The following is a 115,343-nucleotide window of genomic DNA, read 5'->3' as shown; positions in this document are numbered from 1 at the left end:
CCAGCGTGATCTCGGGCCGGCTCGCCTACACCTTCGGCCTCGAAGGCCCGGCGGTCACCATCGACACCGCCTGCTCCTCCTCGCTGGTCGCCCTCCACTCGGCCATCCAGGCGCTGCGCGGCGGTGAGTGCTCGATCGCGCTCGCGGGCGGTGTGACCGTGATGTCGACGCCCGGTGTGTTCGTGGACTTCAGCCGTCAGCGCGGGCTCGCGGAGGACGGCCGGATCAAGGCGTTCGCGGCCGAGGCGGACGGCACCGGCTGGGGCGAGGGCGTCGGCATGCTGCTCGTCGAGCGGCTGTCGGACGCCCGCCGCAACGGCCACCCGGTGCTCGCGCTCGTACGCGGCACGGCCGTCAACCAGGACGGTGCGTCCAATGGTCTGACGGCGCCGAACGGGCCGTCGCAGCAGCGCGTCATCCGCCAGGCGCTCGCCGGTGCCGGTCTGGCCCCGTCCGAGGTGGACGCGGTCGAGGCGCACGGCACCGGCACCCGGCTGGGCGACCCGATCGAGGCGCAGGCGCTGCTCGCCACGTACGGCCAGGACCGGGCGGAGGGGCAGCCGCTGCTGCTCGGCTCCATCAAGTCCAACATCGGGCACACGCAGGCCGCGGCCGGTGTCGCCGGTGTGATGAAGATGGTCCTCGCCATGCGGCACGGGGTGCTCCCGCGCACACTGCACGTGGACGAGCCCACCCCGCATGTCGACTGGTCGGCGGGCGACATCAGCCTGCTGACGGAGCAGGTGGCATGGCCGGAGACCGGCCATCCGCGGCGCGCGGGCATCTCCTCCTTCGGCTTCAGCGGCACCAACGCCCACGCCGTCGTGGAAGAGGCCCCGGCGGCTGACGTTGTTGAGGCCGCTGAGCACGCCGACGCGGGCGGAACGGCCCTGCCGGTGCTGCTCTCGGCCCGGACGGCGGAGGGGCTGCGCGAGCAGGCACAGCAGCTCCACGGCCACCTGACCGAGCGGACCGAGCTACGGAGCGCCGACCTCGGCTACGCGCTCGCTGTGGGCCGCTCGGCCTTCGAGGAGCGCGCGGCGCTGATCGCCGAGGACCGGGACGGGCTGCTGTCCGGACTGGAGGCGCTCGCCGAGGGACGTACGGCGGCCGGGCTCGTTCAGGGTTCGGTGGCCGGTGGCCGGGTGGCGTTCCTGTTCACGGGGCAGGGCAGCCAGCGGCTCGGCATGGGCCGTGAGCTGTACTACGCGTACCCGGCCTTCGCGGAGGCGCTGGACGCGGTCTGCGATGAGTTGGACGCGCATCTTGAACGGCCTTTGAAGACGGTGTTGTTCGGGGATGACGCGGAGGCGCTGGATCGGACGGGGTTCACTCAGCCTGCGTTGTTCGCGGTTGAGGTGGCGTTGTTCCGGTTGGTGGAGGGGTGGGGTCTGCGTGCGGACTTCCTGTCGGGGCATTCGATTGGTGAGTTGGCCGCCGCGCATGTGGCGGGTGTGTTGTCGCTGGCGGATGCGTGCCGGTTGGTTGCTGCGCGTGGCCGGTTGATGCAGGAGCTTCCGGCGGGTGGCGCGATGATTGCCATCCAGGCGTCTGAGGACGAGGTCACGCCGCTGCTCAGCGAGCGGGTGTCGATTGCCGCGCTCAATGGGCCCACCTCGGTCGTCATCGCGGGTGATGAGGACGCGGCGCTGGAGATTGCGGCGTCGTTCGAGGCACAGGGTCGGAAGACCAAGCGGCTCACGGTCAGCCATGCGTTCCACTCGCCGCGTATGGACGGGATGCTGGAGGCGTTCCGTGAGGTGGCCGAGGGGCTGACGTACGAGGCTCCCCGGATCCCGATCGTGTCCAACCTGACCGGGACCGTCGTCTCCGCCGAGGAGATCGCGACCCCCGGCTTCTGGGTGCGCCACGTCCGCGAGGCCGTCCGCTTCCTGGACGGCATCCGCACCCTCGAAGCGCGCAACGTCACCACGTTCATCGAGCTGGGCCCCGACGGGGTCCTGACCGCGATGGCTCAGGAGTGTGTGACCGACTCCGCGTCGGACGCCGCGTTCGTCTCCGTGCTGCGCAAGGACCGTCCCGAGGCCGAGGCGCTGACCACGGCCGTGGCACGGGCGCATGTGCGCGGTGTGGCGGTGGACTGGGCGGCCTTCTACGCCGGGACGGGCGCCACCCGACTGGCGCCGGACGAGCTGGCCGAGCTGCCCACGTACGCCTTCCAGCGGCAGCGCTACTGGCCGAAGGTCTCCTCGCTGTTCCTGGGCGATGTGGCCGCGGTCGGGCTGGGCGAGGCCGAGCATCCGCTGCTCGGTGCCAGCGCCGAACTGCCCGGCGCGGACGGGATGTTGTTCACCGGGCGGCTGGCGCTGTCCACGCACCCGTGGCTGGCCGATCACACGATCATGGACACCGTGCTGCTGCCGGGCACCGCGTTCGTGGAGCTGGCGGTCCGGGCCGGTGACCAGGTCGGCTGCGAGGTGCTGGAGGAGCTGACCCTCGAGGCGCCGCTGGTCCTGACCGAGGACGGTGGCGTCCAACTGCGGCTGTGGGTCGGCGCGGCCGATGACACCGGCCGCCGCCCGCTGGAGCTGCACTCCCGGGCCGAGCACCTGTCGGCCGAGGAGCCGTGGACCCGGCATGCGTCCGGTGTCCTGGCGTCCGGTGGCCGTCCGGAGGCGTCGTTCGAGCTGACCGCATGGCCCCCGGCGGACGCCGCCGAGGTGGCGGTCGGCGACCGTTACGCCGAGCTGCGGGACGTCGGTTTCGCGTACGGCCCCGCCTTCCAGGGGTTGCGCAAGGCATGGCGGCGCGGTGGCGAGGTGTTCGCCGAGGTGGTGCTGGACGAGGGCACGGCCGAGGAGGCCGCCGCGTTCGGGCTGCACCCGGCGCTGCTGGACGCCGCACTGCACGCGCTCGGCCTGGCCGGGCTCGGCGGCACCGAGACCGAGGGGCGGCTGCCGTTCGCCTGGACCGGGGTGTCGCTGTACGCGAGCGGCGCGGCCACGCTGCGAGTGCGGATGGCCGCCGTGGGCGGCGACGGCGTCCGGCTGGAGATCGCGGACGCCGCGGGCACGCCGGTCGCGGCCGTGGATTCGCTGGTGCTGCGCCCGGTCTCGGCCGAGCAACTGCAGAGCGCGCGGACGGCCTACCACGAGTCGCTGTACCGCGTGGAGTGGACGACGGCCGGGCTGGTGGACGCCGCCGGGGCGGACGTTGCGACCGACGGCCGATGGGCGGCGCTGGGCACGGACACCCTGGGCCTCGCCACATACCCGGACCTGGCCGCGCTGAGCGAGGCCGTCGATTCCGGAACGGCGCTGCCGGAGTACGTCGTGGTGGACCTGGCACCCGAAGCCCGTGTAGACGCAGCACTTGAAGGCCCGGGTGCGGCAAATCAAGCCCGTCCGGCGATTGAGGACACGCCCGAAGGGCGTACGGACGTGGCATCTGAGGGCCCGGGTGCGGCATCTCCAGCCCGTCCGGCGATTGAGGACCGGGGCCTTGGGGCAAAGCCCCAAGTTTCGGGAAGGGGCGGGGTGGGGGAAAGCCCCTCGCCCGCCACCACGGCGCACCAGGTCACCACCCAGGTGCTGGGCCTGCTGCAGCAGTGGCTGTCCGACGACCGCTTCATGGACTCACGTCTGGTCCTGCTGACCTCGGGGACCGTGGCCACCGAGGCCGGTGAGCCGGTGACGGATCCGGCGGGCGCCGCCGTCCGCGGTCTGGTGCGTTCGGCACAGTCCGAGAACCCGGACAGGCTCCTCCTGATCGACCTCGACGGCCACGACGACTCGCAGACCGCGCAGACCGCGCAGACCGCGCAGACCGCGCTGCCCGCGCTGCCCGCGCTGTCCGCGGCGCTCGCGAGCGGCGGGGCCGAGGTCGCGGTGCGGCAGGGCGTCGTCAAGACGCCACGCCTGGCCCGTGCGGCGTCGGCGGCCGACAGCGAGACCCCGGAGTGGAACCCGGACGGCACGGTGCTGGTCACCGGCGCGTCCGGTTCGCTGGGCGGCCTGTTCGCCCGCCACCTGGTGGCGGAGCGTGGCGTACGGCAGCTCCTGCTGGTGAGCCGTCGTGGCGAGCAGGCCCCGGGCGCGGCCGAACTCGGCGCCGAGCTGGCCGAGTTGGGTGCGAGCGTGCGCTGGGCGGCGTGTGATGTGGCGGACCGGGACGCGCTCGCCGCGACCCTCGCCGCCATTCCCGCCGAGCATCCGCTCACGGCGGTCGTCCACACGGCCGGTGTGCTGGACGACGGTGTGATCGGCTCGCTCACCCCCGAGCGCGTCGACCACGTCATGCGCCCGAAGGCGGACGCCGCCTGGAACCTGCACGAGCTGACCCGCGACCAGGACCTCTCGGCGTTCGTGCTGTTCTCCTCGGCCGCCGGTGTGTTCGGCGGCCCCGGCCAGGGCAACTACGCGGCGGCCAACGTCTTCCTGGACGCCCTCGCCCAGCACCGCGCCGCCCAGGGCCTGCCCGCCACCGCGCTGGCGTGGGGCCTGTGGGCCGGTGGCGGCATGGGAGACACCCTGGACGAGGCCGACATCACCCGGATGCGGCGGGCCGGAGTGCCCCCGCTGCCGGTGGCGGAGGGACTGCGGCTCTTCGACGCCGCGCTGACCGTCGACGAGGCGTCGCTGGTGCCGATGCGCCTGGACCTCGCGGCGCTGCGCAACCAGCCCGCGATCTCGCCGCTGCTGCGCGGCCTGGTGCGGGTCCCGGCGCGGCGCGCGGTGGACGCGGTCGCGGCGGGCGGCGAGACCGGTCTTGCCGGGCGGCTCGCCGGGCTGAGCACGGCGGACCAGGAGCGGCTGCTGCTGGACCTGGTCCGGGCGCAGGTGGCGACCGTACTCGGCTACGCGGGTGCGGAGACCATCGGTTCCGGGCGGGCGTTCAAGGATCTGGGCTTCGACTCGCTGACCGCTGTCGAGCTGCGCAATCAGCTCAACTCGGTCACCGGGCTGCGGCTGCCCGCGACGCTCATCTTCGACTATCCGGACCCGCAGGTCCTGGCCCGCCACCTGCGGACCGAGCTGGTGGGCGAGGAGTCGGCGGAGGTGCACACCCCGGTCCCGGTGACGGCCGTCACCGAGGACGAGCCGATCGCCATCGTCGGGATGAGCTGCCGCTACCCGGGCGGGGTCACCACCCCCGAGGAGCTGTGGCGGCTCGTCATCGGCGCCACCGACGCCATCTCCGACTTCCCCGTCGACCGTGGCTGGGACCTCGACGCGCTCTACAGCGACGACCCCGACCAGGTGGGCACCAGCTACACCCGCGAGGGCGGCTTCCTGCACGACGCCGCCGACTTCGACCCCGACTTCTTCGGGATCAACCCGCGCGAGGCCATGGCGATGGATCCGCAGCAGCGGCTGCTGCTGGAGACGTCGTGGGAGGCGTTCGAGCGCGCGGGCATCGACCCGGCGGCCGTACGCGGCAGCAAGACCGGTGTCTTCGCGGGCGTCATGTACCACGACTATCTGACCCGGCTGACCGCCGTCCCCGAGGGGCTCGAGGGCTACCTCGGCACGGGCGGCGCGGGCTCCATCGCCTCGGGCCGGGTGGCGTACACCTTCGGCCTGGAGGGCCCGGCGGTCACCATCGACACGGCGTGCTCGTCGTCGCTGGTGGCACTGCACCTGGCCGCGCAGGCACTGCGCAACGGCGAGTGCTCGCTGGCGCTGGCCGGTGGTGTGACCGTCATGGCCACCCCGGACACGTTCATCGACTTCAGTCGCCAGCAGGGCCTGTCCACCGACGGCCGCTGCAAGTCCTTCGCGGCGTCGGCGGACGGCACCGGCTGGGCCGAGGGCGCGGGCATGCTGCTCGTCGAGCGGCTGTCGGACGCGCGGCGCAACGGACACCAGGTCCTGGCGATCGTGCGGGGCTCGGCCATCAACCAGGACGGTGCGTCCAACGGTCTGACGGCGCCCAACGGCCCGTCCCAGCAGCGCGTCATCCGCGACGCGCTGACCAGCGCCCGGCTCACCACCGCCGATGTCGACGTGGTGGAGGCGCACGGCACGGGCACGACGCTGGGCGACCCGATCGAGGCCCAGGCCCTGCTCGCCACCTACGGCCGCAGCCGGCCGGAGGGACAGCCGCTGTGGCTGGGCTCGCTGAAGTCCAACATCGGCCACACCCAGGCCGCCGCGGGTGTCGCGGGCATCATCAAGATGATCATGGCGATGCGGCACGGCGTGCTCCCGCAGACGCTGCACATCGACGAGCCCACGCCGCATGTGGACTGGTCGGCGGGCGACCTCGAGCTGCTGACCGAGGCCCGGCCGTGGCCGGAGCTCGGCCGGCCGCGCCGGGCGGCCATCTCGTCGTTCGGTGTGAGCGGCACGAACGCGCACACGATCATCGAGCAGCCCCCGGCCCCGAGGAGATCCCCGCGACCCGTCCGGTGGCGGAGCTGCCGACGGTGCCCTGGGTGCTCTCGGGCAAGTCCGAGGCCGCCCTGCGCGGCCAGGCCGAACGGCTCCTCGCCCACCTCGGCACCCACCCCGACCTGCACACCACGGACGTCGGCCACGCGCTGGCGACGGGCCGGGCGGCGCTGGAGCGCCGCGCGGTCGTCGTCGGCGAGGACCGGGACGGGCTGCTGTCCGGCCTGGAGGCGCTGGCGCGCGGCGAGTCGGCCGCGGGGCTGGTCCAGGGGACGGTGGCCGAGGGCGGCAAGGTGGCGTTCCTGTTCACGGGGCAGGGGAGCCAGCGGCTTGGGATGGGGCGTGAGCTGTACGACGCCTATCCGGTGTTCGCGGAGGCGCTGGACGCCGTCTGCGATGAGCTGGACGCGCATCTCGAACGGCCTCTGAAGACGGTGCTGTTCGGGGCCGATGCCGAGGCGCTGGACCGGACGGGGTTCACTCAGCCCGCTTTGTTCGCGGTTGAGGTGGCGTTGTTCCGGTTGGTGGAGGCGTGGGGGCTGCGGCCCGACTTCCTCTCCGGGCATTCGATTGGTGAGTTGGCCGCCGCGCATGTGGCGGGTGTGTTGTCGCTGGCGGATGCGGCGAAGTTGGTGGCGGCTCGTGGCCGTTTGATGCAGGAGCTTCCGGCGGGTGGCGCGATGATCGCGGTGCAGGCGTCGGAGGACGAGGTGCTGCCGCTGCTCACCGACCGTGTGTCGACGGCCGCGCTCAACGGTCCGACCTCCGTGGTCATCGCGGGTGATGAGGACGCGGCGCTTGAGATTGCCGCGTCGTTCGAGGCGCAGGGTCGTAAGACCAAGCGGCTCACGGTCAGCCATGCGTTCCATTCCCCGCGTATGGACGGGATGCTGGAGGCGTTCCGTGAGGTGGCCGAGGGGTTGACCTACGAGGCCCCGCGGATCCCGATCGTCTCCAACCTCACCGGTGGCGTCGTCTCCGCCGAGGAGATCACGGCCCCCGACTTCTGGGTGCGCCACGTCCGCGAGGCCGTCCGTTTCCTCGATGGCGTCCGGACGATGGAAGCCCAGGGCGTCACCACCTACGTCGAGTTGGGCCCCGACGGTGTCCTCACCGCCATGGCCCAGGAGTGCGTCTCCGGCGAGGACGCCGCCTTCGTCTCGGCGCTCCGCAAGGGACGTACCGAGCCGGGGGCGCTGACGGCGGCCCTCGCCGCGTTGCACACCCGGGGGCTGGCCCTGGACTGGTCGGCGTTCTTCGCCGGTACGGGAGCCCGCGCCATCGAGCTGCCGACCTACGCCTTCCAACGGCAGCGCTTCTGGGTGGAGAACCCGGAGGAGGTCCGCGAGGCCGTCGCGGCCATGGATTCCGTGGACGCGCGGTTCTGGGAGGCCGTCGAACGCGAGGACCTGGAGGCCCTGGCCGGGACGCTGCAGTCCGAGGACGCCGACGCGCTCTCCTCGCTGGGCGCCGTTCTGCCGATGCTGTCCTCGTGGCGGCGCCGCCAGGGCGAGCGGTCCACCGTGGACGCCTGGCGCTACCAGGTGACCTGGAAGCCGGTGGCCGCCCGCGCCGAGGGGGCGCTGACCGGCCGCTGGCTGGTCGTCACCACCACTGAAGAGGCGGACGGCGCGCTGGCCGAGGGTGTCGTACGGACGCTGTCCGCACGCGGCGCCGAGGTCCAGCGGGTCGAGCTGGCCGCCACGGACCGTACGGGCATGGCCGAGCGGCTGCGTGAGGCGGTCGCCGACGCCCCGGTGGCCGGGGTGTTCGCGCTCCCGGCCCTCGCCGAAAGCGCCGAAAGCGCCGAAAGCGCCGAAAGCGCTGAGGGCGCCGACGGGCTGGTCCGCACGGCCGCCCTGGCGCAGGCGCTGGGCGATCTGGACGTGGACGCGCCGCTGTGGGTCGCCACGCGCGGCGCGGTCTCGACCGGCTGGGCGGACGGGCCGGTGGACCCGTGGCAGGCGCGGGTCTGGGGCCTGGGCCGGGTCGCGGCCCTGGAGCTGGCCGAGCGGTGGGGCGGTCTCGTCGATCTGCCGGAGACGGTGGACGACCGGGCGCTGTCGCGGCTGGCGGGAGTGCTGGCCGCTGGCGCGGGCGAGGACCAGGTCGCGGTGCGCGCCTCCGGCGTCTTCGGCCGCCGGCTGACCCGGTCCGCCAACACCGGGCACGGCCGCGACTGGCGGCCGGGTGCGGGTTCGGTCCTGGTGACCGGCGGTACGGGCGCGCTGGGCGCGCATGTGGCCCGCTGGCTGATCGACAAGGGCGCCGAACACGTGGTGCTCACCAGCCGCCGTGGCCTCGACGCCCCCGGCGCGGCCGAGCTGCGGGACGAACTCGCCGCCTCGGGCGCCCGGGTGACCGTCGCGGCCTGCGACGCCGCCGACCGCGAGGCGCTGGCCGCGCTGGTGGCGGGGCTCCCGGCCGAACTGCCGCTGACGGCGGTGGTGCACGCGGCCGGGGTGCTGGACGACGGCGTTCTGGAGTCGCTGACCCCCGAGCGCTTCGCCTCCGTGCTGCGCGCCAAGGCCGAGGCCGCGGCCAATCTGCACGAGCTGACGCGGGACCTGGACCTGACGGCCTTCGTCCTGTTCTCCTCGTTCGCGGGCTCGATCGGCGCCGCCGGTCAGGCCAACTACGCCGCCGCGAACGCCTTCCTGGACGCGCTCGCCGAGCGCCGCCGGACCGAGGGCCTGCCCGCCACCTCGGTGGCCTGGGGCCCGTGGGCCGAGGGCGGGATGGCCGCGGACGACGCGCTGGAGCAGCGCATGCGCCGCGCCGGTGTGCCGCCGATGGCGGCGGACCTGGCCATCGCCGCGCTGCAGCGCGCGCTGGATCTGGACGAGACCGCGGTGACGGTCGCGGACATCGACTGGGAGCGGCTGGCCCCCGGCTTCACCGCCTCCCGGCCGAGCCCGCTGCTGCTGGAGCTGCCCGAGGTGCGTACCGCGCTGGAGGCCGAAAGCGGGCGGACGGCCCGTACGGCCGGTGGCGGCGCGGACGAGTCCTCGCTGGCCCAGCGGCTCGCGGGGGTCCCGGCGGCCGAGCGCGAGCGGATCCTGCTGGACCTGGTGCGCTCGGCCGTGGCCGATGTGCTGGGCCACTCCGACGCGGAGGCCGTGGAGGCGGACCGGGCGTTCCGGGATCTGGGCTTCGACTCGCTGACGGCCGTCGAGCTGCGCAACCGCATGAACACCGTGACCGGGCTGCGGCTGCCGCCCACGCTGGTGTACGACTACCCGTCGTCCTCGGCGCTCGCCGCCCACCTCCGTACGGAGATCCTGGGCGAGGAGAGCGCGGCCGAGGCAAGGGGCAGTGTGCCGTCCATGACGGTGGCCGTCGCCGACGATCCGATCGCGATCGTCGGGATGAGCTGCCGTTTCCCGGGCGGCGTGCGGTCGCCGGAGGAGCTGTGGCGGCTTCTGGTCTCCGGGCAGGACGCGGTGACGGGCTTCCCGGCCGACCGTGGCTGGGACCTGGAGGCGCTGTACGACCCGGACTCCGCCACCGAGAACACCAGCTATGTCCGCGAGGGCGGATTCCTGGCGGACGCCGGGGACTTCGACGCGGCGTTCTTCGGCATCTCGCCGCGTGAGGCGCTCGCGATGGATCCGCAGCAGCGGTTGCTGCTGGAGACGTCGTGGGAGGCGTTCGAGCGGGCCGGAATCGATCCGACGACGCTGCGTGGTCAGCAGGTCGGCGTGTTCGCGGGCACCAACGGCCAGGACTACATGTCGCTCGTCCTCCACTCGCCGGACGGCGGCGATGGGTTCATGGGGACGGGTAACGCGGCCAGTGTGATGTCGGGTCGGGTGTCGTATGCGCTGGGTCTTGAGGGCCCGGCGGTGACGGTGGATACCGCCTGCTCGTCCTCCTTGGTGGCGTTGCATTGGGCGATTCAGGCGTTGCGTGCGGGTGAGTGCTCGTTGGCGCTGGCCGGTGGTGTGACGGTGATGTCGACGCCGGGTTCGTTCGTGGACTTCAGTCGTCAGCGTGGGCTGGCGGAGGATGGTCGGATCAAGGCGTTCGCGGCCGGTGCGGATGGCACCGGTTGGGGCGAGGGCGTGGGCATGCTGCTCGTGGAGCGGTTGTCGGACGCCCAGCGCCACGGCCATGAGGTGCTGGCGGTCGTCCGCGGCTCCGCGATCAACCAGGACGGTGCGTCCAACGGTCTGACGGCGCCGAATGGTCCCTCGCAGCAGCGGGTGATCCGGCAGGCGCTGGCGGGTGCGGGGCTGTCCGCGTCCGAGGTGGACGCGGTCGAGGCCCACGGCACCGGTACGACGCTGGGTGACCCGATCGAGGCGCAGGCGCTGCTGGCCACCTACGGGCAGGAGCGGGACCCCGAGCGGCCCCTGCTGCTCGGCTCCATCAAGTCCAACATCGGGCACACGCAGGCCGCTGCCGGTGTCGCCGGAGTGATGAAGATGGTGCTGGCGCTGCGGCACGGTGTGCTGCCGCCGACCCTGCACGTGGACGAGCCGACCCCGCATGTCGACTGGTCCGCCGGGGAGCTGGAGCTGCTGACCGAGGCGCGGGAGTGGCCGGAGACCGGCCGTCCGCGCCGGGCGGCGGTGTCGGCGTTCGGCATCAGCGGCACCAACGCGCACACCTTGCTGGAGCAGGCCCCGGAGCCTGCGGAGAACCCCGTCGTCGCACCGGCGGTGGAGCTGCCGACGGCGCCGTGGGTGCTGTCGGCCAAGTCCCCGGCCGCCGTACGCGGCCAGGCCGAACGGCTCCTGGCCCACCTCGGCGGCGAGACCGCACCGGCCGCCACCGATGTGGCCTACTCGCTGGCCACGACCCGCGCCGCCCTGGACCACCGGGCCGTGCTCACCGCGGACAGCGGGGACGGGCTGCTGGCCGGTCTCGCGGCGCTGGCGCGGGGCGAGTCCGAGGTGCCGGGCCTGGTCGAGGGCTCGGTGGCCGGTGGCAAGGTGGCGTTCCTGTTCACCGGACAGGGCAGCCAGCGGCTCGGCATGGGCCGTGAGCTGTACGACACCTTCCCGGTGTTCGCGGACGCGCTGGACGAGGTGTGTGCCCACCTGGACGCGCATCTCGAACGACCGCTGCGGGATGTGCTGTTCGGCGAGGACGCGTCCGCGCTGGACCGGACCGGGTTCACTCAGCCCGCGCTGTTCGCGGTCGAGGTGGCGCTGTTCCGGCTGGTGGAGACCTGGGGGCTGAAGGCGGACTTCCTGTCGGGCCACTCCATCGGTGAGCTGGCCGCCGCCCATGTGGCGGGTGTCCTCTCGCTGGCGGACGCGGCGAAGCTGGTGGCGGCTCGTGGCCGTTTGATGCAGGAGCTTCCGGCGGGTGGCGCGATGATCGCCGTCCAGGCGGCCGAGGACGAGGTGGCGCCGCTGCTCACCGACCGCGTGAGCATCGCCGCGCTCAACGGTCCGACCTCCGTGGTCATCGCCGGTGACGAGGACGCGGCCGAGCGGATCGCGGCGGGCTTCGAGGCGCAGGGCCGTAAGACCAAGCGCCTCACGGTCAGCCACGCCTTCCACTCCCCGCGCATGGACGGCATGTTGGACGCGTTCCGCGAGGTCGCGGAGGGGCTGACCTACGAGGCCCCGCGCATCCCCATCGTCTCCAACCTGACGGGCGAGCTGGTCTCCGCCGAGGAGATCACCAGCCCCGGCTTCTGGGTGCGCCACGTCCGGGAGGCCGTGCGCTTCCTCGACGGTGTCCGCACCCTCGAAGCCCGGGGCGTGACCACCTTCGTGGAGCTGGGCCCCGACGGTGTCCTCACCGCCATGGCGCAGGACTGCCTGGCCGAGCCCGACGCGGCCGAGCTGCTGCCCGCGCTGCGCAAGGGCAGGCCGGAGGCCGAGGCGCTGACCGGCGCGCTGGCCCGGCTGTACGTCCGTGGCCCGGCCCCGGACTGGGAGGCGTTCTTCGCCGGTACGGGTGCGCGGAAGGTCGCGCTGCCGACGTACGCCTTCCAGCGCAGCCGCTACTGGGTCGACGCCCTGCTGAGCCTGGACGAGGTCGCCTCGGCGGGGCTCGGCTCGGCCGATCACCCGCTGCTGGGCGCGGCGGTGGAACTGCCCGACGCGGACGCGTATGTGTTCTCCGGGCGGCTGTCGCTCGCCTCGCACACGTGGCTGGCGGACCATACGGTCGCGGACACGGCCGTGCTGCCCGGCTCCGCGTTCGTGGAGCTGGCGGTGCGCGCCGGGGACCATGTGGGCTGTGGGCTGCTGGCGGAGCTGACCCTGGACGAGCCGCTGATCCTGCCGGAGCGCGGCGGGGTGCGGCTACGGGTGTCGGTCGGCGAGCCGGACGCCGACGGGCGTCGTCCGCTGGGCGTGTACGCGCGGGACGAGCGCGCGGAGGCGGACCGGCCGTGGACCCGGCACGCCGCCGGTGTGCTCGCCTCGGGCGAGGCCCTGGCGGGCGTGTCCTCGGCGGGCGTGGCTCCGGCGGGTGACGCCCTGGCGGGTGGCGGCGCCGAGGCGCTGTCCGTGTGGCCGCCCGCCGACGCGGAAGCGGTCGACACCGATGAGCTGTACGCGAGCATGGCGCGCGCCGGGCTGCTGCACGGCCCCGCGTTCCAGGGCCTGCGCCGCGTCTGGCGGCGTGGCGAGGAGCTGTTCGCGGAGGTCCGGGTCGCGGCGGAGCGGCAGCCCGAGGCCGCCCGCTTCGCCCTGCACCCGGCCCTGCTGGACGGTGCGCTGCAGCCGCTCGCGCTGGGCGCGGGCGGTGCCGCGGTGGCGCGCTCCTGGCGTGGGGTGAGCCTGTACGCGGTCGGTGCCGAGGCGCTGCGCGTACGGCTGGCGCTGACCGAGGACGGCGCGGTGTCGATGGTGGCGGCCGATGAGACGGGTGCGCTCGTCGCGTCGGTGGACGCACTGGAGACCGGGGCGCTGGAGGTGGACCGGATCGCCGGTGCGACCGCCTCCGACCGCCATGAGTCGCTGTTCCGTATCGACTGGGCGCCGGTGGCGGCACCTTCAAAGGTGTCCTCGCAGACGTCCTCGCAGGCGCCTTCGCAGGCGCCTTCGCAGGCCGCGTCGGCGGGCTTCGCCGTCATCGGCGGCGATGAGCTCAAGCTGAGCGTGGCCCTGGAGACGGCCGGGTTCCGCGCCACGGTCCACGACGACCTCGGCTCGCTGAACGCGGCGGTCGAGGCGGGCGAGGCCGCGCCGGACACCGTGCTGGTGCCGTTCCCGCCGGAGCCGGGCGCCACGGAGGGCGGCCTCGCCGCCGGTGCGCACACGGCCACCCACCGCGTCCTGGGCCTGCTCCAGGAGTGGCTGAACGGCGGCCGGCCCGGTTCGGCCCGGCTGGTCGTGGTCACGCGTGGCGCGGTCGCCGCCGCCGCCGACCCGGCGGTGGCGGACCTGGCGCACGCGCCGGTGTGGGGTCTGCTGCGCTCCGCGCAGACGGAGAACCCGGGCCAGTTCGTGCTGCTGGACGTGGACGGCGAGGTGTCCTACCCGGCGCTCGCGGCGGCGCTGGACTCGGGCGAGCCCGAGCTGGCGCTGCGCGCCGGGGCGGCGTACGCGCCGCGCCTGGCCAGGGTCGAGACGGCCCCGGCCGCCGAGACGTCGGAGCGGAAGGCCGTCGACCCGACCGGCAAGGCCACCGAGCCCACCGGCAAGGCCGTCGACCCGGACGGCACAGTGCTGATCACCGGCGCCACCGGCGGTCTGGGCAGGCTGTTCGCCCGCCATCTGGCCACCGCGCACGGCGCCCGCCATCTGCTGCTCACCAGCCGCAGCGGCCCCGCCGCCGACGGCATGGCCGAACTGGTGGCGGATCTCGCCGAGTTGGGCGCACAGGCCACCGTCGCCGCATGCGACGCGGCCGACCGGGAGGCGCTGGCCGGGCTGCTGGCCACGATTCCGGCCGAGCGTCCGCTGACGGCCGTGGTGCACACCGCGGGCGTCCTCGACGACGGTGTCATCGACATGCTGACGCCCGAGCGGGTGGACACGGCGCTGCGGCCCAAGGTCGACGCGGCGGTCAACCTGCACGAACTGACCCGCGAGCTGGACCTGTCCGCCTTCGTGCTCTTCTCGGCCGCGGCCGGCACGATGGGCGGCGCGGGCCAGGGCGGCTACGCGGCGGCGAACGTCTTCCTCGACGCCCTCGCCGGCCACCGCCGCGCCACCGGCCGTACCGCGCTGTCCCTGGTGTGGGGCATGTGGGCCGAGGAGCGGGGCATGGGCGGCCGGCTGGGCGAGGCCGACCAGCAGCGGGCGGCGCGCGGCGGGGTGCTGCCGCTGTCCGCCGAGGAAGGGCTCGCCCTGTTCGACGCGGCCCACGCCGTGGCCGACGAGGCGGTGCTGGTGCCCGTACGGCTGGAGATGGCGACGCTGCGCGCGGCCGCCGCCACCGGGGAGCTGCTGCCGCTCTACCGCGGCCTGGTGCGCACGCCCGTGCGCCGCGCCGCGACCGGCGGCCCCGCCGCCCCGGAGGCGGTGGCGGACACCGGGGACGGCACCCTGGCCCAGCGGCTGGCCGGGCAGTCGGAGGCCCAGCAGCAGTTGACCGTGCTGGACCTGGTCCGCCGTCAGGTGGCGGCCGTGCTGGGCTATGCCTCGAAGGACCAGGTGGGCGCCGAGCAGGCGTTCAAGGATCTGGGCTTCGACTCGCTGACGGCCGTGGAACTGCGGAACCGGCTGAACGCGGCCACCGGGCTGCGGCTGACGGCCACGCTGGTCTACGACTACCCGACACCGGTGGCGCTCGCGCACCATCTGCGCCAGGAAGTGGCGCCGGAGGCCGACGGCCCCGGAGTGTCCGTACTGGAGGAACTGGAGCGGCTGGAGAACAGCCTGTCCTCGCTGACGCCGGAGGATCTGGCATCGGTGACGGAGGACGAGGCCGCGCATGCGAACATCGCGGTGCGCCTCCAGACGCTGCTCGCGAAGTGGAACGACGTGCGTCGCACCGCGGACGACGCCGGGGCGGACGCCGAGGCGGACGCGTTCGAAGAGGTCAGTGACGACGACCTCTTCGACTTCATCGACAAGAGGTTCGGCAACGGCTGAAGCGCGGCAGCACACCCATCCGAACCCCCCGACGAACCAGAGCATTGCGAATAGGTGAACGTCCATGGCGACTGCGAACGAAGCCAAGCTCCGCGAATATCTGAAGAAGGTCACCACCGACCTCACCGCCGCCCACCGGCGGCTGCAGGAGGTCGACGACCAGGCCCATGAGCCGATCGCCATCGTGGGCATGAGCTGCCGCTTCCCCGGGGGTGTGCGCACCCCCGAGGAGCTGTGGCAGCTCATGGCCTCCGGTGGCGAGGCGCAGACGGAGTTCCCGGCCGACCGCGGCTGGGACCTGCGGAACCTGTTCGACCCGGACCCGGACACCCCGGACACCACCTACACCCGCGAGGGCGGCTTCCTGGGCGACGCCACCCGGTTCGACGCGGCGTTCTTCGGGATCTCGCCGCGTGAGGCCATGGCGATGGACCCGCAGCAGCGGCTGCTGCTGGAGACGTCGTGGGAGGCGTTCGAGCGGGCCGGGATCGACCCCGCGTCCCTGCGCGGCAGCCGGACCGGTGTCTTCGCGGGCATGAACGCCTCCGACTATCTGTCGGTGGCGCTCGACGCCGAGGACGACTTCGGCGGCCACCTCGGCACGGGCAACGCCAGCAGCGTCGTCTCCGGCCGGCTCTCCTACGTCTTCGGCCTCGAGGGCCCGGCCGTCACGGTGGACACGGCCTGCTCCGCGTCGCTGGTGGCGCTGCACCTGGCCGTCCAGTCGCTGCGGCTGGGCGAATGCTCGCTCGCCCTGGCGGGCGGCGTCCATGTGATGTCCACCCCCGGTCTGTTCATCGAGTTCAGCCGCCAGCGCGGGCTGTCGCAGGACGGCCGCTGCAAGGCGTTCGCGGCGGACGCCGACGGCTTCGGCCCGGCCGAGGGCGTGGGCGTCCTGCTGCTGGAGCGGCTCTCGGAGGCCCGTCGCCGGGGCCACAAGGTGCTGGCCGTGGTGCGCGGCTCCGCCGTCAACCAGGACGGCGCGTCCAACGGGCTGACCGCGCCCAACGGCCCCTCCCAGCGGCGCGTCATCCAGCAGGCGCTGGCCAACGCCCGGCTGTCCGGCGGCGATGTGGACGTCGTCGAGGCCCACGGCACGGGCACCTCGCTGGGCGACCCGATCGAGGCGCAGGCGCTGCTGGCCACCTACGGCCAGGACCGGCCCGAGGAACTGCCCCTGCTGCTCGGATCGGTGAAGTCCAACATCGGCCACACCCAGGGCGCCGCGGGCATCGCCGGGGTGATGAAGATGGTGCTGGCGATGGAGCACGGGGTGGTGCCCGAGTCGCTGCACATCGCCGAGCCGTCCCCGCACATCGACTGGGCGGCGGGGAAGGTCGCCCTGGTCAGGTCGGCCACGCCGTGGCCCGAGACCGGTCGCCCGCGCCGTGCGGGCATCTCCTCCTTCGGCTTCAGCGGCACCAACGCGCACACCATCATCGAGCAGGCCCCCGCCGAGGAGCCGGGCCCGGTCGAGCTGGTGTCCAAGCAGCCGGGTGTGCTGCCGTGGGTGCTCTCCGGCAAGAGCGAGGCGGCGCTGCGCGCCCAGGCGCGGCGGCTGCTGGACCGGCTCCACGACGAACCGGCGCTGCGCCCGGTGGACATCGGCCTGTCGCTGGCCACCACCCGCGCCGCGCTGGACCACCGCGGTGTGGTCCAGGGCCGGGACCGCGAGGAGCTGATGGCCGGGCTGAACGCCCTCGCCGACGGCGGCATGGCGGCCGGTGTGGAACGGGGCACGGTGGTCGCCGGGCAGACGGCGTTCGTCTTCCCCGGACAGGGGTCCCAGTGGGTGCGGATGGGCGTGGGGCTGATGGACGCCTCACCCGTCTTCGCGGCCCATATCGAGGAGTGTGCCGCGGCGCTGGCGGAGTTCACCGACTGGTCGTTGGTGGAGGTGCTGCGCGGCGCCGAGGGCGCGCCGTCGCTGGACCGGGTGGATGTGGTCCAGCCGGTGCTGTTCGCGGTGATGGTGTCCCTGGCCGAGCTGTGGCGTTCGCTGGGGGTCGTCCCGTCCGCCGTGATCGGCCACTCGCAGGGCGAGATCGCCGCCGCGTACGTGGCGGGGATTCTGTCGCTGAAGGACGCGGCGCGGGTGGTGGCGCTGCGCAGTCAGGCGATTGGCCGGGTGCTGGCGGGCAAGGGCGGCATGGTGTCGGTCGCGCTTCCGGTGGCGGACGTGCGCGAGCGCATCGCGCCGTGGGGCGAGGAGCGCATCTCCATCGCGGCGGTCAACGGGCCGTCCTCGGTGGTCGTCTCCGGCGAGCCGACCGCGCTGGACGAGTTGCTGGCGTCCTGTGAGGCCGATGAGGTGCGGGCGCGCCGGGTGCCGGTGGACTACGCCTCGCATTCGGCGCAGGTCGAGTTGCTCCGTGAGGAGCTGCTGGAGCTGCTGGCCCCGGTGCAGCCGAAGAGCGCCCAGGTGCCGTTCCTGTCGACGGTGACGGGGGAGTGGGTCGAGGGTTCCGAGCTGGACGCGGAGTACTGGTTCACCAACCTGCGTCGCACGGTTGAGCTGGAGGGCGCGGTCCGGCGGCTGCTGGACGAGGGCTTCGGTGTGTTCATCGAGTCCAGCGCGCACCCCGTGCTGACGATGGGTGTGCAGGAGACGGCCGAGGACGCCGGTGTGGACGCGGCCGCGATCGGGTCGCTGCGCCGTGACGAGGGCGGCCAGGACCGCTTCTGGGCCTCCGTCGGCGAGGCGTGGTCGCGCGGGGTGAGCGTCGACTGGGAGGCCGTGTTCGACGGCACCGGCGCCCGCCGTATCGAGCTGCCCACGTACGCCTTCCAGCAGCAGCGCTACTGGCCCGAGGCCGCGCCCGAGCGGGCCGCCGGGAAGACCGGACACGACCCCGTGGAGGCGAAGTTCTGGGCCGCCGTGGAGGCCGAGGACTGGCAGACCCTGGCCACCGAGCTGACGGTCGACGGCGATCAGCCCATGAGCGCCGTCCTGCCCGCCCTGGCCACGTGGCGCAAGCAGGCCCGTGAGCAGTCCACGGTGGACGGCTGGCGCTACCGCGTCACGTGGAAGCCGCTCGCCGAGGAGCGGTCCGCGCGGCTGTCCGGCGGCTGGCTCGTCGTCGCCCCGGCCGCCGAGGACACCTGGACCGACGCCGTGGCCGGTGTGCTCGCCGAACGCGGCGCCGACGTACGGCGGATCGCCGTGGACACCGGCACCGACGGCCGGGACGAGCTGGCCGAGCGGCTGCGCACCGCGCTCGCCGAAGCCGAGGGCGGTTCGTTCGCCGGGGTGGTGTCGCTGCTGGCCCCGGCCGAGGGCGCGCGCCCCGGGCACGCCTCGCTGCCCGCCGGAACGGCCGCCCAGCTCGCGCTGATCCAGGCCCTGGGCGACGCCGGAATCGGCGCGCCGCTGTGGTGCCTGACGAACGGCGCCGTCTCCGTCGGTGGCGCGGACCGGCCGGCCGCCCCCGAGCAGGCGCTCGTCTGGGGCCTTGGCCGGGTGGCCGCGCTGGAGCACCTGGAGCGCTGGGGCGGTCTGATCGACCTGCCCGAAACGCCCGACGAGCGCGCCCTGACCCGGCTGGTGGGCCTCCTCGCGTCCGACGGCGACGACGACCAGGCCGCGATCCGCGCCACGGGCGTCTTCGTGCCCCGCCTGGTGCGCGCCCCGCTGGCCGACACCTCCGCCGTACGGTCCTGGAAGCCGACCGGCACCACGCTGGTCACCGGTGGTACGGGACGGCTCGGCGCGCAGGTCGCCCGGTGGCTGGCCCGCAACGGCGCCGACCACCTGGTGCTGGCGAGCCTCAGGGGCCAGGACGCCCCCGGGGCCGTCGAGCTGGAGGCCGAGCTGACCGGGCTCGGCGCCAAGGTCACCCTCGCCGCCTGCGATGTGACCGACCGCGCGGCGCTCGCCGAGACCCTCGCGGCCATCCCGGCCGACCAGCCGCTGACCGCCGTCGTGCACACCGCCGCGGTCATCGAGGACGGGGTGATCGAGGGGCTGACCCCGGATCAGGTCGAGCGGGTGCTGCGGCTCAAGGTGGACGCCACGCGCCATCTGCACGAGCTCACCCGGGACCTGGAGCTGACCGCGTTCGTGCTGTGCTCGCACTTCTCCGCCACGTTCGGCGCACCCGGCCAGGGCAACCAGGCGCCCGGCAACGCCTTCCTGCACTCCTTCGCCGAGCAGCGCCGCGCGGACGGGCTGCCCGCCACCACGCTGACCTTCGGTCCGTGGGGCGACGGCGCCACGGTGGACGGCGCGGTCGGCGACCGGATGCGCCGCCACGGCATCAACGAGATGGCGCCGGAACCGGCCACCGCCACCCTCCAGCACGCGCTGGACCGGGACGAGACCGCGCTGACCGTCATCGACATGGACTGGCGGCGCTTCACCCTCGCCTTCACCGCCGACCGGTCGCGTCCGCTGCTGCACGACCTGCCCGAGGCCCGCGAGGTCGTCGAGGAAATGGCGACCGCCGAGGCCGACGGCGGCGGCGCGGCCGCCGGGGCGGCCCTGGCCGGGCAGCTCGCGGCGCTGCCGGAGACCGAGCGGGAGCGGGTGCTGCTGGATCTGGTGCGCAGCGCGGTGGCCGCCGTGCTGGGCCACTCCGGCGCCCAGGCGATCGAGGCGGGCCGGGCCTTCAAGGAGCTTGGCTTCGACTCGCTGACAGCCGTCGAACTCCGCAACCGGCTCGGCGCCGCGAGCGGGCTGAAGCTGCCCCCGAGCCTGATCTTCGACCACCCGACCCCGGCCGCCGTGGCCGCCTATCTGCGGGCCGGGATCGCGCCCGACGAGGCGGCCGACGGCACCGCGGTGCTCGAAGAACTCGACAAGCTGGAGACCGCGCTCACCGGCACCGCGCCCGACAACATCACCCGGGCCCGGATCACCATGCGCCTGCAGTCGCTGATGGCGAAGTGGAACGAGTCGGACGGCACGGCGGTCACCGCCGAACCCGCCACCACGGCGGCGCCGGAGCGTCCGGCGAAGGACACGGTCGACGCCGAGCAGCTCCAGTCGGCCAGCGACGAAGAGCTCTTCGCATTCATCAACAAGGGTCTCGGAAGGGCATGACGAGAATTCTGCTATTGACGTCGTTCTCGATATCGGACAGGATTTTCCATACCCTTCAATAGAGTTGCCGAATACCGGTTGCCCCCTATCGCTCCTTGGGTCTCCAGGGGGTCGTAGGGGGCATCTAGGGGTTGTTGTGAGGGTTAGTTCGCATATAGCCTCTCAGCGAGAAGTCGACTGATTTGGTTGTTGGTTACCGGCTCCCCTGTTGAGGATCTGTGGAGCATTTCCGATGCCGTCTGCCGTAATTGGATTGCGTAAATGGCGAATGAAGAGACGCTGCGGGACTACCTCAAGCTGGTAACGGCGGATCTGCACCAGACTCGCCTCCGCCTGCAAGAGGCCGAGGCGAAGAACCACGACCCCATCGCGATCGTGGGGATCGGCTGCCGTTATCCCGGGGGCGTTCAGTCGCCCGAGGACCTGTGGCGCATCGTCAGCGAGGGCGTCGACGCGGTCAGCGAGTTCCCGCTGGACCGCGGGTGGAATGTCGACACGATGTACCACCCGGACCCGGACCACCCCGGCACCAGCTATGTGCACGAGGGCGGATTCGTCGACGGCATAGCCGATTTCGACCCGTCGCTGTTCGGCATCAGCCCGCGAGAAGCGCTCGGCATGGACCCGCAGCAGCGGATGCTGCTGGAGACGTCCTGGGAGGCGTTCGAGCGGGCCGGAATCGACCCGGTCGCGGTGCGCGGCCGGCAGATCGGCGTCTTCGTCGGCACCAGCAATCACGATTACCTGGGCGCGATCCTCAGTTCCAACGAGAACTTCGAGGGCTATTTCGGCACCGGTAACGCCGCGAGCGTCGCCTCCGGCCGTCTTTCCTACACCTTCGGTTTCGAGGGCCCGGCCGTCACCGTCGACACCGCCTGCTCCTCCTCGCTCGTGGCGCTCCACCTCGCCGTCCAGGCCCTGCGCAACGGCGAATGCTCGCTCGCGCTCGCCGGCGGCGCGACCCTCATGTGCGCGCCCGGCGTCTTCGTCGACTACAGCAAGATGCGCGGACTGGCCCTCGACGGCCGCTCCAAGCCCTTCGCCCCGGAGGCCGACGGCTTCTGCCTGGGCGAAGGCGTCGGCATGCTGCTCGTCGAGCGGCTGTCGGACGCCCAGCGCAAGGGCCACCCGGTCCTCGCCGTGGTCCGCGGCTCCGCCGTCAACCAGGACGGTGCCAGCAACGGCCTCACCTCGCCCAACGGCCCCTCGCAGCAGCGCGTCATCCTCCAGGCACTGGCCAACGCCCGCCTCAGCCCCGACCAGGTCGACGCCGTCGAGGCCCACGGCACCGGCACCGCCCTCGGCGACCCCATCGAGGCCCAGGCGCTGCTCGCCACCTACGGCCAGGACCGGCCCGAGGGCAAACCGCTGCTCATCGGCTCCATCAAGTCCAACATCGGCCACGCCCAGGCGGGCGCCGGTGTCGGCGGCGTCATCAAGATGGTCATGGCGATGCGGCACGGTGTGCTGCCCAAGACCCTCCACCTCACCGAGCCCACCCCGCACGTCGACTGGACGGCCGGGGACGTCGAACTGCTCACCGCCACCACCGAATGGCCCCAGGACCCCGAGGGCGCGACCCCGCGCCGCGCGGGCATCTCGTCGTTCGGCATGAGCGGCACCAATGTGCACACCATCCTCGAGGAGCCCCCGGCCCTCGCCGCCCCCGCCGAGAGCGGCGGCCCGGAGCCGGAGCGGGCCGAACCGCCCCTGGTCCCGGTCGTGCTCTCCGGCAAGGACGAGCAGGCGCTGCGGGCCCAGGCCCTCCGGCTGCGCACCCATCTGACCGCCCGCCCCGGCCACCGCCTCGCCGACCTCGGCTACTCCCAGGCCGTCACCCGTGCCGCCCTCGACCGCCGCGCCGTGGTCCTCGCGGCCGATCACGACGAGCTGCTCGCGGGCCTCGACGCGCTCGCCGAAGGCCGCCACCACCCCGAGCTGGCCGAGGGGCTGGCCGCCGAGGGCAAGGTCGCGTTCCTCTTCACCGGCCAGGGCAGCCAGCGGCTCGGCATGGGCCGTGAGCTGTACGAGACCTACCCGGTGTTCGCCGAGGCGCTGGACGCGGTCTGCGCCCAGCTCGACCGGTTCCTCGACCGGCCGCTGAAGGACGTGCTGTTCGGCGACGACGCCGCCACGCTCGACCGGACCGGCTTCACCCAGCCCGCGCTGTTCGCCGTCGAGGTGGCCCTCTTCCGCCTCGTCGAATCCTGGGGGCTGCGCCCCGACTTCCTCGCCGGCCACTCCATCGGCGAGCTCACCGCCGCCCATGTCGCCGGGGTGCTGTCGCTCACCCACGCCTCCGCTCTGGTGGCCGCGCGCAGCCAGCTCATGCAGCAACTCCCCGCCGGTGGCGCGATGATCGCGGTGCAGGCGTCGGAGGACGAGGTCACGCCGCTGCTCAACGAGCGGGTGTCGATCGCCGCGCTCAACGGGCCCACTTCGGTCGTCATCGCGGGTGACGAGGACGCGGCGCTTGAGATCGCCGCGTCGTTCGAGGCGCGGGGCCGTAAGACCAAGCGGCTCACCGTCAGCCACGCGTTCCACTCCCCGCACATGGACGGGATGCTGGAGAACTTCCGTCAGGTCGCCGAGCGGCTGACCTACGAGGCTCCGAAGATCCCGATCGTCTCCAACCTCACCGGCACCCTGGTGAACGCCGACGAGATCACCACGCCCGACTTCTGGGTCCGCCACGTCCGCGAGGCCGTCCGCTTCCTCGACGGCGTCCGCCGCCTCGAGGACCACGGCGTGACCACCTTCGTCGAACTGGGCCCCGACGGGGTGCTCTCCGCCATGGCCCAGGAGTGCGTGACCGGCGGCAAGAACCGCACGTTCGCGTTCCTGCCCGCCCTGCGCTCCGGCCGCCCCGAGGCCCGCACCCTCGGCCACGCGCTCGCCCAGGCCCAGGTCCGCGGCGTGCCCGTGGACTGGGCCAGGTACTACGCGGGCACCGGCGCCCGCCGCGTCGAGCTGCCCACCTACGCCTTCCAGCGGCAGCGCTACTGGCCCGCCAACCCCTTCTCGTACGGCCCCGACCCCGCCGAAGCCGAAGCCGCCGCCCCGGCCGTGGCCGACGCCCGGTTCTGGGAGGTCGTGCACAGCGAGGACCTGGCCGCCCTGGTCGACACCCTCGGCCTCGACGGCGACCAGCCCCTCAGCGAGGTGCTGCCCGTCCTGTCCGCGTGGCGCCGGCGAAGCCACGTCGACACCACCGTCGACGGCTGGCGCTACCGCATCACCTGGACACCGCTGCCGCAGACCCAGGACAAGCCGCTCACCGGCACCTGGCTCGTGATCACCCCCGAGGCGCGCGCGGAGGACCCCTGGGTGGCCGAGTCGCTGCGGCTGCTGGCCGAACGCGGCGTCACGGTCCACGAGATCGCGGTCGACGGCACCACCGCCGACCGCGCCGCCCTCGCCGAGCGGATCCGCACGGCCCTGACCCCGGACCCGGCGCGGGAGACCGGCGGGGTCCCGCACACCGACGGTGTGCTCTCCCTGCTCGGCCTGGACGAGCGCCCGCACGACCGGCACCCCTCCCTCACCGCCGGACTCGCGGGGACCCTCACCCTCGTCCAGGCCCTCGGTGACGCCGAGGTCGACGCCCCGCTGTGGGCCGCCACCCGCGGCGCGGTCTCCGTCGGCCGCTCCGACCGGCTCACCAGCCCCGACCAGGCCCAGATCTGGGGCCTGGGCCGCACCGCCGCCCTCGAACACCCCGAGCGCTGGGGCGGTCTGATCGACCTGCCCGAGACCGCCGACGACCGCGCCCTCGGGCGGCTCGCCGACATCCTCGCCGGACCCGAGGGCATCAGCGGCGAGGACCACCTCGCGATCCGCCCGCAGGGCATCCACGTCCGCCGGCTGGCCCGCGCACCGCACCACGAGACCACCGGCGACGGCTGGAGCACCCACGGCACCGCGCTGATCACCGGCGGCACCGGAGCCCTCGGCGGCCACGTCGGCCGCTGGCTCGTGGCCCACGGCGCCCAGCACATCCTGCTCACCAGCCGCCGCGGCCCCGACGCCCCCGGCGCCGCCGAGCTGTGCGACGAACTCACCGCCCTCGGCGCCCAGGTGACCATCGCCGCCTGCGACGTCGCCGACCGCGCCGCCCTCGCCGAGCTGCTGGCGACCGTCCCCGCGGACCTTCCGCTGACCACGGTCGTGCACGCCGCCGGAGTACTGGACGACGGTGTCCTCGACGCCCAGACCCCGCGGCGGATGGCCGATGTGCTGCGCGCCAAGGCCGACGCCGCCCGCCATCTGCACGAACTCACCCGCGGCCTCGACCTGTCCGCCTTCGTGCTCTTCTCCTCCATGGCCGCCACCTTCGGCGCCGCGGGCCAGGCCAACTACGTGGCCGCCAACGCCTACCTGGACGCGCTCGCCGAACAGCGCCGCGCCGAGGGCCTGCCCGCCACCTCGATGGCCTGGGGCGCCTGGGCCGACGGCGGCATGGCCACCGACGAGCTGGTGGCCGAGCGGCTCCGGCAGTCCGGGCTGCCCGCCCTCGCCCCCGAACCGGCGACCGCCGCCCTGGGCGCCGCGCTCGACCTCGACGAGACCTTCTCCCTCGTCGTCGACATCGAATGGGACCGCTTCGCGCCCGGCCTCTCCGGCCACCGCCCGAACCCGCTGCTCACCGAGCTCTCCGAGGCGCGCCGCGCGATCGAGGCGGCGCGCACCGCCACCGGCGGCCCCGCCATCCCCGGCCAGCCCACCTCGCTGGCCCAGCGGCTGACGGACGCCGGGACCGACGAGGAACGCGACCAGATCGCCCTGGACTTCGTCCGCACCCAGGTGGCCGTCGTCCTCGGCCACCCCGGACCGGACTCGGTGGAGCCCAGCCGCGCCTTCCGCGACCTCGGCTTCGACTCGCTGACCGCCGTCGAGATCCGCAACCTGCTGTCCACCCTCACCGGGCTGAAGCTGCCCGCCACCATCATCTTCGACTACCCCACCCCGATCGCCCTCGCCGACCATCTGCAGGCCGAACTCATCGGCTCGCGCCCGGCGGTGACCGGTGCGTCGTCGGTGGGCGTGGCCCTGGACGACGACCCGATCGCGATCGTCGGCATGAGCTGCCGCTTCCCCGGTGGTGTGCGCTCGCCCGAGGAGCTGTGGCGGCTGCTGGCGTCCGGACAGGACGCGGTGGTCGACTTCCCCGCCGACCGCGGCTGGGACCTGGAGACGCTGTACGACCCGGAGGGCACGGGCGAGCACACCAGCTACGTCCGCGAGGGCGGATTCCTCGCCGACGCCGCCGAGTTCGACCCCGTCTTCTTCGGCATCTCGCCGCGCGAGGCGCTCGCCATGGACCCGCAGCAGCGGCTGCTGCTGGAGACGTCCTGGGAGGCGTTCGAGCGGGCCGGGATCGACCCGACGACGCTGCGTGGTCAGCAGGTCGGCGTGTTCGCCGGTACCAACGGCCAGGACTATCTGCCCGTCATCCTGTCCGCCCCCGATGGCTCCGAAGGCTTCATGGGGACGGGTAACGCGGCCAGTGTGATGTCGGGTCGGGTGTCGTATGCGCTGGGTCTTGAGGGTCCTGCGGTGACGGTGGATACGGCGTGTTCGTCGTCGTTGGTGGCGTTGCATTGGGCGATTCAGGCGTTGCGTGCGGGTGAGTGCTCGTTGGCGCTGGCCGGTGGTGTGACGGTGATGTCGACGCCGGGTTCGTTCGTGGACTTCAGTCGTCAGCGTGGGCTGGCGGAGGATGGTCGGATCAAGGCGTTCGCGGCCGGTGCGGATGGCACCGGTTGGGGCGAGGGCGTCGGCATGCTGCTCGTGGAGCGGCTGTCCGATGCCCGGAAGAACGGCCACCCGGTGCTGGCGGTCGTGCGTGGCAGCGCGATCAACCAGGATGGTGCGTCCAACGGTCTGACGGCGCCGAATGGTCCCTCGCAGCAGCGGGTGATCCGGCAGGCGCTGGCGGGTGCGGGGCTTTCGGCGTCCGAGGTGGACGCGGTCGAGGCCCACGGCACCGGCACCAAGCTGGGCGACCCGATCGAGGCGCAGGCCCTGCTGGCCACCTACGGCCAGGAGCGCGACGCCGACCAGCCGCTGTGGCTCGGCTCCATCAAGTCCAACTTCGGCCATACGCAGGCCGCGGCCGGTGTCGCCGGTGTGATGAAGATGGTGCTGGCCATCGAGCACGGCCTGCTGCCGCAGACCCTCAACGTCGATGAGCCCACCCCGCACGTGGACTGGTCGGCGGGCGCGGTGTCGCTGCTGACCGAGGCGCGGGAGTGGCCGGAGACCGGCCGTCCGCGCCGGGCCGCGGTGTCCTCGTTCGGCATCAGCGGCACCAACGCGCACACCATCATCGAGCAGGCCCCCGCGTACGCGGACGAGACCGAGGACACGGCGCCCGCCGCCGCCCCCCGGTCCGGTGTCCCGGCCGCCTGGGTGCTCTCCGCCAAGTCCCCCGAGGGCCTGCGCGACCAGGCCGTACGGCTCCGCGCCCACCTCGACGAGCGCACCGAACTGGACCTCACCGACGTGGCGTTCACCCTCGCCACGCGCCGTACCGCCTTCGAGGAGCGCGCGGCGCTCGTCGCCGAGGACCGGGACGGGCTGCTGTCCGGCCTGGAGGCGCTCGCCGAGGGACGTACGGCGGCCGGGCTCGTTCAGGGCTCGGTGGCCGGTGGCAAGGTGGCGTTCCTCTTCACCGGCCAGGGCAGCCAGCGGCTCGGGATGGGCCGTGAGCTGTACGACACCTTCCCGGCGTTCGCGAACGCCCTGGACGAGGTGTGTGCCCACCTGGACACGCATCTGGAACGGCCGCTGCGGGATGTGCTGTTCGGCGACGACGCCGAGGCGCTGGACCGGACCGGTTTCACCCAGCCCGCGCTGTTCGCGGTCGAGGTGGCGCTGTTCCGCCTGGTCGAGGCATGGGGCCTGAAGGCGGACTTCCTCTCCGGGCATTCGATCGGTGAGCTGGCCGCCGCGCATGTGGCCGGTGTGCTGTCGCTCGCGGATGCGGCGAAGCTGGTGGCCGCGCGTGGCCGCCTGATGCAGGAGCTTCCGGCCGGTGGCGCGATGATCGCGGTGCAGGCGTCGGAGGACGAGGTGCTGCCGCTGCTCACCGACCGTGTGTCGATGGCCGCGCTCAACGGGCCGACGTCGGTGGTCATCGCGGGTGATGAGGACGAGGCTGTCGCGATTGCGGCGGGCTTCGAGGCGCAGGGTCGGAAGACCAAGCGGCTCACGGTCAGCCACGCGTTCCACTCCCCGCGCATGGACGGGATGCTGGACGCCTTCCGTGAGGTGGCCGAGGGCCTGACGTACGAGGCCCCGCGCATCCCCATCGTGTCCAACCTGACCGGGAACGTCGTCTCCACCGAGGAGATCACCAGCCCCGGCTTCTGGGTGCGCCACGTGCGCGAGGCCGTCCGTTTCCTCGACGGCGTCCGCACGTTGGAAGCCCAGGGCGTCACCACCTTCGTGGAGTTGGGCCCCGACGGTGTCCTCACCGCCATGGCCCAGGACTGTGTGACCGGCGAGGACGCCGCGTTCGCCGCCGTGCTCCGCAAGGACCGTCCCGAGGCCGAAGCGCTGCTGTCGGCCGTCGCGCGGGCGCATGTGCGTGGGGCGGCGGTGGACTGGGCGGCGTACTACGCCCGAACGGGCGCCGCTCAGGTCGAGCTGCCCACCTATGCCTTCCAGCGGCAGCGCTACTGGCCGAAGGTCTCGTCGCTGTTCCTGGGCGATGTGGCCGCGGTCGGGCTGGGCGAGGCCGAGCATCCGCTGCTCGGCGCCAGCGCCGAACTGCCGGACGCGGACGGGATGCTGTTCACCGGGCGGCTGGCGCTCTCGACTCATCCGTGGCTCGCGGGCCACACCATCCTGGACACCGTGCTGCTGCCCGGCACCGCGTTCGTGGAGCTGGCGATCCGCGCCGGTGACCAGGTCGGCTGTGACTACCTCGAAGAGCTGACCCTCGAAGCACCGCTGGTCCTGCCCGCGCAGGGCGGTGTCCAGCTACGGCTGTCGGTCGGCGCGGCCGACGAGACGGGCCGCCGTCCGCTGTCGCTGCACTCCCGGCTGGAGAGCCTGCCCGCCGAGGAGCCGTGGACCCGGCACGCCGCCGGTGTCCTGGCGTCCGGAGGCCGTCCGGAGGCGTCGTTCGAGCTGACCGCATGGCCCCCGGCGGACGCGGCCGAGGTGGAGCTGGACGGCCGCTACGAGGGCCTGCTGGACATCGGTTTCGCCTACGGCCCCGCGTTCCAGGGGCTGCGCAGGGCGTGGCAGCGCGGTGGCGAGGTGTTCGCCGAGGTGGCGCTGGACGAGGACACGGCCGAGGAGGCCGCCGCGTTCGGGCTGCACCCGGCGCTGCTGGACTCCGCCCTGCACGCCATCGGCCTGGCCGGTCTGGGCAACACGGGCGGGGAAGGGCGGCTGCCGTTCGCCTGGACCGGTGTGTCGCTGTACGCGAGCGGCGCCTCGGCGCTGCGCGTGCGGCTGGCCCCCGCGGGCGCCGAGGGCGTCCGGCTGGAGATCGCTGACACCACCGGTGCGCCGGTCGCGGCCGTCGAGACGCTCGGGCTGCGCCCCGTCTCGGCCGAGCAGCTGCGGAGCGCGCGCACGTCCTACCACGAGTCGCTGTTCCACCTGGAGTGGGCGACGCCGTCCGGGCTCGCCGACACGGCCGGGGCGGAGGTGCCGGCCGACGGCCGGTGGGCGGTGCTGGGCGCCGATCCGCTCGGGCTCGGGACCACGGCGTACGGAGACCTCGCGACCCTGGCCGATGCGGTCGCCGCGGGCACGGCGCCCGCGCCCGAGTACGTCGTCGTGTCGCCGTCCGCCGAGACCGGTGAGCGGGTGGCCCGTGCGGCGCACCGCGCCGCCACCGCGGCGCTCGACGCCGTCCAGCGGTGGCTGGACGAGGAGCGGTTCGGGGACGCCCCGCTGGTCGTGGTGACCCGTGGCGCGGTGGCCGTCGAGGCCGACGAGCCGGTGGCGGATCTGGCCGGTGCGGCCGTGTGGGGTCTGCTGCGCTCGGCGCAGTCGGAGAACCCGGGCCGGTTCGTACTGGTGGACACCGATGGCCGGGACGAGTCGCTGCGTGCCCTGCCCGCCGCCCTGGCCTCGGACGAGCCGCAGCTGGCGATCCGCGCGGGCGCGGTGTCCGTGCCGCGGCTGGCGCGGGTGGCCGTGGAGCCGGAGCGGGACGACGCCCGTGGCCTCGACCCCGAGGGCACGGTGCTGGTGACCGGTGCGTCCGGTTCGCTGGGTGGTCTGGTGGCCCGGCATCTGGTGGCGGAGCGTGGCGTACGGCAGCTCCTGTTGGTGAGCCGTCGTGGCGACCAGGCTCCTGGTGCTGCTGAACTCGGGGCCGAGCTGGCCGAGTTGGGTGCGAGCGTGCGCTGGTCGGCGTGTGATGTGGCGGACCGGGACGCGCTCGCCGCGACCCTGGCGGCCATCCCCGCCGAGCATCCGCTGACCGCCGTCGTGCACACGGCCGGTGTGCTGGACGACGGTGTGATCGGCTCGCTGACGCCCGAGCGCGTCGACCACGTCATGCGTCCGAAGGTGGACGCGGCGTGGAATCTGCACGAGCTGACCCGCGACCTGGACCTGACGGCCTTCGTGCTGTTCTCGTCCTCCTCCGGTGTGTTCGGCGGCCCGGGCCAGGGCAACTACGCCGCGTCCAACGTCTTCCTGGACTCCCTCGCCCAGCACCGCGCCGCCCAGGGTCTGCCCGCCACCGCGCTGGCGTGGGGCCTGTGGGCCGGGGCCGGTATGGGCAGCACCCTGGACGAGGCCGACATCGCCCGGATGCGGCGCGCCGGACTGCCGCCGCTGCCGGTGGCGGAGGGCCTCGCGCTGCTCGACACCGCGCTGATCGTCCGCGAGGCGTCGCTGGTGCCGATGCGCGTGGACATCGCGGCCCTGCGCACCCTGGCCGCCAGTGGCGCGGTCTCGCCCCTGTTCCGCGGTCTGGTGCGGATCCCGGCGCGGCGCGCGGTGGACGCGGTCGCGGCGGGCGGCGAGACCGGTCTTGCCGGACGGCTCACCGGACTGTCCGAGCCCGAGCAGGAGCGGCTGCTGCTGGACCTGGTCCGCGGCCAGGTGGCCACCGTGCTCGGCTACGCCGGTGCGGAGACCATCGGTTCGGGCCGGGCGTTCAAGGAGCTGGGCTTCGACTCCCTGACCGCCGTCGAGCTGCGCAACCAGCTCAACACGGTCACCGGGCTGCGGCTGCCCGCCACGCTCATCTTCGACTACCCGGACCCGCAGGTCCTGGCCCGCCATCTGCGCACCGAGCTCGTCGGCACGCGGACCCCGGCGGTGCACACCCCGGTGCCGGTCGTGGCCGCCACCGACGACGAGCCGATCGCCATCGTGGCGATGAGCTGCCGCTACCCCGGCGGGGTCACCACCCCCGAGGAGCTGTGGCAGTTGCTCGCCGCGGGCGAGGACGGCATCTCCCGCTTCCCCGACAACCGCGGCTGGGACCTCGAGGCGCTCTACGACCCGGACCCGGAGACCCAGGGCACCTCCTACGCCCGCGAGGGCGGATTCCTGCACGACGCCGCCGAGTTCGACCCGGCGTTCTTCGGGATCTCGCCGCGCGAGGCCCTTGCCATGGACCCGCAGCAGCGGCTGCTGCTGGAGACCTCCTGGGAGGCGTTCGAGCGCGCCGGTATCGACCCGCTGTCGGTGCGCGGCAGCAGGACCGGTGTGTTCGCGGGCGTCATGTACCACGACTACGGGTCCCGGCTGCACGCCGTCCCGAACGAGGTCGAGGGCTATCTCGGCACCGGCAGCTCCAGCAGTGTGGTGTCCGGCCGGGTGGCGTACACCTTCGGTCTGGAGGGCCCGGCCGTCACGGTCGACACGGCCTGCTCGTCGTCGCTGGTCGCGCTGCACCTCGCGGCGCAGGCGCTGCGTCAGGGCGAATGCTCGCTGGCGCTGGCCGGCGGTGTCACGGTGATGTTCACCCCGGGTACGTTCATCGACTTCAGCCGCCAGCGCGGACTGGCCAGGGATGGCCGCTGCAAGTCCTTCGCGGCCGCCGCCGACGGCACCGGCTGGGGCGAGGGCGCGGGCATGCTGCTGCTGGAGCGGCTGTCGGACGCCCGCCGCAACGGCCATGAGGTGCTGGCGATCGTGCGCGGCAGCGCCGTCAACCAGGACGGCGCGTCCAACGGTCTGACCGCGCCCAACGGCCCGTCCCAGCAGCGCGTCATCCGCCAGGCGCTGGCCAACGCCCGTCTGACCACCGGTGAGGTGGACGTGGTCGAGGCGCACGGCACCGGTACGACGCTCGGTGACCCGATCGAGGCGCAGGCGCTGCTGGCCACCTACGGCCAGGACCGGGACGCGGAGCGGCCGCTGTGGCTGGGCTCCGTCAAGTCCAACCTGGGCCACACCCAGGCGGCCTCCGGTGTCGCCGGAATCATCAAAATGGTGCTGTCGATGCGGCACGGTGTGCTGCCGCGCACCCTGCACGTGGACGAGCCGTCGCCGCATGTGGACTGGTCGGCGGGCGCGGTGTCGCTGCTCACCGAGCAGTTGGAGTGGCCGGAGACCGGCCGCCCGCGCCGCGCCGCGGTGTCCTCGTTCGGCATCAGCGGCACCAACGCCCACGCCATCATCGAGCAGCCGCCCGCCCCCGAGCCGAGCGAGCCCGCGGCGGAGCCCGAGGCCCTGCCGTATGTGCCCGTGCTGCTGTCGGCCCGCACCGAGGACGGTGTGCGGGCGCAGGCGCGGCGGCTGCGGTCGCGGATCGCCGCCGAACCCCGGGCCGCCCTCACCGACCTGGGCTTCTCGCTCGCGACGACCCGCGCCGCGCTCGAACACCGCGTCGCCCTGGTCTCCGAAGGCCACGACGACGCGCTGGGCGCGCTCGACGCGCTGGCGCGCGGTGACCACCCGGCGCAGGCGCTGCGCGGTGTCGCCACCGAGGGCAAGGTGGCGTTCCTCTTCACCGGCCAGGGCAGCCAGCGGCTCGGCATGGGCCGTGAGCTGTACCGGACGTTCCCGCGCTTCGCGCAGGCGCTGGACGAGGTGTGCGCGCATCTGGACGGGCATCTGGAGCGGCCGCTGCGGGAGGTGCTGTTCGGCGACGACGCCGAGGCGCTGGACCAGACCGGTTTCACCCAGCCCGCGCTGTTCGCCATCGAGGTGGCGCTGTTCCGGCTGGTCGAGGCGTGGGGCCTGAAGGCGGACTACGTGTCCGGCCACTCCATCGGCGAACTGGCCGCCGCGCATGTGGCGGGTGTGTTCTCGCTCGCCGACGCCTCCGTGCTGGTCGCGGCCCGTGGCCGCCTCATGCAGGAGCTGCCCGCCGGCGGCGCGATGATCGCTCTCCAGGCAGCCGAGGACGAGGTGGCGCCGCTGCTCACCGACCGCGTGAGCATCGCCGCCCTCAACGGCCCGAACTCCGTGGTCATCGCGGGTGACGAGGACGCGGCGACGCGGATCGCGGCGGACTTCGAGGCGCGGGGTCGCAAGACCAAGCGGCTCACGGTCAGCCATGCCTTCCACTCGCCGCACATGGACCCGATGCTCGCGGACTTCCGCAAGCTGGCCGCGTGCCTGACCTACAACGCCCCGAAGATCCCACTGGTGTCCTGCCTCACCGGCACCGTGGCCTCCGCCGATGAGATCCGCCTGCCGGAGTTCTGGGTGCGCCATGTCCGGGAGTCCGTCCGCTTCGCCGACGGGGTCCGCACCCTGCGCGACCAGGGTGTGACCACCTTCGTGGAGCTCGGCCCGGACGGGGTGCTCTCCGCGATGGGCGAGGACTGCCTCGCCGACACGGAGACCGGGACCGAAGCGGAGGCCGGCACCGCGGCGGTGTTCGTCCCCACCCTGCGCGGTGGCCGCCCCGAGGCCCAGGCGCTCGCCACCGCCCTCGCCCACGCCCACGTCCGCGGCGCCGCCCCGGACTGGGCGGCGGTCTACGCCGGGCGCGGCGCCCGCCGCGTGGAGCTGCCCACCTACGCCTTCCAGCGCCAGCGCTACTGGCTCGACGTGGGCATCTCCGTCGAGGACGTGATCTCCGCGGGCCTCGGCACGGCCGACCATCCGCTGCTGGGCGCGGCGGTGGAACTCCCCGACACCGGCGGCTTCGTGTTCACCGGGCGGCTGTCGCTGCTGACCCACCCATGGCTGGCCGACCACGCCGTCATGGACACCGTGCTGCTGCCCGGCACCGCCTTCGTCGAACTCGCGCTGCGGGCCGGCCACGAGGCGGGCTGTGACACGGTCGAGGAGCTGACCCTCCAGGCGCCGCTGGTCCTGCCCGAACAGGGCGCCGTACAACTGCGGCTGGAGCTCGCGGCGGCCGACGAGACCGGGCGCCGCTCGCTGACCCTGCACTCCCGCCGGGAGGACGTCCCCGCCGACGAGCCGTGGATCCGCCACGCCACCGGCTTCCTCGCCCCGGGCGAGCAGGCGACCGACACCGAGCAGGTGGACCTGGGCGTATGGCCTCCGGCCGACGCGACGGCCCTCGCCACCGAGGAGTTCTACGAGGGCGCGGCCACCGCCGGACTCGGCTACGGCCCGGTCTTCCAGGGGCTGCACACCGCCTGGCGGCGCGGCGACGAGCTGTTCGCCGAGATCCGGCTGCCCCAGGGCTTCGAGCCCGAGGCCGCCGCGTACGGGGTGCATCCGGCGCTGCTGGACGCCGCCCTGCACACGCTCGGCCTCGACCCGGAGGGCGAGGAGAACGAAGGGGCGCGGCTGCCGTTCGCCTGGACCGGCGTACGGCTGTACGCCGGGGGCGCCGCATCGCTGCGCGTACGGCTGCGGCCCGGCGCCGACGGGGTGTCGCTGCACCTCGCCGACGGCACCGGCGCCGCCGTCGCCACCATCGACGGCCTGGTGCTGCGCCCGCTCTCGACCGAGCAGCTCGACGCCTCGCGCGCCGCACACCACGAGTCGCTGTTCCGCCCCGAGTGGGCGGCCCTGTCCGCGTCCGCCACCGACATCCCGCTCGGCGAGCGCTGGGTGACCCTCGGAGCCGCCACCGGCTTCACGGCCACCGGCTTTACCGTCGCGGGCGAGCGGCTGGACGACTACGCGGACCTCGCGGCACTCGCCACCGCGCTCGACGGCGGCGCGTCCGCCCCCGACGTGGTCGTGGCACCCCTCACCGCCACCGGCGGCGCGGCGTCCCTGCCCGACACCGCGAGGGCCGTCGCCCGGAACACCCTGGACCTGGTCCAGAACTGGCTGAACGACCAGCGGTTCGCCGACACCCGCCTCGTCCTCGTCACCCGTGGCGCGGTCGCGGCGGCCCCCGGCGAGGACATCGCCGACCTGGCCCACACCACCGCCTGGGGCCTGGTCAAGTCCGCGCAGTCGGAGAACCCCGGCCGCTTCGTCCTGGTCGACCTCGACGGCACCGACGCCTCCCAGCGGGCCCTGCCGTCGGTGCTCGCCACCGACGAACCGCAGCTCGCCCTGCGCTCCGGCACCGGCCACGCCTACCGGCTCGCCCGGGTCCCGGCCCGGCCGGACACCCCCGAGCCGACTGGACTCGGCGACCCGGACGGCACCGTGCTGCTGAGCGGCGCCACCGGCGCGCTCGGCGGACTCTTCGCCCGCCACCTGGTGGCGGAGCGCGGGGTGCGGCGTCTGCTGCTGGTGAGCCGCCGTGGTGGCCAGGCCCCGGGCGCGGCCGAACTCGCCGCCGAACTGGGCGAGATGGGCGCCGAGGCCACCTGGGCGGCCTGTGACACCGCCGACCGGGGCGCCCTGGCCGCCACCCTCTCGGCGATCCCGGCAGCGCATCCGCTGACCGCCGTGGTGCACACCGCGGGCGTCCTGGACGACGGCGTGATCAGCTCGCTGACCGGTGAGCGGATCGACACCGTGCTGCGCCCCAAGGTGGACGCGGCGTGGAACCTCCACGAGCTGACCCGCGACCTCGACCTGGCCGCGTTCGTGCTCTTCTCCTCGGCCGCCGGTGCCTTCGGCAGCTCGGGACAGGGAAACTACGCCGCGGCCAACACCTTCCTGGACGCACTCGCCCAGCACCGCCATGCCCAGGGCCTGCCCGCGAGCTCGCTCGCCTGGGGCCTGTGGGCGGCGGCCGACGGCATGGCCGGAAGCCTCGACGCCTCCGATGTGACCCGCATCTCGCGCGGTGGCTTCGCGGCGCTCCCGCAGGACGAGGGCCTGGCCCTGTTCGACCTGTCGGGCACCCTGCCCGAGGCAGTGCTCGTCCCGATCCGCATCGACTCGGGCGCGCTGCGCGGCCAGGCCGCCGCCGGGCTGCTGCCGCCGCTGCTGCGCGGCCTGGTCCGCACCCCCGTACGGCGCTCCGCCGACACCGGGACCACCGGTGCCGGGGCCCTGGCCGACTCCGGCGCGGGCTCGCTCGCCGAACGGCTCTCCGGGCTCTCGGAGACCGAACGCGACCGGGAGCTGCTGGAAGTCGTCCGCAGCCATGTGGCCGCCGTCCTCGGCTACGCCACCCCGGACGACGTGGACGCCGGCCGAGGCTTCCTCGACCTCGGCTTCGACTCGCTCACCGCCGTGGATCTGCGCAACCGACTGGGGGCCGCCGCCGGGCTGCGCCTGCCGGTCACGCTGATCTTCGACTACCCGACGCCCACCGCGCTCGCCGGATATCTGCGCGAGGAGCTGAGCTTGGACGGCGCCGCCGGCGCGGCCGGACACCCGCCCGTACACGCGGAACTCGACAAGCTCGAGGCGATCCTCGCCACGATCGCCCCGGACGACATCGAGCGCCCCGGCATCACCACCCGCCTGCGCGACCTCCTGTCGAAGTGGAATGAAACGCAAAGTGCTACGGACAGCACCGCAGAAGACCGTGAAATCCAGTCCGCTACGGCAGACGAGATCTTCGATCTCCTCGACGACGAGCTCGGGCTCTCCTGACCAGCTCCACAAGAGCTCATCGACTCATCTCAGCACCGCGGGGACGGCGTAATGGCGACGGCGAACGAAGAGAAGTACCTCGACTACCTCAAGCGGGCCACCACCGACCTGCGCGAGGCGCGGCGGCGGCTGCGCGAGGTCGAGGAGCGTGAGCAGGAGCCGATCGCCATCGTGGCGATGAGCTGCCGCTACCCCGGCGGGGTCAGCACCCCCGAGGAGCTGTGGGAGCTGGTCGCCCGCGGCGGTGACGCGGCCACGCCGTACCCCACCAACCGCGGCTGGGCCACCGACGTCCTCTTCGAGCCGGACCCGGACAGCGACCAGGAGCCGTACGTCCACGAGGGCGGATTCCTGCACGACGCGGCCGACTTCGACCCGGCGTTCTTCGGGATCTCGCCGCGCGAGGCGCTCGCCATGGACCCGCAGCAGCGGCTGCTGCTGGAGACCTCCTGGGAGGCGTTCGAGCGCGCGGGCATCGACCCGACCTCGCTCCAGGGCAGCCGGACCGGTGTGTTCGCGGGCGTGATGTACCACGACTACGCCTCCCGGCTGTTCTCCGCGCCCGAGGACGTCGAGGGCTTCCTCGGCAACGGCAGCTCCGGCTCCATCGCGTCGGGCCGCGTCGCCTACACCTTCGGCCTGGAGGGGCCGGCCGTCACCATCGACACGGCCTGCTCCTCCTCCCTGGTCGCCCTGCACTTCGCCGCCCAGGCGCTGCGCCGCCGGGAGTGCTCGCTGGCCCTGGCCGGCGGTGTCACAGTCATGTCCACCCCCGGCACCTTCACCGAGTTCAGCCGCCAGCGCGGACTCGCCGCCGACGGCCGCTGCAAGTCCTTCGCGGCAGCCGCCGACGGCACCGGCTGGGGCGAAGGCGCCGGCATGCTGCTGCTGGAGCGGCTCTCCGACGCCCGCGCCAACGGCCACCAGGTGCTCGCCCTCGTCCGCGGCAGCGCCATCAACCAGGACGGCGCCAGCAGCGGGCTGACCGCGCCGAACGGCCCCTCGCAGCAGCGCGTCATCCGCCAGGCCCTGGCCTCCGCCCGGCTCTCCGCCGGGCAGATCGACGTGGTCGAGGCCCATGGCACGGGCACCACGCTCGGCGACCCCATCGAGGCGCAGGCCCTGCTCGCCACGTACGGGCGCAACCACACCGAGGACCAGCCGCTGTGGCTGGGCTCCATCAAGTCCAACATCGGCCACACCCAGGCCGCCGCCGGTGTCGCGGGCATCATCAAGATGGTCATGGCGATGCGCCACGGGACGCTTCCACGGACCCTGCACGTCGACCAGCCCACCCCCAACGTCGACTGGTCGGCCGGCGCCGTCTCGCTGCTCACCGAAGGGCGAGCCTGGCCCGACACCGACCAGCCGCGCCGGGCCGCGGTGTCCTCGTTCGGCATCAGCGGCACCAACGCGCACACCATCCTGGAGCAGGCGCCCGAGCCGGGCGCCGAGGAGCCGCAGACCCCGAAGACGGCCGACGACGGCGCCCCCGCCGAAGCCCGTGCCGCCGCCGCGCTGCCGCTGTGGACCGTGGCGGCCAAGAGCCGCCCCGCGCTGCGCGCCCAGGCAGCGAACCTGCGCGCCCACCTCGAGGCCCACCCCGAACTGCGCCTCACCGACGTCGGCTTCTCCCTCGCCATCGGCCGGGCGGCCTTCGACCACCGGGCGGCGATCGTCGCCGACGACCGCGAGGGCCTGATACGGGCCCTCGACGCACTCTCCCGCGAGGAGCCCGCGACCGGGCTGGTCGAGGGGAGGGTCACCGGCGGCAAGGTGGCGTTCCTGTTCACGGGGCAGGGGAGCCAGCGGCTGGGGATGGGGCGTGAGCTGTATGACGCCTATCCGGTGTTCGCGGAGGCGCTGGACGCGGTGTGCGCGGAGCTGGACGCACACCTTGAGCGGCCTTTGAAGGACGTTCTGTTCGGGGCCGATGCCGAGGCGCTCGACCAGACCGGTTTCACCCAGCCCGCGTTGTTCGCGGTTGAGGTGGCGTTGTTCCGGCTGGTGGAGGCGTGGGGTCTGCGGCCCGACTTCCTCTCCGGGCATTCGATTGGTGAGTTGGCTGCCGCGCATGTGGCGGGTGTGTTGTCGCTGGCGGATGCGGCGAAGCTGGTGGCGGCTCGTGGTCGTCTGATGCAGGAGCTTCCGGCGGGTGGCGCGATGGTCGCGGTGCAGGCGTCGGAGGACGAGGTGCTGCCGCTGCTCACCGAGCGGGTCAGCATCGCCGCGCTCAACGGGCCGACTTCGGTCGTCATCGCAGGCGATGAGGACGAGGTTGTCGCGATTGCCGCTGGTTTCGAGGCGCAGGGTCGGAAGACCAAGCGGCTCACGGTCAGCCACGCGTTCCACTCGCCGCGTATGGACGGGATGCTGGGGGCGTTCCGGCAGGTGGCGCAGGGGCTGTCGTACGAGGCTCCGAAGATCCCGATCGTGTCGAATCTGACCGGTGGCGTGGTGTCCGCCGAGGAGATCACGACGGCCGACTTCTGGGTGCGCCATGTCCGCGAGGCCGTCCGCTTCCTCGACGGCGTACGGACGCTGGAGGAGCGCAACGTCACGAAGTTCGTGGAACTGGGCCCGGACGGTGTGCTCACCGCCATGGCCCAGGACTGCCTGACCCGCGACGACGCCACCCTTGTGTCCGCACTGCGCTCCGGCCGCCCGGAGCTCCAGAGCCTGGCCACCGCCGTCGCCGGGGCCCACGTCCACGGTGTCTCCCCCGACTGGACCGCCGTGTTCGCCGGGACGGACACGGCCCGTACGGACCTTCCGCTCTACCCCTTCCAGCGCGACACCTACTGGCTCGACACCGGCTACTGGGCGGGCGACATGGTGTCCGCCGGGCTCGGCGCGGCCGACCACCCGCTGCTGGGTGCCGCGGTGGCGCTCGCCGACTCCGACGGCTTCCTCTACACCGGCCGTCTCGCCCTGGACACCCATCCGTGGCTGGCCGATCACGCGGTGGCGGGCTCGGTGCTGCTGCCCGGCACGGCCTTCGTGGAGCTGGCGATCCGCGCCGGTGACCAGGTCGGTTGCGATCTGCTGGAGGAGCTGACGCTGGAGGCGCCGCTGGTGCTTCCCGAGGTGGGCGGTGTCCAGCTCCAGCTATCGGTGGGCGCGCCCGACAGTTCGGGGCGGCGCGCGCTGACGGTGTACTCGCGGCACGAGGACGCGGCGGTCGACGAGCCGTGGGTGCGGCATGCGTCGGGTGTGCTGGGTTCGGGCGCGCCCGCGGCGTCGTTCGACCTGGCGGCGTGGCCTCCGGCGGGGGCGTCGGCGCTGCCCGTCGAGGGTCTGTACGAGGGTCTGGCCGAGGCGGGGCTGACGTACGGTCCGGTGTTCCAGGGGCTGACGTCCGCGTGGCGGCTGGGTGGCGAGGTCTTCGCGGAGCTGGAGCTGCCGGAGGACGCGCGGTCCGAGGCGGGGCTGTTCGGTCTGCATCCGGCGCTGTTGGATTCGGCGCTGCATGCGGTGGGTCTTGGTGGTCTGGTCGAGGGTGCGGACGGGGCGCGGCTGCCGTTCGCGTGGGCTGGTGTGTCGTTGCACGCGGTGGGTGCTTCGGTGTTGCGGGTGCGGTTGTCGTCGGCCGGTGCGGACGCGGTGTCGCTCGCGGTGGCCGATGGCGCCGGGCGTGCCGTGTTGTCGGTGGACTCGCTGGTGCTGCGGCCGGTGTCCGTCGAGCAGATCCAGGGCGCACGGGGCGGCCGTCAGGAGTCGCTGTTCCGGCTCGACTGGGCCGAGGTGTCCGCCCAGGGCCCGGCGGGACGCGGGGCACTGCTGGGATCCGACGCGCTCGACCTGGCGTCGACCGGCCAGCGGTTCGACACCTACGCCGACCTGGACGCGCTGGCCACGGCGGTCGACTCCGGCGCGGCGCTGCCGGATGACGTGGTGGTCGCCCTTCAAGCCCGTCCGGTGATTGAGGACCGGGGTCCTGGGGCGGAGCCCCAGGTTGCGGGAAGGGGCGGGACAGGGGAAAGCTCCTCACCCGCCGACGCGGTGCACCGCGCCACCGCCCAGGCGCTGAGCCTGCTGCAACAGTGGCTGAATGACGACCGCTTCACGAACTCGCGCCTGGTCCTGCTGACCTCCGGTGCCGTGGCCGCCGGTGCGGACGAGCCGGTGGCCGATCTGACCCATGCCGCGGTCTGGGGCCTGGTGCGCTCCGCCGAGTCGGAGAACCCCGGCCGGTTCGTCCTGGTCGACGTCGATGGCGCGGCCGATTCGCTGAGGGCGGTGCCGGACGCGCTGGCGTCGGGCGAACCGCAGGTGGCCGTACGGGACGGGGTGCTGCGGGCGCCGCGCCTGGCGCGGGCCGCCGCCGCGGGCTCGGGTTCTGGGGAGGACGCGCCGGAGTTCGACGCCGACGGCACGGTGCTGGTCACCGGTGCGAGCGGCACGCTTGGCGCTCTGTTCGCCCGCCATCTGGTGGTGGAGCGTGGCGTACGGCGTCTGCTGCTGGTGAGCCGTCGTGGTGGCGAGGCTCCGGGTGCGGCCGAACTCGGCGCGGAATTGGCCGAGTTGGGCGCCGAGGTGCGGTGGGCGGCGTGTGATGTCGCCGACCGTGGCGCGCTGGCCGAGGCGCTGGCGGGGATTCCGGCCGGGCATCCGCTGACGGCCGTGGTGCATACGGCCGGTGTGCTGGATGACGGTGTGATCGGTTCGCTGACGCCGGAGCGGCTGGAGCGGGTGCTGCGTCCGAAGGTGGACGCCGCCTGGAACCTGCACGAGCTGACCCGCGACCTGGACCTGTCCGCGTTCGTTCTCTTCTCGTCCGCCGCCGGTGTCTTCGGCGCCGCCGGACAGGGCAACTACGCCGCCGCCAACGCCTACCTGGACGCGCTCGCCCAGCACCGTACGGCGCTCGGCCTGCCCGGAACGTCCCTGGCCTGGGGCCTGTGGGCCGCCGAATCCGGTGGTATGGCCGGTGAGCTGGACCAGGCCGACGTGTCCCGGATGAGCCGGGGCGGCGTCGCCGCGCTCGCCACCGACGAGGGCAAGGAACTGTTCGACGCGGCCGGACGGGCGGGCGAGGCCCTGCTCGTCCCGGTGCGGCTGGACCTGGCGGCGGCACGGGCCGAGGCGGCGTCCACCGGTGTGGTGGCCCCGCTGATGTCCGGGCTGGTGCGCGTCCCGGCGCGGCGTACGGCGGAGGGCTCCGCCGGAACGGGCGCCCTGGCACAGCGGCTGGCCCGCCTGAACGAGACCGAGCGGCTGGAGACGCTGCTGGAGCTGGTCCGTACCCAGGTCGCCGCCGTCCTGGGCTATGGCACGGCCGACTCCGTCGACCCCGATCGCGCCTTCCGCGACCTGGGCTTCGACTCGCTGACCGCCGTCGAACTGCGCAACCGCCTGAACGCGGTCACCGGGATGCGGCTCCCCGCCACCCTGGTCTTCGACTATCCGACCTCCCTCGTCCTGGCCGAACACCTCCGGGACGAACTGGCGGGCACCGGCGCCCAGTCGGGCCTGCCCGTCCAGGCCGTGGGCGCCATCGACGACGAGCCGATCGCCATCGTCGGCATGAGCTGCCGATTCCCGGGCGGGGTGCGCACCCCCGAGGACCTGTGGCGGCTGCTGTCCGCCGGCCAGGACGCGATCTCCGGCTTCCCCGTCGACCGTGGCTGGGACCTGGACGCGCTCTACCACCCGGACCCGGAGCACCCCGGCACCTCGTACACCCGCGAGGGCGGTTTCCTCCACGACGCGGCCGACTTCGACCCCACCTTCTTCGGGATCTCGCCGCGCGAGGCGCTGGCGACGGACCCGCAGCAGCGGTTGCTGCTGGAGACGTCGTGGGAGGCGTTCGAGCGTGCGGGCATCGACCCGGCCACGCTGCGCGGCAGCCGTACCGGTGTGTTCGCGGGCGTGATGTACCACGACTACGCCACGCTGGTGGAACAGGCACCGGACGGCGGCGGCGAGGGCGCGATCGGCTCCGGCAGCACGGGCTCCATCGCCTCCGGCCGCGTCGCCTACGCCCTCGGCCTGGAAGGCCCGGCCGTCACCGTCGACACGGCGTGCTCCTCGTCGCTGGTGGCGCTGCACTGGGCGATCCAGGCGCTGCGCTCGGGTGAGTGCACGATGGCGCTGGCCGGTGGCGTCACGGTGATGGCGACCCCCGGCACGTTCGTCGGCTTCAGCCGCCAGGGCGGCCTGTCCGCCGACGGCCGCTGCAAGGCGTTCTCGGCGGACGCGGACGGCACGGGCTGGGCCGAGGGCGCGGGCATGCTGCTGGTCGAGCGGCTGTCGGACGCGCGGAAGAACGGTCACCCGGTGCTGGCCGTGGTGCGCGGCAGCGCGGTGAACCAGGACGGTGCGTCCAATGGTCTGACGGCGCCCAACGGCCCGTCCCAGCAGCGCGTCATCCGGCAGGCGCTGGCCGCCGCCGGGCTGTCGGTCGGCGATGTGGACGCGGTCGAGGCACACGGTACGGGCACGACGCTGGGCGACCCGATCGAGGCGCAGGCGCTGCTCGCCACGTACGGCCAGGACCGGGACGCGGAGCGGCCGTTGCTGCTCGGCTCCATCAAGTCGAACATGGGCCACACCCAGGCCGCCGCCGGTGTCGCCGGTGTGATGAAGATGATCCTCGCCATGCGGCACGGGGTGCTTCCGAAGACTCTGCACGCCGACGAGCCGTCGCCGCATGTGGACTGGTCGGCGGGCGCGGTCGCGCTGCTGACGGACCAGGTGGAATGGCCGGAGACCGGCCGCCCGCGCCGCGCGGGCGTGTCGTCGTTCGGCATCAGCGGCACCAATGTGCACACCATCATCGAGCAGGCGCCGGAGGTGGCGGCGGCGGAGGCTCCGGCGGCTTCCGCTGTCCCGCCCGCCGTGGTGCCATGGGTGCTGTCGGGGCGGGATGCGGCTGCGCTGCGGGACCAGGCCGAGCGGCTGGTGGCGCATGCGACGGACCGGCCCGAGCTGGACGCGGTCGACCTGGGCTACTCGCTGGCGACCGGCCGATCGGCGTTCGACCACCGTGCGGTGGTGGTGGCCGAGGACCGGGATGGGCTGCTGAAGGCTCTGGGGGCGCTGGCCGAGGGACGTCGCGCTGCGGCGCTCGTTCAGGGTTCGGTGGCCGGTGGCAAGGTGGCGTTCCTGTTCACGGGGCAGGGGAGCCAGCGGCTGGGGATGGGGCGTGAGCTGTATGACGCCTATCCGGTGTTCGCGGAGGCGCTGGACGCGGTCTGCGATGAGCTGGACCAGCACCTTGAACGGCCTTTGAAGGACGTCCTGTTCGGGGACGATGCTGAGGCGCTGGATCGGACGGGGTTCACTCAGCCTGCGTTGTTCGCGGTTGAGGTGGCGTTGTTCCGGTTGGTGGAGGCGTGGGGTCTGCGTGCGGACTTCCTGTCGGGTCACTCGATTGGTGAGTTGGCCGCCGCGCATGTGGCGGGTGTGTTGTCGCTGGCGGATGCGTGCCGGTTGGTTGCTGCGCGTGGCCGTCTGATGCAGGAGCTTCCGGCGGGTGGCGCGATGATCGCCGTCCAGGCGTCTGAGGACGAGGTCACGCCGCTGCTCAGCGAGCGGGTGTCGATTGCCGCGCTCAATGGGCCCACCTCGGTCGTCATCGCGGGTGATGAGGACGCGGCGCTGGAGATTGCGGCGTCGTTCGAGGCGCAGGGTCGGAAGACCAAGCGGCTCACGGTCAGCCATGCGTTCCACTCGCCGCGTATGGACGGGATGCTGGAGGCGTTCCGTGAGGTCGCGCAGGGGCTGTCGTACGAGGCTCCGAAGATCCCGATCGTGTCGAATCTGACCGGTGGCGTGGTGTCCGCCGAGGAGATCACGACGGCCGACTTCTGGGTGCGCCACGTCCGCGAGGCCGTCCGCTTCCTCGATGGTGTGCGGGCCCTTGAGGCGCAGGGCGTCTCCACGTTCGTCGAGCTGGGTCCGGACGGTGTGCTCACCGCCATGGCCCAGCAGTGTGTGACCGGCGAGGACGCCGCGTTCGCCGCCGTGCTGCGCAAGGACCGTCCCGAGGCCAAGACGCTGACCACCGCCGTCGCCCGGGCGCATGTCCGTGGTGTGGCGGTCGACTGGGACGCCGTCTTCGGCGGTACCGGCGCGGCTCGGGTCGAGCTGCCCACGTACGCCTTCCAGTACGCGCGCTACTGGCCTGAGCTCCCGGCCGCTGCCCTCGGCGGTACGGCCGGGCTGGGGCTGGCGACCGTCGACCACCCGCTGGTCGGGGCCGCCGTACCGCTCGCCGGTGGCGAGGGGCTGCTGCTCACGGGCCGACTGGGGCTCGACACGCATCCGTGGCTGGCGGACCACGCCGTGATGGGTTCGGTGCTGCTGCCGGGTACGGCTTTTGTGGAGTTGGCGGTTCGTGCGGGTGACCAGGTCGGTTGTGACCAGGTCGAGGAGTTGACGCTGGAGGCGCCGCTGGTGCTTCCGGAGGTGGGAGGCGTTCAGCTTCAGCTTTCGGTGGGTGCGCCGGATGGGTCCGGTCGTCGTGGGTTCGAGGTGTACTCGCGGTTCGAGGACTCGGCCGCTGATGAGCCGTGGCTGCGCCATGCCTCGGGTGTGCTGATGGAGGGCGCTTCGGCGCCGTCGTTCGATCTGGGAGTGTGGCCCCCGGCGGGTGCGACGCCGGTTGCGCTCGATGGTCTGTATGAGGGCATGGCGGGCTTGGGGCTCGCTTACGGTCCGGTGTTCCAGGGGCTGACGTCCGCGTGGCGGCTCGATGGCGAGGTCTTCGCGGAGCTGGAGCTGCCGGAGGACGCGCGGTCGGAGTCGGGCGCGTTCGGTCTGCATCCGGCGTTGTTGGATTCGGCGCTGCATGCGGTGGGTCTTGGTGGTCTGGTCGAGGGTGAGGACGGGGCGCGGCTGCCGTTCGCGTGGGCTGGTGTGTCGCTGCATGCGGTGGGTGCTTCGGTGTTGCGGGTGCGGTTGTCGTCGGCCGGTGCGGATGCGGTGTCGCTGGCGGTGGCGGATGGTGCCGGGCGTGCTGTGTTGTCGGTGGACTCGCTGGTGTTGCGGCCGGTGTCGGCCGAGCAGATCGGCGGTGCGCGGGGCGGTCGTCAGGACTCCCTCTTCCGCCTGGAGTGGGTCGGCCTGCCCGCGACCGTGTCCTCCGCCCCCGTGCCGACGGCCCGCTGGGCGGCGCTCGGTTCGGGCGACCTCGGGCTCGGGGCGGTTGGCGCCGAGATCGCGACGTACGCGGATCTGCCCGCGCTGACCGAGGCCGTCGCGGCGGGTGCCGAAACGCCTGAGCTGGTGTTCGTCTCGCCGTCCGCCGAGGGCGATGGTGGCGAGGATGTGGCGGGTGCTGCGCACCGGGCCACTGCCGAGGCGCTGGAGCTGGTCCAGGCGTGGCTGGGCGATGAGCGGTTCGCGGATGCGCGTCTGACCGTGCTGACCTCGGGTGCCGTGGCCGCCGGCGCGGAGGAGTCGCTGGACGATCCGGCCCAGGCGGCGGTGTGGGGTCTGCTGCGCTCGGCGCAGTCGGAGAACCCGGAACGCCTTGTGCTCGTCGACCTCGACGGCCAGGAAGCGTCGTTCCGTATGCTGTCCGCCGCGCTCGCCTCGGGCGAGTCGCAGCTCGCGCTGCGCGCGGGCGAGGTGCGGGTGCCGCGCCTGGCGCGGGCCGCCGCTGCGGGCTCGGGTTCTGGGGAGGACGCGTCGGAGTTCGATGCCGAGGGCACGGTCCTGGTGACCGGTGCGAGTGGCACGCTGGGCGGGCTGCTGGCGCGCCACCTGGTGGTGGAGCGTGGCGTACGGCGTCTGCTGCTGGTGAGCCGTCGTGGTGGCGAGGCTCCGGGTGCGGCCGAACTCGGCCCGGAATTGGCCGAGTTGGGTGCCGAGGTGCGGTGGACGGCGTGTGATGTCGCCGATCGTGACCAGTTGGCCGAGGTGCTCGGGGCGATTCCGGCGGAGCATCCGCTGACGGCCGTGGTGCATACGGCCGGTGTGCTGGATGACGGCGTGTTCGGTTCGCTGACGCCGGAGCGGCTGGAGCGGGTGCTGCGTCCGAAGGTGGACGCGGCGTGGAATCTGCATGAGCTGACCCGCGATCTCGATCTGTCGGCGTTTGTTCTCTTCTCGTCCGCCGCTGGTGTCTTCGGCAATGCGGGTCAGGGCAACTACGCCGCCGCCAACGCTTTCCTGGACGCACTGGCCCAGCACCGTACGGCGCGCGGTCTGCCCGGTACCTCGCTGGCCTGGGGCCTGTGGGCGGACTCCAGCGCGATGACCGGTGAGCTGGACGACGCGGATGTGTCCCGGATGAGCCGGGGCGGTGTCCTCGCGCTGTCCGCCACCGAGGGGCTGGAGCTGTTCGACGTCGCGGGCCGTCTCGGCGAGGCGCTGCTGGTGCCGATGGCGCTGGACATGGCCGCGCTTCGGGCGCAGGCGGGCAGCGCTGCGCTGGCGCCGCTGTTCCGTGGGCTGGTGCGGGTTCCGGCGCGGCGTGCGGCGGAGGGTGCGGCGGCGTCGGGTGCGCTGGCGCGGCGGCTCGCCGGGCTGGACGCGGCCGAGCAGCTCGATGTGCTGCTGGACCTGGTCCGTACGAACGTCGCGACGGTGCTCGGATACGCCGGTCCGGAGACGGTTGACCCCGACCGCTCCTTCCGTGAGCTGGGCTTTGACTCGCTGACGGCGGTGGAGTTGCGGAATGCGCTGGGTGTGGTGAGTGAGCTGCGGCTGCCCGCGACGCTGGTCTTCGATTACCCGACGCCGGTGGTGTTGGCGGAGTTCCTGCGTGCTGAGGTTGTGGGTGCGGCTGCCGCTGTGTCCGGGCCGGTTGTGGTGGCGGCGGCGGATGATGAGCCGATCGCGATCGTGGGGTTGGGTTGTCGTTATCCGGGTGGGGTGGAGACTCCGGAGGATCTGTGGCGGCTGGTCATGGAGGGCCGGGACGCGATCTCCGAGTTCCCCACCGATCGCGGCTGGGACCTCGGGGCGCTCTACCACGCGGACCCGGACCACAGCGGTACGAGCTACGCCCGTGAGGGCGGCTTCGTGGAGGACGCCGGCCACTTCGACCCGAGCTTCTTCGGCATCTCGCCGCGTGAGGCCCTTGCGATGGACCCGCAGCAGAGGTTGCTGCTGGAGACCTCGTGGGAGGCGTTCGAGCGGGCCGGAATCGATCCGGGTGTGCTGCGCGGCAGCCGTACCGGCGTCTTCGCGGGCGTCATGTACCACGACTACGCCTCGCTGCTGGAGCGGGTGCCGGAGGGCGTCGAAGGCTTCCTCGGTACGGGTAATGCGGGGAGTGTGATTTCGGGGCGGTTGGCGTACACGTTTGGTCTTGAGGGGCCGACGATTACGGTGGATACGGCGTGTTCGTCGTCGTTGGTGGCGTTGCATCTGGCGGTTCAGGCGCTGCGGAACGGTGAGTGTTCGCTGGCGCTCGCGGGTGGTGTGACGGTGATGGCGACTCCGGCGCCGTTTGTGGAGTTCAGTCGTCAGCGTGGGCTTGCGGCGGATGGTCGGTGCAAGGCGTTTTCGGCGGATGCGGATGGCACGGGGTGGTCCGAGGGTGCGGGCATGCTGCTGGTGGAGCGGCTGTCGGATGCGCGGAAGAACGGGCATCCGGTGCTGGCGGTGGTGCGTGGCAGCGCCATCAACCAGGATGGTGCGTCGAATGGTCTGACGGCGCCGAACGGTCCGTCGCAGCAGCGGGTGATTCGTCAGGCGTTGGCGAATGCGGGTCTGTCGACTGGTGATGTGGACGCGGTGGAGGCGCATGGCACGGGTACCAGTCTTGGTGACCCGATCGAGGCGCAGGCGTTGATGGCCACGTATGGCCAGGAGCGGGATGCGGAGCGGCCGTTGCTGCTCGGCTCGATCAAGTCGAACATGGGTCATACGCAGGCGGCTGCCGGTGTTGCGGGGATCATCAAGATGGTGATGGCGATGCGGCATGGTGTGTTGCCGCGGACGTTGCATGCGCAGGAGCCGTCGCCGCATATTGATTGGTCGGCGGGTGCGGTTTCGTTGTTGCGGGAGTCGGTGGAGTGGCCTGAGGCGGGTCGTCCCCGGCGGGCGGCGGTCTCGTCGTTCGGCTTCAGCGGTACCAACGCGCACACCATCATCGAGCAGGCCCCGGCCACCGAGGACGAGGCCCCGCGTGAGGTGGCGACCGCGCCTGGTGTGACGTCGTGGCCGCTGTCGGCGAAGACCGCCGACGCGCTGCGTGCGCAGGCCGTGCGGCTCCGTTCCTACCTGGACGAGCGGCCGGAGATCGCACCGGCCGACCTCGGCTACTCGCTCGCGACCACGCGCGCCGCGCTGGACCACCGCGCGGTGCTGGTGGCCGACGACCGCGAGGGTTTCCTGCGCGGTCTGGACGCCCTGGCACGCGGCGAGTCGGGCGCGGAGGCGATCCAGGGCTCGGGCGCCGCTGTCGGCAAGGTGGCGTTCCTGTTCACGGGGCAGGGCAGCCAGCGGCTCGGGATGGGGCGTGAGCTGTACGACGCCTACCCGGCGTTCGCCGAGGCGTTCGACGCGGTCTGCGATGAGCTGGACGCACATCTCGAACGGCCGCTTCGTGACGTGCTGTTCGGGGACGACGCCGAGGCGCTGGATCAGACCGGGGTCACCCAGCCCGCGCTGTTCGCGATCGAGGTGGCGCTGTTCCGGCTGGTGGAGACCTGGGGGCTGAAGGCGGACTTCCTCTCCGGGCATTCGATTGGTGAGCTGGCTGCCGCCCATGTGGCGGGTGTGCTCTCCCTCGCGGACGCGGCGAAGCTGGTGGCGGCCCGTGGCCGTCTGATGCAGGCGCTTCCGGCGGGTGGCGCGATGATCGCCGTTCAGGCGTCCGAGGACGAGGTGCTGCCGCTGCTCAGCGAGCGGGTCAGCACCGCCGCGCTCAACGGCCCGACCTCCGTGGTCATCGCGGGTGACGAGGACGCGGCTCAGGAGATTGCCGCGTCGTTCGAGGCGCAGGGTCGTAAGACCAAGCGGCTCACGGTCAGCCACGCGTTCCACTCCCCGCGCATGGACGGGATGCTGGACGGGTTCCGTGAGGTGGCCGAGGGGCTGACCTACGAGGCCCCGCGCATCCCGATCGTCTCCAACCTGACCGGGAACGTCGTCTCCGCCGAGGAGATCGCGACCCCCGACTTCTGGGTGCGCCACGTCCGCGAAGCCGTCCGCTTCCTCGATGGCGTCCGGACGTTGGAAGCCCAAGGCGTCACCACCTACCTCGAACTCGGCCCCGACGGCGTTCTCACCGCCATGGCCCAGGAGTGCGTCGCCGACGCCGCGGCCGCCGGATTCGCCGCCGTGTTGCGGGCCGGTCGGCCCGAGGCGCGGGCGGTCCACGCCGCCGTGGCGCGGGCGCATGTCCGTGGTGTCGCGGTGGACTGGGAGGCGGTCTTCGCCGGTACGGGCGCCGCTCGGGTCGAGCTGACCGACCTGCCGACGTACGCCTTCCAGCGCCGCCGGTACTGGCCCCAGGCGTCGGCGTACGGCGTCGGCGGCACGGCGGGGCTCGGCCTGGCCGCCGCCGACCATCCGCTCGTGGGCGCCGTCGTACCGCTCGCGGGCGGCGATGGACTGCTGCTGACCGGGCGGATCTCGGCGCAGACGCATCCGTGGCTGGCGGATCACGCCGTGATGGGTTCGGTGCTGCTGCCGGGTACGGCTTTTGTGGAGTTGGCGGTTCGCGCGGGTGACCAGGTCGGTTGTGACCGGGTCGAGGAGTTGACGCTGGAGGCGCCGCTGGTGCTTCCGGAGGTGGGAGGCGTTCAGCTTCAGCTTTCGGTGGGGGCGCCGGATGGCTCCGGCCGCCGCGCGTTCGAGGTGTACTCGCGGTTCGAGGACTCGGCCGCTGATGAGCCGTGGCTGCGCCATGCCTCGGGTGCGCTCGTGGAGGGCGCCCCGGCACCGTCGTTCGACCTGAGCGCATGGCCGCCGGCCGGTGCGACGCCGGTTGCGCTCGATGGTCTGTATGAGGGCATGGCGGGCCTGGGGCTCGCCTACGGCCCGGTGTTCCAGGGGCTGACGTCCGCGTGGCGGCTCGATGGCGAGGTCTACGCCGAGCTGGAGCTGCCGGAGGACGCGCGGTCCGAGGCGGGGCTGTTCGGTCTGCATCCGGCGTTGTTGGATTCGGCGCTGCATGCGGTGGGTCTTGGTGGTCTGGTCGAGGGTGAGGACGGGGCGCGGCTGCCGTTCGCGTGGGCTGGTGTGTCGTTGCACGCGGTGGGTGCTTCGGTGTTGCGGGTGCGGTTGTCCGCCGCCGGTGCGGATGCGGTGTCGCTGGCGGTGGCGGATGGTGCCGGGCGTGCGGTGTTGTCGGTGGACTCGCTGGTGTTGCGGCCGGTGTCGGCCGAGCAGATCGGCGGTGCGCGGGGCGGCCGTCAGGATTCCCTCTTCCGCCTGGAGTGGACCGAGTTCGCGGCCGAGACGGACGCGCGGATCGGCAGCGGCTGGGTGGTGCTCGGCTCCGAGGCGCTGGAGCGTGGCCTCTCCGGCTCGGACGTGGCCGCGTACGCGGATCTGGCCGCACTGGGCGCGGCGATCGAGTCGGGCGCGGCAGTGGCCGATGAGGTGCTCGTCGACTTCTCGTCCGACGGGGACGGCGGTCCGGCCGCCGTACACCAGGCCACGGCCAGGGCGCTGGAGCTGATCCAGACCTGGCTGGCCGATGAGCGGTTCGCGGATGCGCGTCTGACCGTACTGACCTCGGGCGCGGTGGCCACCGAGGCCGTCGAGCCGGTGGCGGACCTGGCGGGTGCCGCCGTATGGGGCCTGCTGCGCTCGGCGCAGTCGGAGAACCCGGGCCGGTTGGTCCTGGTCGACGTCGATGGTGCGGCCGGTTCGCTGTCGGCGGTCGCGGGCGCGCTGGGGTCCGGTGAACCGCAGGTGGCCGTACGGGACGGGGCGCTGCGGGCACCGCGTCTGGCACGGGCCGCCGTGGATACCGAGCAGCCGCTCGATGTCGATGCCGAGGGCACGGTGCTGGTCACGGGTGCGAGTGGCACGCTGGGCGGGCTGCTGGCCCGCCACCTGGTGGTGGAGCGTGGCGTACGGCGGCTGCTGCTGGTGAGCCGCCGTGGCGACCAGGCGCCGGGTGCCGTCGAACTCGGCTCCGAGCTTTCCGAGTTGGGCGCGAATGTGCGCTGGGCGGCGTGTGATGTGGCGGACCGGGACGCGCTCGCCGCGACCCTCGCCGACGTCCCCGCCGAGCATCCGCTCACGGCGGTCGTCCACACGGCCGGTGTGCTGGATGACGGTGTGATCGGTTCGCTGACGCCGGAGCGGCTGGAGCGGGTGCTGCGTCCGAAGGTGGACGCGGCGTGGAATCTGCATGAGCTGACCCGCGATCTCGATCTGTCGGCGTTTGTTCTCTTCTCGTCCGCCGCTGGTGTCTTCGGCAACGCGGGTCAGGGCAACTACGCCGCCGCCAACGCCTACCTGGACGCCCTCGCCCAGCACCGTCGGGCGCACGGCCTGGCCGGTACCTCGCTGGCCTGGGGTCTGTGGGCCGACTCCAGCGCGATGACCGGTGAGTTGGACGAGGCCGATGTGTCCCGGATGAGCCGGGGTGGCGTGGTCGCGCTGTCCGCCACCGAGGGCCTGGAGCTGTTCGACGCCGCGTACCGCACGGACGAGGCGCTGCTCGTGCCCGTCCGGCTGGACCTGGCCGTGCTGCGCGCCGAGGCGGCGTCGGCCGGTGTGGTCGCGCCGCTGCTGCGGGGGCTGGTGCGGGTTCCGGCGCGGCGTGCGGCGGAGGGTGCGGCGGCGTCGGGTGCGCTGGCGCGGCGGCTGGCCGGTCTGAGCGAGGCCGAGCAGCTCGACGCCCTGCTGGAACTGGTCCGTACGCAGGTCGCCGCCGTACTCGGCCATGACTCGCTGGACACCGTCGAACCGCATCGCTCCTTCCGTGAGCTGGGCTTTGACTCGCTGACGGCGGTGGAGTTGCGGAATGCGCTGGGTGCGGTGAGTGAGCTGCGGCTGCCCGCGACGCTGGTCTTCGATTACCCGACGCCGGTGGTGTTGGCGGAGTTCCTGCGTGCTGAGGTTGTGGGTGCGGCTGCCGCTGTGTCCGGGCCGGTTGTGGTGGCGGCGGCGGATGATGAGCCGATCGCGATTGTGGGGTTGGGCTGTCGTTATCCGGGTGGGGTGGAGACCCCGGAGGATCTGTGGCGGCTGGTCATGGAGGGCCGGGACGCGATCTCCGAGTTCCCCGCCGACCGCGGCTGGGATCTGGATGGGCTCTACCACCCGGACCCCGACCACCCGGGCACCTCGTACTCTCGCGAGGGCGGCTTCGTCGACCGGGCGGGCCACTTCGACCCGGCGTTCTTCGGCATCTCGCCGCGTGAGGCGCTCGCGATGGATCCGCAGCAGCGGTTGCTGCTGGAGACGTCGTGGGAGGCGTTCGAGCGGGCCGGGATCGCCCCGGGTGTGCTGCGCGGCAGCCGTACCGGCGTCTTCGCCGGTGTGATGTACCACGACTACGCCTCCTCGCTGCCGGCGCTTCCGGAAGGCGTGGAGGGATTCGTCGGTACGGGTAATGCGGGGAGTGTGATTTCGGGGCGGTTGGCGTACACGTTTGGTCTTGAGGGGCCGACGATTACGGTGGATACGGCGTGTTCGTCGTCGTTGGTGGCGTTGCATCTGGCGGTTCAGGCGCTGCGGAACGGTGAGTGTTCGCTGGCGCTCGCGGGTGGTGTGACAGTGATGGCGACTCCGGCGCCGTTTGTGGAGTTCAGTCGTCAGCGTGGGCTTGCGGCGGATGGTCGGTGCAAGGCGTTTTCGGCGGATGCGGATGGCACGGGGTGGTCCGAGGGTGCGGGCATGCTGCTGGTGGAGCGGCTGTCGGACGCGCGGAAGAACGGGCATCCGGTGCTGGCGGTGGTGCGTGGCAGCGCCATCAACCAGGATGGTGCGTCGAATGGTCTGACGGCGCCGAACGGTCCGTCGCAGCAGCGGGTGATTCGTCAGGCGTTGGCGAATGCGGGTCTGTCGACTGGTGATGTGGACGCGGTGGAGGCGCATGGCACGGGTACCAGTCTTGGTGACCCGATCGAGGCGCAGGCGTTGATGGCCACGTATGGCCAGGAGCGGGATGCGGAGCGGCCGTTGCTGCTCGGCTCGATCAAGTCGAACATGGGTCATACGCAGGCGGCTGCCGGTGTTGCGGGGATCATCAAGATGGTGATGGCGATGCGGCATGGTGTGTTGCCGCGGACGTTGCATGCGCAGGAGCCGTCGCCGCATATTGATTGGTCGGCGGGTGCGGTTTCGTTGTTGCGGGAGTCGGTGGAGTGGCCTGAGGCGGGTCGTCCCCGGCGGGCGGCGGTCTCGTCGTTCGGCTTCAGCGGTACCAACGCGCACACCATCATCGAGCAGGCCCCTGAGCTCGAACCGGCGGAGGCTCCGACCGCCCCGGTCGCCCAGCCGTCCGTTCTGCCGTGGGTGCTCTCCGGCAAGAACACCGACGCGCTGCGCGCCCAGGCCGAGCGGCTGCTCGCCGACGTCGAGGGGCGGCCGGAGCTGTCGCTGACCGACCTGGCGTACTCGCTCGCGACCACGCGGGCCGCGCTGGACCACCGTGCGGTGGTCGTCGGCGGTGACCGGGCCGGACTGGCCTCGGGTCTGGAGGCGCTGGCACATGGCGAGTCGGTGGCCGGGCTCACCGAAGGCGCGGTGGCGGACGGCAAGGTGGCGTTCCTGTTCACGGGGCAGGGCAGCCAGCGGCTCGGGATGGGGCGTGAGCTGTACGACGCCTACCCGGCGTTCGCCGAGGCGTTCGACGCGGTCTGCGATGAGCTGGACGGGCACCTTGAACGGCCGCTGCGGGATGTGCTGTTCGGCGAGGACGCGTCCGCGCTGGACCGGACCGGGTTCACTCAGCCCGCGCTGTTCGCGGTCGAGGTGGCGCTGTTCCGGCTGGTGGAGACCTGGGGTCTGAAGGCGGACTTCCTGTCGGGCCACTCCATCGGTGAGCTGGCCGCCGCCCATGTGGCGGGTGTCCTCTCGCTGGCGGATGCGGCGAAGCTGGTGGCGGCTCGTGGCCGCCTGATGCAGGCGCTGCCTGCCGGTGGCGCGATGATCGCCGTCCAGGCGGCCGAGGACGAGGTGGCGCCGCTGCTCACCGACCGCGTGAGCATCGCCGCCCTCAACGGGCCCACCTCCGTCGTCATCGCGGGCGACGAGGACGCGGCCGAGCGGATCGCGGCGGGCTTCGAGGCGCAGGGCCGCAAGACCAAGCGGCTCATCGTCAGCCACGCCTTCCACTCCCCGCGCATGGACGGCATGTTGGACGCGTTCCGCGAGGTCGCGGAGGGGCTGACCTACGAGGCCCCGCGCATCCCGATCGTCTCCAACCTGACCGGGAACGTCGTCTCCGCCGAGGAGATCACGACCCCCGGCTTCTGGGTGCGCCACGTCCGCGAGGCCGTCCGTTTCCTCGATGGCGTCCGGACGATGGAAGCCCAAGGCGTCACCACCTACGTCGAGTTGGGCCCCGACGGTGTCCTGACGGCCATGGCCCAGGACTGTGTGACCGGCGAGGACGCCGCGTTCGCCGCCGCGCTGCGCAAGGACCGCACCGAGGCCGAGACCCTGACGGCCGCCATCGCCCGTGCCCATGTGCGCGGTGTGGCAGTCGACTGGGCGGCGTTCTTCGCGGGGACCGGCGCCCAGCGCACCGAGCTGCCGACGTACCCCTTCCAGCGCGAGCGCTACTGGCTGGAGGCTCCCGCCGGAGCCGTGGGCGACGTGGTCTCGGCCGGTCTCGGCTCGGCCGATCACCCGCTGTTGGGCGCGGCGGTGGATCTGCCCGACTCCGAGGGCTTCCTCTTCACGGGCCGGCTCTCGCTCCGTACGCACCCCTGGCTGGCCGATCACGCCGTCATGGACACCGTGATGCTGCCCGGTACGGCCCTGGTCGAGCTGGCGGTACGCGCCGGTGACCAGGTCGGCTGCGATCTGCTGGACGAGCTGACCCTCGAAGCGCCGCTGATCCTTCCGGAGCGTGGCGGAGTGCAGCTTCGGGTCGCCGTGGACGAGCCCGACGGCCCCGACGGGCGCCGCGCGCTGACCGTCTACTCGCGGCTGGAGGACGCCGCCGACGAGCCGTGGATCCGGCACGCCTCCGGTGTGCTCACGGTCTCCGGATCCTCCTCCGCCGTCACCACCGGCACGGCGGAATGGCCCCCGGCCGCCACCGGGACCACCGACGACCTCGAACCGCTCGACGTGGACGGGCTGTACGACGGCTTCGCCGCGCTCGGCCTCGTCTACGGGCCGGTGTTCCAGGGGCTGCGGGCCGCCTGGCGGCGCGGGGTCGAGGTGTTCGCCGAGGTGGCGCTCGACGAGGACCGGCAGGGCGAGGCCCGTGCGTACGGGCTGCACCCGGCGCTGCTGGACGCCGCGCTGCACACGGTGGCGCTCGGCGGGTTCTTCCCGGCCGAGGAGGCGGGCCGGGCCCGGCTGCCGTTCTCGTGGGACGCCGTACGGCTGCACGCGGTCGGTGCGACCGCGCTGCGGGTGCGGGTCTCCCCGGCCGGGCAGGGCGCGGTGGCGCTGGAGATCACCGACGAGGCCGGTGCCCCGGTGGTGTCGGTCGGCTCGCTGGCGCTGCGACCGCTGGACGCCGAGCAGTTCGCGGCCGCCCGTACCGCACACCACGAGGCGCTGTTCCGTCTCGACTGGGCCGCGCTGCCCGCGCCCGCCGAGCCGCGGCGGCCGGAGGACACCGCCCTGTGGGCCGTCCTGGACGGCACCGGCGGCGATCTGAAGATCACGGCCGCGCTGACGGACGCGGACACCGGTATCGAGGCCGAGACCTACGCGGGGCTCTCCGCGCTCGCCGAGGCGGTGGAGGCCGAGGGGATCGCGCCCGATGTGGTCCTCGTGCCGTGCCTGCCCGACCTGGGCACGCCCGGGGACACCGCGGGCGCCGCGCACACCGTCGTCCGGCGGACGCTGGCGCTGGTCCAGGAGTGGATCGCCGACGAGCGGTTCGCCGACTCCCGGCTGGTCCTCCTCACCCGTGGCGCGGTGGCCGTGACCACCGGCGACGACACCGGGGCCGAAGGGGCCGAAGGGACCGAGGGCGTGGACGACCTGACCCACGCCGCCGCCTGGGGCCTGGTGCGGTCGGCGCAGGCCGAGCACCCGGGCCGCTTCGTCCTGGTCGATGTCCAAGGCGACGTCGATGTCCATGGAGACCTCGGTGTCCACGGCGACCCGGCCAACAGCGCCGCCAACGGCTGGCTCCCCGCCCTGGTGGCGGGTTTGCGGACGGACGAGCCCCAGCTTGCCATCCGCGCCGGGACCGTCCACGCACCGCGCCTCGCCCGGGTGGCGGCCCTGGACGAGGCGGCCGTGCCCGGCCTCGACCCGACGGGCACCGTGCTGATCACCGGCGCGTCCGGCACCCTGGGCGGGCAGTTGGCCCGCCATCTGGTGACCGAGCGCGGCGCCCGGAGGCTGCTGCTGACCAGCCGCCGTGGCGCGGAGGCGGCGGGTGCCGCCGAACTTGCAGCCGAGCTGGGCGCGTTGGGCGCCGAGGTCACCTGGGCGGCGTGCGACGCGGCCGACCGGGACGCGCTTGCCGGCCTCCTGGCGGACATCCCCGCCGACCACCCCCTCACCGCCGTGATCCACGCGGCGGGCGTCCTGGACGACGGGATCATCGAATCCCTCACTCCGGAGCGCGTGGAGCGGGTGCTGCGGCCCAAGGTGGACGCGGCGTGGAACCTCCACGAGCTGACCGGCGACAGCGACCTCTCCGCATTCGTCCTGTTCTCCTCGGCGGCCGGTGTCTTCGGCAACCCGGGGCAGGGCAACTACGCGGCGGCCAACACCTTCCTGGACGCCCTCGCCCAGCACCGCCGCGCCCAGGGCCTGCCCGCCGTCTCCCTGGCCTTTGGCCTGTGGGAGGACGACGGCGGCATGGCCGCGACCCTCGCCGACGCCGACCGGCAGCGGATGAGCCGCGGCAGCATGGGCGCGCTGAGCAACGCCGAGGGCCTGGCCCTGTTCGACGTGGCCGGGCTCGCCGGACACGCGGTGCTGATCCCCGCCGCCCTGGACATCGGCGCCCTGCGCGCCCAGTCCACGGGCGGGGTCGCCCCGCTGCTGCGCGGGCTGATCCGCACCCCCGTACGGCGGGCCGCGGCCGGTGGCGGCGGGGCGGACGAGGCGGCGGGCATCGCCGAGCGGCTCGCGGGCATGTCCGCGGCCGAACGGGACCGCTTCCTGCTCAACCTGGTCTGCGGCCAGGTGGCCACCGTGCTCGGCTACGGCAGCGCGGCGGCGATCGAGCCCGGCGCGGCCTTCAAGGAGCTGGGCTTCGACTCGCTCACCGCCGTCGAACTCCGCAACCGGCTCGGCGCGGCCACCGGACTCCGGCTGCCCGCCACGCTGATCTTCGACTACCCGACCCCCGACGCCCTGACCGACCATCTGCGCGCGGAACTCCCGCACGGGGACGGCGGCGGCCCGTCGGTGTTCGGCGAACTCGACCGTCTGGAAGCCGCCCTGGCGGTGGCCGCGGACGACAGCGTCACCCGCTCCAGGATCACCATGCGCCTCCAGGCGCTCCTGGCGAAGTGGAACGACGCCCAGGAAACGACCGCGGACGGCGACACCGACGACCACGACCTCGAATCCGCGACCGACGATGAGCTCTTCGATCTGCTCGACGACGAACTCGGCTCCTCCTGAACGGGAGCGTTCTGAACACATGAGCACCCCCTCCCTCTTCGCAAGGAGCCGACGCAATGGTGAATAACGAGGACAAGCTCCGGGATTACCTCAAGCGGGCCACCGCCGACCTGCGTCAGGCCCGCCGACAGCTTCGCGAGGTCGAGGAGCGGCACCAGGAGCCGATCGCGATCGTCGCGATGAGCTGCCGCTACCCGGGCGGTGTCCGCACCCCCGAGGAGCTGTGGCGGCTCGTCCTGGGCGGCGAGGACGCGATCTCCGGCTTCCCCACGGACCGCGGCTGGGACATCGAGTCGCTCTATGACGCCGACCCCGACCAGGCGGGCGCCAGCTATGTGAACGAGGGCGGATTCCTCTACGACGCGGGCGGCTTCGACCCCACGCTCTTCGGGATCTCGCCGCGCGAGGCCATGGCGATGGACCCGCAGCAGCGGCTGCTGCTGGAGACCACCTGGGAGGCGTTCGAGCGGGCCGGGGTCGACCCGACCGGGCTGCGCGGCAGCCGGACCGGTGTCTTCGCGGGCGTGATGTACCACGACTACACCTCGCGGCTCGACTCCGTACCCGAGGGCGTCGAGGGCTTCCTCGGCACCGGAAGCTCCGGCTCCATCGCCTCCGGCCGGGTGTCGTACACCTTCGGTCTGGAGGGCCCGGCGGTCACCGTCGACACGGCGTGCTCCTCGTCGCTGGTCACCCTGCACATGGCGGTCCAGGCGCTGCGCAACGGCGAATGCTCGCTCGCGCTCGCGGGCGGTGTCACGGTGATGGCCACCCCCTCGACGTTCACCGAGTTCAGCCGGCAGCGCGGACTCGCCGCCGACGGCCGCTGCAAGCCCTTCGCCGCCGCCGCGGACGGCACCGGCTGGGGCGAGGGCGTCGGCATGCTGCTGGTCGAGCGGCTGTCGGACGCGCGGAAGAACGGCCACCCGGTGCTGGCGATCGTGCGCGGAAGCGCCATCAACCAGGACGGCGCGTCCAACGGTCTGACGGCGCCCAACGGGCCGTCCCAGCAGCGCGTCATCCACCAGGCGCTCACCAACGGCCGCCTCTCCGCGGCCGATGTCGACGCCGTCGAAGCACACGGCACCGGTACGACACTCGGCGACCCGATCGAGGCACAGGCGCTGCTCGCCACCTACGGCCAGGAGCACACCGAGGACCAGCCGCTGCTGCTCGGCTCGATCAAGTCCAACATCGGGCACACCCAGGCCGCGGCCGGTGTCGCCGGGATCATCAAGATGGTCATGGCCATCCGCCATGGCGTCCTGCCCAGGACCCTGCACATCGACGAGCCGACCCCGCATGTCGACTGGTCGGCGGGCGCGGTGTCGCTGCTCGCCGAGACCACCCCCTGGCCGGAGACCGACCACCCGCGCCGGGCCGCCGTGTCCTCCTTCGGCTTCAGCGGCACCAACGCGCACACCATCCTGGAGCAGGCCCCCGCCGAGGAGACCGAGGAGGCCGAGGAAGCCACCGAGCGACCGGCCCCGTCGTCGAAGCGGCTGGACGTGGTGCCGTGGGCGGTGTCGGGCAAGAGCGCGGCGGCGCTGCGCGACCAGGCGCAGCGACTGCTGGCGCACCTCGAGGCCGACGCCGGGCCGAGCCCGGTCGACGTGGGCCTCTCGCTGACCACCACCCGAGCCCAGCTCGACCACCGCGCAGTGGTGCGCGGCCACGACCGCGCCGACCTGCTGGCCGGGCTCACCGCCCTGGCCGAGGGCGGTATGGCGGCGGGCGTCACACAGGGCTCCGTCGTCGGCGGCCGGACGGCGTTCGTGTTCCCGGGGCAGGGGTCGCAGTGGGCCGGTATGGCGGTGGGGCTGATGGACGCCTCGCCGGTGTTCGCCGCGCGGATCGAGGAGTGTGCCGCGGCGCTGGCGGAGTTCACCGACTGGTCGTTGGTGGATGTGCTGCGGGGCGCCGAGGGCGCGCCGTCGCTGGAGCGGGTGGACGTTGTTCAGCCGGTGCTGTTCGCGGTGATGGTGTCCCTGGCCGAGCTGTGGCGTTCGCTGGGTGTCGTCCCGGCGGCCGTGGTGGGCCACTCGCAGGGTGAGATCGCCGCCGCGTGTGTGGCCGGAATCCTGTCGCTTCAGGATGCGGCGCGGGTGGTGGCGCTGCGGAGTCAGGCGATTGGCCGGGTGCTGGCGGGCAAGGGCGGCATGGTGTCGGTGGCGCTTCCGGTGGCGGAGGTCCGGGAGCGGATCGCGGCGTGGGGCGAGGAGCGGATCTCCGTCGCGGCCGTCAACGGCCCCTTGTCGGCGGTGGTTTCGGGTGAGCCCGAGGCGCTGGACGAGCTGTTGGCCTCCTGCGAGGCCGATGAGGTGCGGGCGCGCCGGGTGCCGGTGGACTACGCCTCGCATTCGGCGCAGGTCGAGTTGCTCCGTGAGGAGCTGCTGGAGCTGCTGGCCCCGGTGCAGCCGAAGAGCGCCCAGGTGCCGTTCCTGTCGACGGTGACGGGGGAGTGGGTCGAGGGTTCCGAGCTGGACGCGGAGTACTGGTTCACCAACCTGCGTCGCACGGTTGAGCTGGAGGGCGCGGTCCGGCGGCTGCTGGACGAGGGCTTCGGTGTGTTCATCGAGTCCAGCGCGCACCCCGTGCTGACGATGGGTGTGCAGGAGACGGCCGAGGACGCCGGTGTGGACGCGGCCGCGATCGGGTCGCTGCGCCGTGACGAGGGCGGCCAGGACCGCTTCTGGGCCTCGGTCGGCGAGGCGTGGTCGCGCGGGGTGAGCGTCGGCTGGGACGCGGTGTTCGACGGTACGGGCGCCGAGCGCGTCGAGCTGCCCACGTACGCCTTCCAGCACCAGCACTACTGGCTCGAAGGGGGCACCCCCGCCGCTGCCGCCACCGCCGCCGACCCCGTCGAGGCCCGCTTCTGGGAGGCCGTGGAGCGCGAGGACTGGCAGGCGCTCGCCGCCGAGCTGGACGTCGACGGCGATGAGCGGGTCAGCGCGCTGCTGCCCGCCCTGGCCACCTGGCGCAAGCAGAGCCGTGAGCAGTCCACGGTGGACGGCTGGCGCTACCGCGTCACGTGGAAGCCGCTCGCCGACGGGCAGCCCGCGCGGCTGTCCGGCGGCTGGCTCGTCGTCGCCCCGGCCACCGAGGACACCTGGACCGACGCCGTGGCCGGTGTGCTCGCCGAACGCGGCGCCGACGTACGGCGGATCGCCGTGGACACCGACGCCGACGGCCGGGACGAGCTGATCGAGCGGCTGCGCACCGCGCTCACGGAAACCGATGGCATCCCGTTCGCCGGAGTGCTGTCGCTGCTGGCCCTCGACGGCCACCCGCACCCCCGGCACCCCTCCGTCCCCGCCGGGGTGGCGGCGCAGCTCGCGCTGGTGCAGGCGCTGGGCGACGCGGGGATCGGCGCGCCGCTGTGGTCCGGCACCCGGGGCGCGGTCTCCGTCGGCCGTACGGACACCCTCGACTCCCCTGAGCAGGCGCTGGTCTGGGGGCTCGGCCGGGTGGCCGCGCTGGAGCACGGCGAGCGCTGGGGCGGTCTGGTCGATCTGCCCGGGGCGCCCGACGAGCGGGCGCTGGCCCGGCTGGTGACCGTGCTCGCCGGGGCCGAGGAGGACCAGGTCGCGATCCGCGCCACCGGGCTGCTGGTACGCCGTCTGGTGCGCGCCCCGCTGGCCGCCACGCCCGCCGTACGGTCCTGGGAGCCGACCGGTACGACGCTGGTCACCGGCGGTACGGGCGCGCTGGGCGCCCATGTGGCGCGCTGGCTGGCCACCAACGGTGCCGAGCATCTGGTGCTCACCAGCCGCCGTGGTCTGGAGGCACCGGGCGCGGCGGATCTGCGGTCCGAACTGACCGAGCTGGGCGCGAAGGTCACCGTCGCCGCATGCGATGTGGCCGACCGTGCCCAGGTCGAGGCGCTGCTCGCGGGCATCCCCGCCGAGTATCCGCTGACGGGCGTCGTCCACACGGCCGCCGTGCTGGACGACGGGGTGATCGAGGGCCTGGCCCCGGACCAGGTGGACCGGGTGCTGAAGGTCAAGGTCGACGCCACCCGCCATCTGCACGAGCTGACCCGGGAGCTGGACCTCTCCGCGTTCGTGCTGTTCTCGTCCTTCGCGGCCACCTTCGGCGCGCCCGGCCAGGGCAACTACGCCCCGGGCAACGCCTTCCTCGACGCCTTCGCCGAGCACCGGCGCGCCCAGGGCCTGCCCGCCACCTCGCTGGCCTGGGGCCCGTGGGGCGAGGGCGGGATGGCCGAGGGCGGCGTCGGCGACCGGATGCGCCGCCACGGCGTCATCGAGATGGCGCCGAGGTCGGCCGTCACCGCGCTCCAGCACGCGCTGGACCGCGACGAGTCGGTGCTGACCGTCGTCGACATGGAGTGGAAGCGCTTCGTTCTCGCCTTCACCTCCGGCCGCTCCCGTCCGCTGCTGTACGACCTGCCCGAGGCGCGGGACGTCATCCAGGACATGGCCGGGGACACCGAGGCGGACGGCGCGGGCGCGGTCGCGCTGGCCGAGCAGCTCGCCGGGGTGCCGGAGGCCGAGCAGGAGCGGCTGGTGCTGGAGCTGGTCCGCACCGCCGTCGCGGCCGTCCTGGGCTATGCGGGCGCCGACGACGTCGAGGCGGGCCGGGCCTTCAAGGAGCTGGGCTTCGACTCGCTCACCGCCGTCGAGCTGCGCAACCGGCTCAGCGCCGCCAGCGGGCTGAAGCTGCCGCCGACGCTGATCTTCGACTACCCCACCCCCACGGTGCTCGCGCGCCATCTGCGCACCGAGATCGCGGGCGGGCAGCGGGCGGCCGTGGCCGCGCTGCCGACCGCGGCGGCGCTCGCCGACGACGAGCCCATCGCCATCGTCTCCATGAGCTGCCGCTTCCCGGGCGGTGTGCGCACCCCCGAGGAGCTGTGGCAGCTCCTCACCTCCGGCGGCGACGCGCTGTCGGAGTTCCCGGGCGACCGCGGCTGGGACATCGAGTCCCTGTACAACCCGGACCCGGACGCGCAGGGCACCAGCTACACCCGCGAGGGCGGATTCCTCACCGGGGCCGCCGACTTCGACCCCACCTTCTTCGGGATCTCGCCGCGTGAGGCCATGGCGATGGACCCGCAGCAGCGGCTGCTGCTGGAGACGTCGTGGGAGGCGTTCGAGCGGGCGGGCATCGACCCGGCCACGCTGCACGGCACCCCGTCCGGTGTCTTCGTCGGCACCAACGGCTCCGACTACTCCATCGTCATGCGCAGCAACACCGAGGGCTACGAGGGCCACCTGGCCACCGGCAGCGCCGCGAGCGTCGTCTCCGGCCGCCTCTCGTACACCTTCGGTCTGGAGGGCCCGGCGGTCACCGTCGACACCGCGTGCTCGGCGTCGCTGGTGGCGCTGCACCTGGCCGTTCAGTCGCTGCGCCAGGGCGAGTGCACGATCGCGCTCGCGGGCGGCGTGACCGTGATGGCCACCCCGGGCACCTTCATCGAGTTCAGCCGCCAGCGCGGACTGTCCTCCGACGGCCGCAGCAAGGCGTTCTCCTCGGACGCGGACGGCTTCAGCCCGGCCGAGGGCGTGGGCATGCTGCTGGTCGAGCGGCTGTCGGACGCGCGGAAGAACGGTCACCCGGTGCTCGCGGTCGTGCGGGGCTCCGCGATCAACCAGGATGGCGCCTCCAACGGTCTGACGGCGCCCAACGGGCCGTCCCAGCAGCGGGTGATCCGGCAGGCCCTGGCCAACGCCCGGCTGTCCGCCGCCGAGGTGGACGTGGTCGAGGCACACGGCACCGGTACGACGCTGGGTGACCCGATCGAGGCGCAGGCGCTGCTGGCCACCTACGGCCAGGAGCGGCCCGACGGGCAGCCCCTGCTGCTCGGCTCCATCAAGTCCAACATCGGCCACGCCCAGGCCGCCGCCGGTGTCGCGGGTGTGATGAAGCTCGTGCTCGCGCTGCGCCACGGCGTCCTGCCGGAGTCGCTGCACATCGTGGAGCCCACCCCGCATGTGGACTGGTCGGCGGGCGAGGTCGAGCTGCTGACCGAGGCGCGGGAGTGGCCGGAGACCGGCCGTCCGCGCCGGGCCGCGGTGTCCTCGTTCGGCTTCAGCGGCACCAACGCGCACGCCATCATCGAGCAGGCCCCGGCCGAGGAGCCGGACGAGACCGAGCCGGCGACCCGGCGGCCCGGCGCGCTGCCGTGGACGGTGTCCGGCAAGAGCGAGGCGGCGCTGCGCGCCCAGGCCGCCAAGCTGCTGGCCCACCTCGACGCCGACCCCGCCCTGCGCCCGCTGGACATCGGCCACTCCCTGGCCACCACCCGCGCCGCCTTCGAGCAGCGCGCGGTGCTGGTGGGCACGGACCGGGACGAATTCACCGGTGGTTTGGACGCCCTCGCTAGGGGGCAGGTCCTGCCCAACCTGGTGCAGGGGGCCTCAATCGGGGGCAAGGCCGCATTCGTGTTCCCAGGACAGGGGTCACAATGGGTAGGCATGGCCGTGGAGCTGTTGGATGCTTCACCGGTGTTCGCTGCCCGTATTGATGAGTGTGCCGCCGCGCTCGCAGAGTTCACCGACTGGTCGTTGGTGGATGTGCTGCGCGAGGCGGAGGGCGCACCGTCACTGGAGCGGGTGGACGTTGTTCAGCCGGTGTTGTTCTCCGTGATGGTTTCGCTCGCTGAGCTGTGGCGTTCGCTGGGGGTTCGGCCGTCGGCCGTGGTCGGCCACTCGCAGGGTGAGATCGCCGCCGCATGTGTGGCCGGAGCCCTGACGCTTCAGGACGCGGCGCGGGTGGTGGCGCTGCGCAGTCAGGCGATTGGCCGGGTGCTGGCGGGCAAGGGCGGCATGGTGTCGGTGGCGCTTCCGGTGGCGGACGTGCGTGAGCGGATCGAGCCCTGGGGCGAGGAGCGCATCTCGGTGGCGGCCGTCAACGGGCCGTCGTCGGTGGTCGTCTCCGGTGAGCCGACCGCGCTCGATGAGCTGGTCGCCGCGTGTGAGGCCGATGAGGTGCGGGCCCGCCGGGTGCCGGTGGACTACGCCTCGCACTCCGCCCAGGTCGAGTTGCTCCGCGAGGAACTCCTGGAACTGCTGGCGCCCGTGGAGCCCAAGGCGGCCGAGGTGCCGTTCCTGTCGACGGTGACGGGGGAGTGGGTCGACGGTTCCGAGCTGGACGCCGAGTACTGGTTCACCAATCTCCGTCGCACCGTCGAGCTGGAGGGCGCCATCCGCCGCCTGCTCGACGAGGGCTTCGGAGTGTTCATCGAGTCCAGCGCCCACCCCGTGCTGACGATGGGCGTGCAGGAGACCGCCGAGGACGCGGGCCGGGAGGCTGCCGCGATCGGGTCGCTGCGCCGTGACGAGGGCGGTCTGGACCGCTTCTGGATCTCCGTCGGCGAGGCGTGGACACGTGGTGTGAGCGTCGACTGGGACGCGGTGTACGAGGGGACGGGCGCGGAGCGCGTCGAGTTGCCCACGTACGCCTTCCAGCACCAGAGCTACTGGCCGCAGGCGGCCGACACCCCGGCCGACGAGTCGGGCGCGCCGTCCGATGCCGTCGACGCCCGCTTCTGGGAGGCCGTCGAGCGCGAGGACCTGGCGTCGCTGGCCGACACCCTCGCGTTCGAGGACGACGGTGAGCGGTCCTCGCTCGGCGCCGTCCTGCCCGCCCTGGCCACCTGGCGCAAGCAGGCCCGTGAGCAGTCCACGGTGGACGGCTGGCGCTACCGCGCGACCTGGACCTCCCTGACCGAGCGCCAGGCCCCGCGGCTGTCCGGGACCTGGCTGCTGGCCGTGCCCGAGTCCGCCGCCATCGACGACTGGACGCTCGGCGCGGTCCGGATGCTCACCGAACGCGGCGCCGAGGTACGGCAGATCACCCCGACCGCCGTGGAGTCGGACCGCGCGTCGCTGACCCGTCTGGTGCGCGAGGAGCTGGCCGACGCCGCGACCGTCTCGGGTGTGCTGTCGCTGCTCGCCTTCGACCAGGGCACCGCGCCCGGCACCGACGGTGTCAACGCCGGGCTGACCGGCACCGCCGCGCTGATCCAGGCGCTGGGCGACGCCGGGGTGGACGCGCCGCTGTGGTGCGCCACCCGGGGCGCGGTCGCCGTCGGGCAGACGGACACCGTGGAATCCCCCGATCAGGCGCTCGTCTGGGGCCTGGGCCGGACCGCGGCGCTGGAGTACCCGGAGCGCTGGGGCGGTCTGGTCGACCTGCCCGGATCGCCCGACGAGCGGGCGCTGGTCCGGCTCGCCGGGGTGCTCGCCGGGGCCGACGGCGAGGACCAGCTCGCGGTGCGCGCGGCCGGGGTGTTCGCCCGCAGGCTCGCGCACGCCCCGCTGGCCGGTGCGCCCGCCGTACGGACGTGGAAGCCGGCCGGTACGACGCTGGTCACCGGCGGTACGGGCGCGCTGGGCGCCCATGTGGCGCGCTGGCTGGCCGCGGGCGGCGCCGAGCATCTGGTGCTCACCAGCCGCCGTGGGCTGGAGGCGCCGGGCGCGGCCGAGCTGCGGGACGAGCTGACCGAACTGGGCACCAAGGTGACCGTCGCCGCATGTGACGTGGCCGACCGGAAGGCCGTCGAGACGCTGCTGGCCGCCATCCCGGCCGACCAGCCGCTCACGGCGGTCATGCACGCCGCGGGCGTCCTGGACGACGGTGTCCTGGACGCGCTCACCCCGGAGCGGTTCGCCACCGTCCTCGGCCCCAAGGCCGACGCGGCACGCCATCTGCACGAGCTGACCCGCGACCTGGACCTGTCCGCGTTCGTGTTGTTCTCCGGTATCGCGGGCACGCTCGGCGACGCCGGACAGGGCAACTACGCGGCGGCCAACGCCTACCTCGACGCGCTGGCCGAACAGCGCCGCGCCCAGGGCCTGCCCGCCACCTCGGTGGCCTGGGGCCGCTGGGGCGAGACGGGTCTGGCCGCCGACGGTGCCATCGGCGAGCGGCTGGACCGGGGCGGTGTCCCGGCGATGGCGCCGCACGCGGCCATCACGGCGCTGCAGCGGGCCCTGGACCACGCCGACACGGTCGTGGCCGTCGCCGACATCCAGTGGGACCGCTTCGCCTACGGCTACACAGCGGTCCGCCCCAGCCCGCTCATCGGCGAACTGCCCGAGGTCCGGCGGCTGCGGGAGACCGGCGCCACGGCCGGTGAGCCCGGTACGGCCTCGGACGGATCCCCGGCGGACACGCTGCGCAAGCGGCTGGCCGGGATCTCCCGGGCCGAACAGTCCGTGGTCGTCCTGGAGGTCGTGCGCACCAACGCGGCCGCCGCGCTCGGCCACCCCTCGACCGACGAGGTCGGCGCCGGGCGGGCGTTCAAGGAGCTGGGCTTCGACTCGCTCATCGCGCTGGAGCTGCGCAACCGGCTGACCGCCGCCACCGGGCAGAAGCTGCCCGCCACGCTGGTCTTCGACTACCCGACCCCGGCGGTCCTCGCCGAGTTCCTGTGCGGCCGGATCGTGGGCGACGGCGGTACGGCCGCCGCCCCCGGGCTGGCGGAGCTCGAGGCGCTGGAGTCCGCGCTGTCCGTCCTCGACCCCGACAGCGAGGCACGGGACGACATCGCGGCCCGGCTGCGGGACCTCGCGGCGAAGTGGGCGGAGCCCCGTACGGCCGAGGCCGAGGCGGCGGACGGCGAGAGCGGGACCGTGACGGAGAAGTTGCAGGAGGCGACGCCCGACGAGGTCTTCGCCTTCATCGACAAAGAACTCGGAATCTGAGGATCTGAAGGTCCCCGGGCGCAAGGTTTGTGACGAGAAGCATGGGTGAGACTCCAATGGCGGATCAGGACAAGATCCTCGACTACCTCAAGCGGGTAACTGCCGATCTGCACCAGACGCGGCAGCGTCTTCGCGAGGTCGAGTCGCAGGAGCCTGAGCCGATCGCGATCGTCGGCATGAGCTGCCGGTTCCCCGGCGGCGTCACGTCTCCGGAGCAGCTCTGGGAGCTCGTGGCCGCGGGCGGCGACGCCATCGCGGACTTCCCCACGGACCGCGGCTGGGACACCGATGCGCTCTTCGCCGACGACCCCGACCAGCAGGGCACCAGCTACACCGACAAGGGCGGATTCCTGGAGGGCGCGGGCGAGTTCGACGCCGCGTTCTTCGGGATCAGCCCGCGCGAGACCCTCGGCATGGACCCGCAGCAGCGGCTGCTGCTGGAGACGTCCTGGGAGGCGTTCGAGCGGGCCGGGATCGACCCGGCCACGCTCCGCGGCAGCAAGGCCGGTGTCTTCGTCGGCACCAACGGCCAGGACTATCCGGAGCTGATGCACACGCTGCCGCAGGGCGTGGAGCAGTATCTGCTCACCGGCAACGCGGCCAGCGTCATCTCCGGCCGGATCTCCTACACCTTCGGTCTGGAGGGCCCGGCCCTCACCGTCGACACCGCGTGCTCGGCGTCGCTGGTGGCGCTGCACCTGGCCATCCAGGCGTTGCGAGGCGGCGAGTGCTCGCTGGCGCTCACCGGTGGTGTCACGGTGATGAACAGCCCGCGCGCGTTCATCAACTTCAGCCGCCAGCGGGGCCTGGCGCCCGACGGCCGCTGCAAGGCGTTCGCCGACGGCGCGGACGGCACCGGCTGGGGCGAGGGCGTCGGCATGCTGCTCGTCGAGCGGCTGTCGGACGCGCGCAAGAACGGCCACCCGGTGCTGGCCATCGTGCGTGGCTCCGCCATCAACCAGGACGGCGCGTCCAACGGTCTGACGGCGCCCAACGGCCCGTCCCAGCAGCGCGTCATCCGCCAGGCGCTCACCGACGCCCGGCTCACCCCGGCCCAGGTGGACGCCGTCGAGGCGCACGGCACCGGCACCAGCCTCGGCGACCCCATCGAGGCGCAGGCGCTGCTCGCCACCTACGGGCAGAACCGGGCCGAGGGCCGCCCGCTGTGGCTCGGCTCGATCAAGTCCAACTTCGGGCACACCCAGGCCGCGGCCGGTGTCGCCGGGATCATCAAGATGGTCAAGGCCATCGAGCACGGTGTGCTGCCCAGGACCCTGCATGTCGACGCGCCCTCCCGGGACGTGGACTGGACGGCTGGTGCCGTCTCCCTGCTCACCGAGAACACCCCGTGGCCTCAGACCGGCCAGCCGCGCCGCGCGGGCATCTCCTCCTTCGGTGTGAGCGGTACGAACGCGCACACCGTCATCGAGCAGGCGCCCGCCGAGGACCGCGAGGCCCCCGGCGAGGACGCGACGCCTTCGGAGTGGACCGGCGTCGGCGGTCTGGTGCCGGTGCTGGTGTCCGCGCAGAGCGCGGCGGCGCTGCGCGCCCAGGCCGAGCGGCTCACCGCCCATGTGCGGGACGAGCCGGGCCTCGGCCTGGTCGACCTGGCCCACTCGCTGGCCACCACCCGCGCCGCACTGGACCACCGGGCCGTGGTCCTGGCGGGCGAGGGCGGCCGCGAGGAAGTGCTGCGCGGACTGGCCGAGCTGGCCGAGGACGCCCCCGCGGGCGGCGTCGTGCGCGGCGAGGTCGGCGAGGGCAAGGTCGCGTTCCTCTTCACCGGCCAGGGCAGCCAGCGCACCGGAATGGGCCGTGAGCTGTACGCGGCCGTCCCGGCCTTCGCCCGCGCCCTGGACGAGGTGTGCGCCGAGCTCGACCAGCACCTTCAGCGGCCGTTGCGCGAGGTGATGTTCGGCGAGGACAGCGGACTGCTGGACCGGACCGGCTACACCCAGCCCGCGCTGTTCGCCCTCGAAGTGGCGCTGTTCCGGCTGCTGGAAACCTGGGGTGTGAAGCCCGACTTCCTCGTCGGCCACTCCATCGGCGAACTGGCCGCCGCGCAGGTGGCCGGTGTGCTGTCGCTCGCCGACGCGGCGAAGCTGGTGGCCGCCCGTGGCCGGCTGATGGAGGAACTGCCCGCCGGTGGCGCGATGATCGCGATCCAGGCGGCCGAGGACGAGGTGGCGCCGCTGCTCACCGAGCGGGTGTCGATCGCCGCGCTCAACGGGCCCACCTCGGTCGTCATCGCCGGTGACGAGGAGACGGCTGTCGCGATCGCCGCGTCCTTCGAGGCCCAGGGCCGCAAGACCAAGCGGCTCACCGTCAGCCACGCGTTCCACTCGCCCCGCATGGACGGGATGCTGGACGCCTTCCGCGAGGTCGCCCGGCAGGTGACCTATGCCCCGCCGGTCATCCCCATAATCTCCAATCTCACCGGCGGATCGGTCTCCGCCGACGAGATCTGCTCGCCCGACTACTGGGTCCGGCACGTCCGTGAGGCGGTCCGCTTCACCGACGGCATCCGCCGGCTCGAGGAGTACGACGTCGGCGCCTACGTGGAGCTGGGCCCCGACGGGGTGCTCTCCGCCATGGCGCAGGACTGCGTCACCTCCGACGGCGCCGTGTTCGTCCCCATGCTGCGCGGCGACCGCCCCGAGGCCACCGCCCTGGCCGGTGCGCTCGCCCGCGCCCACGTCCACGGCGTGGCCGTCGACTGGGCCGCGGTCTTCGAGGGCTCCGGCGCCCGCCGCGTCGAACTGCCCACCTACGCCTTCCAGCGCGAGCTGTACTGGCCCGAGCCGCCCGGCCCCTGGACCGGCGACGTCACCGCCGCCGGACTCGGCTCCGCCGACCATCCGCTGCTCGGCGCCGCCGTGTCGCTCGCCGACGCCGCCGGATTCCTCTTCACCGGCCGGCTGTCCCTCCAGACCCACCCGTGGCTGGCCGACCACGCCGTCATGGACACCGTGCTGCTGCCCGGCACCGCCTTCGTGGAGCTGGCCATCCGCGCCGGTGACCACGTCGGCGCGGACGTCCTGGAGGAGCTCACCCTCGAAGCCCCGCTGGTCCTGCCCCCGCAGGGCGGCGTCCAGCTCCAGGTGTCCGTGGGCGCCCCGGACGAGACCGGCCGCCGCTCGCTGACCCTGCACTCGCGCCTGGAGGACGCCGCCGACGGCACCTGGGGCGAGGGCGAGTGGACCCGCCACGCCACCGGTGTGCTCGGCACCGGCGCGGCCACGCCCTCCGACCATTCCGAGAGCCTCACCGCCTGGCCGCCGGCCGGGGCCACCGAGGTCCCCGTGGACGGCCTCTACGACTGGCTCGCCGAGACCGGATTCGCCTACGGCCCGGTCTTCCAGGGGCTCCAGGGCGCCTGGCAGCACGAGGACCAGGTGTACGCCGAGGTGCGGCTGCCCGAGAGCGCCCGCGCCGAGGCCGAGCTGTTCGGACTGCACCCCGCGCTGCTGGACGCGGCCCTGCACGCCGTGGGCATCGGCTCCCTCCTGGAGGACACCGAACACGGCCGTCTCCCCTTCTCCTGGAGCGGCGTCCGGCTCCACGCCGTCGGCGCCGCCACGCTCCGCGTCCGGCTCTCGCCCGCCGGTCAGGACGCCGTGGCCGTACTGGTCACGGACGAGAGCGGCGCACCCGTCGCCTCCGTCGACTCGCTGCTGCTGCGCCCTGTCTCGCCCGACCAGGTGCACGCCGCGCGCGCCGCCTTCCACGAGGCGCTGTTCCGCGTCGAGTGGACCCCCGCCCCGGTGCCCGCCGCCACCACCGTCGTGGCCGGGCAGTGGGCGCTGCTGGGCGCCGAGCACCCCGAGCTCGCCGCCGCGCTGCCCACCGCCGCCGGCTACGCCGACCTGGCCGCGCTCGGCGAGGCCGTGGACGCCGGGACTCCGGTGCCGCAGGCCGTCGTCGCCCCGTTCTTCGCGGACGAGACGGACCGTCCCGTCGAGGCCGCCGTACGCGAGGCCCTGCACCGCGCGCTGGAGCTGGTCCAAAGCTGGCTCGCCGACGCCCGCTTCGAGGGCTCCCGGCTGGTGATCGCCACCCGTGGCGCCGTCGCCACCTCCGCCGACGCCAACACCGGAGACCTGGCCCACGCCCCGCTGTGGGGTCTGCTGCGCTCCGCGCAGTCCGAGAACCCGGACCGCTTCACCCTGGTCGACATCGAGGGCAGCGACGCCTCGTACCGCGCGCTCGCCCCCGCCCTGGCCACCGGCGAATCGCAGCTCGCGGTCCGCGCCGGAACCGTGGTCGTCCCGCGTCTGGCCAAGGTCGCCGCCGACCCCGAGCAGACCGTCCCCGCGCTCGACTCCGAGGGCACCGCCCTGGTCACCGGCGCCACCGGCACCCTCGGCGGGCTCGTCGCCCGCCATCTGGTCACCGAGCACGGCGTGCGCCACCTGCTGCTGCTCAGCAGGCGCGGGGCCGACGCCCACGGCGCCGCCGAACTCGTCGCCGAACTGCGCGCGTCGGGCGCCGACGTCACCCTCACCGCCTGCGACGTGGCCGACCGCACCGCCCTCGCCGCGACCCTGGCCGCCATCCCGGCCGAGCATCCGCTGACCGCCGTGGTGCACACGGCGGGCGTGCTGGACGACGGTGTGATCGGCTCGCTGACGGCCGAGCGCGTCGACCGCGTTCTGCCGCCCAAGGTCGACGCCGCGTGGCACCTGCACGAGCTGACCCGCGACCTCGACCTGTCCGCCTTCGTGCTGTTCTCCGCCGCCGCCGGCACCCTCGGCGGCCCCGGCCAGGCCAACTACGCGGCCGCCAACGCCTTCCTGGACGCCCTCGCCCACCGGCGCCGCGCCCAGGGGCTGCCCGCCACCGCCCTCGCCTGGGGCCTGTGGGCCGAGCGCAGCGGGATGACCGGCGACCTGGACGACACCGACATCCAGCGCATCACCCGCGCCGGAGTGGCCGCGCTCTCCTCCGAGGAGGGCCTCGCCCTCCTGGACACCGCGCTGGCCGTGGGCGACCCCACGCTCGTCCCCATGCACCTGGACCTGGCGCCGCTGCGCCACGCCGACGCCACCATGGTCCCCGCGCTGCTGCGCGGCCTGGTGCGGGCCCCCGGCCGCCGCGTGGTGGAGGCGGGCGGCGGCGCGGCCCCCGGCGGGCTCGTGGAGCGGCTCCTGGGACTGTCCGTCCCCGAGCGCGACCGGCTGCTGCTGGAGATCGTCTGCGGTCAGGTCGCCGCCGTCCTCGGCTACGCGGGCCCCGAAGCCGTTGGCGCCGGGCGCGCCTTCAAGGAGCTGGGCTTCGACTCGCTCACCGCCGTCGAGCTGCGCAACCGCCTCGGCGCCGTCACGGGCGTACGGCTCCCGGCCACCCTCGTCTTCGACTACCCGACGCCCACCTCGCTCGCCGGTTTCCTGCGCACCGAGATCCTCGGCGACCAGGCCGACGAGGCAGCGTCGGCCCCCGCCGCCACCGTGGCCGTCGCCGACGACGAGCCCATCGCCATCGTCGGCATGAGCTGCCGCTACCCGGGCGGGGTCACCAGCCCCGAGGAGCTGTGGCAGCTCGTCACCGGCTCGGTGGACGCCATCTCCGGCTTCCCGACCGACCGCGGCTGGCAGCTCGACGGGCTGCTGGGCGACGACCCCGAGCAGACCGGCACCAGCGCCACCATCGAGGGCGGATTCCTCTACGACGCGGGCGAGTTCGACCCCGACTTCTTCGGGATCAACCCGCGCGAGGCGCTCGCCATGGACCCGCACCAGCGGCTGCTGCTGGAGAGCTCCTGGGAGGCGTTCGAGCGGGCCGGGATCGACCCGGCGACCGTGCGCGGCAGCAAGACGGGCGTCTTCGCGGGCGTCATGTACCACGACTATCTCTCCCGGCTGACCGCCCTGCCGGAGGGCCTGGAGGGCTACCTCGGCACCGGTACGGCGGGCAGTGTCGCCTCGGGCCGGGTGGCGTACACCTTCGGTCTCGAAGGCCCCGCGGTCACCATCGACACGGCGTGTTCGTCGTCGCTGGTGGCGCTGCATCTGGCGGCGCAGGCGCTGCGCAGCGGCGAGTGCACCATGGCGCTCGCGGGCGGTGTCACCGTCATGTCCACCCCGGACACCTTCATCGACTTCAGCCGCCAGGGCGGGCTGTCGGCCAGCGGCCGCTGCAAGTCCTTCTCGGGCGACGCGGACGGCACCGGCTGGGCCGAGGGCGTGGGCATGCTGCTGGTGGAGCGGCTGTCGGACGCGCGGAAGAACGGCCACCGGGTGCTGGCGGTCGTGCGGGGCACGGCGGTCAACCAGGACGGTGCGTCCAATGGTCTGACGGCGCCGAACGGCCCGTCGCAGCAGCGGGTGATCCGGCAGGCGCTGGCGAACGCGCGTCTTTCGGCGTCCGAGGTGGACGCGGTCGAGGCCCATGGCACGGGTACGACGCTGGGCGACCCGATCGAGGCGCAGGCGCTGCTGGCCACGTACGGCAAGGAGAAGACCGAGGACCAGCCGCTGTGGCTGGGCTCGATCAAGTCCAACTTCGGTCACACGCAGGCGGCCGCGGGTGTCGCGGGCATCATCAAGATGGTGCAGGCGATGGACCACGGCGTACTGCCCCAGTCGCTGCACATCGACGAGCCGTCGCCGCATGTGGACTGGGAGTCGGGCGCGGTCTCGCTGCTGACCGAGGCGCGGGAGTGGCCGGAGACCGGGCGCCCGCGCCGGGCCGGTATCTCCTCCTTCGGCGTCAGCGGCACCAACGCGCACGCCATCATCGAGCAGGCGCCGGAGCCCGAACCGGCCGAGGGGTCCGCGCTGCCGGCCGCCCGGCCGTCCGTGCTGCCCTGGATGGTGTCCGGGAAGAGCGCCGACGCGCTGCGGGCGCAGGCCGAGCGGCTGCTCGCCGACCTTCAGCGGCGGCCGGAGCTGTCACCGACCGACCTGGCGTACTCGCTCGCGACCACCCGTGCCGCGCTGGACCACCGTGCCGTCGTGGTCGGCGGGGACCGTGCGGCGCTGGTCTCGGGCCTGGAGGCGCTGGCGCGCGGCGAGTCGGCGTCGGGGCTGGTCCAGGGTTCGGTGGCGGACGGCAAGGTGGCGTTCCTGTTCACCGGCCAGGGCAGCCAGCGGCTCGGCATGGGCCGTGAGCTGTACGACGCCTACCCGGCGTTCGCCGAGGCGCTGGACGCGGTCTGCGACGAGCTGGACCAGTACCTCGAACGGCCGCTCAAGACCGTGATGTTCGGGAGCGACGCCGAGGAGCTGGACCAGACCGGGTTCACCCAGCCCGCGCTGTTCGCCATCGAGGTCGCGCTGTTCCACCTGGCCGAGGCGTGGGGCCTGCGGCCCGACTTCCTCTCCGGCCACTCCATCGGCGAACTGGCCGCCGCGCAGGTGGCCGGTGTGCTCTCGCTCGCCGACGCGGCGAAGCTCGTGGCCGCCCGTGGCCGCCTGATGCAGGCGCTTCCGGCGGGTGGCGCGATGATCGCGGTGCAGGCGTCCGAGGACGAGGTGCTGCCGCTGCTGACCGAGCGGGTCAGCATCGCCGCGCTCAACGGCCCGGCCTCGGTCGTGGTCGCGGGTGACGAGGACGCGGCACTGGAGATCGCGGCGGCCTTCGAGGAGCGGGGCCGTAAGACCAAGCGGCTCACCGTCAGCCACGCGTTCCACTCCCCGCGCATGGACGAGATGCTGGAGGCGTTCCGCGAGGTGGCCGAGGGCCTCACCTACGAGGCCCCGCGCATCCCGATCGTCTCCAACCTCACCGGGACCGTGGTCCTGGCCGAGGAGATCACCAGCCCCGGCTTCTGGGTGCGCCACGTCCGCGAGGCCGTGCGCTTCCTCGACGGTGTCCGCACCCTCGAAGCGCAGGGCGTCACCACCTATCTCGAACTCGGCCCCGACGGTGTGCTGTCCGCCATGGGCCAGGACTGCCTCGCCGACGCCGACGTGGCCGGATTCGCCGCCACGCTGCGCGGCGGCCGTCCCGAGGCCGAGACCGTCGCCACCGCCCTCGCCGCCCTGCAGGTCCGTGGGGTGACGCCGGACTGGTCCGCGTACTTCGCCGGGACCGGCGCCCACCGCGTCGACCTGCCGACCTACGCCTTCCAGCACCGCCGCTTCTGGCTGACGTCCCCCGCGGGCTTCGTGGGCGACGTGGAGTCGGCGGGCCTGGACCGGGCCGACCATCCGCTGCTGGGCGCGGCCGTGCCGCTGGCGGACTCCGACGGCTTCCTGTTCACCGGCAGGCTCTCCCTCGAAAGCCACCCGTGGCTGGCCGACCACGCCGTCATGGGCACCGTCCTGCTGCCCGGCACCGCCTTCGTCGAGCTGGCCATCCGCGCCGGTGACCAGGTGGGCTGCGACCGGCTGGACGAGCTGACGATCGAGGCGCCGCTGGTCCTGCCCGAGCGTGGCGCGGTCCAGCTCCAGATCCTCGTCGGCGCCCCGCAGCAGGCCGGGCACCGCACGCTGGAGCTGTACTCGCGGGCGCAGGACGCGCCCGCCGAGCTGCCGTGGATCCGCCATGCCAGTGGTGTGCTGGTGGCCGGTGCCCCGCGGCCCTCGTTCGACCTGACCGCATGGCCGCCGCCGGGCGCCGAGCCCGCCGAGGTCGAGGGGCTCTACGAGCACCTGGCGCAGGGCGGCTTCGCGTACGGGCCGATGTTCCAGGGGCTGAGCGCGGCCTGGCTGCGCGGCGACGAGGTGTTCGCCGAGGTGCGGCTGCCGGAGGACCGCAAGTCCGAGGCCACCGCGTTCGGGCTGCACCCGGCGCTGCTGGACGCCGCGCTGCACAGCACGTTCGCCCGGCCCGACGGCGATGATCAGGGGCGGCTGCCGTTCTCCTGGAGCGGGGTGTCGCTGCACGCGGTCGGCGCCGACGCGCTCCGGGTCCGGCTGACCCCGGCCGGGGCCGACGGGGTGACGCTGGAGCTGGCCGACGGCACCGGTGCCCCGGTGGCCTCCGTCGAACAGCTCGCGCTGCGCCCGGTCTCGGCCGGACAGCTCACGGACGGCCGGTCCGCCGCCTACCACGAGTCGCTGTACCGGCTGGACTGGGCCACCGTGCCGCTCGCCACGGACGGCGCGGCCACCGCGGCGTGGACGGTGCTCGGCGAGGGCGCGCCCGCCGCGCTGACCTCGGGTGCCGCGGTCCACGCCGATCTGGACGCGCTGGCCGCGGCCGGGGACGCGCCCGAGTACGTCCTGGTCTACCTCGACCCGCGCGGCGCCACCGATGACGAGGTGACCGCCGCCGTCCACACCGCCACCCAGCGGACACTGGCGCTCGTACGGGCGTGGCTGGCCGACGACCGGTTCGCGGCGTCCCAACTGGTGCTCGTCACCCGGGGCGCGGTGGCCACCGCGGGCGACGCCGGTACCCACGACCTGGCCCACGCCCCCGCGTGGGGTCTGGTGCGCTCGGCGCAGTCGGAGAACCCGGACCGGCTGGTGCTGGTGGACCTCGACGGCACCGACGCCTCCTACGAGGCGCTGGGCACCGCGATCGCCTCCGGCGAGCCGCAGTTCGTGCTGCGCCGGGGCGCCGTACACGCCCCCCGGCTGGCGCGCACCGCCGCCAGTGGGCCCATGGTGCCGCCGCCCGGCGAGCCGGCCTGGCGGCTCGACATCCAGGACAAGGGCACCCTGGAGAACCTCACCCTGCTGCCCAGCCCGGAGGCCGCCGCGCCGCTGGAGACGGGGCAGGTGCGGGTCGCGGTCCGGGCCGCCGGTGTGAACTTCCGCGATGTGCTCAACGCGCTCGGCATGTACCCCGGCGACGCGGGCCTGATGGGCAGCGAGGGCGCCGGTGTCGTCCTCGAAACCGGACCGGGGGTCACCGATCTGGCGCCCGGCGACCGGGTGATGGGCATGCTGCCCGGTGGCTTCGGACCGCTGGTGGTCGTCGACCGCCGCATGATCGCGCCGATGCCGGAGGGCTGGTCGTTCGCCCAGGCCGCGTCCGTGCCGATCGTCTTCATGACGGCCTACTACGCGCTGCGCGACCTGGCCGACCTCCAGGGCGGCGAGTCGCTGCTGGTGCACGCCGCCGCCGGTGGTGTCGGCATGGCCGCCGTGCAGCTCGCCCGCCACTGGGGCGTGGACGTCTACGCCACCGCCAGCCCGGGCAAGTGGGACACGCTGCGCTCGCTGGGGCTGGCCGACGACCGTATCGCCTCCTCCCGCGACCTGGCCTTCGAGGACACGTTCCGCGAGGCCAGCGGCGGTCGCGGGGTCGATGTGGTGCTGGACTCGCTGGCCCGGGAGTTCGTGGACGCCTCGCTGCGGCTGCTGCCGCGCGGCGGCCGGTTCGTCGAGATGGGCAAGACCGACGTCCGGCTGCCGGAAGAGGTCGCCGCCGCCTACCCCGGCGTCTCCTACCAGGCGTTCGACCTGACCGAGGCGGGCCTGGACCGCATCCAGGAGATGCTGTGCGAGCTGCTGGAGCTGTTCCAGCGGGGCGCGCTGCGGGCGCTGCCGATCACCGCATGGGATCTGCGGCAGGCCCCGGACGCGTTCCGCTACCTCAGCCAGGCCCGCCACATCGGCAAGGTCGTGCTCACCGTGCCCGCCCCGTGGAACCCGGACGGCACCGTGCTGATCACCGGCGGCACCGGCACCCTGGGCGGCCTGGTCGCCCGGCACGCGGTGACCGAGCGCGGCGCCCGCCGTCTGCTGCTCACCAGCCGACGCGGTGAGCAGGCCGCGGGCGCGGCCGAACTCGCCGCCGAGCTGCGTGAGTTGGGCGCCGAGGTCACCATCGCCGCCTGCGACGCCGCCGACCGGGACGCGCTCGCCGCCGTCCTGGCCGACATCCCCGCCGGGCATCCGCTGACCGCCGTCGTGCACACCGCCGGTGTGCTGGACGACGGTGTGATCGACTCGCTGACGCCGGAGCGGCTGGAGAAGGTGCTGCGCCCCAAGGTGGACGCGGCCGTGAACCTGCACGAGCTGACCCGCGACCAGGACCTCGCCGCGTTCGTCCTGTTCTCCTCCGCCGCCGGTACGTTCGGCGGCCCCGGGCAGGCCAACTACGCGGCGGCCAACTCCTTCCTGGACGCCCTGGCCCGCCACCGCCAGGCCCAGGGCCTCGCCGCCACCTCGCTGGCCTGGGGCCTGTGGGCCGAGGCCAGCGGGATGACCGGTGAGCTGGAGGCCACCGACAAGTCCCGGATGACCCGCTCCGGTGTGCTCGGCCTGTCCTCCGACGAGGGCCTGGCGCTGTTCGACGCCGCCCAGGAGGTGGGCGACGCGTTCCTGGTGCCCATGCAGCTCGACCCGGCGCCGCTCACCGGCGCGCCCATCGAGATGGTGCCGCCGCTGCTGCGCGGTCTGGTGCGCGGCGGTACGACCCGCCGCACCGCCGAATCGGGCGCGGCCCAGGACGCCTCCTCGCTGGTGGAGCGGCTGGTCCGGCTGGACGCGGCCGAGCGCGAGCGGACCCTGCTCGACCTGGTGCGCGCCCAGGTGGCCGTGGTCCTCGGCCATGACTCGCCCAACGCGGTCGAGGCGAGCCGGGCCTTCAAGGACCTCGGCTTCGACTCGCTGACCGCGGTGGAGTTCCGCAACCGCCTCGGCGGCGCCGCCGGGCTGCGGCTGCCCGCCACGCTGGTCTTCGACTACCCGACGCCGACCGCGCTCGCCGGATATCTGCTGGAGGAGCTGCTCGGCTCCGAGGCGGCGGCGGCCGTTCCCGCACGGGCGGAAGGCCCGGCGGGTGGCGTGGCCGACGCGGACGACCCGATCGCGATCATCGCCATGAGCTGCCGCTTCCCCGGGGATGTGCGCACCCCCGAGGACCTGTGGGAGCTGCTGGCCGAGGGCCGGGACGGTATCGCGCGGCTGCCGGAGGACCGCGGCTGGGACCTCGACGCGTTCTACGACCCGGACCCGGACCGGCCCGGCACCTCGTACGCCCGCGAGGGCGGCTTCTACTACGACGCCCACCACTTCGACCCGGCCTTCTTCGGCATCAACCCGCGCGAGGCGCTCGCCATGGACCCCCAGCAGCGGCTGCTGCTGGAGACCTCCTGGGAGTCCTTCGAGCGGGCGGGCCTCGACCCGGGCGCACTGCGCGGCAAGCAGGTCGGCGTGTTCGTCGGCCAGATGCACAACGACTACGTGTCGCGGCTGCACACCGTCCCGGAGGGCGTCGAGGGCTACCTCGGCACCGGCGGCTCCAGCAGCATCGCCTCCGGCCGGGTGTCGTACACCTTCGGCTTCGAGGGCCCGGCCGTCACCGTCGACACGGCGTGCTCGTCGTCGCTGGTGGCGCTGCATCTGGCGGCGCAGGCGCTGCGCAGCGGCGAGTGCACCATGGCGCTCGCGGGCGGTGTCACCATCATCACCACCCCCGATGTGTTCACCGAGTTCAGCCGCCAGCGCGGACTGGCCAGGAACGGCCGCTGCAAGCCGTTCGCCGCCGCCGCCGACGGCACGGCCTGGGGTGAAGGCGTGGGCATGCTGCTGGTGGAGCGGCTGTCGGACGCGCGGAAGAACGGTCACCGGGTGCTGGCGGTCGTGCGGGGCACGGCGGTCAACCAGGACGGTGCGTCCAATGGTCTGACGGCGCCGAACGGCCCGTCGCAGCAGCGGGTGATCCGGCAGGCGCTGGCGAACGCGGGCCTGTCGGCTGGTGAAGTGGACGCGGTCGAGGCGCACGGTACGGGTACGACGCTGGGTGACCCGATCGAGGCGCAGGCGTTGCTGGCCACGTACGGCAAGGAGAAGACCGAGGACCAGCCGCTGTGGCTGGGCTCGATCAAGTCGAATTTTGGTCACACGCAGGCGGCGGCGGGTGTCGCGGGCATCATCAAGATGGTGCTGGCGATGCGGCATGGCGTCCTGCCGAAGTCGCTGCACATCGACGAGCCGTCGCCGCATGTGGACTGGGAGTCGGGCGCGGTCTCGCTGCTGAGCGAGGCGCGGGAGTGGCCGGAGACCGGGCGTCCGCGCCGGGCCGGTATCTCCTCCTTCGGCATGAGCGGCACCAACGCGCACGCCATCATCGAGCAGCTGCCGGAGCCCGAACCGGCGGAGGCGCCCGCGCTGCCGGCCGCTCAGCCGTCCGTGGAACCGTCCGTTCTGCCGTGGGTGATGTCCGCCAAGACCCCCGAGGCGCTGCGCGCCCAGGGGGCCCGGCTCCGGGCCCAGGTGGCCGACCACCCCGAGCTGTCCCTCGCCGACGTCGGCCACTCGCTGGCCACGTCCCGGGTGTCCTTCGAGCACCGGGCGACGCTCGTCGCCGCGGGCCGGGACGCCTTCCTGGCCGGTCTCGACGCCCTCGCCGAGGGCCGCACCGCGACCGGGCTGGTCGAGGGCGCGGTGGCCGAGGGCAGCAAGCTGGCCGTCCTGTTCACCGGGCAGGGCAGCCAGCGGCTCGGCATGGGCCGTGAGCTGTACGACGCCTATCCGGCGTTCGCCGAGGCGCTCGACGCGGTCTGCGACGAGCTGGACGCACATCTCGAACGGCCGCTTCGTGACGTGCTGTTCGGGGACGACGCCGAGGAGCTGGACCAGACCGGCTTCACCCAGCCCGCGCTGTTCGCGGTCGAGGTGGCGCTGTTCCGCCTGGTCGAGACCTGGGGCGTGCAGCCGGACTACCTGTCCGGCCACTCCATCGGCGAACTGGCCGCCGCGCAGGTGGCCGGTGTGCTCTCGCTCGCGGACGCGGCGAAGCTGGTGGCCGCTCGTGGGCGGTTGATGCAGCGGCTCCCGGCCGGTGGCGCGATGATCGCCGTCCAGGCGTCCGAGGACGAGGTGACCCCGCAGCTCGGCAAGCGGGTGAGCATCGCGGCCGTCAACGGCCCGACCTCGGTCGTGGTCGCGGGCGACGAGGACGCGGCGCTGGAGATCGCGGCGGCCTTCGAGGCGGAGGGCCGCAAGACCAAGCGCCTCACCGTCAGCCACGCCTTCCACTCGCCCCACATGGACGGCATGCTGGACGCCTTCCGCGAGGTGGCGCAGGGGCTGGCGTACCAGGCTCCGAAGATCCCGATCGTGTCGAACCTGACCGGTGGCGTGGTGGCTGCCGAGGAGATCACCAGCCCGGACTTCTGGGTACGCCACGTCCGCGAGGCGGTCCGCTTCCTGGACGGCGTCCGCACCCTGGAAACCCAGGGCGTCACCACCTACCTCGAACTCGGCCCCGACGGGGTGCTGACCGCGATGGCGCAGGACTGCGTCACCGAGGACGGCGGCTCCTTCGCCACCGCCCTGCGCGGCGGCCGGCCGGAGGCCGAGACGCTGCTCACGGCGGTCGGCACCGCCCAGGTCCGGGGCGCCGCCGTGGACTTCACCGCGCTGTACGCGCCGTACGGCCCGCACCAGGTCGACCTGCCGACGTACGCCTTCCAGCGCCGCTCGTTCTGGCTGAATGCCGGGCCGGTCGGCGGCGACGCCACCGCGATCGGCCTGCACGCGGCCGGTCACCCGCTGCTGGGCGCCGCCGTGGAGCTGCCCGACTCGGACGGCATCGCCTTCACCGGACGGCTCTCCCTGCAGACCCAGCCCTGGCTGGCCGACCACGCCGTGATGGGCACGGTGCTGCTGCCCGGCACCGCGTTCGTGGAGCTGGCACTGCGCGCCGGGGACCACGCGGGCTGCGACCGACTGGACGAACTCACCCTGGAAGCCCCGCTGATCGTGCCCGACCAGGGCGCCGTCCAGCTCCGGCTCGCGCTCGCCGCGCCCGACGACACCGGCCGCCGCGCGCTGACCCTGCACTCCCGCGCCGAGGGCGCCCCGGCCGACGAGCCGTGGCTGCGCCACGCCACCGGCGCCTTGGCGGCGGGCACGGCGGAAAGTTCGTTCGACCTGAGCGCCTGGCCGCCCGCAGAGGCGGAGCGCATCGACACTGACGGCCTGTACGAGGGCCTGGCCGATTCGGGCTTCGACTACGGCCCGGTCTTCCAGGGCCTGACGGCCGCCTGGCGGCGCGGAGACGAGGTGTTCGCCGAGGTGAGCCTGCCGGAGGACCGCAAGTCCGACGCCGCCGCGTTCGGCCTGCACCCGGCACTGCTGGACGCCGCGCTGCACGCGCTCGGTCTGAGCGCCGCCGAGCAGGGCGGCGGCCAGGGCCGCCTGCCGTTCTCCTGGACCGGGGTATCCCTGCACGCGGTGGGCGCCTCGGCCCTACGGGTGCGGCTGGACGGCACGGCCACAGGCACGGTGACGCTGGAGCTGGCCGACACAACGGGCGCCCCGGTGGCATCGGTCGAGGGCCTGGCCCTCCGCACGATCTCCCCGGACCAGCTGGGCGCGGCCCGCGCGGGCGGCGCGTCCGACTCCCTGTTCCGCCTGGACTGGGTGCCGGTGACGGCCTCGCCGTCCGGAGAGGTAACCCCCGACCGCTGGGCGTCCGTGGGTCCCGACACCTTGGGCCTGACGAGTTACCAGGACCTGGCGGCGTTGGCAGAGGCGGTGGAAGGGGGCAAGGCGCTCCCGGAGTACATCGTGGCGTCCCTCGCGGCCGGTGCGGCACTCCAAGCCGGTCCGAGCGCGGCAAATCAAGCCCGTCCGGCGATTGAGGACCGGGGTCCAGGGGCGGAGCCCATGGTTGCGGGAAGGGGCGGGACAGGGGAAAACCCCACCCAAGCCGTACACCAGGCCACCACCCACACCCTCACCCTGCTCCAGACCTACCTGGCCGAAGACCGCTTCGCCGACACCCGCCTGGTCATCCTCACCACCGGCGCCGTAAGCACCGGAACGGACGAGTCCGCGCCCGACCCGGCCCAAGCCGCCGTCTGGGGCCTGGTCCGCTCCGCACAAGCGGAAAACCCGGACCGCATCGTCCTGGTGGACACCGACGGCCAGGGCGAGCCGCGGAAGACCGTGGCCGCCGCCCTCGCCGCAGGCGAACCGCAGGTGGCCGTGCGCAACGGCACCGCACGGGCACCGAGGCTGGCACGGGCCGCCGTGGCGGCAGAGCGGGAGACCCCCGCGTTCGACCCCGACGGCACGGTCCTGATTACGGGTGCCACCGGCACCCTGGGCACCCTGTTCGCCAAGCACTTGGTGGCCGAGCAAGGCGTACGCCACCTCCTCCTGCTCAGCCGCCGAGGCGACCAGGCACCGGGCGCTCCCGAACTCACCGCTGAACTCACCGCGCTGGGCGCGGAAGCGCACTGGGCGGCCTGCGACGCGGCCGACCGCACCGCCCTCGCAGAGGTCATCGAGTCCATCCCCACCGCCCACCCCCTCACCGCCGTGGTCCACACGGCAGGCGTACTGGACGACGGTGTGATCGCCTCGCTGACCCCCGAGCGCATGGCCACCGTGGCCCGCCCGAAGGCCGACGCGGCGTGGAACCTCCACGAGCTCACCCGCGACAGCGACCTCTCCGCGTTCGTCCTGTTCTCCTCGGCCTCCGGAGTCTTCGGCGGCCCCGGCCAGGGCAACTACGCGGCGGCCAACGCCTTCCTGGACGCGCTGGCCCAGCACCGCCGGGCCAGCGGCCTGCCCGCCACCTCCCTCGCCTGGGGCCTGTGGTCCGTGGCCGGCGGCGGCATGGGCGGTGAACTGGACGAGGCCGAAATCGCCCGCATCCGCCGCGGAGGCGTCGGCGTGCTCACGGCCGAGAGCGGCCTGGAGCTGTTCGACGCCGCGCAGGGCTCGGACGAGGCCGTCCTCGTACCGCTGCCGCTCGACATGGCCGCCCTCAGGGCACAGGCGGGAAGCGGCATGCTGCCCGCGCTCTTCCGTGGCCTCGTCCGGGCCCCCGCCCGCCGCGCCGCCGAGTCCGCGGCGGCTGCCGCGGCCGGTGCCGAGGCGCTGCGGGAGCGGCTCGCCGGGCTCTCCGAGCCCGAGCGGGAAGAGGTGCTGCTGGAGCTGGTGTGCACCCAGGTGGCGGCCGTCCTCGGCTACCCGGGCCCGGAGACGGTCGACCCGGCCCGCTCGTTCAGCGAGGTCGGCTTCGACTCGCTGACGGCGGTCGAGCTGCGCAACCGCCTGAACGCGACCACCGGAGTCCGGCTCCCGGCGACGCTGGTCTTCGACTACCCGACACCGAACGCACTGGTCGAGTACCTGCGCGGCGAGATCCTGCCGGACGACGCGACGGCGGTCACCTCGCTGCTCGCGGAACTCGACGGGCTGGAGAAGTCCCTGTCCGGGGCCGCCCCGGACGACGAGGGCCGGAGCAGGATCACCGCGCGACTGCAGGCGCTGCTCGCGCAATGGAATGACGACCGAGGACCGGAAGACGGCGCCGGAGTCGCGGAGGAGCTGGAGTCCGCCACGGACGACGACCTCTTCGACTTCATCGGCAAGGAATTCGGGATCTCCTGAAATGACCGTGGCCGGCGTGAAGTGACAAGGTCTTCCGGATTCCTCGAGAGGGAAACGCACGTATGAATGAGGAAAAGCTCCGCTACTTTCTCAAGCGGGTGACCGCCGACCTGCATGAGACCCGGCGCCGCCTGCAGGAGGTGGAGTCGGAGGACCAGGAGCCCATCGCGATCGTCGGCATGAGCTGCCGCTACCCGGGCGGCGTCGAGTCGCCCGAGGACCTGTGGCGGCTGGTGTCCGAGGGCGGGGACGGCATTTCCGAGTTCCCCACCGACCGCGGCTGGGACATCGGGCGGCTCTTCGACGACAATCCGGACGGCGCGGGCACGAGCTATGTCCGGGAGGGCGGTTTCCTCCACGACGCCAACTACTTCGACCCGGCGTTCTTCGGCATCAATCCGCGCGAAGCCCTCGCGATGGACCCGCAGCAGCGCCTGCTGCTGGAGACCACCTGGGAGGTGTTCGAGCGGGCGGGCATCGACGCCACCTCCGTACGCGGCACCCGTACCGGTGTCTTCGCGGGCGTCATGTACCACGACTACGCCTCGCGGCTGCGCGCCGTGCCGCCCGGTGTCGAGGGCTATCTCGGCACCGGCGGCTCCAGCAGCATCGCCTCCGGCCGGGTGGCGTACACCTTCGGCCTGGAGGGCCCCGCGCTCACCGTCGACACGGCGTGCTCCTCGTCGCTGGTGACCCTGCATCTGGCCATGCAGGCGCTGCGCAACGGCGAATGCTCGCTGGCGCTGGCGGGCGGTGTCACCGTGATGTCGACGCCCGGCACCTTCACCGAGTTCAGCCGCCAGCGCGGGTTGTCCTTCGACGGCCGCTGCAAGTCCTTCGCGGCGTCGGCGGACGGCACCGGCTGGTCCGAGGGCGCGGGCATGCTGCTGGTGGAGCGGCTGTCGGACGCGCGGAAGAACGGCCACCGGGTGCTGGCCGTCGTCCGTGGCTCGGCCATCAACCAGGACGGCGCGTCCAACGGTCTGACGGCGCCCAACGGCCCGTCCCAGCAGCGCGTCATCCGCCAGGCGCTCGCCAGCGCCCGGCTGACCGCCGACCAGATCGACGTGGTCGAGGCACACGGCACCGGCACGACGCTCGGCGACCCGATCGAGGCGCAGGCCCTGCTGGCCACCTATGGCAAGGAGAAGAGCCCGGAGCGGCCGCTGCTGCTGGGCTCCATCAAGTCCAACGTCGGCCACACCCAGGCCGCCGCCGGTGTCGCCGGGATCATCAAGATGGTCAAGGCCATCGAGCACGGCTATGTGCCCAGGTCCCTGCACATCGACGAGCCGTCGCCGCATATCGACTGGTCGGCCGGGGCCGTCTCGCTGCTGACCGAGGGCCGTCCGTGGCCGGAGACCGACCGCCCGCGCCGGGCCGCCGTGTCCTCGTTCGGCATCAGCGGCACCAACGCCCACCTGATCATCGAGCAGGCGCCGGTGGCGGAGGCGGAGACCGACGGCGAGGAGGCCGGAGAGGCCCCCGCGCAGGCCCCCGTTGAGGAGCCGACGGAGCCCCGCGACCTCCCGCTGCTGCCGTGGCTGGTCTCCGCCAAGGGCGAGGACGCCCTGCGCGCCCAGGCCGCCCGGCTCCACAGCTACGTGGCCGAACGCCCCGAGCTGGACCCGGTGTCCCTCGGCCACTCCCTGGCCACCACCCGCGCCGCCCTGGAGAACCGGGCCGCCGTCATCGCCGGTGACCGCGCGACCTTCCTCGACCGCCTCGCCGCGCTCGCCTCCGGTGAGCCCGCCGCCGGGGTCGTCCAGGGCGTGGAGACCCGGGGCAAGCTGGCGTTCCTCTTCACTGGCCAGGGCAGCCAGCGCCTCGGCATGGGGCGTGAGCTGTACGCGACCTACCCGGCGTTCGCCGAGGCGCTGGACGCGGTGTGCGCCGCGCTCGACCCGCGCCTGGAACGGCCGCTGAAGGACGTGCTGTTCGGGGACGACGCCGCCGCGCTGGACCGCACCGGCTTCACCCAGCCCGCGCTGTTCGCCATCGAGGTGGCGCTGTTCCGCCTCGTCGAGTCGTGGGGCCTGAAGCCGGACGTGGTCTCCGGACACTCCATCGGCGAGATCGCCGCCGCGCATGTCGCGGGGGTGCTCTCGCTCGACGCCGCCGCACTGCTGGTGGCGGCCCGGGGGCGGCTGATGCAGCGGCTGCCGGGCGGCGGCGCGATGATCGCCGTCCAGGCGTCCGAGGACGAGGTGACGCCGCTGCTGAACGACCGCGTCTCGATCGCCGCGCTCAACGGCCCGACGTCGGTCGTCATCGCCGGTGACGAGGGCGCGGCCGTGGAGATCGCGGAAGGCTTCGAGGCCCAGGGCCGTAAGACCAAGCGGCTCACCGTCAGCCACGCCTTCCACTCGCCGCTGATGGACCCGATGCTGGAGGCGTTCCGCAAGGTCGCCGAGAGCCTGACGTACGAGGCCCCGAAGATCCCGGTGGTCTCCAACCTGACCGGCGGCATAGCGCCCGCCGCGGAGATCGCCACCGCCGACTTCTGGGTCCGCCATGTCCGCGAGGGCGTGCGCTTCCTCGACGGCATGCGCGCGATGGAGGCGCAAGGCGTCACGACCTACCTCGAACTCGGCCCGGACGGTGTGCTGTCCGCGCTCGGCCAGGAGTGCCTGGTGGGCGAGTCCGAGCAGGTGGCGTTCGCCGCCGCGCTGCGCAAGGACCGCCCCGAGGCCGAGACCCTGACCACCGCCCTGGCCACCCTGCACACCCGGGGCACGGCCTCCGACTGGGAGGCGTACTACGCGGGGACCGGCGCCGAGCGCGTCGAACTGCCCACCTACGCCTTCCAGCGCGAGCACTACTGGCTGGACGCGGGCACCGCCTACGGCGACGTGACCTCGTTCGGCCTCGGCACCGCCGACCATCCGCTGCTCGGCACGGCCGTGTCGCTGGCCGACGCGGAGGGCTTCCTGTTCACCGGGCGGCTCGCGCTGGACACCCACCCGTGGCTGGCCGACCACGCCGTCATGGGCGCGGTCCTGCTGCCCGGCACCGCGTTCGTGGAACTGGCGGTGCGCGCCAGTGAGCAGGCCGGCTGCGACCTGGTCGAGGAACTCACCCTGGAGGCCCCGCTGATCCTGCCCGAGCGGGGCGGGGTCCGACTCCAGATCGCCGTAGGCGCCCAGGACGACACCGGCCGCCGCACCCTCGCCCTCCACTCCCGTCCCGACGAGGCCGGAGACGACGAGCCGTGGCTGCGCCACGCCACCGGTGTGCTCGCGGAGAGCACGTCCGCGGCCCCGTCGTTCGACCTGAGCGCCTGGCCGCCCGCGGGCACCGAGCGCATCGAGACCGAAGGATTCTACGACGGCCTGGCCGAGGCGGGCTTCGGCTACGGCCCGGTCTTCCAGGGGCTGCGGGCCGCCTGGCGGGGCGACGGCGAGGTCTACGCCGAGGTCGCCCTCCCCGAGGACGCCGAGCCCGGCGCCGCCGTCTTCGGACTGCACCCGGCACTGCTGGACGCCGTCCTGCACACCATCGGCCTCAGCGACCTGACCGAGAACCCGGGCCAGGGCGGACTGCCCTTCTCCTGGACCGGTGTGCGCGTCCACTCGGTGGGCGCGGACAGCGTACGGGTCCGGCTGTCGTCGGCCGGAAACGGCACGGTGTCCCTGCAACTCGCCGATGTCACCGGCGCCCCGGTGGCCGAGGTGGAACGCCTCGCGCTGCGCACGGTCTCCCCGGACCAACTGAGCACCGACCGCCCCGGCGGCAACGCGGCGGACGCCCTGTTCCGCGTGGACTGGACGCCGATCCCGACACCGTCCGGGACGATCACCAAGGACCACCTGACAGCGGTAGGCGACAACCCGCTGGGCCTCAACGCATACCCGGACCTGCCCACCCTGACCGAGGCGGCCGGGAAGGCCCCGGAGTACATCGTGGTGTCCCTGGTGGCCTCCGACGGTGCGGTTCCGCATGCCCATCCGGGCGAGGCATCTCAAGCCCGTCCGGCGCTTGAGGACACGCCCGAAGGGCGTGCCGGGGCACCGGCCGTGCCCCAAGCCGGGGACAGCACCCGCCACCCAGCCCGTCCGGCGCTTGAGGGCCGGGGTCCAGGGGCGGAGCCCATGGTTGCGGGAAGGGGCGGGACAGGGGAAAACCCCACCCAAGCCGCACACCGGGCCACCACCCGCACCCTCACCCTGCTCCAGACCTACCTGGCCGAAGACCACTTCGCGGACACCCGCCTGGTCGTCCTCATCTCCGGCACCGACCTGGCCCACGCCGCGGCCCGCGGCCTGATCCGCTCCGCCCAGTCGGAGAACCCGGGCCGAATCCTGCTCGTGGACGTGGACAGCCACGCGGATTCGCTGGACGCACTGCCGACCGCCGTGGCATCCGGCGAGCAGGAAGTAGCGGTGCGCAACGGCGAGATCCGGGCCCCGCGCCTGGCGCGCGCCACAGCCCCCGCCGACGCCCCGGCCGCGTGGAACCCGAACGGCACGGTCCTGATCACCGGCGCCGGCGGCACCCTGGGCGCCCTCTTCGCCCGACACGTGGTGACCGAGCGCGGCGCACGACACCTGCTGCTGGTGAGCCGTCGCGGCGCGCAGACCCCAGGCGCCGCCGAACTCACCACCGAGCTAGCCGAGTTGGGTGCGGAAGCACACTGGGCCGCCTGCGACGTAGCGGACCGGGACGCGCTAGCCGAGGTGCTGACGGCGATTCCGGACGAGCACCCGCTGACCGCCGTAATCCACACGGCAGGCGTCCTGGACGACGGCGTCATCGCCTCCCTCACCCCCGACCGCATGGCGCACGTGCTGCGCCCGAAGGTCGACGCGGCGTGGAACCTCCACGAGCTGACCCGCGACCACCACCCGGACCTGTCCGCGTTCGTCCTGTTCTCCTCCGCCGCCGGTGTCTTCGGCGGTGCGGGCCAGGGCAACTACGCGGCGGCCAACGCCTTCCTGGACGCCCTCGCCCAGCACCGCACCGCACAGGGCCTGCCCGCCACCTCCCTCGCATGGGGCCTGTGGGCCGAGTCCGGCGGCATGGCCGGGGAGCTGGACGAGGCGGAGCTGGACCGGCTGCGGCGCGGTGGCGTCGCCGCCATCACCGCCGACCAGGGCCGGGAGCTGTTCGACCTCGCGGACACCGCCGACGAGGCCCTCCTCGTGCCCATGCCCCTGGACCTGGCCGCCCTCCGGGCGCAGGCGAGCGCCGGAATGCTGCCGCCCCTCTTCCGCGGTCTGGTCCGCGTCCCGCCCCGCCGCGCGGCCCAGGCCGCCGCCGCGGCGCGGTCCGGCGCGCTCGCCCAGCAGCTCGCCGGGGCGTCCGACGCCGAGGCCGAGGCGATCGTCCTCGGCGTGGTCCGTACGCAGGTGGCGGCCGTGCTCGGCTACGCCGGGCCCGAAGCGGTCGAGCCGCAGCGCGCGTTCAGCGAGGTCGGCTTCGACTCGCTCACCGCCGTCGAACTGCGCAACCGCCTCACCGGGGTCAGCGGCGTGCGACTGCCCGCCACGCTGATCTTCGACTACCCGACCCCCGCCGCCCTCGCCGCGTATCTGCGGGCCGAGGCCCAGGGCGGCCAGGAGGACGCCGCCGCACCCGTCGCCACCGCCACCGCGGGCGCCGACGAGCCGATCGCCATCGTGGCGATGAGCTGCCGCTTCCCCGGCGGGGTGACCTCGCCCGAGGACCTGTGGCGGCTCGTGACGGATGGCGCCGACGCCATCACCGACATGCCCACCGACCGCGGCTGGGACATCGAGTCGCTCTACGACGACGACCCCGACCAGCAGGGCACCAGCTACGCCCGCAACGGCGGATTCCTGCACGACGCCCACCACTTCGACCCCGTCTTCTTCGGGATCTCGCCGCGTGAGGCGCTCGCCATGGACCCGCAGCAGCGACTGCTGCTGGAGACCACCTGGGAAGCGTTCGAGCGGGCCGGGATCGACCCGGCGGCGGTGCGCGGCAGCCGGACCGGTGTCTACACCGGCGTCATGTACAACGACTACGGCACCCTGCTGCACCGCGCCCCCGACGGCCTTGAGGGCTATATGGGCACGGCCAGCTCCGGCAGTGTCGCCTCGGGCCGGGTGTCGTACACCTTCGGTCTGGAGGGCCCGGCGGTCACCGTCGACACGGCGTGCTCGTCGTCGCTGGTGACCCTGCACATGGCGGTGCAGGCGCTGCGCAGCGGTGAATGCTCGCTGGCGCTCGCGGGCGGGGTGACCGTGATGGCCACCCCCGGCACCTTCGTGGCCTTCAGCAAGCAGCGCGGTCTCGCGACCGACGGCCGCTGCAAGCCCTTCGCCGCCGCGGCCGACGGTACGGCCTGGGGCGAGGGCGTGGGCATGCTGCTGGTCGAGCGGCTGTCGGACGCGCGGAAGAACGGCCATCCGATGCTCGCCATCGTCCGCGGCTCCGCGATCAACCAGGATGGCGCCTCCAACGGCCTCACCGCGCCCAACGGCCCGTCCCAGCAGCGGGTGATCCGCCAGGCCCTGGCCAACGCCCGGCTGTCCGCCGCCGAGGTGGACGTGGTCGAGGCACACGGCACCGGTACGACGCTGGGTGACCCGATCGAGGCGCAGGCGCTGTTGGCCACCTACGGCCAGGAGCGGACCGAGGACGAGCCGCTCTGGCTCGGCTCGGTGAAGTCCAACTTCGGCCACACCCAGGCCGCGGCCGGTGTCGCCGGAATCATCAAGATGGTCAAGGCCATCGAGCACGGCGTCCTGCCCAGGACCCTGCATGTGGACGAGCCGTCGCCGCACGTGGACTGGACGGCGGGCGCGGTGTCGCTGCTCACCGAGCAGTTGGACTGGCCGCGGACCGGCCGTCCGCGCCGGGCCGCCGTGTCCTCGTTCGGCATCAGCGGCACCAACGCGCACACCATCATCGAGCAGGCCCCGGCGGAGCGGCCCACCGCCGCCGACGCCGCGCCCGAGCCCGGTGTGCTGCCCTGGATCCTGTCCGGCAGGAGCGAGGCGGCGCTGAGTGCCCAGGCCGAGCGGCTGCTGGCACACCTCGACACCGATCCGGGCCTGCGCCCGGCCGATGTCGGCTACTCCCTGGCCACCACCCGCGCCGTCCACGACCGGCGCGCGGTGCTGGTCGGCACGGACCGCGACGACTTCATCCGCGCCCTGACGGCACTCGCCCGGGGCGAGGCGGTGGCCCAGTTGGTCCAGGGCACCGGAACGGCCGGCAAGACGGCGTTCGTGTTCCCGGGGCAGGGGTCGCAGTGGGCCGGTATGGCGGTGGGGCTGATGGACGCCTCGCCCGTCTTCGCGGCCCGGATCCACGAATGCGCCGCCGCGCTGGCGGAGTTCACCGACTGGTCGTTGGTGGATGTGCTGCGCGGCGCCGAGGGCGCGCCGTCGCTGGAGCGCGTGGACGTGGTCCAGCCGGTGCTGTTCGCGGTGATGGTGTCCCTCGCCGAACTGTGGCGTTCGCTGGGCGTCCGGCCGTCCGCCGTGGTCGGCCACTCCCAGGGTGAGATCGCCGCCGCGTGTGTGGCCGGAATCCTGTCGCTTCAGGATGCGGCGCGGGTGGTGGCGCTGCGGAGTCAGGCGATTGGCCGGGTGCTGGCGGGCAAGGGCGGCATGGTGTCGGTGGCGCTTCCGGTGGCGGAGGTCCGGGAGCGGATCGCGGTGTGGGGCGAGGAGCGGATCTCCGTCGCTGCCGTCAATGGCCCCTCGTCGGCGGTGGTTTCGGGTGAGCCCGAGGCGCTGGACGAACTGCTCGCGTCCTGCGAGGCTGATGAGGTGCGGGCGCGCCGGGTGCCGGTGGACTACGCCTCGCATTCGGCGCAGGTGGAGCTGCTGCGCGAGGAGCTGCTGGAGCTGCTGGCCCCCGTAGAGCCCAAGGCGGCCGAGGTGCCATTCCTGTCGACGGTGACGGGGGAGTGGGCCGAGGGTCCGGAGCTGGACGCCGAGTACTGGTTCACCAACCTCCGTCGCACCGTCGAGTTGGAAGGTGCCATCCGCCGGCTGCTGGACGAGGGCTTCGGTGTGTTCATCGAGTCCAGCGCCCACCCCGTGCTGACCATGGGCGTGCAGGAGACGGCCGAGGACGCAGGTATGGACGCGGCCGCGATCGGGTCGCTGCGCCGGGACGAGGGCGGTCTGGACCGCTTCTGGGCCTCGCTGGGCGAGGCGTGGTCGCGTGGTGTGAGCGTCGACTGGGACGCGGTGTTCGACGGTACGGGCGCCGAGCGCGTCGAGCTGCCCACGTACGCCTTCCAGCACGAGCGCTACTGGATCGAGGTCCCGCTCTCGGTGGGCGATGTCGCCTCCGCCGGGCTTGGCGCCGCCGGGCATCCGCTGCTGGGCGCCGCCGTCGAACTGCCCGACTCCGATGGCTTCCTGCTCACCGGGCGGCTCTCCCTCCAGACCCACCCCTGGCTCGCCGACCACGCCGTGTCCGGCACCGCGCTGCTGCCGGGGACGGCCTTCGTGGAACTGGCGATCCGCGCCGGTGACCAGGTCGGCTGCGATCTGCTGGAGGAGCTGACCATCGAGGCGCCGCTGATCCTGCCCGGCCGGGGCGGGATCCAGCTCCGGCTGACCGTCGGCGCGCCCGACGCGAGCGGCCGCCGGACGCTGGAGGTCTACTCCCGCCCGGAGCCGGACGCGGACCGGGGCGACGCCTCGGACCGGCCCTGGATCCGTCACGCCAGTGGTGTCCTGGCCTCCGGTGACGCCACGGACGGCGGCGCCGACCTGTCCGTATGGCCGCCCGCCGAGGCCGTCGCCCTCGACGTGGACGACCTCTACGAGCGGTTCGAGGCGGGGGGCTTCGGCTACGGCCCGGCGTTCCAGGGGCTGGGCGCCGCCTGGCGGCGCGGCGAGGAGGTCTTCGCCGAGCTGCGCCTGGAGCAGCGGCAGCACGCCGACGCCGCGCTGTTCGGACTGCATCCTGCGCTGCTGGACGCCGCGCTGCACGGGGTCGTGCTCGGCGACTTCCTGGGCGCCGAGGCCGACGGGATCCGGCTGCCGTTCTCCTGGGCCGGGGTCACGCTCCACGCGGCGGGCGCCACGGCGCTGCGCGTACGGATCGCCCCGGCCGGGCCGGACACGGTGGCCCTGGACGTCGCGGACGAGAACGGTGGCCCGGTCGCGTCGGTGGACTCCCTGGTGCTGCGTCGTATCGCCCCGGAGCAACTGCGCGCGGCCCAGGTGACCTACCACGACTCGCTGTTCCGGCTGGAGTGGGCGCCGGTGCCGACGCCCTCTGCGGCCCCCGGGACCCTCCGCTGGGCCCTGGTCGGCCAAGACGCCGCGAACAGCGCCGGCCAGGACGCCGCGCACGGCACGGACGCCTTCGCGCTCGTCGCCGCGCTGGAGTCCGCCGGTGCCGACTGCGCCGTCTTCGCCGACCTGGCCGAACTCGCGGCCGTGGTGGCCTCGGGCAGCCCCCGGCCGGACGTCGTCCTCCTCCCGCACACCGGCCCCGCCGGGGCGGCGATGTGGCGGAGGGCGCCCGGCTGGCCACTCACGCCGCGCTGGACAGCGCGCTGTCGTGGCTCGCGGAAGAGGGTCTCGCCGGGGCGCGGCTGGCGTTCGTCACCAGGCACGCGGTCGCCACGTCCCCGGACGCCGCGGTGCACGACCTGCCGCGGTCGGCCGTATGGGGCCTGATCCGCACCGCCCAGACCGAGAACCCGGACCGTTTCCTGCTGCTCGACCTGGACGGTGAGGAGACCTCGGCCGATCTGCTCACGGCGGCCGTGGCAGGCGGGGAGCCGCAGCTCGCCGTCCGCGCGGGTGCCCTCCACGCGCCCCGGCTGGCCCGGGTCGCCACCCAGGAGCAGAACGAGGGCCGGGTACCGGAAGCGCTGCCGGAGTTCGACCCGGACGGTACGGTCCTGATCACCGGCGCCACCGGTGTCCTCGGCGGACAGCTCGCCCGCCATCTGGTGGCCGAGCGCGGTGTGCGGCATCTGCTGCTCAACAGCCGCCGCGGACAGCGCGCCCCGGGGATGCCCGAGCTGGTCGACGAACTGACCGCGCTGGGTGCCCGGGTGAGCGTCGCGGCCTGCGATGTGGCCGACCGCGAGGCGCTGTCGATGCTGCTGGCCGAGGTGGATCCGGAGCATCCGCTGACCGCTGTCGTGCACACCGCGGGTGTGCTGGACGACGGGCTGCTGCCCACGCTCACCCCGGACCGGATCGACACGGTCTTCCGGCCGAAGGTGGCCGCGGCGCACAACCTGCACGAGCTGACCCGCGATCTGGACCTCTCCGCGTTCGTGCTGTTCTCGTCCGCCGCCGGTACCTTCGGCGCGCCGGGCCAGGCCAACTACGCGGCGGCCAACACCTTCCTGGACGCCCTTGCCGCGCATCGCCGTTCCGCCGGACTGCCCGCGCTCTCGCTGGCCTGGGGCCTGTGGGAGCAGCGCAGCGCGATGACCGGCGGCATGGCGGACGCGGACGTGGCCCGTATGGAGCGCTCCGGGATGGCGCCGCTGTCCTCGCGGGACGGTCTGGAGCTGTTCGACACGGCGTGCACGGTCGGCGGTGCGGCGGTGCTCGTACCGCTGCACCTGGACATCGCGCCGCTGCGCGAGCAGGCCGCCGAGGGTGGACTGCCCGCCGTGTTCCGCGGGCTGGTCCGGGCTCCGGCCCGGCGGCGTACCGTCGCCGCCGGGGCGGCCGACACAGGCGGCCCCTCGCTGGCGCGGCGGCTGGCCGGGCTGGCCGAGGCGGAGCGCGAGAAGGCCGTGCTGGACCTGGTCCGCGGCCAGGCCGCCGCGGTCCTCGGCTTCCCGGACGCGGAGGCGGTGGGGGCCACGCGTGGCTTCCTGGAGCAGGGCTTCGACTCGCTGACCGCCGTGGAGCTGCGCAACCGGCTGAACGCCGCGAGCGGGCTGCGGCTGGCCCCGACGCTGCTGTTCGACCACCCGACGCCCGAGCTGGTCGCCCGGCAACTGCTCGCGCAGTTGGCCGGTTCGGTGGCCGCCGAGGGTGGTGCGGTCTCGGACGCGGCGCGCGCGGAGGCGGCGGGCGCGGAGCCGTCGGCCGTGTTCGGCGCGATGATGCGGGAGGCCGGACAGCTCGGCAAGCAGGAGGAGTTCACCCGGCTGCTGATGGACGTCTCGCGGTTCCGGCCCTCGTTCGCGAGCGCCGCCGAGCTGGACAAGACGCCCGCGCTGGTACGGCTGTCGCGCGGTGAGACCGGGCCCGCGCTGGTGTGCTTCTCCTCGATCCTGTCGATCGGCGGCCCGCACCAGTACGCGCGGTTCGCCGCCGGGTTCCGCGGCCACCGGGACGTCTGGGCGCTGGGCAACCCCGGCTTCGTCGCCGGGGAGCGGCTCCCGGCCAACCCGGAGGCCGTGATCGAGGCGCAGGCCGAGGCGGTGCTGCGGGAGACCGACGGGGCGCCGTTCGTGCTGCTGGGCCACTCCTCGGGCGGGCTGCTCGCCCATGAGGTGGCCGCGCGGCTGGAGAGCACCGGGGTCTTCCCGGACGCGGTCGTCCTGCTCGACATCTACTCGCACGACCGGGACGCGGCCGTGGCCCTCCAGCCCGGACTGAGCGCCGGGATGGACGAGCGCAGCGCCGGCCAGGTGCCGGTGGACGACACCCGGCTGCTGGCCATGGGCGCCTACTTCCGGCTGTTCGGCCAGTGGCGGCCCAAGGAGGTCAAGACGCCGACGCTGCTGGTCCGGGCCGGGGAACGGCTCTTCGACTGGTCCCGCGACGGCGACTGGCGGTCGTACTGGCAGCTCCCGCACACCGCGCTGGACGTGCCGGGGAACCACTTCACCATGATGGAGGAGCACGCCGGGACGACGGCACGGGCCGTGGCCGACTGGCTGTCTTAACCTCGACCCACCGGTCGGTTTCGCAGCCGGGTGTGGGCAGGGCGTATCCGCATCGAGAAGTGGGGCTCCGGCGCGGCGGCAGGCGGCGACCACGCCGGCGGTGGCCAGGGCCTCGGTGACGAACCGTTCGGCTCGGCGGGAGTCGGTCGGCTTGCCCTGCCGCAACCGGACGGCCGCGATGACCGGCCGGGTGGTCGGGGTGCAGATCGTGGGTGGGTGCCGCTGTCAGACCCCGTCCGTCCGGTGCGGTCCGGTCAGGTCCATTCGTGGGGCCGGTGGGAGCGGGCCGGGGCGGGACGGGGGATGGGCCTGGAAAGACTGGAAGAGATAGGTGAGGAGGCGGCGGGCGGCGGGCAGCGCGGTTTCGGGGGGTTGGCTGGCCAGGCCGCTCACCGCCAGGAGGAGCAGGGGGATGTCGGCGGTGTCGAAATCCTTGCGGAGCTGCCCGGCGTCGAGGGCGCGTTGGACCAGGTGGTTCAGGCCCGCCTCGGCGCAGGCCCGTTCGCGGCCGTAGTCCAGTGCCTCAGGGAAGCCGGTCATGAACACGGTGTCGAAGCCCCGGTCGGTCACCAGCGTGGTGCACACCGTTTCCAGGAGGGTGTAGAGGCCGTGTCCGGGGTTGGGGTCGGCCAGTGCCTCTTCGAAGACGGTTGCGCACTCGGCGAGCTGGTCGTCGAAGGCGGCGGCGAGGAGTGCGGAGCGGGTGGGGAAACGGCGGTAGAGGGTGGCGACGCCGACGCCGGCCCGGCGGGCCACCGTGCTCATGGGTGCGTCGATGCCCTGGGCCGCGAAGACCTCGCGTGCGGCTTTCAGGACGCGTTCGCGGTTGCGGCGGGCGTCGGGGCGCAGGTCCGCGGGAAGCCTGTCGATGGCCGTTCCCAGGGGCGGTGCGGAGGCGGGATCGTCTGTGTTGTGAGAGATCTCGGCAGGCATGTTTCTCACTTGCCGGTCAGGTGGACGGTGCCGTCCACTTACGTGGTTGCGTGAGTTAACCAAGTCTATCGGCCTCCAGTCCGAGGAGAATCATGCAGGACCTGTCTCGTCTGTCCGGTACCACGGCGCTGATCACGGGGGCGTCGGGCGGCATAGGCGCCGAGTTCGCCGCCAGGCTCGCCCAGCGCGGTGCGGACCTCGTCCTCGTGGCCCGATCAGGCGACAAACTGGAGGCGCTCGCCTCGTCTCTGCGCTCCGCACACGGAGTGCGCGTGCTGACGGAGAAGCTGGACCTGTCCGAGCCCGGGGCGCCGCGGGCAATGTTCGAGTGGACCGTCGAGCACGGGATAGAGGTCGGTTTCCTCGTCAACAACGCGGGCGGCGGGGTCGGCGGGGCAGCGGCGAAAGCCGATCCGGCGGGCGTCGCAGCGATGGTGAACCTGAACGGGCAAGCCCTGGTGGAAAGCACGATCCGCTTCCTGCCGGGCATGGTCTCACGTGGCCGTGGAACGATCGTGAACGTCACGAGTGCTTCCGCGTTCCTGCCCACGCCGTACCTGGCCGCCTACGCCGGGAGCAAGGCGATGGCGCAGTCATTCACACTGGCGGTCGGTGCCGAGGTCGCCGACGCGGGCGTCCGGGTGCTGGCGGTCTCCCCAGGAGTGACCGTCACAGGGCAGAAGTCCGAGGACATCCTGCCCGCAATGGCGAAAATTGGCGGACTGCGGAAGCCGGAGCAAGTCGTCACCACCGCTTTCCGCGCCCTGGGCTCGCGCAAGGCGTCGGTGGTCGACGGCCGCCGCAACGCGCTGTTCGCCCGCCTGGTCCAGCGCCTGCCGGATCGGGCGGCCCGCGAGCTGGGACGCCGGATGACGACGAGGCTCACCGGCTTTTGAGCGACGCCGGCAGCGGGTGGTCATGTCCGGCTGCTGGACCCACTGTCGACCGGTGGATCGAGGCTTGACTGACGGACGGTGTTCACAACGTGGTCCGGCCCCTTTCGCCATGGTTGGTCTATGGCGAAAGGGGCCGGGGCGGCCTGTGGAGCTGTGGCCCCGGTCATCTGCCACAGAACGCGCGGAACGTCCGGAGCCGGGACCGTTCACCCCCGGACCGCGCACGAGATCGGGGGCACGGGGCGGACGGCAGTCTCAGGGCCGCTTGAATCGGTCGGGGTTGTTGTGGTCGCGATGGCGGGGGCACTGGCATGGCGGCCACGCTTGCCCCAGCGAGTAGGCGTCGCCCTTCTGCCCGTCGAGGACGGCCACGATCGCGCGTCGGGTGGTGACGATCCCGTTGTGCGCCATGGTGTAGACGCGCATCGTCATCTTCGGCAGTTCGTCCCGGTCAGGCCGGTTGCCGGCCATCAGCGGTCCTCCTCTCCCGCTACGGGGGCGAGGAGTTGGAGCAGGCTGCGCAGGCTCCGTTTCGCCATGCCGAGGTGGTAGGTCAGTTCTTCGGGTGTGGCGGTGGCCAGGTCGAGGGTTTCGGCTCCCGTGAGGGTCTGTCCGGCGACGATCAGGACGGCCTGTTCGAGGCCGCCGCGGGTGGGCTTTCCGGCCGCGACGCACGCGGGGTACAGGCCCGAACGTGGCTCGGTGGGGTGGTGGGGCCCGAAGTCGCCGGGGGTGGCGCACAGAGGGCACCCGGGAGAGAGAACGGGGGCGGCCCGTCCGTCGGCGGTCACCGGATCACCAACCTCCAAGCGGTTGAGGGTCACGCCCCCCGGACCGGTCGGACGGTCGCGGGGGTCTTGCATGTGGCACGCCTGGCGGGTTCGTGGTCTCGTCGGCCACCGACCACTCCTCTCCGTAGTGATTCCACTACCAAGCGGGTTCAGAGTGGCCTACAGTGGAGAGCCGTTCAACGTGTCAGCACAGGACGGAAGGCTAGGGAACGACCTGTGAACAAGAACGAGTTGAACCCGGGCGCCTCGCCCGAGGCGGCCTACGGGGCGCGTTTACGTAGCCTGCGGGAGGCTCGTGGCTGGACTCAAGAGGACCTTGCCACACGTGCGGAATATTCCAGTGTGCATGTTTCGGCCGTCGAAAATGGTCGGAAACCTCCAACCCTCCGTTTCTCGCGCAGTGCAGACCGCGCCTTCGGCATCGAGGGTGAAGACACGTTTGAGCGCCAGTTCCGCGAGATCCGCCACGGCAGCCTGCTGGAGGGGTTCCCGGAGTTCGTCGACTATGAGGGGCGCGCAGCGGAGATCCGGCTGTACGAAGTGGGCGTCATCCCCGGACTTCTCCAGACGCCGGACTACGCGGCGGTGCTGGCGGACAGCGCCCTCAAGCGGGGAGCGATCACGGCCGAGCAGGCGCACGAGCGGGTGACGCTCGTCGCGGAGCGGCAAGCCGCGCTCGTCCGGACGTCCCCGCCGCATGTCTTCGTGGTGCTGGACGAGAGCTGTATCCGCCGTCCCATCGGCGAACCGGCCGTCATGGCTGCCCAGTTGGCACGGCTGGCCGAGTTCGCCGAGCTGCCGAACACCGTGGTCCAGGTCGCCCCGTTCGCCATGGGGGCTCGCCGCCCGTTCGACCTGCCGGTCACCGTCCTCACGATGGCGGACCGCTCGCTGATGTCGTACGCCGAATCCGCCCAGCGGGGCCATCTCGAACGAGACGGCAAGTTCGTCCTGCCCGTGTTGACGGCCTACCATCAACTACAGGCCGAAGCCTGCTCGCAGGCGGAATCCGTGGCCGTGGTCAACCAGTTGCGAAAGGGCACCCTGTGACGACCGAGTCCCCGCGTTGGTTCAAGTCCTCGTACAGCAACAACGGCGGCCAGTGCGTGGAGGTCGCCGCCAACCTCGTCGCCTCGCGCGGCGTGGTCCCCGTCCGTGACAGCAAGGACCCGCACGGCCCGGCGCTCATGTTCGAGCCGACCGCCTGGTCATCGTTTGTCTCTGCCGTCAGGCGCGGAGAGTTCCCCACCACCTGACCAATCCAGCAACCAGCCACCGAAGCGATCGGCCCCCGGACCGGGGGCCGTCGTCGTACCGGCACGCCGCCGCGCCGCCCCGCACGCCGCGCGGCCCGGCCCCATCAGGGCCGGGCCGCGCGGCGTGTCACGCCGTCATCAGCGCTTACGGGCGGGGCGCGAGCGCTTGCCCGGACCCACCGTCACCACCTCGAAGTTGGACTTGGTGCGGTCCAGCCGGTGGAAGAGGTTGTCCGGCCCGGTGATGTACATCTTCGACACCCCGGCGCCCTTCAGCGTGTCCACCACCTTCGGCCAGTGGATCGGCAGGTCGAAGGTGTCCAGCAGCATCGTGCGCAGCGCGTCGGCCGAGGTCACGATGGTGCCGTCCTGGTCGGTGACCACGGGCAGCTTCGGGTCGAGGATGTCGTACTTCGGCAGGATCTCCTCGGCGGCCCGGCGCCGCAGCTCCGCGAACGCGGGTGCGTGCACCGCCGGGACCATGGTGTACATGGAGTAGCCGCCGGCCTGGCTGATCGCCTTCTTGAACCCCTCCAGCTCCTGCTCGCGCAGCGAGACCATGAAGAAGCCGTCGTCGAGATAGCCGGAGTAGTCGTACCACTCACCGCGCTCGCCGAGCTCGGTGAGAATCTCCGTCAGCTTCTCCTGCGGAGTGCGGACGAAGGTGTGGGTGACCGCGTCCTGGTGCTCCTCGGCGAAGTACGCGTGCTCACAGCGGGCCAGCTCCGCGGTGAGCCGCACCACCTCGGGGAACGGCAGCGAACTGACGTACGCCGCGGCCGCCTTCTGCCCGAAGCTGGGGCCCACGCACAGGTCCGGGACCAGTCCGTGCTCCTGCTCCGCGCGGTCCGCCGAGGCCATCGAGTTCACCAGGAAGGCGATCTGGGTGGCCTCGGAGTAGTCGTCCTCGGAGTCGCGGAGCCGGTCGAAGACCGAGTAGCCCAGCGCCTCGTCGGCCTCGGCGAGCCGCTTGCGGGCGAACGGGTCGAGCGTCAGGAACCTGCCCACCTCGGAGAAGCCGGAGGGCCCCATACCGGGGAACACGATGGCTGTCTTCGTCTGCTCGGATGCCGTCATGGTGTGGTGCCTTTACTCTCGGTCCTGCTGTCGCTCAGTCCTGCGCCCTGCGGTTGAAGCCCCGGATGCCGATGGTCCCGAAGATCAGGATCGCCGCCGCGATGGCGGAGAAGCAGATCCACAGCGGAATCGACTCCGGCACCTTGGGCCCGGGTTCCAGCAGCAGTCCGCGCATCGCCTCGGTGACGTAGGTCAGCGGGTTGAAGGAGCACAGGATCTGGAACCAGCGGACACCCTCCAGGCTCCGCCACGGGAACTGAGTGGCCCCGGTGAACATGATCGGGGTGAGCGTCATGGCGAAGACGATGGAGATATGACGCGCGGGCGCCAGGGTGCCCAGGGTGAGGCCGACGCAGCCGCCGACCAGTCCGCCGAGGCTCAGGATGCCCAGCGTCACCGGCATCTTCTCCAGTGGCCAGGAGACGTCGTCCAGTAGCGCCAGACCGATCGGGATCATGACCAGGGAGCCGATCAGACCGCGCATCGCGCCGAAGATCGCCTTCTCCACCGCCACCAGGGAGACCGGGATGGGTGCGAGCAATCGGTCCTCGATCTCCTTGGTCCAGGAGAAGTCGATGGCCAGCGGCAGCGCGGTGTTCTGCAGGGCGACCAGGAAGCTGTTGAGCGCCACCACACCGGGCAGCAGCACCTGCTGGAAGCCGGGCTGGGTGAAGCCGATCTCGCCGAGCACCTTGCCGAAGACGAACAGCATGAAGAACGGTTCCACGATGACCTGGCCCAGGAAGGGGCCCATCTCGCGGCCGGTGACGAAGATGTCGCGCCACAGTATGAAGAAGAACGTCCGCCACCGGTTGGCGCGGCGCCGGTGGCGCCCGCTGCGGCGCTTGGCGTCGGGCAGTTCGAGTTCGAGTTCGGGCTGCGGCTCGGGCTCGGGCTCCACCAGCGGCGAACGGGCGTCCGCCGCCGCGATGATGGCGTTCAGCGCCGCCTTCGCGTCCTGTGCGGCCTGGGAGGCCGACGGGGCCGGTATGGGCTTTATGACGAGCGTCAGGGTGTCCCCGATGTCGCCGCCGCCGTGCGGGGCGGCCATGCCCCTGGCCTCGTGGTGCCGGTGCTCCTGCGGCCGGCTCTGCTGCTGCCGGGGGTCGGGCTGCCGGACATCCGGCGCCTTGCCCTCGTGCTTGACCGGCGCGTTCGGGGCGGCCTTCTGCATCTCGGCGCCCGGACGCGGGGCCGACGGCTTGGACCGGACGAGCACGGTCCGGGTGTCCTCGAAGCCGTCGTCCTCGGGGGACTTGGCCTCGGGGGTCCGCGGGTCGGTGGTGCCGTTCCCGTCCGGCCTGGCAGCGGGGGTCCTGGGGTCGGCGGGCCGGTGCTCACCGCCCCTGGCGGCGCCGCCCTGGTGCGCGGGTGCCCCGGCGCCGGCCGCGGGCTTCTCCTCCGCGGCCTTGCCACCCGTGGTCCCGTCCGTCGATGACGTGGGTCGAGAGGAGGAGCTCATCGCATCTCCTTCCCCGTCAGGTCGACAAAGACGTCTTCCAGGCTCGCCTTGCTCACATTCAGGTCCTTGATTTCGCAGCCGGTGTCGGTCAGGGCCTTGATGACCGTGGGCAGAAGTACGGAGGACGACGCGTTGCTGTAGACCTTCATCCGGAAGGTGCCGTCGTTGACCGCCCCGGCCCCGCCCATGGCTGCGGCCATCTCGTCCTCGGCGCTGAGCACCTCGACCCGCTCGGCGACCCCGAGGCCCTGCACCATGTGGACCACGCCGTTCATCCCGCTGTGCGGCGGGCGCACCGTGACGGTCAGCGCGGTGTTGCTCATCCGGCTGGTCAGTGCCTCGGGGGTGTCCAGGGCGAGCAGCTTGCCGTGGTCGACGATGCCGATCCGGTCACACAGCTTGGAGGCTTCCTCCATGTCGTGGGTGGTGATCACCACCGTGACGCCACGGGTCTTCAGTTCGGCGACCCGGTCGCGTACGAAGATCTGTGACTGTGGGTCGAGGCCGGTGGCCGGCTCGTCCAGGAACAGCACTCGGGGGCGGTGCATCAGCGCCCGCGCGATCATCACGCGCTGTGCCTGACCGCCGGAGACCTGGTCCGCCCGGGCCTTGGCGTGGTCGCCGAGGCCGACCCACTCCAGGCTCTCGTCCGCCAGGCGGTTGCGCTCCGAGCGGGAGAGACCATGGTAGCCGGCGTGGAAGGTCAGGTTCTGACGGATCGTCAGTGACCGGTCCAGGTTGTTGCGCTGCGGCACGATGGCGAAGGACTGCCGGGCCACCGCCGGCCTGCGCACCACATCGACGCCCTGCACGAAGGCACGCCCGCCGGTGGGGGCGACACGGGTGGTCAGGATGCCGATGGTGGTGGTCTTACCCGCTCCGTTGGGCCCGAGGAAGCCGAAGACCTCGCCGTGCCGGACGGTGAAGCTTAGATTGTCGACAGCCGGAACGGGCCGGCCGGGATACTTCTTGATCAAGCCGTCGACAACGACGGCGAAGTCAATAGGGCGTGTTGTGTTCATCGCTGTCGTCGCACCGATTTAATTGGCTTGAGGAGAACATTACTTTCCTCTTGTTTAACACGACGGCTTGACTCCTGACCCCTAACTGCCTGCAGATTAGGGGGTGGTGGCACGGGTGAGGGGGCCTTAGGGGGCGCCTGCTGTGTCCCGCTGTGTCCCCGGCCACGCCGGGATGGCGTGGTACCCGCAAATAGCGCGTACCTCGAATAGCGGTTACTAGGGGTTGTGGCCCCGGAGAAGGGCTCATAGCCTCACGGAGTCAGCATCTCGGACGAGCGTGGTCGACGCGCCCCACCATCGCACTCGTACCCGGCCCCTCAGTGCAATCGCGGGGATGTACTCCTTGAGCCAGATCAAGCCCGATGATGTGGGCCTTATTCGGATATTGCAAACGGAAACTCCCAGTAGTTTCCGGCTGATCTGTTTCCCGGAATCCGCCCACTCCACCGCGTACTACCTCTCGCTGTCCGAGCTTCTGCTGCCCACCGTCGAGGTGTTGGCGATCCAGTACCCCCTGTACGTGGGCGTCGACGACGACGAGCGGCTGACCGATTCGGCCGGCCTCGCGGACCGGATCTTCGGTGCGCTGGGGGAGTGGATGGACCGCCCGCTCGCCTTCTTCGGCCACCGGGCCGGCGCCGACCTCGCCTACCGCGTCGCCGAGCGGCTGGAACGGGAGACCGGGACGGCGCTGCTGACCCTGTTCGTATCCGGCCGCACCGCGCACTGGGGCATGTCCCTGGGGCCTCCGGAGCTCGGCTGCCGGATCGTCGCCCTCGCCGGTGAGGGCGACCCCAAGACCCCGCTGCGCGGCGTACGGGCCTGGCGGCGGCGTACGAGCGGACGGTTCGACCTCGAGGTGTTTCCCGGCGCCCGCTACTACCTCGACTCGAGCCGGAGAGAGGTCGTCAACCTGGTGCACGACCAGTTGCTCTCGCACGTCCCCGTCGATGCCGAGTGGGAGACCGGCTTCGAAGACCAGGGAGCCTAGGGGGGACCCGCCCAGGGCTGCCCGTACTCCTGAGCGAAAAGGAAAAGAGTACGTTCGATGACCGCGAAGATCTACGCGCTCGACTCGGTGCAGACCCTGGCCGACTTCGAGCTGGACGCGCTGCGCGTCGCCGATGTGATCCGCGAGCACGGGGTGACCCACGGCGACCGCGTCATCTTCAAGGCGGGCAACTCCGCCGCCTATGTGAGTGTGCTGTTCGCGCTCATGCACGTGGGAGCCTCCATCGTGCTGATCGACCAGCAGGAGCACCCGGACGAGACCCGGCGGATCGCCCAGCGCACCGGCGCCGCGATCGCCTTCGTGGACGACGACGCTCCGATCCACGCCGACATCCGTACGGTGAACCTCTACGAACTGATCGCCCCGGCCGCCGGGCGCCCGCTCGCCACCCGGGAGCTGTCCTTCGACGCCTGGGCCGACCGGCGCGACGGCCTGATCATGTGGACCTCCGGCTCCACCGGCGAGCCCAAGGGTGCCGTCAAGTCCGGCCGTAAGTTCCTCACCAACCTGGAGCGCAACGCCGCCCAGGTCGGGCACCGGCCGGACGACGTACTGCTGCCGCTGCTGCCCTTCGCCCACCAGTACGGGCTGTCCATGGTGCTCATCGCCTGGCTCACCCGCTGCTCGCTGGTGATCGCCCCGTACAAGCGCCTGGACCGGGCCGTGCAGATGGCCGGCCGGACCGGCGCCACGGTGATCGACGCCACTCCGTCGAGCTACCGCACCATGCTCAACCTGGTCGGCCGGAAGCCGTCGCTGCGGGCGCAGTTGGAAGGCGTCCGGATGTTCTGCTCGGGCGCCGCGCCGCTCGACGGCGCGCTCTCCGAGCGCTATGTGGCCGAGTTCGGCCTGCCGTTGCTGGACAGCTACGGCAGCACCGAGCTGGGCAACATAGCCTTCGCCACCCTGGAGAACCCGGTCTCCTGCGGCCGGGCCATGGAGGGCATCAAGCTGCGCGTCATCGACGAGGACGGCCACCCGGCCGCCCCCGGCGAGGCCGGTGAGATCGAGGTCGACACCCCGGACGCGCTCGAGGGCCATCTCGCCGAGGACGGCACCATCGACGCCGTGCCCACCGGCTGGCAGACCACCGGCGACCTCGGCTACCTCGACGCCAACGACAACCTGTTCGTCCTGGGGCGGAAGTTCGCGGTGCACCGCTCCGGCTACACGCTCCACCCCGAGCTGATCGAGCGGAAGGCCGCCCTCGCCGAGATCTCCACTCGGATCGTGCCGCTCCCCGACGAGCGCCGGGCCGGCGACACCCAGCTCGTCTTCTTCGTGGAGGACGACGAGCTGCGGGACGCCAAGCACTGGCGGGAGCGGCTGTGCCAGGTGCTCCCGCTCTACGAACAGCCCAACCGGGTCGAGGTGCTGGAGAGCTTCCCGCTCAACCGCAACGGCAAGCCTGACAAGCGCCGGCTCGAGCAGATCGCCCAGGGCTGAGACATGACAGGGGGAGCCGACGGCGCGCGTCGGCTCCCCCTGTGTGCTGCATGCGTACGGCCGTTGTGGGCTGTATGCGTACGGCCGTGGCCGTCAGTCGTACGGAAGCTCCAGCGGCGCGAAGGTGTCGAAGAGATCGCCGGGGCCCGGATTGTCCGGATGCGTGGTGCCGCCGAGGTGGCGGAGGACTCCCCACACCGCGTTCAGCGCCGTGGTCACCGCTCCCTCGGCGAACCCGGCCGTCCAGGAGACGTCGTCCCCGCACAGGAAGAAGCCCTGCTGCGCCGGATCCAGCCCGTCCTGCATGAACTGGGTGAACAGCCGCCGCTGATAGCGGTAGTGGCCGGGCAGATTGTTCTTGAAGGCCCCCATGAAACGGGGCTCGGTCTCCCAGGTGACGGTGAGCGGCCCCGCGATGATGTGCGACCGGATGTCCACATCCGGATAGATCGCGGCCAGCTTGCTGAGCAGCGTCTCCAGCCGCTCCTCGGCCGAGAGCGTGGCGACCTTCAGCGAGTCGTCGTTCCAGGTGTACGACAGGCACATGACCCCGGGCCGGTCGGGCCCGTCGTCGAACAGATAGACCCCGCGCGGCATCCGGTCGGTGAGCGTCATGCTCATCGCGTCGTGGCCGGTCGCCGGGTCGGTGTCCCGCCAGAACGGCCGGTCGACCAGGACGAACAGCTTGGACGCGCCCATGTAGTGGGTGCGCTCCACCGCCGTCCACAGCGGAGTGGACAGCAGCGACGGATCGCAGTCGACCCGGTTCAGCAGTGTCCACAGATGCGGGCTGTAGACCACCGCGGGGAACTCGCGCTCCTCGCCGCTCTCGTCCGTCACCCGGACGCCGTCGGCGGTCCGCCGCAGCCGGGTGACCGCGGGGCGGGGCCGGCCGCCGTGCAGCGAGGCCAGCGAGGTGCCCCGCGGCCAGTGGGCGAGCGTCTCGGGCTGGTGCTCCCACAGCCCGTTCGGCACCTGGGAGGAGCCGCCGACTATGCCCACCTGGTTGTCGTCGGCCTCGGTGACCACGACGCGCAGGATCTCCAGCACCGAGTTGGGGAAGTCGGTGTCCCAGCCGCCGGTGCCGAAGCCCACCTGGCCGAAGATCTCCCGGTGGCGGAACGACTGGAAGGTGGAAGAGGTGGCGAGGAAGCCGTAGAAGGACTGGTCGTCGAACTCCTTGACCAGCGAGTTCCATATGGTCTTCAGCGTGGTGACGTCCCGCTGCTGGATGGCATCCCGCAGCGTGGCCAGGTCGGCGCGCTCCTGGAGCGCCTTGTCCCACGCGTCGGCGACCTCCTGGTAGACCCCTGGAAGCTCGGCCGCGGTGCGCACCCGGTCCTGACCGCCGTTCAGGTCGATCAGCGTGCTCGCGGTGGCCGGCGCCAAAGGATTAGGGAAAGGACGAGTGGACAGGCCCAGCAGATCGATGTAATGGAACAGCGATCGCGCGGAGACGGGAAAGCGCATGGCGCCCATCTCCGCCTTGTATTCCGGATTCCCGGGGAAGGGCGTGGACCGCATCCGGCCGCCCAGTTGCTCCGCTTCATAAAGGACTGGGGAAAGCCCTAGTCGTAGAAGCTCATAGGCCGCGGTCAGTCCGGACATTCCGCCGCCGATGACGGCGACTTCGGTCCCGTGCATCGCAGCAGGCAGGGCGCCCAAACCCGCGGCGTGGGACAGCCACCTGTCATAGGAAAAGGGGAAATCCGGCACGAGCATGGTCGTGGCGGACGCGGTAGCGCACGTCATGGCATCAACCTCTTGGGGCCGAGTGGCATCGCGGGGATATCAGGCGGTGTAAGCGACATCGAAATCCAGGCTCGCGGGCAGTTCTCGGCGCTGGCTGATGTTGATCTTCCGGTAGACACGGGTCAAGTGTTGTTCCACCGTGGAGATCGTGATGTAGAGCTTAGCGGCGATCTCCCGGTTGGTGTAGCCGGAAGCTGCTAGTGCTGCGACCCGGCTCTCGGCATCGGAGAGTTCGGAAAAGGCGGCAGTATCCTCGCCCGTACGGGTCGCTTCCGACAGGGCCGAACGGGCCGGAGTGCGCTGCAGCGAACGGGACAACTCCTCGGCGCCGCAGCTGTCCGCGAGCCGCAGGGCCCGGCGGGTCATCAGCCGGCTGGTGTCCAGATCGCCGAGCAGCTTGTGCGCCTCCGCCAGATCCGCCAGCGCCCGCGCCATCTCGTACCAGCCGCCGCTCGCCTGAAGCACCCCCACCGCCTGCTGCAGCAGCGCGATCCGCTCGTTCAGCGGCCGGGTGGCGGCCAGGACCCGCAGCGCGGCGCCCCGGGTGCGGGACGAGGACTCCCCGGCCAGCTCCAACTGCTCCTCCGCCAGCCGCGCCGCCCGCTCCTGGCCGCCCAGGGTCAGCCAGGTCTCGGCGGCACCGAGCCGCCAGGTCAGGGTGGCGGGCGAGTCCAGGCCCCAGGCGGCCATCTTCTCGCCACAGGCGCGGAAGTCGGTGAGGGCCGCGTGCTGCCGGCCGGTGGCCAGCTGATGGCGGGCCCGTGCGTAGAGGTAGTGCAGCCCGAAGCGGTTCCGGTACATCTCCTCCGGCACCGGGCGGGCGAGCAGTTCGGCCGCCGCGTCGTGGTTGCCCATCGCGGTGTGCGCGTTGATCAGCATCCCGAGCGGCATGCCGACGGTGACCCCCCAGCCGCGCGCCGGAAGCTCCTCCAGCGCCCGCTCCGCGTACCGGACCGTGTCCCGCAACCGTCCGACGCGCAGCGCGATCTGGGCCCGCAGCACACAGAAGTAGGCCAGCAGCGCCTTGGCGCCCCGCTCCGAGGTCTCCTCGATCAGCCGGTCGCACCAACTGGTGGCGGTGGCGTGGCGGTCCGCGTACACCAGCGTCTGCAGCGCGGCATGCACCGTCAGCATCGTCCGGTCGGAGAGCCGGACGGTCTCCAGCACCCGCTCCGCGGCCCGCACGGCGCGCTCGTCGACACCGCGGCTCAGTACGGTCCGCAGCGCCCGGAACGCGGTGAGCTGGGGCGACTCCGGGGACTGGTCAGGCGACAGCGGGCCGATGTCCCAAGGGCCGTCGGACTCCTCCTGGTCCAGGAAGGGCCGCAGTTCGGGGTGGTCGGGGTAGGTGGAGGACAGCGCGAGCCGGATGGCGCGCAGCGCGGTGTCAAGATCGGTGCCCGGGTGCTCGTCGGCGGCCCGGCTGACCTGCTCCAGCGCGGCGGCGGCCTCGCCCATCCGCCCCAGCCCCAGCAGCCCGATGACGACCGGGATGGTCTGCGGCGCGGGCAGCAGCCCGCTGCCGGCCGGACCGGCCAGCGCCTGCAGCCGCCGCATCTGGGACAGCGGGTTGAACGGCCACATGGCCTGCACCATGGCCGCCTGGAGCTGCAGCGCCTCGCGCTCGTCGGTGCTGTACCGGTCGGCCATCTGCAGGCAGTTCATGGCGAGTTCTCTGCGGTCCGCGGCGATGGCGTGCACGGCCGCGTCGCACAGCGCCTGCGAGATCCACTCCTCGACCGGCCCGGGCGCCTCGTGGCTGAGCAGATGGCGGGCCACGTCGATGGGGTCGGCGCCCTCCTCGTACAGCAGCCGGGCGGCCCGCAGGTGCAGCGGGCCGAGCTCGTGCAGCTCCAGATCGTCCAGCAGTACGGTGCGCACCGAGTCGCTGCGGAACCGCCCGCCGTGCAGGATGCCCACCTCGGTGAGCAGCCCGACGGACTGCCGGACCAGCCGCTCCTCGACCTCGATCAGCCTGCTCAGCAGGGGAACGGACGTGGCGTCACCCAGCAGCGCGACCCCGTGGGCCACCCGGCGGTGGGCCGGGCCGCCGCGGTACACGCAGGACAGCGCCGCCTGCCGGAACAGCTCCCCGGCCACCGGGGCGTCCGTTCCGGGCGCGGGGTCGAGGGGGCCGCGGGTGAGGCGGGAGAACCGGTCGTCCAGGAGGCCGCGCAGCAGCAGCAGATTGCCGCCGGTCATCTCGTGGTACGCGGCGGCGTGGCGCCCGGCCTCCGCGGTGCCCAACTCCTGGGTCAGCAGCGTGGAGACGCCCTCGACGGTGAGCGGGGCGAGCCGGACATGGCACACCTTCGGCTCGTGCAGCAGCTCGTCCAGGGCCGTGGCGGCGGGGCCGGTCAGCGACCCGCGGCTGACCACGACGGACAGCGCCTCCGAGCGGCAGCGGCGGATGCCGTACGCCAGGCAGCGCAGCGACGGAAGGTCGGCGAACTGGACGTCGTCGATGGCGATCAGCAGGGGGGCGTCCCCGGTCAGCTCGTCGAGCGTGCGGTGGAAGTCCTGGAGCAGCGGGAGTTCGGCCTCGACCGGGCCGTGCGGGTTCCGGAGCGCATCGAGGCCGGGCCGCGGCCGCGAGGGCCGCAGACGGGCCGGCACGCCCTGGTAGAGCTGCTCGAGCACGGCATAGGGGAACTTCTGCTCCGAGGCGGAGGCGACCGCGGGCAGCACCCGGACGCCGCGTCCACCCGCCGTGTCCGCCACGGTGTGCAGCAGTGCGGTCTTTCCCGACGTAACGGCGCCGCTGATCACGGCGAGCCGGCTTCCCTCGCGGGCGCCCTCGAAGAGGAGCCGATTGAGCCGGGCCATCTCCTGATCGCGCTCCACCAACACGTACGAAACACCTTCCCCGATTTAACGTATGCGCAGGGGTCTTGAAAGCGAATCACCGTGCATGGCGCACCTGGTAATGCATCGTCCCCCGAGTCGAAAATGCCGCCCCGCTGTTGTGCCCCAGATCCCTTCCGCTGTTGACACCCTGTGCGGCGGTATGGCTGCTCTGTGTCATGTCGCCTCTTCTTCCGCCCCTCCCGGCCGGGTTGGGCATGCCAGCCCGGGATCAGGGGTATGGGGCGGATGCGCACTCTAGCAGTGCTGTTGGTAGGAAAAGATGACCGTCTCGTCACGGGAGAAACTGTTCGATTACGGTTTCGCCCCCGTAACCGAGTTGTGAAGCCGCGCGTCGACTCTCAGATCGCGCTTCGCTGCTGGTGGTTGGGGGGTTGCTGGGGGTAACACCCCTGTCGGATGTGAAAGTTGCGCAAAAGTGTCGGAAACTACTGAACCTCGAGTTCGCCCCCTCGCGTCCCCTTGTGTGTGTTTCCCCTGTTCCATGGTCGTAGCCATCGTCGCCCCGGGCGTCCATTAGCATCGCCGCGGCCGCCGAATGGGCTGCGCTGTGTCATGGGCCACTATGGGAACGGCTACTAGGGAAGCGACTAGTTGTCCGAGAAAACGGGAGGAAGTGCGCGTGGTCAACCAGAAGTTGACATTTGTCGTCGGCACCGGCCGGTGCGGTTCGACGGCCCTGTCTCAGGTCATCAATATTCATCCGGATGTTCTCAGCATCAATGAATTGTTCGCCAGCATTCCCGATGCGGAGATGCTGGACGAGGCTCCGCTGAGCGGCCCGGAGTTCTGGGGATATCTGTCCCGGCCCAATGTGGTCACCAATAGCATGATCAAAAATGGCGCCACTCCGCCCGAGTTCCTCTACCACCGGATGCCCAAGCGGCGGTTCGACGCGGAGACCACCGGTGTACCGGCCATCAGCGTCATGGTGCTGCCCCATCTGACCGACGATCCCGACGCGCTCTTCGACGAGTTGGAGTCCGAGGTCACCTCCTGGCCCACCCGCCGTCCGGCAGATCACTGGACGGCCCTTTTCGTCTCCCTCGGCGCACGGTTCGGCAACCCCGGTGCCGTCGTCGAGCGCACCGGCCTGTCCATCGGCCGCGTGCCGGAGATGCACCGCGCCTTTCCCGAGGCGCGCTTTGTGCACCTCTACCGCGAGGGCCCCGACTGCGCCGTCTCCATGAGCCGCCACTTCAGCTTCCGGATGATCCCGATGCTGTGGGAGATGGCCATGCACCTCGGTCTGGAGACCCCGCAGCAGCTGACGCCGCAGCACGCGGCCCAGCTCCCGCCCGACCTGGCACCGCTGTTGAGCGACCGGTACGACCCGGAGCTGGTGATGGAGCGTCCCATCCCGCTCAGCGCGTTCGGCACCCTGTGGTCCGAGACGATCGTCGACGGTCTGCGGAAGCTGGACGACGTCCCGGCGGAGCAGCGCACCGCGCTGTCGTACGAGAGCCTGCTGGAGGAGCCGGAGAAGGAACTGATCCGGCTCGCCGAGTTCATCGGGGTGGAACCGCACCGCACCTGGCTGGACGCGTCCATCGCCCACCTCGACGGCGGACGGCCCGGCGCGGCGCGGAAGCTGCCCGAGGCGGAGCTCACCCCGCTGCTCGAATCCTGTAGCCCGGGCACGCGGGCGCTGGCCGCCCACCAGTAGGGCGCGCGTCGTCACCCGGCGACGGCCGTTCACCCCGAGGCCGGTCGCCGGGTGGCGCCCTGCTGCCTTGTCGTGGCCCATCTGTCGTGGCCCATCTGTCCTGGGCCATCTGTCGTGGGCACGCTGTGGCCAGGCGTCCATAGCCCGTCCATAGCCGGTGCCTATCATCGTGGTGTGCAGTTGCATCAGCTGCGTTATTTCGCCACCGTCGCGGAGACCCGGCACTTCACCCGCGCCGCGGAGCTCCTGCATGTCGCCCAGCCCTCGCTGTCCCAGCAGATCCGCACCCTGGAGCGGGAGCTGGGAGCCGATCTCTTCCACCGGGCGCGCGGCAATATCGCCCTCACCGACGCGGGAGAGGCACTGCTCCCGCTGGCCCGCCAGATCCTCGCCGACGCCGAGACCGCGCACCGCGAGGTCCAGGAGGTCGCCCAGCTACGGCGCGGCCGGGTGCGGCTGGGGGCCACGCCGAGCCTGTGCGCCAGCTTCGTCCCCGATGTGCTGCGCCGCTTCCACGACGAGTTCCCGGGCATCGAGCTGATCGTGGACGAGGGCGGTTCCCAGGACCTGGTCCGCACGCTCTCCGCGGGCGAGCTGGACCTCGCGCTGATCATCACCCCGCTCCCCGGCCAGGCATCCGCCCTCGCCGCCACCGAGCTGTTGCGGGAGGAGCTGGTGGTGGCCTCCTCACCCGCGTCCCCACCCCCCACCCGGCGTCGGCGGATCCTGGTCGAGGATCTGCGGGACCGGCCGATGGTGATGTTCCGGCGCGGCTACGACCTGCGCGAATTCACCACGGCGGTCTGCCGGGCGGCCGGGTTCGAGCCGTCCTTCACGGTCGAGGGCGGCGAGATGGACGCGGTGCTGGGCTTCGTACGGGCCGGGCTCGGCATCGCCGTACTGCCGGGGATGGTGGCGGCCCGGTCCGGGCTGCGGATCACGCCGTTCGCGGGCCACGATATGCAGCGCACCATCGCCGTCGCCCACCGTAAGGACGTCGCGCCGCCCCGAGCCGCGCGTGAGCTGCGCCGGGTGATGCTGGAGCATCTGCGGACGGCGGCCGCGGGGGAGTTCGGCCTGCCGCCGAACACGACGCGACTGCTGCCGTAGCTGTGTGGGGTAGGGCGGGATGGGGCGGGCGGTGCGAACCGTAAGGCTGCTGCGAGGCGTGTGTCACGGAGCGGGGCGGCGGTAAGGCCGCCGCGAGGGTCGTGCCGTCAGCCCCAGATCGCGTGGGCCAGCGCCGCACCCGCGAAGGCGGCGCCCACTCCGGCCGCCACACTCAGCACCACATTCGCCACGGCGAAGAGCCGGGCGCCCTCCTCGGCCAGCCGCAAGGTCTCGTACGAGAACGTCGAGTACGTCGTCAGCGCCCCGCACAGCCCCGTGCCCAGCAGCAGTTGCAGCCGCTGGGACGCCGCCCCCTCCACCGCCGCACCGGTCAGCAGGCCCAGCACCAGACAGCCCACCACATTGACCATGAACGTGCCCCAGGGGAACACCGAGTCGTGCCGTGCCTGGACCGCGCGGTCGGTCAGATAGCGCAGTGGGGCACCGACCATCCCGCCCGCGATCACCAGCAGCCAGTTCACCGGGCCCGGCCCCGGGGGTGCACGATCTCGACCGGGTCGACCACCACGAGGCCGTCACCCACGATCTCCTCCAGCTCGGGCAGAAAGGACCGCACCCGCTCCTCCGTATCGATCATCACGATGGCCATGGGCAAATCCTCGCCGAGCGACAGCAGCCGCGAGGTGTGGATCAGGGACGAGGAGCCGTACCCCTCGACGCCGCGGAACACGCTCGCACCCGCGAGCCCCGCGCGATGCGCGCGGTGCACGATCTCGGCGGACAGCGGCTTGCGATGCCAGGTGTCGTTCTCGCCGATGAAGACGGTCAGCCGCAGCGCGGGCTCGCCGGTCACCGGGCCGCCCTCCCGCCGGGCCCGCCGCCGTAAGCGCCCAGGACACCCCGGGTCGCCGCCACGGCGGCCCATACGGCTGCCATCGCCACCACGAGCGTCCCCGCCAGATAGGCGAAGGCGATGGCGAAACGGCCGTCCTGGACCAGCCGGGTGAAGTCCACGGCATACGTCGAGAAGGTGGTGAAGCCGCCGAGCACACCGGTGCCGAAGAAGGGTCGTATCAGCCGGTGGGCCGTCCACATCTCGGTGATCAGCACCAGGAAGACGCCGATGACCGCGCAGCCGACGGCGTTGACCAGCAGGGTCGTCCAGGGGAAGGCGCCGGACGGGGTCGGCCACAGCAGCGACGCCCCGTAGCGTGCCGTCGCCCCGAGCGCGCCGCCCACCGCCACCACGCCGACCACGGGGCCCTGCCCCCGCCAGGGGTAGTGCCGGGCGGGCGGGGCCGGGCCGGTATCGGGGTCGATGGGCTCGTCCACCACATCCGACCGTGAGCTGCCCATAGGCATCAGGCTACGTCGTGACGGCGACACCGGCCGATCGGGGAGGACGACGGAAACGGACCGGGGAGGACGGCGCGATGCGGACCCGGGAGGACGACGGA

At 72.8% G+C, this 115,343-nt stretch carries 27 protein-coding genes and 11 pseudogenes (1 of these 38 running past the window's edge); 27 read left to right on the top strand and 11 right to left on the bottom strand.

From position 1 onward, the window contains the following. From CGL27_RS18465 to CGL27_RS52080, 20 genes and pseudogenes are all read left to right on the top strand, one after another. Positions 1–6,782 carry the 3' end of a type I polyketide synthase gene (locus CGL27_RS18465; protein WP_240450549.1) on the top strand. It extends 10,468 nt beyond the left edge of the window, so the window shows 6,782 of its 17,250 coding nt (coding positions 10,469–17,250); the start codon falls outside the window, past its left edge; the stop codon is at positions 6,780–6,782. Further along, positions 6,701–7,528: pseudogene (locus CGL27_RS52090) on the top strand (acyltransferase domain-containing protein); the annotation flags it as partial. The gene CGL27_RS18465 and the pseudogene CGL27_RS52090, both read left to right, overlap by 82 nt. 186 nt (positions 7,529–7,714) lie before the next feature. Continuing rightward, positions 7,715–7,810: pseudogene (locus tag CGL27_RS53535) on the top strand (hypothetical protein); the annotation flags it as partial. A 24-nt stretch (positions 7,811–7,834) separates the two neighbouring features. After that, a pseudogene (locus CGL27_RS53530) lies at positions 7,835–9,025 on the top strand (beta-ketoacyl reductase); the annotation flags it as partial. 66 nt (positions 9,026–9,091) lie between these two features. Next, positions 9,092–9,562: pseudogene (locus CGL27_RS53525) on the top strand (beta-ketoacyl reductase); the annotation flags it as partial. Beyond that, positions 9,542–10,393, top strand: a pseudogene (locus CGL27_RS53520) (type I polyketide synthase); the annotation flags it as partial. The pseudogenes CGL27_RS53525 and CGL27_RS53520, both read left to right, overlap by 21 nt. 30 nt (positions 10,394–10,423) lie before the next feature. Continuing rightward, positions 10,424–10,768, top strand: a pseudogene (locus CGL27_RS53515) (polyketide synthase); the annotation flags it as partial. Between the two features lie 6 nt (positions 10,769–10,774). Further along, positions 10,775–11,122, top strand: a pseudogene (locus CGL27_RS53510) (ketoacyl-synthetase C-terminal extension domain-containing protein); the annotation flags it as partial. Between the two features lie 210 nt (positions 11,123–11,332). Beyond that, a pseudogene (locus tag CGL27_RS53505) lies at positions 11,333–12,178 on the top strand (acyltransferase domain-containing protein); the annotation flags it as partial. 222 nt (positions 12,179–12,400) lie between these two features. Beyond that, a pseudogene (locus CGL27_RS53500) lies at positions 12,401–12,622 on the top strand (hypothetical protein); the annotation flags it as partial. Further along, positions 12,614–13,174, top strand: a pseudogene (locus CGL27_RS53495) (polyketide synthase dehydratase domain-containing protein); the annotation flags it as partial. The pseudogenes CGL27_RS53500 and CGL27_RS53495, both read left to right, overlap by 9 nt. Further along, positions 13,166–14,461 (top strand): annotated as a pseudogene (locus CGL27_RS53490) (beta-ketoacyl reductase); the annotation flags it as partial. The pseudogenes CGL27_RS53495 and CGL27_RS53490, both read left to right, overlap by 9 nt. A 48-nt stretch (positions 14,462–14,509) precedes the next feature. Beyond that, on the top strand, positions 14,510–15,361 hold the full coding sequence (locus CGL27_RS53485; protein ID WP_346345787.1) for a beta-ketoacyl reductase: 852 nt from the start codon (positions 14,510–14,512) through the stop codon (positions 15,359–15,361). Positions 15,362–15,425: 64 nt separating this feature from the next. Next, a complete protein-coding gene (locus CGL27_RS18460) occupies positions 15,426–20,402 on the top strand; it encodes a type I polyketide synthase (protein WP_119988549.1) in 4,977 nt (1,658 codons plus the stop codon). 261 nt (positions 20,403–20,663) lie between these two features. Further along, positions 20,664–36,269: a type I polyketide synthase gene (locus tag CGL27_RS18455; RefSeq protein ID WP_119988546.1), complete on the top strand. Its 15,606-nt coding sequence runs from the start codon at positions 20,664–20,666 to the stop codon at positions 36,267–36,269. A gap of 51 nt (positions 36,270–36,320) precedes the next feature. Further along, complete coding sequence (locus CGL27_RS18450) at positions 36,321–57,911, top strand: type I polyketide synthase (protein ID WP_119988543.1); 21,591 nt, start codon at positions 36,321–36,323, stop codon at positions 57,909–57,911. A 56-nt stretch (positions 57,912–57,967) separates the two neighbouring features. Continuing rightward, positions 57,968–67,582 carry a type I polyketide synthase gene (locus CGL27_RS18445; RefSeq protein ID WP_119988539.1) on the top strand — a complete coding sequence of 3,205 codons (9,615 nt, stop codon included), beginning with the start codon at positions 57,968–57,970 and terminating at the stop codon, positions 67,580–67,582. A 41-nt stretch (positions 67,583–67,623) separates the two neighbouring features. Further along, complete coding sequence (locus tag CGL27_RS18440) at positions 67,624–84,834, top strand: type I polyketide synthase (protein ID WP_240450548.1); 17,211 nt, start codon at positions 67,624–67,626, stop codon at positions 84,832–84,834. A gap of 62 nt (positions 84,835–84,896) precedes the next feature. After that, positions 84,897–94,451, top strand: a complete 9,555-nt coding sequence (locus CGL27_RS18435; RefSeq protein ID WP_240450547.1) for a type I polyketide synthase — start codon at positions 84,897–84,899, stop codon at positions 94,449–94,451. Next, a complete protein-coding gene (locus tag CGL27_RS52080) occupies positions 94,415–96,637 on the top strand; it encodes a type I polyketide synthase (protein ID WP_240450991.1) in 2,223 nt (740 codons plus the stop codon). The genes CGL27_RS18435 and CGL27_RS52080 overlap by 37 nt, the downstream gene beginning before the upstream one ends. Before the next feature lie 225 nt (positions 96,638–96,862). On the opposite strand, the gene CGL27_RS18430 is transcribed toward CGL27_RS52080, so the two are convergent. Continuing rightward, positions 96,863–97,570: a TetR/AcrR family transcriptional regulator gene (locus CGL27_RS18430; protein ID WP_119988533.1), complete on the bottom strand. Its 708-nt coding sequence runs from the start codon at positions 97,568–97,570 to the stop codon at positions 96,863–96,865. Between the two features lie 92 nt (positions 97,571–97,662). Between CGL27_RS18430 and CGL27_RS18425 the strand changes: the two genes are divergently transcribed. Further along, positions 97,663–98,466 carry an SDR family NAD(P)-dependent oxidoreductase gene (locus CGL27_RS18425; RefSeq protein WP_119988530.1) on the top strand — a complete coding sequence of 268 codons (804 nt, stop codon included), beginning with the start codon at positions 97,663–97,665 and terminating at the stop codon, positions 98,464–98,466. A 255-nt stretch (positions 98,467–98,721) separates the two neighbouring features. On the opposite strand, the gene CGL27_RS18420 is transcribed toward CGL27_RS18425, so the two are convergent. Next, complete coding sequence (locus tag CGL27_RS18420) at positions 98,722–98,937, bottom strand: hypothetical protein (protein ID WP_119988528.1); 216 nt, start codon at positions 98,935–98,937, stop codon at positions 98,722–98,724. Next, positions 98,937–99,275 carry a hypothetical protein gene (locus CGL27_RS18415; RefSeq protein WP_162952799.1) on the bottom strand — a complete coding sequence of 113 codons (339 nt, stop codon included), beginning with the start codon at positions 99,273–99,275 and terminating at the stop codon, positions 98,937–98,939. Before CGL27_RS18415 ends, CGL27_RS18420 begins: the two co-directional genes overlap by 1 nt. Before the next feature lie 198 nt (positions 99,276–99,473). Between CGL27_RS18415 and CGL27_RS18410 the strand changes: the two genes are divergently transcribed. Both CGL27_RS18410 and CGL27_RS18405 read left to right on the top strand, forming a co-directional pair. Continuing rightward, positions 99,474–100,307 (top strand): helix-turn-helix transcriptional regulator, encoded by an 834-nt coding sequence (locus CGL27_RS18410; protein WP_119988521.1) that lies wholly within the window; start codon positions 99,474–99,476, stop codon positions 100,305–100,307. After that, positions 100,304–100,513, top strand: coding sequence for a DUF397 domain-containing protein (locus tag CGL27_RS18405; protein ID WP_119988518.1), 210 nt, complete (start codon positions 100,304–100,306; stop codon positions 100,511–100,513). The genes CGL27_RS18410 and CGL27_RS18405 overlap by 4 nt, the downstream gene beginning before the upstream one ends. Positions 100,514–100,651: 138 nt before the next feature. Here the strand turns inward: CGL27_RS18405 and CGL27_RS18400 are convergent, their stop codons facing one another. Genes CGL27_RS18400 through CGL27_RS18390 form a run of 3 tightly spaced genes read right to left on the bottom strand, consistent with a single transcriptional unit; the run spans position 100,652 to position 104,074 of the window. After that, positions 100,652–101,590, bottom strand: a complete 939-nt coding sequence (locus tag CGL27_RS18400) for an ACP S-malonyltransferase (RefSeq protein WP_078641489.1) — start codon at positions 101,588–101,590, stop codon at positions 100,652–100,654. A gap of 34 nt (positions 101,591–101,624) precedes the next feature. Further along, positions 101,625–103,052 (bottom strand): ABC transporter permease, encoded by a 1,428-nt coding sequence (locus tag CGL27_RS52075; RefSeq protein ID WP_240450546.1) that lies wholly within the window; start codon positions 103,050–103,052, stop codon positions 101,625–101,627. Further along, the gene (locus tag CGL27_RS18390) at positions 103,049–104,074 is read right to left on the bottom strand and encodes an ATP-binding cassette domain-containing protein (RefSeq protein WP_119988516.1); all 1,026 of its coding nucleotides are present in this window, start codon (positions 104,072–104,074) and stop codon (positions 103,049–103,051) included. The genes CGL27_RS52075 and CGL27_RS18390 overlap by 4 nt, the downstream gene beginning before the upstream one ends. Positions 104,075–104,408: 334 nt before the next feature. Here CGL27_RS18390 and CGL27_RS18385 point away from each other — a divergent pair, with 334 nt between their 5' ends. Together CGL27_RS18385 and CGL27_RS18380 are read left to right on the top strand one after the other, a co-directional pair. After that, the gene (locus tag CGL27_RS18385; RefSeq protein ID WP_078641487.1) at positions 104,409–105,065 is read left to right on the top strand and encodes a thioesterase domain-containing protein; all 657 of its coding nucleotides are present in this window, start codon (positions 104,409–104,411) and stop codon (positions 105,063–105,065) included. 57 nt (positions 105,066–105,122) lie between these two features. Further along, on the top strand, positions 105,123–106,532 hold the full coding sequence (locus CGL27_RS18380; protein WP_119988513.1) for a class I adenylate-forming enzyme family protein: 1,410 nt from the start codon (positions 105,123–105,125) through the stop codon (positions 106,530–106,532). A 93-nt stretch (positions 106,533–106,625) separates the two neighbouring features. Here CGL27_RS18380 and CGL27_RS18375 read toward each other — a convergent pair whose 3' ends face one another. Both CGL27_RS18375 and CGL27_RS18370 read right to left on the bottom strand, forming a co-directional pair. Then, positions 106,626–108,284: an NAD(P)/FAD-dependent oxidoreductase gene (locus CGL27_RS18375; RefSeq protein WP_119988510.1), complete on the bottom strand. Its 1,659-nt coding sequence runs from the start codon at positions 108,282–108,284 to the stop codon at positions 106,626–106,628. 39 nt (positions 108,285–108,323) lie between these two features. Continuing rightward, positions 108,324–111,134: a LuxR family transcriptional regulator gene (locus CGL27_RS18370; protein WP_162953020.1), complete on the bottom strand. Its 2,811-nt coding sequence runs from the start codon at positions 111,132–111,134 to the stop codon at positions 108,324–108,326. Between the two features lie 580 nt (positions 111,135–111,714). Here CGL27_RS18370 and CGL27_RS18365 point away from each other — a divergent pair. Both CGL27_RS18365 and CGL27_RS18360 read left to right on the top strand, forming a co-directional pair. Further along, positions 111,715–112,815, top strand: a complete 1,101-nt coding sequence (locus CGL27_RS18365; RefSeq protein WP_240450545.1) for a sulfotransferase — start codon at positions 111,715–111,717, stop codon at positions 112,813–112,815. A gap of 174 nt (positions 112,816–112,989) precedes the next feature. Then, positions 112,990–113,925 (top strand): LysR substrate-binding domain-containing protein, encoded by a 936-nt coding sequence (locus CGL27_RS18360; RefSeq protein WP_078641482.1) that lies wholly within the window; start codon positions 112,990–112,992, stop codon positions 113,923–113,925. Between the two features lie 107 nt (positions 113,926–114,032). Here CGL27_RS18360 and crcB (CGL27_RS18355) read toward each other — a convergent pair whose 3' ends face one another. Genes crcB (CGL27_RS18355) through crcB (CGL27_RS18345) form a run of 3 tightly spaced genes read right to left on the bottom strand, consistent with a single transcriptional unit; the run spans position 114,033 to position 115,242 of the window. Then, the gene (crcB, locus tag CGL27_RS18355; protein ID WP_119988504.1) at positions 114,033–114,407 is read right to left on the bottom strand and encodes a fluoride efflux transporter CrcB; all 375 of its coding nucleotides are present in this window, start codon (positions 114,405–114,407) and stop codon (positions 114,033–114,035) included. After that, the gene (locus tag CGL27_RS18350) at positions 114,404–114,739 is read right to left on the bottom strand and encodes a DUF190 domain-containing protein (RefSeq protein WP_078641480.1); all 336 of its coding nucleotides are present in this window, start codon (positions 114,737–114,739) and stop codon (positions 114,404–114,406) included. The genes crcB (CGL27_RS18355) and CGL27_RS18350 overlap by 4 nt, the downstream gene beginning before the upstream one ends. Next, complete coding sequence (crcB, locus tag CGL27_RS18345) at positions 114,736–115,242, bottom strand: fluoride efflux transporter CrcB (protein WP_119988501.1); 507 nt, start codon at positions 115,240–115,242, stop codon at positions 114,736–114,738. Before crcB (CGL27_RS18345) ends, CGL27_RS18350 begins: the two co-directional genes overlap by 4 nt. Positions 115,243–115,343: the final 101 nt, after the last annotated feature.

The sequence above is a fragment of the Streptomyces sp. 11-1-2 genome, from assembly GCF_003595545.1.
GTDB classification, from domain to species: Bacteria; Actinomycetota; Actinomycetes; order Streptomycetales; family Streptomycetaceae; genus Streptomyces; species Streptomyces hygroscopicus_B.
The sequence above is the reverse complement of the archived record's forward strand: the minus strand, read 5'-3'. Positions and strand labels throughout refer to the sequence as shown.

Coding starts and splice junctions, on each gene's coding strand:
- CGL27_RS18435 (WP_240450547.1), top strand. CDS start 84,897: ATGAATGAGGAAAAGCTCCGCTACTTTCTCAAGCGGGTGACCGCCGAC.
- CGL27_RS18375 (WP_119988510.1), bottom strand. CDS start 108,284: ATGACGTGCGCTACCGCGTCCGCCACGACCATGCTCGTGCCGGATTTC.
- CGL27_RS18450 (WP_119988543.1), top strand. CDS start 36,321: ATGGCGACGGCGAACGAAGAGAAGTACCTCGACTACCTCAAGCGGGCC.
- CGL27_RS18460 (WP_119988549.1), top strand. CDS start 15,426: ATGGCGACTGCGAACGAAGCCAAGCTCCGCGAATATCTGAAGAAGGTC.
- CGL27_RS18390 (WP_119988516.1), bottom strand. CDS start 104,074: ATGAACACAACACGCCCTATTGACTTCGCCGTCGTTGTCGACGGCTTG.
- CGL27_RS18455 (WP_119988546.1), top strand. CDS start 20,664: ATGGCGAATGAAGAGACGCTGCGGGACTACCTCAAGCTGGTAACGGCG.
- CGL27_RS18385 (WP_078641487.1), top strand. CDS start 104,409: ATGTACTCCTTGAGCCAGATCAAGCCCGATGATGTGGGCCTTATTCGG.
- CGL27_RS18430 (WP_119988533.1), bottom strand. CDS start 97,570: ATGCCTGCCGAGATCTCTCACAACACAGACGATCCCGCCTCCGCACCG.
- CGL27_RS52075 (WP_240450546.1), bottom strand. CDS start 103,052: ATGAGCTCCTCCTCTCGACCCACGTCATCGACGGACGGGACCACGGGT.
- CGL27_RS18445 (WP_119988539.1), top strand. CDS start 57,968: ATGGTGAATAACGAGGACAAGCTCCGGGATTACCTCAAGCGGGCCACC.
- CGL27_RS18420 (WP_119988528.1), bottom strand. CDS start 98,937: ATGGCCGGCAACCGGCCTGACCGGGACGAACTGCCGAAGATGACGATG.
- CGL27_RS18425 (WP_119988530.1), top strand. CDS start 97,663: ATGCAGGACCTGTCTCGTCTGTCCGGTACCACGGCGCTGATCACGGGG.
- CGL27_RS18365 (WP_240450545.1), top strand. CDS start 111,715: ATGGGAACGGCTACTAGGGAAGCGACTAGTTGTCCGAGAAAACGGGAG.
- CGL27_RS18400 (WP_078641489.1), bottom strand. CDS start 101,590: ATGACGGCATCCGAGCAGACGAAGACAGCCATCGTGTTCCCCGGTATG.
- crcB (WP_119988501.1), bottom strand. CDS start 115,242: ATGGGCAGCTCACGGTCGGATGTGGTGGACGAGCCCATCGACCCCGAT.
- CGL27_RS18380 (WP_119988513.1), top strand. CDS start 105,123: ATGACCGCGAAGATCTACGCGCTCGACTCGGTGCAGACCCTGGCCGAC.
- CGL27_RS53485 (WP_346345787.1), top strand. CDS start 14,510: ATGTGGGCCGAGGAGCGGGGCATGGGCGGCCGGCTGGGCGAGGCCGAC.
- CGL27_RS18440 (WP_240450548.1), top strand. CDS start 67,624: ATGGGTGAGACTCCAATGGCGGATCAGGACAAGATCCTCGACTACCTC.